The sequence below is a fragment of the Thalassospira lucentensis MCCC 1A00383 = DSM 14000 genome, assembly GCF_000421265.1.
Classification (GTDB): domain Bacteria; phylum Pseudomonadota; class Alphaproteobacteria; order Rhodospirillales; family Thalassospiraceae; genus Thalassospira; species Thalassospira lucentensis.
Genome location: NZ_ATWN01000005.1, coordinates 173015 through 288357 on the forward strand (window position 1 = coordinate 173015; position 115343 = coordinate 288357).

At 53.4% G+C, this 115343-nt stretch carries 103 protein-coding genes and 4 tRNA genes (1 of these 107 cut by a window edge); 35 read left to right on the forward strand and 72 right to left on the reverse strand.

The window, feature by feature from the left end; all coding sequences use genetic code 11:
- Nucleotides 1-109: 109 nt before the first annotated feature.
- From proS to K355_RS0112055, 22 genes are all read right to left on the reverse strand, one after another.
- Nucleotides 110-1435: a proline--tRNA ligase gene (gene proS / locus K355_RS0111945; protein ID WP_022732379.1), complete on the reverse strand. Its 1326-nt coding sequence runs from the start codon at nt 1433-1435 to the stop codon at nt 110-112.
- 206 nt (nt 1436-1641) lie between these two features.
- Entirely contained in the window at nt 1642-2202 is a 561-nt protein-coding gene (locus K355_RS0111950; protein ID WP_022732380.1) for a hypothetical protein, read from the reverse strand.
- Nucleotides 2203-2618: 416 nt separating this feature from the next.
- Nucleotides 2619-2858, reverse strand: coding sequence for a DUF1467 family protein (locus K355_RS0111960; protein WP_022732382.1), 240 nt, complete (start codon nt 2856-2858; stop codon nt 2619-2621).
- A gap of 84 nt (nt 2859-2942) precedes the next feature.
- Entirely contained in the window at nt 2943-3347 is a 405-nt protein-coding gene (gene mce, locus K355_RS0111965) for a methylmalonyl-CoA epimerase (RefSeq protein WP_022732383.1), read from the reverse strand.
- A 118-nt stretch (nt 3348-3465) separates the two neighbouring features.
- Entirely contained in the window at nt 3466-5136 is a 1671-nt protein-coding gene (locus K355_RS0111970; protein ID WP_022732384.1) for a ribonuclease J, read from the reverse strand.
- Between the two features lie 67 nt (nt 5137-5203).
- Complete coding sequence (locus K355_RS0111975) at nt 5204-5998, reverse strand: type III pantothenate kinase (protein ID WP_022732385.1); 795 nt, start codon at nt 5996-5998, stop codon at nt 5204-5206.
- Nucleotides 5999-6040: 42 nt separating this feature from the next.
- Entirely contained in the window at nt 6041-6799 is a 759-nt protein-coding gene (locus K355_RS0111980; protein ID WP_022732386.1) for a biotin--[acetyl-CoA-carboxylase] ligase, read from the reverse strand.
- Nucleotides 6800-6801: 2 nt separating this feature from the next.
- Complete coding sequence (nuoN, locus tag K355_RS0111985; RefSeq protein WP_033368836.1) at nt 6802-8241, reverse strand: NADH-quinone oxidoreductase subunit NuoN; 1440 nt, start codon at nt 8239-8241, stop codon at nt 6802-6804.
- 11 nt (nt 8242-8252) lie between these two features.
- The gene (locus tag K355_RS0111990) at nt 8253-9770 is read right to left on the reverse strand and encodes an NADH-quinone oxidoreductase subunit M (RefSeq protein ID WP_022732388.1); all 1518 of its coding nucleotides are present in this window, start codon (nt 9768-9770) and stop codon (nt 8253-8255) included.
- A gap of 6 nt (nt 9771-9776) precedes the next feature.
- Complete coding sequence (nuoL, locus tag K355_RS0111995; RefSeq protein ID WP_022732389.1) at nt 9777-11780, reverse strand: NADH-quinone oxidoreductase subunit L; 2004 nt, start codon at nt 11778-11780, stop codon at nt 9777-9779.
- 7 nt (nt 11781-11787) lie between these two features.
- The gene (nuoK, locus tag K355_RS0112000) at nt 11788-12096 is read right to left on the reverse strand and encodes an NADH-quinone oxidoreductase subunit NuoK (protein ID WP_022732390.1); all 309 of its coding nucleotides are present in this window, start codon (nt 12094-12096) and stop codon (nt 11788-11790) included.
- Nucleotides 12096-12704, reverse strand: coding sequence for an NADH-quinone oxidoreductase subunit J (locus K355_RS0112005; protein WP_022732391.1), 609 nt, complete (start codon nt 12702-12704; stop codon nt 12096-12098). The genes nuoK and K355_RS0112005 overlap by 1 nt, the downstream gene beginning before the upstream one ends.
- 83 nt (nt 12705-12787) lie before the next feature.
- Entirely contained in the window at nt 12788-13276 is a 489-nt protein-coding gene (gene nuoI, locus K355_RS0112010) for an NADH-quinone oxidoreductase subunit NuoI (protein ID WP_022732392.1), read from the reverse strand.
- A 31-nt stretch (nt 13277-13307) separates the two neighbouring features.
- Entirely contained in the window at nt 13308-14321 is a 1014-nt protein-coding gene (gene nuoH, locus K355_RS0112015; RefSeq protein ID WP_022732393.1) for an NADH-quinone oxidoreductase subunit NuoH, read from the reverse strand.
- An 87-nt stretch (nt 14322-14408) separates the two neighbouring features.
- Nucleotides 14409-16469, reverse strand: coding sequence for an NADH-quinone oxidoreductase subunit NuoG (nuoG, locus tag K355_RS0112020; protein ID WP_022732394.1), 2061 nt, complete (start codon nt 16467-16469; stop codon nt 14409-14411).
- A 27-nt stretch (nt 16470-16496) separates the two neighbouring features.
- Nucleotides 16497-17777 carry an NADH-quinone oxidoreductase subunit NuoF gene (gene nuoF, locus K355_RS0112025; protein ID WP_022732395.1) on the reverse strand — a complete coding sequence of 427 codons (1281 nt, stop codon included), beginning with the start codon at nt 17775-17777 and terminating at the stop codon, nt 16497-16499.
- Between the two features lies 1 nt (nt 17778).
- Nucleotides 17779-18441, reverse strand: coding sequence for an NADH-quinone oxidoreductase subunit NuoE (gene nuoE, locus K355_RS0112030; protein WP_022732396.1), 663 nt, complete (start codon nt 18439-18441; stop codon nt 17779-17781).
- Nucleotides 18438-19616 carry an NADH-quinone oxidoreductase subunit D gene (locus K355_RS0112035; protein ID WP_022732397.1) on the reverse strand — a complete coding sequence of 393 codons (1179 nt, stop codon included), beginning with the start codon at nt 19614-19616 and terminating at the stop codon, nt 18438-18440. Before K355_RS0112035 ends, nuoE begins: the two co-directional genes overlap by 4 nt.
- Complete coding sequence (locus K355_RS0112040; RefSeq protein ID WP_022732398.1) at nt 19616-20245, reverse strand: NADH-quinone oxidoreductase subunit C; 630 nt, start codon at nt 20243-20245, stop codon at nt 19616-19618. Before K355_RS0112040 ends, K355_RS0112035 begins: the two co-directional genes overlap by 1 nt.
- Before the next feature lie 19 nt (nt 20246-20264).
- Nucleotides 20265-20807: a NuoB/complex I 20 kDa subunit family protein gene (locus K355_RS0112045; RefSeq protein WP_022732399.1), complete on the reverse strand. Its 543-nt coding sequence runs from the start codon at nt 20805-20807 to the stop codon at nt 20265-20267.
- Nucleotides 20798-21163 (reverse strand): NADH-quinone oxidoreductase subunit A, encoded by a 366-nt coding sequence (locus tag K355_RS0112050; protein WP_022732400.1) that lies wholly within the window; start codon nt 21161-21163, stop codon nt 20798-20800. The genes K355_RS0112045 and K355_RS0112050 overlap by 10 nt, the downstream gene beginning before the upstream one ends.
- Nucleotides 21164-21449: 286 nt before the next feature.
- A tRNA-Asp gene (locus K355_RS0112055) sits at nt 21450-21526 on the reverse strand.
- Nucleotides 21527-21838: 312 nt separating this feature from the next.
- Between K355_RS0112055 and fliG the strand changes: the two genes are divergently transcribed.
- Complete coding sequence (gene fliG / locus K355_RS0112060) at nt 21839-22858, forward strand: flagellar motor switch protein FliG (protein WP_022732401.1); 1020 nt, start codon at nt 21839-21841, stop codon at nt 22856-22858.
- A 136-nt stretch (nt 22859-22994) separates the two neighbouring features.
- On the opposite strand, the gene K355_RS23885 is transcribed toward fliG, so the two are convergent.
- Nucleotides 22995-23675 (reverse strand): hypothetical protein, encoded by a 681-nt coding sequence (locus tag K355_RS23885; protein ID WP_022732402.1) that lies wholly within the window; start codon nt 23673-23675, stop codon nt 22995-22997.
- A 219-nt stretch (nt 23676-23894) separates the two neighbouring features.
- Here K355_RS23885 and K355_RS25560 point away from each other — a divergent pair, with 219 nt between their 5' ends.
- A complete protein-coding gene (locus K355_RS25560) occupies nt 23895-24059 on the forward strand; it encodes a hypothetical protein (RefSeq protein ID WP_022732403.1) in 165 nt (54 codons plus the stop codon).
- A 14-nt stretch (nt 24060-24073) separates the two neighbouring features.
- On the opposite strand, the gene K355_RS0112075 is transcribed toward K355_RS25560, so the two are convergent.
- The 10 genes from K355_RS0112075 to K355_RS0112120 form a co-directional block, all read right to left on the reverse strand.
- Nucleotides 24074-24150 (reverse strand) — tRNA-Val (locus K355_RS0112075).
- 263 nt (nt 24151-24413) lie between these two features.
- Nucleotides 24414-24490, reverse strand: a tRNA-Val gene (locus K355_RS0112080).
- 109 nt (nt 24491-24599) lie between these two features.
- Nucleotides 24600-24872, reverse strand: a complete 273-nt coding sequence (locus K355_RS0112085; protein WP_008891813.1) for an HU family DNA-binding protein — start codon at nt 24870-24872, stop codon at nt 24600-24602.
- Between the two features lie 264 nt (nt 24873-25136).
- Nucleotides 25137-27548 carry an endopeptidase La gene (gene lon, locus K355_RS0112090; RefSeq protein ID WP_022732404.1) on the reverse strand — a complete coding sequence of 804 codons (2412 nt, stop codon included), beginning with the start codon at nt 27546-27548 and terminating at the stop codon, nt 25137-25139.
- A gap of 131 nt (nt 27549-27679) precedes the next feature.
- Nucleotides 27680-28945 (reverse strand): ATP-dependent Clp protease ATP-binding subunit ClpX, encoded by a 1266-nt coding sequence (clpX, locus tag K355_RS0112095; protein WP_022732405.1) that lies wholly within the window; start codon nt 28943-28945, stop codon nt 27680-27682.
- A 300-nt stretch (nt 28946-29245) separates the two neighbouring features.
- Complete coding sequence (gene clpP, locus K355_RS0112100) at nt 29246-29875, reverse strand: ATP-dependent Clp endopeptidase proteolytic subunit ClpP (RefSeq protein ID WP_022732406.1); 630 nt, start codon at nt 29873-29875, stop codon at nt 29246-29248.
- A gap of 60 nt (nt 29876-29935) precedes the next feature.
- Nucleotides 29936-31378, reverse strand: a complete 1443-nt coding sequence (tig, locus tag K355_RS0112105; RefSeq protein ID WP_022732407.1) for a trigger factor — start codon at nt 31376-31378, stop codon at nt 29936-29938.
- Nucleotides 31379-31493: 115 nt separating this feature from the next.
- Nucleotides 31494-31578, reverse strand: a tRNA-Leu gene (locus tag K355_RS0112110).
- 167 nt (nt 31579-31745) lie between these two features.
- On the reverse strand, nt 31746-33152 hold the full coding sequence (locus tag K355_RS0112115; protein WP_022732408.1) for a malonyl-CoA decarboxylase: 1407 nt from the start codon (nt 33150-33152) through the stop codon (nt 31746-31748).
- Between the two features lie 188 nt (nt 33153-33340).
- On the reverse strand, nt 33341-34798 hold the full coding sequence (locus K355_RS0112120; protein ID WP_022732409.1) for a bifunctional ADP-dependent NAD(P)H-hydrate dehydratase/NAD(P)H-hydrate epimerase: 1458 nt from the start codon (nt 34796-34798) through the stop codon (nt 33341-33343).
- A gap of 230 nt (nt 34799-35028) precedes the next feature.
- Here K355_RS0112120 and K355_RS0112125 point away from each other — a divergent pair, with 230 nt between their 5' ends.
- Nucleotides 35029-36279, forward strand: coding sequence for a D-amino acid dehydrogenase (locus K355_RS0112125; RefSeq protein WP_022732410.1), 1251 nt, complete (start codon nt 35029-35031; stop codon nt 36277-36279).
- 38 nt (nt 36280-36317) lie between these two features.
- Entirely contained in the window at nt 36318-37430 is a 1113-nt protein-coding gene (locus K355_RS0112130) for a PAS domain-containing sensor histidine kinase (protein WP_022732411.1), read from the forward strand.
- A 99-nt stretch (nt 37431-37529) separates the two neighbouring features.
- On the opposite strand, the gene K355_RS0112135 is transcribed toward K355_RS0112130, so the two are convergent.
- The 7 genes from K355_RS0112135 to K355_RS0112165 all read right to left on the reverse strand — a co-directional run bounded on the left by K355_RS0112135 (nt 37530) and on the right by K355_RS0112165 (nt 43407).
- On the reverse strand, nt 37530-38009 hold the full coding sequence (locus K355_RS0112135; protein WP_022732412.1) for a c-type cytochrome: 480 nt from the start codon (nt 38007-38009) through the stop codon (nt 37530-37532).
- 34 nt (nt 38010-38043) lie between these two features.
- Complete coding sequence (cueR, locus tag K355_RS0112140; protein ID WP_022732413.1) at nt 38044-38427, reverse strand: Cu(I)-responsive transcriptional regulator; 384 nt, start codon at nt 38425-38427, stop codon at nt 38044-38046.
- Nucleotides 38424-40922, reverse strand: a complete 2499-nt coding sequence (locus K355_RS0112145) for a heavy metal translocating P-type ATPase (protein WP_022732414.1) — start codon at nt 40920-40922, stop codon at nt 38424-38426. The genes cueR and K355_RS0112145 overlap by 4 nt, the downstream gene beginning before the upstream one ends.
- A gap of 184 nt (nt 40923-41106) precedes the next feature.
- A complete protein-coding gene (gene bfr, locus K355_RS0112150) occupies nt 41107-41598 on the reverse strand; it encodes a bacterioferritin (protein ID WP_022732415.1) in 492 nt (163 codons plus the stop codon).
- A 20-nt stretch (nt 41599-41618) separates the two neighbouring features.
- Entirely contained in the window at nt 41619-42095 is a 477-nt protein-coding gene (gene bfr, locus K355_RS0112155; protein ID WP_022732416.1) for a bacterioferritin, read from the reverse strand.
- Between the two features lie 344 nt (nt 42096-42439).
- On the reverse strand, nt 42440-42604 hold the full coding sequence (locus K355_RS25375; RefSeq protein ID WP_022732417.1) for a DUF1127 domain-containing protein: 165 nt from the start codon (nt 42602-42604) through the stop codon (nt 42440-42442).
- Nucleotides 42605-43080: 476 nt separating this feature from the next.
- Nucleotides 43081-43407 carry an adenylate/guanylate cyclase domain-containing protein gene (locus K355_RS0112165; protein ID WP_022732418.1) on the reverse strand — a complete coding sequence of 109 codons (327 nt, stop codon included), beginning with the start codon at nt 43405-43407 and terminating at the stop codon, nt 43081-43083.
- A 384-nt stretch (nt 43408-43791) separates the two neighbouring features.
- Here K355_RS0112165 and K355_RS0112170 point away from each other — a divergent pair, with 384 nt between their 5' ends.
- From K355_RS0112170 to K355_RS0112185, 4 genes are all read left to right on the forward strand, one after another.
- Nucleotides 43792-45054 (forward strand): ABC transporter substrate-binding protein, encoded by a 1263-nt coding sequence (locus K355_RS0112170; RefSeq protein ID WP_022732419.1) that lies wholly within the window; start codon nt 43792-43794, stop codon nt 45052-45054.
- Nucleotides 45055-45151: 97 nt separating this feature from the next.
- Nucleotides 45152-46060, forward strand: coding sequence for a carbohydrate ABC transporter permease (locus K355_RS0112175; protein WP_022732420.1), 909 nt, complete (start codon nt 45152-45154; stop codon nt 46058-46060).
- The gene (locus K355_RS0112180; RefSeq protein ID WP_022732421.1) at nt 46053-46940 is read left to right on the forward strand and encodes a carbohydrate ABC transporter permease; all 888 of its coding nucleotides are present in this window, start codon (nt 46053-46055) and stop codon (nt 46938-46940) included. Before K355_RS0112175 ends, K355_RS0112180 begins: the two co-directional genes overlap by 8 nt.
- A 4-nt stretch (nt 46941-46944) precedes the next feature.
- A complete protein-coding gene (locus K355_RS0112185) occupies nt 46945-48057 on the forward strand; it encodes an ABC transporter ATP-binding protein (RefSeq protein ID WP_022732422.1) in 1113 nt (370 codons plus the stop codon).
- A 157-nt stretch (nt 48058-48214) separates the two neighbouring features.
- Here K355_RS0112185 and K355_RS0112190 read toward each other — a convergent pair whose 3' ends face one another.
- The 3 genes from K355_RS0112190 to K355_RS0112200 all read right to left on the reverse strand — a co-directional run bounded on the left by K355_RS0112190 (nt 48215) and on the right by K355_RS0112200 (nt 52238).
- Nucleotides 48215-49726 carry a sensor histidine kinase gene (locus tag K355_RS0112190; RefSeq protein ID WP_022732423.1) on the reverse strand — a complete coding sequence of 504 codons (1512 nt, stop codon included), beginning with the start codon at nt 49724-49726 and terminating at the stop codon, nt 48215-48217.
- Between the two features lie 9 nt (nt 49727-49735).
- Nucleotides 49736-50479 (reverse strand): response regulator, encoded by a 744-nt coding sequence (locus tag K355_RS0112195; RefSeq protein ID WP_028791561.1) that lies wholly within the window; start codon nt 50477-50479, stop codon nt 49736-49738.
- A 163-nt stretch (nt 50480-50642) separates the two neighbouring features.
- Nucleotides 50643-52238 carry a choice-of-anchor I family protein gene (locus K355_RS0112200; RefSeq protein WP_022732425.1) on the reverse strand — a complete coding sequence of 532 codons (1596 nt, stop codon included), beginning with the start codon at nt 52236-52238 and terminating at the stop codon, nt 50643-50645.
- A gap of 185 nt (nt 52239-52423) precedes the next feature.
- On the opposite strand from K355_RS0112200, the gene K355_RS0112205 reads away from it, so the two are divergent.
- Together K355_RS0112205 and K355_RS25380 are read left to right on the forward strand one after the other, a co-directional pair.
- Nucleotides 52424-53503, forward strand: coding sequence for an NAD(P)/FAD-dependent oxidoreductase (locus K355_RS0112205; protein ID WP_022732426.1), 1080 nt, complete (start codon nt 52424-52426; stop codon nt 53501-53503).
- A gap of 23 nt (nt 53504-53526) precedes the next feature.
- On the forward strand, nt 53527-53700 hold the full coding sequence (locus tag K355_RS25380) for a DUF2256 domain-containing protein (protein WP_081649510.1): 174 nt from the start codon (nt 53527-53529) through the stop codon (nt 53698-53700).
- Nucleotides 53701-53758: 58 nt separating this feature from the next.
- Here the strand turns inward: K355_RS25380 and pgi are convergent, their stop codons facing one another.
- The 7 genes from pgi to K355_RS0112240 form a co-directional block, all read right to left on the reverse strand.
- On the reverse strand, nt 53759-55405 hold the full coding sequence (gene pgi, locus K355_RS0112210) for a glucose-6-phosphate isomerase (RefSeq protein ID WP_022732427.1): 1647 nt from the start codon (nt 55403-55405) through the stop codon (nt 53759-53761).
- Nucleotides 55406-55552: 147 nt separating this feature from the next.
- Entirely contained in the window at nt 55553-56512 is a 960-nt protein-coding gene (locus K355_RS0112215) for a PfkB family carbohydrate kinase (protein WP_022732428.1), read from the reverse strand.
- A gap of 161 nt (nt 56513-56673) precedes the next feature.
- Nucleotides 56674-57258: a tyrosine phosphatase family protein gene (locus tag K355_RS0112220; protein WP_022732429.1), complete on the reverse strand. Its 585-nt coding sequence runs from the start codon at nt 57256-57258 to the stop codon at nt 56674-56676.
- A gap of 114 nt (nt 57259-57372) precedes the next feature.
- On the reverse strand, nt 57373-58344 hold the full coding sequence (speB, locus tag K355_RS0112225) for an agmatinase (RefSeq protein WP_022732430.1): 972 nt from the start codon (nt 58342-58344) through the stop codon (nt 57373-57375).
- A 39-nt stretch (nt 58345-58383) separates the two neighbouring features.
- On the reverse strand, nt 58384-59889 hold the full coding sequence (locus tag K355_RS0112230) for an aldehyde dehydrogenase (RefSeq protein ID WP_022732431.1): 1506 nt from the start codon (nt 59887-59889) through the stop codon (nt 58384-58386).
- Between the two features lie 84 nt (nt 59890-59973).
- Complete coding sequence (locus tag K355_RS0112235) at nt 59974-60522, reverse strand: cupin domain-containing protein (protein WP_022732432.1); 549 nt, start codon at nt 60520-60522, stop codon at nt 59974-59976.
- Between the two features lie 46 nt (nt 60523-60568).
- Nucleotides 60569-61951, reverse strand: a complete 1383-nt coding sequence (locus K355_RS0112240) for a glutamine synthetase family protein (protein ID WP_022732433.1) — start codon at nt 61949-61951, stop codon at nt 60569-60571.
- 315 nt (nt 61952-62266) lie between these two features.
- Between K355_RS0112240 and K355_RS0112245 the strand changes: the two genes are divergently transcribed.
- From K355_RS0112245 to K355_RS23890, 4 genes are all read left to right on the forward strand, one after another.
- Nucleotides 62267-63637 (forward strand): aspartate aminotransferase family protein, encoded by a 1371-nt coding sequence (locus K355_RS0112245; RefSeq protein WP_022732434.1) that lies wholly within the window; start codon nt 62267-62269, stop codon nt 63635-63637.
- Nucleotides 63638-63751: 114 nt separating this feature from the next.
- On the forward strand, nt 63752-65101 hold the full coding sequence (locus K355_RS0112250; protein ID WP_022732435.1) for an NAD(P)/FAD-dependent oxidoreductase: 1350 nt from the start codon (nt 63752-63754) through the stop codon (nt 65099-65101).
- A gap of 86 nt (nt 65102-65187) precedes the next feature.
- Nucleotides 65188-65673 carry a group III truncated hemoglobin gene (locus tag K355_RS0112255; protein WP_022732436.1) on the forward strand — a complete coding sequence of 162 codons (486 nt, stop codon included), beginning with the start codon at nt 65188-65190 and terminating at the stop codon, nt 65671-65673.
- A 136-nt stretch (nt 65674-65809) separates the two neighbouring features.
- Nucleotides 65810-66508, forward strand: a complete 699-nt coding sequence (locus tag K355_RS23890; RefSeq protein WP_022732437.1) for a cysteine hydrolase family protein — start codon at nt 65810-65812, stop codon at nt 66506-66508.
- Here K355_RS23890 and K355_RS0112265 read toward each other — a convergent pair.
- The 5 genes from K355_RS0112265 to betI form a co-directional block, all read right to left on the reverse strand.
- A complete protein-coding gene (locus tag K355_RS0112265; protein WP_022732438.1) occupies nt 66505-67821 on the reverse strand; it encodes an NAD(P)/FAD-dependent oxidoreductase in 1317 nt (438 codons plus the stop codon). The genes K355_RS23890 and K355_RS0112265 overlap by 4 nt on opposite strands.
- A gap of 224 nt (nt 67822-68045) precedes the next feature.
- The gene (locus K355_RS0112275; RefSeq protein ID WP_028791564.1) at nt 68046-69635 is read right to left on the reverse strand and encodes an L-serine ammonia-lyase, iron-sulfur-dependent, subunit alpha; all 1590 of its coding nucleotides are present in this window, start codon (nt 69633-69635) and stop codon (nt 68046-68048) included.
- Between the two features lie 157 nt (nt 69636-69792).
- Entirely contained in the window at nt 69793-71478 is a 1686-nt protein-coding gene (gene betA, locus K355_RS0112280) for a choline dehydrogenase (protein WP_022732441.1), read from the reverse strand.
- 60 nt (nt 71479-71538) lie between these two features.
- The gene (gene betB / locus K355_RS0112285) at nt 71539-72996 is read right to left on the reverse strand and encodes a betaine-aldehyde dehydrogenase (protein ID WP_022732442.1); all 1458 of its coding nucleotides are present in this window, start codon (nt 72994-72996) and stop codon (nt 71539-71541) included.
- A 62-nt stretch (nt 72997-73058) separates the two neighbouring features.
- Nucleotides 73059-73649 (reverse strand): choline-binding transcriptional repressor BetI, encoded by a 591-nt coding sequence (gene betI / locus K355_RS0112290; RefSeq protein ID WP_022732443.1) that lies wholly within the window; start codon nt 73647-73649, stop codon nt 73059-73061.
- Nucleotides 73650-74025: 376 nt separating this feature from the next.
- On the opposite strand from betI, the gene K355_RS0112295 reads away from it, so the two are divergent.
- From K355_RS0112295 to choV, 3 genes are all read left to right on the forward strand, one after another.
- Nucleotides 74026-74985, forward strand: coding sequence for a choline ABC transporter substrate-binding protein (locus tag K355_RS0112295; protein WP_022732444.1), 960 nt, complete (start codon nt 74026-74028; stop codon nt 74983-74985).
- 127 nt (nt 74986-75112) lie between these two features.
- A complete protein-coding gene (choW, locus tag K355_RS0112300) occupies nt 75113-75961 on the forward strand; it encodes a choline ABC transporter permease subunit (RefSeq protein WP_022732445.1) in 849 nt (282 codons plus the stop codon).
- A 2-nt stretch (nt 75962-75963) separates the two neighbouring features.
- Complete coding sequence (choV, locus tag K355_RS0112305; protein WP_022732446.1) at nt 75964-77160, forward strand: choline ABC transporter ATP-binding protein; 1197 nt, start codon at nt 75964-75966, stop codon at nt 77158-77160.
- A 73-nt stretch (nt 77161-77233) separates the two neighbouring features.
- On the opposite strand, the gene moaD is transcribed toward choV, so the two are convergent.
- Both moaD and K355_RS0112315 read right to left on the reverse strand, forming a co-directional pair.
- Nucleotides 77234-77485 (reverse strand): molybdopterin converting factor subunit 1, encoded by a 252-nt coding sequence (gene moaD / locus K355_RS0112310; protein WP_022732447.1) that lies wholly within the window; start codon nt 77483-77485, stop codon nt 77234-77236.
- Nucleotides 77486-77563: 78 nt separating this feature from the next.
- Complete coding sequence (locus K355_RS0112315) at nt 77564-78508, reverse strand: LysR family transcriptional regulator (protein WP_022732448.1); 945 nt, start codon at nt 78506-78508, stop codon at nt 77564-77566.
- 164 nt (nt 78509-78672) lie between these two features.
- Between K355_RS0112315 and K355_RS0112320 the strand changes: the two genes are divergently transcribed.
- The 10 genes from K355_RS0112320 to K355_RS0112365 all read left to right on the forward strand — a co-directional run bounded on the left by K355_RS0112320 (nt 78673) and on the right by K355_RS0112365 (nt 89238).
- A complete protein-coding gene (locus K355_RS0112320) occupies nt 78673-79545 on the forward strand; it encodes an ABC transporter permease (protein ID WP_022732449.1) in 873 nt (290 codons plus the stop codon).
- A 20-nt stretch (nt 79546-79565) separates the two neighbouring features.
- On the forward strand, nt 79566-80393 hold the full coding sequence (locus K355_RS23895) for an ABC transporter permease (RefSeq protein ID WP_033368854.1): 828 nt from the start codon (nt 79566-79568) through the stop codon (nt 80391-80393).
- 112 nt (nt 80394-80505) lie between these two features.
- Entirely contained in the window at nt 80506-81660 is a 1155-nt protein-coding gene (locus K355_RS0112330) for an extracellular solute-binding protein (protein ID WP_022732451.1), read from the forward strand.
- A 106-nt stretch (nt 81661-81766) separates the two neighbouring features.
- Nucleotides 81767-82864, forward strand: coding sequence for an ABC transporter ATP-binding protein (locus tag K355_RS0112335; RefSeq protein ID WP_022732452.1), 1098 nt, complete (start codon nt 81767-81769; stop codon nt 82862-82864).
- A 51-nt stretch (nt 82865-82915) separates the two neighbouring features.
- Nucleotides 82916-84292, forward strand: a complete 1377-nt coding sequence (locus tag K355_RS0112340; RefSeq protein WP_022732453.1) for an aminotransferase family protein — start codon at nt 82916-82918, stop codon at nt 84290-84292.
- Complete coding sequence (gene kce / locus K355_RS0112345) at nt 84289-85218, forward strand: 3,5-dioxohexanoate:acetyl-CoA acetone transferase (protein ID WP_022732454.1); 930 nt, start codon at nt 84289-84291, stop codon at nt 85216-85218. The genes K355_RS0112340 and kce overlap by 4 nt, the downstream gene beginning before the upstream one ends.
- A gap of 91 nt (nt 85219-85309) precedes the next feature.
- Nucleotides 85310-86362, forward strand: a complete 1053-nt coding sequence (locus K355_RS0112350; protein WP_022732455.1) for a histone deacetylase family protein — start codon at nt 85310-85312, stop codon at nt 86360-86362.
- Between the two features lie 17 nt (nt 86363-86379).
- Nucleotides 86380-87525 carry an NAD(P)/FAD-dependent oxidoreductase gene (locus K355_RS0112355; protein ID WP_022732456.1) on the forward strand — a complete coding sequence of 382 codons (1146 nt, stop codon included), beginning with the start codon at nt 86380-86382 and terminating at the stop codon, nt 87523-87525.
- Between the two features lie 31 nt (nt 87526-87556).
- Nucleotides 87557-88843, forward strand: a complete 1287-nt coding sequence (locus K355_RS0112360) for a M20 family metallopeptidase (RefSeq protein WP_022732457.1) — start codon at nt 87557-87559, stop codon at nt 88841-88843.
- Nucleotides 88844-88890: 47 nt separating this feature from the next.
- Entirely contained in the window at nt 88891-89238 is a 348-nt protein-coding gene (locus K355_RS0112365) for a RidA family protein (protein WP_022732458.1), read from the forward strand.
- A 78-nt stretch (nt 89239-89316) separates the two neighbouring features.
- Here K355_RS0112365 and K355_RS0112370 read toward each other — a convergent pair whose 3' ends face one another.
- Nucleotides 89317-90549 carry a bifunctional alpha/beta hydrolase/OsmC family protein gene (locus K355_RS0112370; RefSeq protein ID WP_022732459.1) on the reverse strand — a complete coding sequence of 411 codons (1233 nt, stop codon included), beginning with the start codon at nt 90547-90549 and terminating at the stop codon, nt 89317-89319.
- A gap of 99 nt (nt 90550-90648) precedes the next feature.
- On the opposite strand from K355_RS0112370, the gene K355_RS0112375 reads away from it, so the two are divergent.
- Complete coding sequence (locus K355_RS0112375; protein ID WP_022732460.1) at nt 90649-91161, forward strand: GNAT family N-acetyltransferase; 513 nt, start codon at nt 90649-90651, stop codon at nt 91159-91161.
- Nucleotides 91162-91219: 58 nt separating this feature from the next.
- On the opposite strand, the gene K355_RS0112380 is transcribed toward K355_RS0112375, so the two are convergent.
- The 3 genes from K355_RS0112380 to K355_RS0112390 all read right to left on the reverse strand — a co-directional run bounded on the left by K355_RS0112380 (nt 91220) and on the right by K355_RS0112390 (nt 93633).
- On the reverse strand, nt 91220-91717 hold the full coding sequence (locus K355_RS0112380) for a thioesterase family protein (RefSeq protein WP_022732461.1): 498 nt from the start codon (nt 91715-91717) through the stop codon (nt 91220-91222).
- Nucleotides 91714-92655: a bifunctional Delta(1)-pyrroline-2-carboxylate/Delta(1)-piperideine-2-carboxylate reductase gene (gene lhpI, locus K355_RS0112385; protein ID WP_022732462.1), complete on the reverse strand. Its 942-nt coding sequence runs from the start codon at nt 92653-92655 to the stop codon at nt 91714-91716. Before lhpI ends, K355_RS0112380 begins: the two co-directional genes overlap by 4 nt.
- A gap of 126 nt (nt 92656-92781) precedes the next feature.
- On the reverse strand, nt 92782-93633 hold the full coding sequence (locus K355_RS0112390; protein ID WP_022732463.1) for an alpha/beta hydrolase: 852 nt from the start codon (nt 93631-93633) through the stop codon (nt 92782-92784).
- A 196-nt stretch (nt 93634-93829) separates the two neighbouring features.
- Between K355_RS0112390 and K355_RS0112395 the strand changes: the two genes are divergently transcribed.
- Nucleotides 93830-94324 (forward strand): hypothetical protein, encoded by a 495-nt coding sequence (locus K355_RS0112395; RefSeq protein ID WP_022732464.1) that lies wholly within the window; start codon nt 93830-93832, stop codon nt 94322-94324.
- A 5-nt stretch (nt 94325-94329) separates the two neighbouring features.
- Here the strand turns inward: K355_RS0112395 and K355_RS0112400 are convergent, their stop codons facing one another.
- The 5 genes from K355_RS0112400 to K355_RS0112420 form a co-directional block, all read right to left on the reverse strand.
- Nucleotides 94330-95400 (reverse strand): D-TA family PLP-dependent enzyme, encoded by a 1071-nt coding sequence (locus K355_RS0112400; RefSeq protein ID WP_022732465.1) that lies wholly within the window; start codon nt 95398-95400, stop codon nt 94330-94332.
- Between the two features lie 47 nt (nt 95401-95447).
- Nucleotides 95448-96917, reverse strand: a complete 1470-nt coding sequence (locus K355_RS0112405) for a M81 family metallopeptidase (RefSeq protein ID WP_022732466.1) — start codon at nt 96915-96917, stop codon at nt 95448-95450.
- A gap of 85 nt (nt 96918-97002) precedes the next feature.
- Entirely contained in the window at nt 97003-98061 is a 1059-nt protein-coding gene (locus K355_RS0112410) for a TRAP transporter substrate-binding protein (protein WP_022732467.1), read from the reverse strand.
- A 101-nt stretch (nt 98062-98162) separates the two neighbouring features.
- Nucleotides 98163-99443 carry a TRAP transporter large permease gene (locus tag K355_RS0112415; protein ID WP_022732468.1) on the reverse strand — a complete coding sequence of 427 codons (1281 nt, stop codon included), beginning with the start codon at nt 99441-99443 and terminating at the stop codon, nt 98163-98165.
- Entirely contained in the window at nt 99440-99961 is a 522-nt protein-coding gene (locus tag K355_RS0112420) for a TRAP transporter small permease (protein WP_022732469.1), read from the reverse strand. Before K355_RS0112420 ends, K355_RS0112415 begins: the two co-directional genes overlap by 4 nt.
- Before the next feature lie 208 nt (nt 99962-100169).
- Here K355_RS0112420 and K355_RS0112425 point away from each other — a divergent pair, with 208 nt between their 5' ends.
- The 3 genes from K355_RS0112425 (at nt 100170) to K355_RS0112435 (ending at nt 102526) form a co-directional block, all read left to right on the forward strand.
- Nucleotides 100170-100556, forward strand: coding sequence for a RidA family protein (locus tag K355_RS0112425; RefSeq protein WP_022732470.1), 387 nt, complete (start codon nt 100170-100172; stop codon nt 100554-100556).
- Between the two features lie 69 nt (nt 100557-100625).
- Nucleotides 100626-101510 carry a MurR/RpiR family transcriptional regulator gene (locus tag K355_RS0112430; protein ID WP_022732471.1) on the forward strand — a complete coding sequence of 295 codons (885 nt, stop codon included), beginning with the start codon at nt 100626-100628 and terminating at the stop codon, nt 101508-101510.
- Nucleotides 101511-101551: 41 nt separating this feature from the next.
- Nucleotides 101552-102526: a sugar kinase gene (locus K355_RS0112435; RefSeq protein WP_022732472.1), complete on the forward strand. Its 975-nt coding sequence runs from the start codon at nt 101552-101554 to the stop codon at nt 102524-102526.
- Nucleotides 102527-102534: 8 nt separating this feature from the next.
- On the opposite strand, the gene K355_RS0112440 is transcribed toward K355_RS0112435, so the two are convergent.
- Together K355_RS0112440 and K355_RS0112445 are read right to left on the reverse strand one after the other, a co-directional pair.
- The gene (locus tag K355_RS0112440; protein WP_022732473.1) at nt 102535-106980 is read right to left on the reverse strand and encodes a translocation/assembly module TamB domain-containing protein; all 4446 of its coding nucleotides are present in this window, start codon (nt 106978-106980) and stop codon (nt 102535-102537) included.
- Nucleotides 106977-109001: an autotransporter assembly complex protein TamA gene (locus K355_RS0112445; RefSeq protein ID WP_245562946.1), complete on the reverse strand. Its 2025-nt coding sequence runs from the start codon at nt 108999-109001 to the stop codon at nt 106977-106979. The genes K355_RS0112440 and K355_RS0112445 overlap by 4 nt, the downstream gene beginning before the upstream one ends.
- Nucleotides 109002-109308: 307 nt before the next feature.
- Here K355_RS0112445 and K355_RS0112450 point away from each other — a divergent pair, with 307 nt between their 5' ends.
- A complete protein-coding gene (locus tag K355_RS0112450; protein WP_022732475.1) occupies nt 109309-111270 on the forward strand; it encodes a GNAT family N-acetyltransferase in 1962 nt (653 codons plus the stop codon).
- A 43-nt stretch (nt 111271-111313) separates the two neighbouring features.
- Here K355_RS0112450 and K355_RS0112455 read toward each other — a convergent pair whose 3' ends face one another.
- The 3 genes from K355_RS0112455 to K355_RS0112465 form a co-directional block, all read right to left on the reverse strand.
- Nucleotides 111314-112471, reverse strand: a complete 1158-nt coding sequence (locus tag K355_RS0112455; protein ID WP_022732476.1) for a peptidase C39 family protein — start codon at nt 112469-112471, stop codon at nt 111314-111316.
- A 114-nt stretch (nt 112472-112585) separates the two neighbouring features.
- On the reverse strand, nt 112586-112999 hold the full coding sequence (locus tag K355_RS0112460) for a protein tyrosine phosphatase family protein (protein WP_022732477.1): 414 nt from the start codon (nt 112997-112999) through the stop codon (nt 112586-112588).
- Nucleotides 113000-113151: 152 nt separating this feature from the next.
- Nucleotides 113152-113376: a YgaP family membrane protein gene (locus K355_RS0112465; protein ID WP_022732478.1), complete on the reverse strand. Its 225-nt coding sequence runs from the start codon at nt 113374-113376 to the stop codon at nt 113152-113154.
- Between the two features lie 188 nt (nt 113377-113564).
- On the opposite strand from K355_RS0112465, the gene K355_RS0112470 reads away from it, so the two are divergent.
- Both K355_RS0112470 and K355_RS0112475 read left to right on the forward strand, forming a co-directional pair.
- On the forward strand, nt 113565-114311 hold the full coding sequence (locus K355_RS0112470) for a TenA family protein (protein ID WP_028791568.1): 747 nt from the start codon (nt 113565-113567) through the stop codon (nt 114309-114311).
- Complete coding sequence (locus K355_RS0112475) at nt 114308-114799, forward strand: GNAT family N-acetyltransferase (RefSeq protein ID WP_022732480.1); 492 nt, start codon at nt 114308-114310, stop codon at nt 114797-114799. The genes K355_RS0112470 and K355_RS0112475 overlap by 4 nt, the downstream gene beginning before the upstream one ends.
- A gap of 11 nt (nt 114800-114810) precedes the next feature.
- On the opposite strand, the gene K355_RS0112480 is transcribed toward K355_RS0112475, so the two are convergent.
- A protein-coding gene (locus K355_RS0112480; protein ID WP_022732481.1) for a type 1 glutamine amidotransferase crosses the window boundary here: on the reverse strand, nt 114811-115343 show its 3' portion. 295 nt of this gene lie beyond the right edge of the window; only the last 533 of its 828 coding nucleotides appear in the window; its start codon lies beyond the right edge, outside the window — the gene reads right to left on this strand; it ends in the stop codon at nt 114811-114813.

The window sequence follows — 115343 nt, forward strand, 5'->3', positions numbered from 1 at the left end:
CTCTATCCTTGTGGAAGCTGGTCAGGAAATGGCCCCGCATGCCTAAACATCAAACGAAGCCGGAAATCACAACGGGGCAGCAATCGCTGCCCCGTTTTTTAATATTTGATCAGGCGCTAAGCTGGTTCAGAGCAGCATCGAAGGTAACTTCGGTTTTCTCGCCGTTTCTGCGGTTTTTAAGCTCAACCACACCGTTTTTAAGCCCGTTCGGACCAATGACGATCTGCCATGGCAAACCAATCAGGTCCATATCAGCAAATTTGCCACCGGCACGCATGTCACGGTCATCATAAAGAACCTCGATACCAGCATTGGTGAGCTTGGCATAGGCGTCTTCGCAGGCCGCGTCACAAGCATCATCACCAGTACGCAGATTGATCAGGCCAACCTTGTACGGGGCAACCGCGTCGGGCCAGATGATACCGTTTTCGTCATGGGATGCTTCAATGAGCGCACCGACAAGACGTGAAACGCCAATTCCGTAAGACCCCATCTGAACCGGCGTATCCTTGCCATCCGGGCCAAGAACGGTTGCGCCCATCGGTTCGGAATATTTCGCACCGAAATGGAAGATGTGACCAACTTCGATCCCGCGCGTTGTCACCAGATCATCGCCCAATGACTTTACGGCATCCTGTTCTGGATCGTGCATGTCCTCGGTCGCGGCGTAATCTTTAAGTGTCGTCTGCACCCAGCTTTCAAGGCCGGTACGGTCATTGAGGTCAACACCCTGCCCGCTCAGATCTTTTTCCAGCCATTTCTGATCGCAGAAAACTTCACTTTCACCGGTTTCGGCAAGAATGATGAATTCGTGGCTCAAATCACCACCAATCGGGCCGGTATCAGCCACCATCGGGATCGCCTTCACACCCAAACGGGTAAAGGTCCGGCAATAGGCCAGGAAAATCTTGTTATAGGTGTGACGCGCGCTTTCATAGTCGATGTCGAACGAGTAGGCATCCTTCATCAGGAATTCGCGGCCCCGCATCACGCCAAAGCGCGGGCGGATCTCGTCACGGAATTTCCACTGAATGTGATAGAGCATCTGCGGCAGCTGCTTATAAGAACGCACATCATTGCGGAATATATCGGTGATGGCTTCTTCGTTGGTCGGCCCAAACAGCATTTTACGATCATGACGGTCGGTAATGCGCAGCATCTCCAGACCGTAATCATCGTAACGACCACTTTCCTGCCAGAGCTCGGCGGGCTGAATGGTTGGCATCAGCAGTTCGTTAAAGCCGATCTTGTCCTGTTCTTCACGAACGATCTGTTCGATTTTCTTAAGAACACGGTGGCCAAGCGGCAGCCAGGAATAGATACCCGCCGTGAGCTGGCGGACCATACCAGCGCGCAGCATCAAACGGTGAGAAGCAATCTGGGCTTCTGACGGGGTTTCCTTCAGGGTCGGCAGAAAGAACTGGGAAAGACGCATCAATGCCTCGTGATGAACAAATCTGAATTGTTGGGTTTATTAATTACCTTGCCCGGAAAATGCGACAGCATCGCGCGAAACGCAAGCTGGAACTTATGTTATCTGATCGCAGTCTGGTTAGTTTCCAATGATGGCAAAACTACGATTGTCCGCGAAGGCCTGCAACTGTGTGTACAGATTGCCCCCATAACGCCCACCGGGCGGTGTTATCTGAACCCCGCCTGACGACAAGCTTCGATCAGTTCGGCACTTGCACCATCGTCGCCCAGCGGTTGATCGTTAAAATAAACCCGGCCGTTACGATAGGAAATCTTGCCGATGCTTTGCTCGCCACTGGCGCCATCAGGGACGGAAATCCCGGAAAACTCGAAGAAATCAACAGTCACCGGAAACTCAATTTCCTTTGGTAAGGAGTTCAGAATGTTGTTGCCACCGTTAAGATCAGCCGGTGCAACCTTGTTCCCCCGCACATCCACACCCGACTGATAGGCAACATCGTCGTCGGGCACATGTTTGACCAATTGTTTACAGGCCGAACGCGTTACCGTGATGGTTGGCTTGGCGTCTTCGCCCTGCGGCAGTGCTGCAGCATCATTGCCCGCGCCAACGCCATCTTGCTGTGATGACGGGAAAGGAGAATCGGCTTGCGCCCACCCCGTAGAGGGCAAAACAGAAATGAGTGCAACCGATGCCAATGCCTTTAATAGTCTGATGTTAAGATCAGAAACATGGCGCTTAATAGGCTTAGCCAATGAATTACTATTCATCTTTGAGTTTCACCCTATCTGTGTGCAATGCAGCATCGAATCATTTGTGAATATTCGTCAAAACATCTTGCATAAAACGGAAACATGTGGCTTTTTAGTCCTCCGCTAACGGCGCAAGATCGTTGCGGTAGGCGTATCGCAGCCGCTCATAAAATTGCGGGAGGCTTTGTTGCCAATAAGCATACAAGAAGCAGGCGCGACGTCGAATTAAAACCTGTGCTAGATGCCCAGGTCTTAGGAGGAAGCATAAGAAGATTACGGGAAAAACAGCTATAAAAATAGCATCTTAGCAAGATCCTTTGGATCTTGCTTTTTTTTTGGTTTATCGCCTTCTCGATCATTTTTGTGCAGCCCCAAACGACAAAACCCCGCAACATATGTGCGGGGTTTTCTGTTTTGGCAAAGGACCGTAACGCTTATTGTGGCGGACGGACTTCAATCATACCGCTGGTGATCACGAACCATGCCACCACCCATAAAATGCCTGAAATGGCACTGGTGGCCAGAACCTTTTTCCACATATGAGCTTGCTGCGGTGCGCCACTGTCATGACCGGCTTCGACATTTTCGGTGCGTTTGACGCCAAAGGGCAACACCATAAACAGAACCAGCCACCAGATGACGATATAGACCAGAGTTCCGGAAAACCAGTTCATGAAATGCTCTTTTTGTTGATGATGAAGCGTGTGTCGATCACTTGATCAGATTGCGGGGCGGTTAATCGGGAGCCCCACAATCAGCTAAACCTGTTCGAGTTCAACCAGTGTGCCGTTGAAGTCCTTGGGATGCAGGAAAAGAACCGGTTTGCCATGCGCCCCGATTTTCGGATCCCCGTCGCCAAGTACCCGCGCGCCAGTCGCTTTAAGCTTATCACGCGCGGCCAGAATATCATCGACCTCGTAACAGACATGATGAATACCGCCAGAGGTGTTCTTTTCAAGGAACCCCTTGATCGGGGAATTTTCCCCCAGCGGATACAACAATTCAATCTTGGTGTTGGGCAGTTCAACAAAAACGACCGTCACCCCGTGATCCGGTTCATCTTGCGGTTCGGAGACCTTAGCCCCCAGCACATCGCGATATTGCGCAATGCTTGCCTCAAGGTCGGGGACTGCGATGGCGACATGGTTCAGCCGTCCGATCATATTCTTACTCCTGCAAAGTGATCTGCCCGATCACTTCTAATCTAGGTTAGCGTTAGCACCCGTGACAATTGCCCATTTGGTCGAATATGGCCACCAAACGGGATTTCAAAGCCCCTTGCTATTCCTTAACGCGGACCAGATGGACTTCGATCAGCGGACGCTTCCCAAGACGCTGACGCACAGGACGGCGCAAGGCTTGGCGGATCGCCAGGATCACAGCAGAATCATCAAGGACTTCCTCATCCCCCAACCGATCTACCCGATTGCCGATCTCAGCAGCAAAATGATCAAGACGGACATCGTCATCGGGCTCATCAAACAGGCTTGGTGCGGTGATCATGGGATCCTTGACCATTTCGCCAAACTGATTGAGCACCACGGTGACAAACATCACGCCATTCCAAACGATACGATTGCGGTTACGGATGGTGTTTGCATCACGTTTGAGCAAACGACCGCCATCAAGCGCAAGAATGCCAGCTTCGGCCACACCAATGACCTGCGAATTGCCCGGCGACAGGCGAATGACCGTCCCGTCATGCGGGATCACCTGTTCTGGGATCTGGCATTCCGCCCCAAGGGCGGCCTGTTCGCATAAATGGCGGGTTTCGCCGTGCACAGGGATCAGGATTTTCGGACGAGTCAATTGATACATCCGCGCCAAGTCCTGACGGCCCGGATGCCCCGATACGTGGATCGGTTCATCGCGTGCGGTGATGACCTTAATGCCACGACGGATCAAAAGGTTCTGGATATAGCCGATAGATTTTTCATTGCCGGGAATCTCACGCGCAGAGAACACCACTGTATCGCCCGGATCGAGTTCGACCATCGGGTGATCGCCCTTGGCAATGCGCGAAAGTGCAGCACGCGGTTCGCCCTGTGACCCGGTGCAGAGAAACAGCACCTGATCCTTAGGCACTTCCATCGCGTCCTGATCGGTCAGAAGGTTCGGATAGGATGTCAGATAGCCAACTTCGCGGGCTGCCTCGGTCACACGGTACAGCGAGCGCCCGACCAAACCAACACACCGGTTGTTTTCGTGGGCGGCTTCGATCACAGACTGCAGACGCGCAACATTCGTGGCAAAACACGCAATCGCGATGCGTCCTTGCGGATGTTCGGCGAATAATTTCGACAGATTCTTGGCAACATCACCTTCGGAGCCGGCTTGGCCTTCGGAAAAGACATTGGTTGAGTCACAGACCAGCGCCATAACACCCTCGTCGCCAAGCTCTTCGAGCTTTTTGACATCGGATGCTTCGCCAATCTGCGGATCAGGGTCAAATTTCCAGTCGCCGGTATGAACGATCAACCCCTTGGGCGTGCGAATGGCCAAGGCATTAGGCTCAAGGATCGAATGGGTCATGGTGACAAACTCGATGTCAAAGCACCCCAAGGTAAACCGGCCGCCCAGTTCGATCACATGGATCGGAACTTCGTCGGCAAAATCGGTTTCCGAGAGCTTGGCTTTGAGGAATGCTGCGGCAAAGGGCGTCGCATAGATCGGGCACTTAAGGCGTTTCCACAAATACGGAATGGCCCCAAGGTGATCTTCGTGTGCGTGGGTCAGAACCAGCCCCAGAAGCTTGTCCTTACGCTCCTCGATAAAGGTTGGGTCGGGCATGACGACATCGACACCCGGCAGGCCTTCCTCGCCAAAGGAAACCCCCATATCGACCATCAACCACTGATCATCATACCCGTAAAGGTTCATGTTCATGCCGATCTCGCCAGAACCGCCTAGCGGCACAAACAGCACTTCGTCTTTTGGCAAATACAAATCCACGGACGGTCTTCCTTTACATTCGGCATTCTGATCAGGCGGGGCTTATGCCCCTGCCCGGTGCAAACCCTTATTGGGCCTGAGTATCTTGTTCCTGGCTGTTGCGACGGTAAATCATCAACAGGCCAAGCATGGTCAAATCGCCATGCAAATGCTCAATTTCGTCTACTGCCTTGGTAAACAGTGGCGCAAGCCCACCGGTTGCAACCACCTTGATGGTTTCAAGGCCCTGCTGTTGGCGAATACGCGCGAGCAACCCTTCGATCATCGAAACATAGCCCCAATACACGCCAGACTGCATGGCTTCAACGGTGTTTTTACCGACAACATTGCGCGGGGCTTCAATTGCGACCATCGGCAACTGGGCGGCTGCCATATGCAATGCCTTGATCGACAGATTGACACCGGGCGCAATCACGCCACCAAGGTAGTCGCCGTTGTGATCAACAACGTCAAAGGTGGTCGCAGTTCCGAAATCGAGAACCACAAGCGGACCACCAAACAGCTTATGGGCGGCAACCGCATTGACAAGACGGTCAGCCCCAACTTCGCTTGGTCGGTCCATGATGATGTTCATGTCCAGTTTAACATCCGGATCGCCAACCACCATCGGATCAACATTGAAATACCGACGACACAGGGTCTTTAAGCTAAATTCCGCGGCCGGTACCACCGTTGCGATAATCGCCCCGGAAATGGCATCAACCGGCACGTCTGAGAGCGTGAACAGATGATGCAGCCAAACACCCAATTCATCGGCAGTACGTTCGGTTGTGGTCGAGCAACGCCATTGCCCCTTGATGGTATCTCCATCAAAGACAGCAAAAACGATATTTGTGTTCCCGGCATCAATCGCAAGCAACATGAAGCTTACACGCCTCCACTTCGCAGCAAGATATTATTCAATTTAGGCCCTGAAGAAAACTTCGCCAGCACCAATTCGATGCTCGAACCCGCTGCCTTCTCTTAGGATAAGGGAACCATCATCATCAAGTCCGACGAAAGTCCCCTGCAACTCGCGTTCTGTCAATCGGGCAACAACCGGCTCGCCGATCCCATATCCCCGTGTCAGCCACGCTTCGCGGATTGGCGTAAAGCCCTGCTGTTCCCAGATCGGCAACCAGTATGCAATACGTTCAACATAGACCGAAACAAGTTCATGAACCGAAACCGGTGCCCCAAGGGATGCAAGCGAGGTTGCCGGACGTTCGGAATCGTCTGGATAAAACGCCACATTCACCCCTGTCCCAATGACCAGATAATCGGTCGACGACAGGTGGTTGGATGCACTTTCAAGAAGAATACCGCAAATCTTATGCCCATTGACCATCAGATCGTTGGGCCATTTGCAGTCAGGTCGGACCTGCATCCCCGTGATCGTTTCAATCGCCTCGGCCATGGCAACGGCAATCAGGAACGTCAGGCGTGCGGCCTCGGCAAGTGAACAGGTCGGACGCAGCAACAACGACGAATACAGGTTGCCCACCGGGGACGACCATGCCCGCCCGCGGCGACCGCGACCGGACGTTTGAGTTCTGGCTAAAACAAGGGCGCCACTCTGGGCGCCCTTGTCTGCGAGGCGTTTGGCCTCTTCATTTGTGTTGTCGACCGAGTCCAGTTGGTGAAGGTAGAAACCTTCTGGAAGACGGATCGTGTTCGACTTCATACTTACTGGCCGAACAGTGAGGCGGCAGCAATGGCTGCGCTATCCATCAACGGGTTCGGGAAGAAGACAAAGGCCAGAATGGCAATCGTGGCAACCGCCATGATAACGTTCATTTCCGTGCCATTGCGATCAAACCCTTCGACCGGCTCGTCGAAATACATGACCTTGATGATGCGCAGATAGTAGTACGCACTGACAACCGAGGTCACCAGACCAATGACAGCCAACGTCACAAGACCAGCATCAACGGCGGCCTTAAAGACATAGAACTTGCCAAAGAACCCGGCGAGCGGCGGAATACCAGCCATCGAGAACATCAAGATTGCGGTAATCGCTGCCATCAGCGGTTTGGTTTTGGCCAGACCGGCAAGATCGGTGATTTCCTCATTCATGCGATCATTACGACGCATGCAGAGGATCACGGCAAACGTGCCCAGGTTCATCACAAGGTAAATCCCCAGATAAACCAGAACGCCGGTCACACCTTCCTCGGTGCCTGCGGCCAGACCGACAAGCGCAAACCCAACGTGACCGATGGACGAATAGGCCATCAGACGTTTGATGTTTTCCTGACGCAAGGCGGCAAACGAACCAACAAGCATCGACAGGATCGAGATCAGAACGATGATCTGCTGCCAGTCTGCAACAACGCTGCCAAACGGCCCAATCGCAACACGGACAAACAGTGCAAGACCCGCGATCTTTGGCGCGACCGCAAAGAATGCCGTTACCGGGGTTGGTGCACCTTCATAAACGTCGGGCGTCCACATGTGGAACGGCACGGCGGAAATCTTGAAACACAGACCGGCAAACATGAATGCCAGACCAACCATTGCCCCAACCGGCAGATCACCGCCCGTAAGGGTATCGGCAAGAACTGCGAAATTGGTGGTCCCGGTAAAGCCATAGACCATCGACATGCCATACAGCAGCATGCCCGAGGCAATCGAGCCAAGGATAAAGTATTTCAAGCCCGATTCTGTCGACCGGATCGTGTCACGGCGGATCGCAGCAACCACGTAAAGTGCCAGCGACTGCAGTTCCAGACCAAGATACAGCGACATCATGTCGGATGCCGAAACCATCGCCATCATGCCAACTGTGGCAAGAGTGATCAGGATCGGAAACTCGAAACGAGCCATGTTTTCACGTTCGGCAAACTTCATCGACATGATGATGCCGACACTTGAGCCGATCAGGATCATGACTTTGCAGAACTGTGCAAAGGCGTCTGCCGTGAACTGGCCAAAGAAGGCAGGACCGCCCTCGCCCGTCACCACAAGGATGACGGTGATGATCTGGGCGGCAACAGCCAGCCAGGACACGGTACGGAACGCTTTGTCCTTGCCGGCGAAAACCCCAAGCATCAACAGAGCCAAGGCAGAGACTGCCATAAAGATTTCGGGCAGTGCGGCCCCGAGGTTGAGCATAGAAACTCCCATGATCATTCCCCTCAATTCACAGCCAGCTGGGCGGCACTAGCCGCGGCAGCTTGGGCCGTTTCGACCTGGTTGACGAGGTTCTCAACCGAGACATGCATGATGTCGAGGAAGGAGACCGGATAGACCCCCATCCAAACAACAACGATCACAAGCGGTGCAAAAAGCAGCCATTCACGCGGGCTCAGATCGAGGATCGATTTGAGGTTATCCTTTGTCAGGGCCCCAAAGATAATCCGGCGATAGAGATAAAGCGCATAGGCCGCACCAAGGATCAGACCGGTTGCAGCAAAGAACGCGACCCAGGTGTTGGCTTCAAATGCACCGAGCAACGTCAGGATTTCACCAACGAAACCACCGGTACCCGGAAGACCAACAGATGCCATGGTAAAGAACATGAAGATCAGCGCGTAGCTTGGCATGCGATGAACCAGACCGCCATAAGCGTCGATTTCGCGGGTGTGGATGCGGTCATAGACGACACCAACACACAGGAACAACGCGCCCGAGACCACACCGTGGCTGAGCATCTGGAAGATCGAACCTTCGATACCGTGCTGATTAAAGGTGAAGGCACCGATCGTCACAATCCCCATATGGGCAACCGACGAATAGGCAATCAGCTTTTTCATGTCCTGCTGGGCAAGGGCCACAAGAGACGTATAGATGATTGCAACAATCGACAGGGTGAAGATCAGCGGTGCAAAGGTTTCAGACGCCAGTGGCATCATCGGCAACGAGAACCGAAGGAAGCCATAGCCACCCATTTTCAAAAGCACACCAGCCAGAATAACAGAACCAGCTGTTGGTGCTTCGACGTGGGCGTCCGGCAGCCAGGTATGAACCGGCCACATCGGAACTTTCACCGCGAAGGATGCAAAGAACGCCAGCCACAGCCACAACTGCATATTATAGTCGAACCCGTATGCCATCAGGGTCGGGATGTCGGTGGTGCCTGCTTCGAAATACATCGCGAGCAGAGCAACCAGCATCAGGACCGAGCCCAGAAGCGTATAAAGGAACAGCTTGAATGCAGCGTAAACGCGGCGCTGACCGCCCCAGACACCGATGATGATAAACATCGGGATCAGGACGCCTTCGAAGAACAGATAGAACAGCAAACCGTCAAGCGAACTGAACATGCCGATCATCATCGTTTCAAGAACGAGGAAGGCGATCATGTATTCCTTCACGCGCTTTTGGATCGCTTCCCATGCCGACAGAATACAAATCGGTGTCAGGAAGGTCGCAAGCAGGACGAACAGAACGGAAATACCGTCCACGCCCATGTGATAGGAAATGTTCAGGCCCGGCATCCAGTCCGCCTGTTCGACGAACTGGAAGTCAGCAGTTGTTTTATCGAAGTTCACCCACAGCATCAAAGATACAAGGAAGGTGAACACCGACGTCCAAAGCGCAACTCCGCGGGAATTGCGGGCGACATTCGCCTCTTCACCATTGATGAACAGCAGCAGAACTGCGCCCAGCAACGGCAAGAAGGTGACGATCGAAAGAATTGGCCAATCACTCATCGCCCGTTAACCCATCTTCCAAATTGTGTAGGAGACCAGCGCAGCAATGCCAATCAGCATTGCAAATGCATAGTGATAGACAAAACCACTCTGAATGGCGCTGACGCGACGTGCGATGTTACGGCAGGCAGCAGCAACCCCATCAGGGCCACAACCATCAATGATCGCACCATCACCCGATTTCCATAAGCCATAGCCAAGTGCAAAGGCCGGTTTTACGAAAATCTTGTCGTAGAGTTCGTCGAAATACCATTTGTTCAGCACGAAGCGATACAGACCGTTGAAGGTGTTCGCAAGCGTGCGTGGCAGCGACGGAACAAGCTTGTACATCACAACCGCAATGGCAAAGCCGGTAATCATCGCAACAAACGGTGCCAGTTTAACCCAGCCCGGAACATGGTGTGCACTTTCAAGGGCTGTGTGGCCCTCGGCCATGAAGATCGCACCGTTCCAGAAGTTCAGCATTTCTTCGTAGTTGCCACCACCGAACCAGTCCTTGGCAAACCAACCGGCAAAGATCGCGCCGACAGCCAGGAACAGAAGCGGTGCTGTCATGACAGCCGGGCTTTCATGCACATGGGCCATGGTCCGTTCATCAGCGCGCGGGGCACCAAAGAAGGTCATGAAGATCAGACGCCAGCTATAGAACGAGGTCATAAGGGCCGCAAGGATCCCGGCCCAGAAGGCATAAAGACCAACATTGGTATGGGCAGCATAGGCACTTTCGATGACCAGATCCTTGGAATAGAAGCCCGCAAGACCCGGAACACCGGTGATGGCCAGCGTACCGATCATCATCACACCAAAGGTCAGCGGAACCATTTTCCAGATGCCACCCATTTTGCGCATGTCCTGTTCATCAGACATCGCATGAATGACCGAACCGGCCCCAAGGAACAGAAGCGCCTTAAAGAAACCATGTGTCATCAGGTGGAACACACCCGCAGAATAAGCCGACACACCGCAGGCAAAGAACATATAGCCGAGCTGCGAACAGGTCGAATAGGCAATGACGCGTTTGATGTCGTTCTGAACACAGCCGATGGTCGCCGCAAAGAACGCGGTCGACGCACCAACGATGGTAACGATCATCAAGGTGGTTTCCGCATATTCAAAGATCGGCGACAGACGCGCGACCATGAACACACCGGCCGTCACCATGGTTGCCGCGTGAATAAGTGCGGAAACCGGGGTTGGGCCTTCCATTGCGTCAGGCAACCAAGTGTGCAGACCAAGCTGTGCCGATTTACCCATCGCACCGATAAACAGCAGGAAGCAGGTAATTTCCAAAGCCGAGAATTCATGACCAAGGAACATCAGCGTCGTGCCGGCGACTTCTTCGGCATTGCCAAAGATCACGTCGAACTGAACGCTATCAAACAGCACATAGACCGCAAAGATACCAAGGGCAAAGCCAAAGTCACCAACGCGGTTAACAAGGAATGCCTTGATCGCAGCGGCGGACGCCGACGGTTTGGAATACCAGAAACCGATCAGAAGGTAGGACGCAAGCCCCACACCTTCCCAACCAAAGAACAGCTGGATCAGGTTGTCGGCGGTAATCAGCATCAACATCGCAAAGGTGAACAAGCTGAGATACGCCATAAAGCGCGGCTTGTCCGGGTCATGCGACATATAGCCGATGGAATAGATGTGAACCATCGAGGAAACACCGGTCACAACAATCAGCATCACACAGGTCAGCGTATCAATACGCAGGGCCCATGAGACATCAAAGTTGCCCGAGGTAATCCAGGTAAACAGTTCAATCGTCACCGGGTTGCCGCCAAGTGCAACATCGACAAAGGCAAAGATCGAAATGATAAAGGAAATCACCACGCCGCAAACGGTGACAAGCTGTGCCACGCGGTCGGCTGAGGAAACACCATGATGGTGATGACCGTGCGCGTCATGCAGGGCATCTTTCGCGGTCGACATGGCGCCGACCAGCGTGATGGTCCCGGCAATGGCTGCCGCGATCAGGGGCAGGAATACAATCAACGGATACATATCTGCCTTACCCCTTCATCATGTTGATATCTTCAACCGCGATGGTGCCGCGGTTACGGAAGTAGACGACCAGGATCGCCAGACCAATTGCAGCTTCGGCCGCCGCAACCGTCAGAACGAAGATGGTGAAAACCTGACCGACGAGGTCGCCAAGGAACGACGAGAACGCCACAAAGTTGATATTGACCGCCAACAGCATCAGTTCGATCGACATCATGATGATGATGACGTTCTTACGGTTCATAAAGATGCCGAAGATCCCGAGTGTGAAAAGGATCGCCGCGACGGTCAGATAATGTGCAAGACCGATTTCCATCAGATCCCCCTTCCGACCGGAACTTTTTTGATTTCAAGCGTATCAGCGCGGGTACGCTTGACCTGCTCGGAGATTTTCTGACGGCGGACACCTTCACGGTGACGCAGCGTCAAAACAATTGCGCCAATCATCGCAACAAGCAGAACCAGTCCAGCCGACTGGAAGATGTATGCGTAATCGGTATAGATCAAACGACCAAGTGCCTCGACATTTCCGACCCCTGCGGGCGTTGGCTGGGCAAGAACCGCAACCGCCTCGTCGGTCAGCGTCCATCCGGCACCGACAAACGCCAGTTCGACGAACAGAACAACCGCGATCAGAACCCCGATCGGCAGGTAGTTCAGGAAACCCTGGCGCATTTCAACAAAGTTGATGTCCAGCATCATCACAACGAACAGGAACAGAACCGCGACCGCGCCGACATAGACGACGACGAGCAGCATGGCGAGAAACTCAGCACCCAGCAGGACGAAAAGCCCGGCTGCGTTAAAGAATGTCAAGATCAGCAACAGTACCGAATGCACCGGGTTGCGAACGGTCACAACCGCTGTCGCGGACAGAACCGCGATGGTAGCAAACAGGTAAAAAGCCAAAGCCTGTACGACCATAAGGTACCCCCTTGGCGAATCGTTGCCGCCCCATTGGCAAACAACGATCCATGAACTCTCTTTATAACGATCAGACGCGACACTTACCGATAAGGTGCGTCTGCCTCCAATCGTGCAGCAAGCTCGGCTTCCCAGCGCTCGCCGTTTTCGAGAAGCTTGTCTTTGTCATAAAGAAGCTCCTCGCGGTTTTCGGTTGCGAACTCAAAGTTCGGACCTTCAACGATGGCATCCACCGGGCAGGCTTCTTCGCAGAAACCGCAATAGATGCATTTCGTCATATCAATGTCGTAGCGGGTTGTACGACGTGAACCATCGTCACGCGGCTCTACCTCAATGGTAATGGCCTGTGCCGGGCAAATTGCTTCACACAGTTTACATGCAATGCAGCGCTCTTCGCCGTTCGGGTAGCGGCGCAGGGCATGTTCACCACGGAAACGCGGGCTCAGCGGGCCTTTCTCATACGGGTAGTTCAGCGTCACTTTTGGCTTGAACATATATTTCAAGGTGAGCGCCATACCCGATACGAGTTCCGCGAGCAGGAAGCTCCGGGCCGTCCGATCAATAAATGACATCGTTTACCTCTCTCTTTCCGATGCGCGGCGATCAGGCCGGGACCTTGTCAAAAACTACCAGGAACGTAGCAACGAGCATGACCCAGGCAAACGACAGCGGCAGGAAGATTTTCCAACCCAGACGCATCAGCTGGTCATAACGGTAACGCGGGAATGTTGCACGGACCCAAAGGAAGATGAACAGAACGAAACAGATCTTCAGAATGAACCAGATCGCGCCCGGGATGAAGTCAAGGAACGGCAACGGTGCGGTCCAGCCCCCCAGGAACAGAACAGCACACAGGCCGCTCATCAGGATCATGTTGGCGTATTCACCCAGGAAGAACAGCGCAAAGGTCATTGCCGAATAATCGACGTTATAGCCTGAAACCAGTTCTGCTTCCGCTTCGGGAAGGTCAAACGGTGCGCGGTTGGTTTCTGCCAGGATGGACACGATGAAGACGATGAACATCGGGAAGTGATAGACAAAGTTCCACTCCCATACGCCGCCAATCTGGCCGCGTACGATGTCGCTCAGGTTCAGCGAGCCGGTTGTAAGCAGAACCGAGATGATGATCAGGCCAATCGAAATCTCGTACGAGACCATTTGGGCGCCAGAACGCAGCGCGCCGAGGAATGCGTATTTGGAGTTCGAAGCCCAACCGGCCATCACGATGCCATAGACACCCAGCGAAGAAATCGCGAACAGGTACAGAATACCAACGTTCAAATCTGCCAGAACCATGCCCTCGTCGAACGGAATAACCGCCCAGGCAATGATGGCCAGAATGAAGGTCAGCATCGGGGCGATGATGAACACGCCCTTGTTTGCACTTGTCGGAATGATTGTTTCTTTCAGAAACAGCTTCAGACCATCGGCAAGCGGTTGCAAAAGGCCAAACGGCCCCACAACGTTCGGGCCCTTACGGAGCTGAATAGCACCGATAACCTTACGCTCAGCGTAGGTCAGATAGGCGACAGCAACCAGCAGCGGGACCACAATCGCCAAAATCTTGGCGACGATCCAGACAAGTGGTTCAATATATCCGTCCCAAAGAAGTTCCATCGGTCAAACCGTATCTTTTGCGTTTCGTCCCTGAATTGGGACACCCCCTTGCGGAATAGGCGACGATCAGATCGCCGCCCCCCTTACTCAGGCAACCTTCTCGGCAGCCGCATCTTTGACAAAGGCCTCAGTACATTTGGCCATCGTCACCGATGCACGGCTGATCGGGTCGGTCATATAGAAATTGCGAACCGGGGACATAAAGCCATCTGACTTCATCTCACCTGCATTACCGAAATCGGTCCATTCGGCCTTGGTCGGAACGTTCAGTGACGCGAAGGTCGGGCTGAGTTCCACCATGCGCGCACGAACGGCATCGATATTGTTGTACGGCAGGGTTTTGTCCAACGCACCGGAAAGTGCCCGAACAATCGCCCAATCCTCACGTGCATCACCACGCGGGAAGACTGCACGCCAGCCCTGCTGGGCGCGGCCTTCGGTGTTGACGTAAGTTCCGTTCTTTTCGGTATAGGCAGCACCGGGCAAAATCACGTCCGCTGCCTGCGCACCGGCATCCCCCATTGCACCCTGGTAAATGACAAATGCCTTTTCCAGTTTGCTCATGTCGACTTCGTCGGCACCCAATAGGTAGACAACTTCAACAGCGCCTTTTGCAGCACCATCAAGGATGTCGTTGGTTGCCAGACAGCCCTCACCCGGGACAAAGCCCAGATCAAGACCACCGACGCGCGATGCTGCGGTATGAAGAACGTTAAAGCCGTTCCACTCACCGGCAACCATGCCGAATTTCTCGGCAATTGCGCGGGTTGCGGCCAGAACAGCATCGCCATCTTCGCGGTTCAGAGCGCCCATGCCGACGATGATCATCGGTTTATCGGCGGCTTTAAGAATCTTGGCGAAGTCGTTTTTACCATCAAGAATTTCGGCAAGGGTTTCCGGACCGGCACCAAGATAATCGTTCTTGTAGGTCGGATCCCACTTCTCGCCGATGATACCAACGCGGAAATCACCGTTGGTCGCACGCCAGCGCTTACGCAGGCGGGAATTGATGATTGGTGCTTCGGCGCGCACATTTGCGCCAACGATCAGGCAAGCGTCTGCCTCTTCGATGCCAGCAATGGTGGTGTTAAAGATATAAGAGCTGCGCGGACCGCCAACTTTTGATCCGTCCTGACGACAATCAATGTTCGCAGAACCAAGGCTGCCCATCAGATCTTTAAGCGCCGTCATCGATTCACAATCGACCGTATCCCCGGCAATGGCGGCAATCTTTTTGCCATCCAGACCGGAAACCCTGGCTTTGATCGCGGCAAAGGCTTCGTCCCAGCTTGCCGGAACAAGCTTGCCATCAACACGGACATAAGGACGGTCGAGACGCTGACGTTTCAGGCCATCAATGGCGTAACGGGTTTTGTCCGAAATCCATTCTTCGTTCACGTCTTCGTTGATGCGCGGCAGAACACGCAGAACTTCGGAGCTGCGCGCATCAATGCGAATGTTCGAGCCAACCGCATCCATAACGTCGATGCTGTCGGTTTTCTTCAATTCCCAAGGACGGGCGGTGAACGCATATGGTTTTGAGGTCAAGGCACCAACCGGGCAAAGATCAATCAGGTTGCCCGAAAGTTCGGAATTGATCGATGCTTCGATGTAAGGCCCGACTTCGGTATCTTCGCCGCGGTAAACAGCACCCATGGTGCCAACACCGGCGACTTCCTCGGAGAAGCGCACACAACGGGTACAGTGAATGCAACGGGTCATGATCGTTTTAACGATCGGGCCCAGTTCCTTGTCCTTCACGGCACGCTTTTTCTCGGCATAACGTGAAGAGTCAAAACCATAGGCCATGGCCTGATCCTGAAGGTCACATTCGCCACCCTGGTCACAAATCGGGCAATCAAGCGGATGGTTAATCAGCAGGAATTCCATCACGCCATTACGCGCTTTTTTAACCAGATCAGAATCGGTTTTAATCACCATTCCATCTGCTGCAGGCATGGCACAGGATGCGACCGGTTTCGGCGCGCGTTCCATTTCAACCAAACACATACGGCAGTTGCCGGCGATTGACAGGCGTTCGTGATAGCAGAAACGCGGGATTTCCTTACCGGCCTCTTCACAGGCCTGTAGGACTGTCGCCCCGGCTTCTACTTCAACTTCTATACCGTCAACTGTTAGTTTCGGCATGTCTCAATCCCTCTCAACAGGTCCTTCTCAGGCCGCGATCCGCGCGCGATATTCCTTAATCCGACGTTCCATTTCGGGACGGAAATGACGGATAAGGCCCTGAATTGGCCATGCAGCAGCATCGCCAAGCGCACAAATGGTATGGCCCTCGACCTGTTTGGTCACATCCCACAACAGATCAATTTCATCAAGCGTAGCCTCGCCGCGGACCATACGCGTCATCATGCGCATCATCCAACCGGTACCTTCACGGCACGGCGTGCACTGGCCACAGCTTTCATGTTTGTAGAATTCCGACAGACGCGCGATGGCATAGACAATGTCAGTTGACTTATCCATGACAATCACAGCCGCCGTCCCCAGACCCGAGCCCACTTCACGCAGGCCATCAAAGTCCATCAGCACGTCGTCACAAACGTCTTTAGGCATCAGCGGAACAGACGAGCCACCCGGAATAACCGCCAGAAGGTTATCCCAGCCGCCGCGAACACCGCCGCAATGCTTTTCGATCAATTCACGCAGCGGAATGCTCATGGCCTCTTCGACGGTGCACGGCTTTTCGACGTGACCGGAAATGGCAAAAAGCTTGGTGCCGTGATTGTTCTCGCGGCCGAAGCTTGAGAACCACGAACCGCCCCGACGCAAAATGGTCGGAACCGCAGCAATGGATTCAACGTTGTTCACCGTGGTCGGGCAACCATAAAGGCCCGAGTTCGCCGGGAACGGTGGTTTTAGGCGCGGCTGACCTTTTTTACCTTCGAGGCTTTCGATCAATGCGGTTTCTTCGCCGCAGATGTAAGCACCGGCTCCTAGATGCAGGTAAATGTCAAAGTCCCAACCCGACCCACAGGCATTTTTACCAACGAGCCCTGCTTCATATGCCTGATCAATGGCCAGCTGCAGGTTGGATGCCTCGTGATAAAACTCACCACGAATGTAGATGTAAGCCGCATGCGCATTCATCGCAAAGCTGGCCAGAAGGCACCCTTCGATCAGAGTATGCGGATCATTGCGCATGATCTCACGGTCTTTACAGGTGCCCGGCTCGCCCTCATCGGCATTAACGACGAGGTAGCTTGGACGACCATCAGATTCTTTGGGCATGAACGACCATTTAAGGCCGGTCGGGAAACCGGCACCGCCACGACCACGCATCCCCGATGATTTCATTTCATCGATGATCCAGTCGCGACCTTTTTCGATCAAACCCTTGGTACCATCCCAGTTCCCACGTGACTGCGCGCCCTTAAGGCCAAAGTCCTGAAAACCATAAAGGTTGGTAAAGATACGATCCTTATCCTGCAGCATATCAGGCGTCCCCTTTGCTTGCATCGGCGTCCTGCGGTGCAGCACCGCAACCACAGAATGCTTTCAGAACCTTCGGACCATCAAGCGGCTCGCAGCCTTTACGGCCACTTTGCGGGCCGACTTTTGGCTTTTCACCCTTTTTGAGGGCATCAAGGATGGCCTTGGTCGTATCTGCGGTCAGGTCTTCGTAATAATCGTCGTTGATCTGCATCATCGGTGCGTTAACACACGCGCCAAGGCACTCAACTTCGATCATGGTGAACTGACCGTCTTGCGTCGTTTCGCCAACACCAATGCCGAGTTCCTTTTTACAGGTATCGACAACGTCGGCAGAACCGCGAAGCCAGCACGGCGTTGTGGTGCAGACCTGGATGAAGTTCTTACCTACGGGGGCAAGGTTATACATCGTATAGAAGGTCGCAACCTCATAGACACGAATGGCAGGCATTTCGAGCATGTCGGCAAGGTAATCCATTGCGACTGTCGGAACCCAATTGCCTTCGGTCTGACGCTGTGCCAGATCAAGCAACGGCATGACAGCGCTTTGCTGGCGGCCTTCCGGGTACTTGGCGATGATCTTTTTCGCTTTATCCAGATTTTCTGGCGTAAAGGCGAAGCTGACAGGCTGAAGCTCTTTCGGAGCTGGTCTTCTCAAATGGCTCATCGGTCAATCTCACCGAACACGATATCTAGCGACCCGATATTTGCAACGACGTCGGCCAGCATGTGGCCTTTTGACATGAAGTCGATGCCTTGAAGGTGCGGGAACCCCGGGGCGCGGATTTTGCAACGATACGGACGGTTCGAGCCATCCGAAACAAGATAAACACCAAACTCGCCTTTAGGTGCCTCGACCGCGGCATAGCATTCGCCAGCCGGAACGTGGAACCCTTCGGTGAAGAGTTTGAAGTGATGAATAAGGGCTTCCATCGAACGCTTCATCTGCGCGCGCGACGGCGGTGCCACTTTGTTGTTCTGAACAATTACAGGACCATCAGGCATATTCTTGACGGCCTGCTTGATGATTTTCAGAGACTGCCACATTTCTTCGAAACGCACGAGGAAACGGTCATAGCAGTCACCGTTCTTGCCGACCGGAATGTCAAAATCGAAATCTTCGTAAGAGTCGTAAGGCTGCGACTTGCGAAGATCCCATGCCAGACCGGATGCGCGAATATTCGGGCCGGTAAAGCCCCAATCAAGCGCCTCTTCGGCGGTCACGGTTCCGATATCAACCGTACGCTGTTTAAAGATACGGTTGCCGGTAAGAACGCGATCAAAATCGTTCAGGAAGATGTCAAACTGATCAGCCCAGGCATCGATGTCTTCAAGCAAGCCAGCCGGGAGATCGACAGCAACACCGCCCGGACGGAAATAGTTGGCGTGAAGACGGGCACCACAGGCGCGCTCATAGAATTCCATGAGCTTTTCACGTTCTTCAAAGCCCCAGAGAAGCGGCGTCATCGCACCAACGTCGAGCGCAAACGCCGTCATGTTCAGGATATGGTTCAGGATACGACCAATTTCGGCGTACAGAACACGGATATACTGAGCACGTTTGGGAACTTCGACGCCCATCAGCTTTTCGATGGCCAGGCAATAAGCATGTTCCTGGTTCATCGGCGCGACATAGTCGAGACGGTCAAAATACGGCGTTGCCTGAATATAGGTTTTATATTCGATCAGCTTTTCCGTACCACGGTGCAAAAGGCCAATATGGGCATCCGCACGTTCAATGACCTCGCCGTCCATTTCCAGGACCAGACGCAGAACCCCATGAGCCGCAGGGTGCTGCGGACCGAAGTTCATGGTCATATTTTTGATTTTTTGTTCGGACATCAGGCCTTGCCCTCCGCCTTTTCATCGCCCGGAAGAACATTCTGGATGCCTTCCCATGGGCTTTCGAAATCGAAATTGCGGAAATCCTGAACCAGTTTGACCGGCTCATAGACGACGCGCTTCTGCTCATCGTCATAACGAACTTCGACATAACCGGTCAGCGGGAAATCCTTACGCAGCGGATGACCTTCAAAACCGTAATCGGTCAGGAGACGACGGGGATCGGGATGACCGGCAAAGAAGATACCGTACATGTCCCACGTTTCGCGCTCAAACCAGTCGGCGGCGCTGAAAAGCGAGACACAGCTTGGTACCGGGCTTTCTTCGTCAGTCCGTACCTTAACGCGGATGCGCAGGTTATGCTTAAGCGACAGCATGTGGTACACGACGTCGAAACGCTCGGCGCGTTCCGGGTAATCTGCACCACAAACGTCGATAAGCTGCTTGAACAAGCAGCCGGTATCATCCCGAAGGAAGGTCAGAACTTTTAGAATGTCATCGCGCTTGGCAATGACGGTCAACTCGCCGTAACGAATCTCGGTTTCGAGAATTTCGTTTGCAAGCTGGGACACCACAAGATCTTTAAGATCTTTCAATGCGGCGCTGTTATCGCTGAGCAGTTCGCTCATGCAAGCCCCCTATTACGGATCAGCGTGTCAAAACACCAGTTCGGCGGATTTTCTTTTGCAACTGCATCACGCCGTAAATCAGCGCTTCGGCTGTCGGCGGGCACCCCGGAACATATACGTCAACCGGAACAACACGATCACAACCGCGCACCACCGAATAGGAATAGTGATAGTAACCGCCGCCATTGGCGCACGACCCCATCGAAATAACCCAGCGCGGCTCTGCCATCTGGTCATAGACCTTACGCAGTGCCGGGGCCATTTTGTTGGTCAGTGTACCAGCAACGATCATGACATCTGATTGACGCGGGCTTGGGCGGAAGACAAGACCATACCGGTCAAGGTCATAACGCGACGCAGCCGAATGCATCATCTCAACAGCACAGCATGCCAGACCAAAGGTCATTGGCCACATCGAACCAGTGCTTGCCCAGCTAGCGAGCTTGTCGAGATTGGCAAGGACAAAGCCCTTGTCGTTCATCTCATCAAACACGCCCTTAAGCAGGGTATCCTGATCCGTGCCGGGTGCCAGGGATGCGCCTGTATTGGTGCTCACTCCCATTCCAAAGCTCCCTTCTTCCATTCGTAGATAAATCCGACCGTCAGAACGGCCAGGAAGATCACCATCGAAACGAAGCCGAATGTGCCGATATCGCCGAGGGTAACAGCCCACGGGAACAGGAACGCGACTTCAAGGTCGAAAATAATGAACAAGATTGCAACCAGATAGAACCGGACGTCAAACTTGATGCGCGCGTCTTCAAACGGCGCAAAACCGCACTCATATGCGGACAGTTTTTCGACATCCGGTGCCTGTTTGGCAAGAACCAGCGACGCGATGATGATTACCGCCGAAAGACCGACGGCGATCCCGATAAACACCAGGATCGGAAGATATTCCGAAAGAAGCTCTTGCATCTCTCTGACCTCTCAAGAACAGGCCTTCTGACCCGACCAGGTCCCCACCTGGCCAATATCGGCGCACCATAGCGTATGCGCCGCACAAGTTCCAGACATTCGAACAGTTTGACCCGTCTTAAGTCCAGAAACTTTCTAATCTTTTCTTACCGTTTACTATCGTCCGATATCGGGCCGCACATCGATATGATCAAGACCCAATCGTGCGAAGCAACGTTAGCAACACATGAAAAGGCGACCGCGGAAAAGACGAAACGCCCGATAAAAGGCAACAGATGAAGGGTCATGGCGCGAGCGACGAGACTTGAACTCGCGACCTCCGGCGTGACAGGCCGGCGCTCTAACCAACTGAGCTACGCCCGCAAAATGACCATCATTCGGCGCGCCTTTGTTAGACCACACCCAAAACCAAGTCAAGCAGCTAGCAGTGTTTTCAACCCTTTCGACATTTAGGCGCGCCAACATCACCCTGTGAATGACAAATTCGGCTCCTTTTGTACTGAATTAACCCTTTCTGCACATTTTACGCCCTCAATTCGTTTGGGGTTTTGCATTGGGGCGTCAGCTTTTATAGAATTGTTGACAAATTTCTCCTATCTTACGGTGCGATAGGGGCAAGTTCGAACATCCCACAACTGATTTCGAACAGAGTCATTAGGACGGAGAAGACCACTCGTGGGGCGCGTTAAAGAAGAATACAGATCACTGGCCGGTCCTGAGAAAGCTGCGATTCTCATGCTCGCACTTGGCGAAGAACACGCGACCAAAATGTTCAGCATGATGGATGATGAGGAAATCAAAGAGATTTCCCAAACCATGTCGAGCCTTGGCACCATCGGATCTAACATCGTTGAACGCCTGTTTGTCGAATTTGCAGATCAGCTTTCTTCAACCGGCTCGCTTGTCGGCTCGTTTGATACAACCGAACGCCTGCTCTCGAAAGTTCTGTCCGAAGACCGTGTTAACGGCATCATGGAAGAGATCCGCGGCCCTGCGGGTCGCACCATGTGGGACAAGCTCAACAACGTTAACGAAGCCGTTCTGGCAAATTACCTTAAGAACGAATACCCACAGACAGTCGGCGTTGTGCTCTCAAAGCTTAAACCCGGCCACTCTGCGGCCGTGCTGTCGCTTTTGCCGGAAAACTTCTCAATGGAAGTTATCATGCGTATGTTGCGCATGGAGGCCGTGCAGAAAGAAGTCCTCGACAATATCGAGAAAACGCTTCGCACCGAGTTCATGTCCAACCTTGCGCGCGGTTCGCGCGGGGATAACCACGAACTTATGGCCGATATCTTCAACAGCCTTGATCGCCAGAGTCAGGACCGGTTCCTTACCGCACTTGAGGAACGTAACCGTGACTCTGCGGAAAAGATCAAAGCCCTCATGTTCACCTTCGAAGACCTTGCACGCCTGGACAACAACGGTGTTCAGACCCTGCTGCGTCAGGTAGAAAAAGACAAACTGGCCTTGGCCCTCAAAGGATCGACCGATCAGATGCGCGACCTGTTCTTCAAGAACATGTCCGAACGTGCAGGCAAGATGATGCGCGAAGACATGGACGCACAGGGGCCTGTCCGCCTGTCGGATGTCGAAGAGTCGCAAATGATGATTGTGCAACTGGCCAAGGAACTGGCGGCACAGGGCCAGATCGTTATTTCCGAAGGCGGCGGCGAAGACGAAATGGTCTATTAAGCCCCGCGGCCACGTCAAAACGATTTCACAAAGGACAGCCTCGCGCTGTCCTTTGTCTTTTATGCACCCTCAACAACGGCTAAGACTGTTTTACGCGCAGCCTACCCCTGCCCGCCATTTTAATTATGTACTTTGATTATCCAATGATGACGTTCGGGACCGGGTCGGTAATCGACTTGATTTCCCAACGCAGGCGGTTCTGCCCACCAACCTTGGTGAACTCATCTGCGTTATGGCTGCGGATGCCAGCAGACGTCCGAACTTCAATCTTGCCGGTCATTTGATAGCCCAATGCGGTCAGGCGCTCCTCATAGCGATCAGGAACGAACCCGCCACGAATTTCGACGGTATTGGAGTCTGTGTAAAAGAACATCTCGAGAATGCGGGAATTGCGGCGCACAAAGACAAAGCTTTTATCGCGCATGATATTGCTGCGGCGTTCATAAACGATGTTGAACACCCCGCGCCCATTGTACGTTAGCTGCCGCACACCGGAATCGCGTTTCAGGTCGGCCAAAACAACTGCGACCTTTTCCTTTTCCGCATCGGCATCAAGGGTACCATCCAAAAGGCCCTCTGTGATGGTTGGCTGCACAAGCAAGCCCCGGTAGCTCAGCCGATAATCACCGTTGCGCTCCATACTGAGATCAATGGTGAAGGCTTCGGGGAGATAACAGCCAACAAGGACCACAGGCATCAACAGCGCCAGCAGGAAGCTCCTGAGGCTTCGTAGAGCGACTTTGTCGCCCAGTGACGACATATCCCGGCAAAACGGCGTGAGCCACGTTGAAATCAGTTTGGATTGACGGTCGTTCATTATGGTTATTTTCCAATTTCTCGTGGCCACAAGATCAAGAGTGCCTGTCAGGCTAGCAAGCGTCAACTTTTACAGTCATTTACACCGGCCAGCGCCATGAATGGCCCCGATAGACCACCGATCCGATTCGCTAGGCCTCGTGCGATTTGTGCGTGTGCACCGCAAATATTATCGCACTGCGACACTGTGGGCCCAATATCCATATGGATCATACATTTTATGGATGACGCACTGCAGGATGTCCTGACGCCGTTTGATCCACAAAATGGATTTGGCGCACCAAAAGCGTGGCTGTTTTGGACGCAGTGTGAAAACTGGCGTTATGTGGGGAAATGCAGGAATTATCGGGAATGTGAATCAGGCAAAGAAAAAGGCACCCTTTAGGGGTGCCTTAATCGTGGTGGGTGATGAGAGATTCGAACTCCCGACCCTCTCGGTGTAAACGAGATGCTCTAACCAGCTGAGCTAATCACCCGATGTTCCCGCGCTGTATTCTGCGGAAGCGGGGCGGAACTTAGCATGCTTTTTGCAAAAAGCAATCGATACATTGCAGAAAATTGAAACTTCTATTTCAAGGGTATTTAACATTGCCACATGGTCAACCGTGACACCCTGTTTTACGCGTTTTACAGCAGAAAACGGCGCGATATCAAGACAGCTCGAAACGAATTTGACGACGATGTGATTCGATCAAAAACAGACAAAGAAAAAAGGCACCCTTTAGGGGTGCCTTAATCATGGTGGGTGATGAGAGATTCGAACTCCCGACCCTCTCGGTGTAAACGAGATGCTCTAACCAGCTGAGCTAATCACCCGATGTTTCCGCGCTATCTTGCGAAAGCGGGCGGAACATAGCATGGATTTTAGAAAAAGCAATGCCGGTGACTGATGTCACCGGCATTTTTATTCAAAACATCGCCAAACTTAGTTGACGGCGTCTTTAAGGCCTTTACCAGCCTTGAATTTCGGCTGTTTCGATGCCGGGATGTCGATTTCTTCACCGGTGCGCGGGTTGCGACCTTTTGAAGCAGCGCGAGCAGCGACAGCGAAGGTACCGAAACCAACCAGACGAACTTCGTCGCCGGATTTCAAAGAATCGGTGATGGAATCGAAAACAGCATCAACTGCCTTAGCGGCGTCAGCTTTTGAAAGATCGGCTTTAGCAGCTACACTTCCAACGAGATCGTTTTTATTCACTTCCTGGCCCCCTTGTTTGGACGTTCGGAGTTATGAGGAAATTTGGTTTGCCCCAAACCTGTTGCATGGGCAGTGTAAGCAGGTCACAAACATCTCGTCAATGCGAGAGACGCAGTTTTCTGCGGTTTCTGACGTTTTTTTCGATTTTTTGCACTTTACACTCCCCCAGACATAGACCTTTGTCGATTCTTGGCCAAAGTTATCCACAGAAAAAGGGGAGCAATCATGCTGCTCCCCTTTGATTTCTGCCAGTTCGGGCGTTTGTTAATGCGTGGTCACACCACCAACATCCGATTCTTCGTCGTCTTTGGATTTGACGACAACGTCATCGACACCCTCTTCCCATTCAATCGGCACCAGCGGATTGACCAGTGCGTGGCTGAGAACCTCGTCGACATGCGACACCGGAATGATTTCCATACCGCGTTTAACGTTATCGGGAATCTCTTCGAGATCCTTTTCGTTTTCCTGCGGGATCAGGACAACTTTCACCCCGCCGCGCAATGCGGCCAGAAGTTTTTCTTTCAAACCACCAATCGGAAGAACACGACCACGCAAGGTAACCTCGCCTGTCATGGCGACATCTTTGCGCACCGGATTTCCTGTTAGAACCGAAACAACCGACGTCACCATGCCAACACCAGCGGACGGACCGTCTTTTGGTGTTGCGCCCTCAGGAACGTGAACGTGAATGTCACGTTTCTGGAACAGAGTCGGCTTGATGCCAAAGTCTACGGCACGCGACCGCACGAACGATGTCGCTGCCTGAATCGATTCAGTCATGACCTCACCGAGCTTACCGGTGGTTTTCATGTTGCCTTTGCCCGGTACAGTGACCGATTCAATCTGCAACAGATCGCCGCCAAATTCGGTGTAGGCAAGACCGGTAACAACACCGACCTGATCTTCACCCTCGGTTGCGCCATAGCGGAACTTACGGATCCCGGCATATTTACCAAGGGTCCGCGGCGTTACACGCACAGATTTGATGCTTTCGAGCAAAATCCGCTTGGTCGCCTTACGGGCAAGACGGGCCAGTTCACGTTCAAGACTACGCACCCCGGCTTCGCGGGTGTAGTAACGGATCAGATCACGCAACGCGTCGTCCGAAATGCTCCACTCATCCTTTTTCAGGCCGTTATCCTTGACCTGTTTGGGGATCAGGTGACGCTTGGCGATTTCGACCTTCTCGTCCTCGGTATACCCCGAAAGACGAATGATCTCCATACGGTCCAACAGCGGCTGCTGCATCCGAAGCGAGTTCGCCGTGGTGACGAACATGACATCAGAAAGATCGTAATCGACTTCAAGATAGTGATCGTTAAAGGTCGAGTTCTGTTCGGGATCGAGCACCTCAAGCAATGCCGACGCAGGGTCGCCACGGAAATCCGATCCCATTTTTTCAATCTCATCGAGAAGGAAAAGCGGGTTCGAATATTTGGCTTTTTTCATGCCCTGCACGATCTTGCCCGGCATGGACCCGATATAGGTCCGGCGGTGACCGCGGATTTCAGACTCATCACGTACGCCACCAAGCGACATCCGCACAAAGCTGCGACCGGTCGCATTGGCCATTGATTTACCAAGCGAGGTTTTACCAACGCCGGGAGGACCAACAAGACACAGGATCGGGCCTTTGACTTTTTTGGTCCGCGCCTGAACGGCTAAATACTCAAGGATGCGCTCCTTGACCTTTTCCAGACCAAAATGATCCTTATCAAGAACCTTTTTAGCCTTTTTCAGGTCGTGCGACACACGCGAACGCTTGTTCCACGGAATAGACACCATCCAGTCAAGATAGTTGCGCACCACGGTGGCTTCTGCCGACATCGGGCTCATATTGCGCAGTTTCTTGAGTTCGGCTTCGGCCTTTTCCTTTGCCTCTTTGGGCATTTTGGCTTTGTTCAGCTTCTCTTCGAGTTCAGAAGCTTCATCCTTGCCGTCTTCGCCCTCGCCCAGTTCTTTCTGAATGGCTTTAAGTTGCTCATTCAAATAGTACTCGCGCTGGGTTTTTTCCATCTGGCGTTTGACGCGGTTGCGGATCTTCTTTTCGACCTGCAGCACACCAATTTCGGATTCCATGAACCCGAAAATACGTTCCAGACGGTCACCAACAAGGGCGGTTTCCAGAAGTTCCTGTTTTTCGGAAATCTTAAGCGACAGGTGCGATGCAACCGTGTCCGCAAGCTTCGCCGGTTCTTCGATCTGATTGACCGAAACCAGGACCTCTGGCGGAATTTTCTTGTTGAGTTTGATGTACTGTTCGAACTGTGTGACCACAGAACGGGCGAGGGCCTCGAGTTCGCTGTCGTCTTCGTCAGCATCCTCGCGCACGCCGGCATGGGCCTGGAAGAACTCCGGATTATCAACGTATCCCGAAATTTCGGCGCGTTTACCGCCTTCGACCAATACCTTTACCGTGCCATCCGGCAGCTTAAGAAGCTGCAAAACAGTTGCAACAGTACCAACTTCATAGAGATCTTCGACTGCCGGATCATCAAGACCGGCGTCTTTCTGTGTGACAAGCAGGATCTGCTTGTCTTCGCGCATGACATCTTCGAGCGCACGCACAGACTTTTCACGTCCCACAAACAGGGGGACAATCATGTGCGGGAACACGACAATGTCGCGCAACGGCAGCACCGGATATATTTCGCCACGCGCTAATTCGACCATTATGTTCTATTCCCTAATCTGAGCCAAAACGTTGCTGCGGTCCTGCTTTAGGCCCCGCCAGCAACGCGAACATTCAGAAGATAATCTGAAATTCCCGCACCGCAATAGGTTGCCGGTGCGGGAAATTGATATCAGGCAGAGTGCTCGACACCTTCTTGACGTTCCGCATGGATCAGCAATGGTTTTGCTTTTCCTTCGACAACATCAGCGCTGATGACGATTTCCTCGACACTTTCGAGGGTTGGCAGGTCGAACATGGTATCAAGCAAGATGCCTTCCATGATCGACCGCAAGCCACGTGCACCGGTTTTACGTTGAATCGCCTTCTCGGCAATTGCTTTGAGCGCATCGGTCTGGAAGGTCAGTTTAACGTCTTCCATATCGAACAGACGCTCATACTGCTTGATCAGCGCGTTTTTCGGCTCGGTCAGGATCTGGACCAAAGCATCATCGTCGAGATCTTCAAGCGTTGCCAAAACCGGCAGACGACCAATGAACTCCGGGATAAGACCGAATTTCAAAAGATCTTCCGGCTCGACACCACGCAAAACATCACCCGTGCGCCGCTCTTCTGGGCTACGAACATCGGCACCAAAGCCAATTGCACTGCCCTTGCCACGCTGCGAGATCACCTTATCAAGGCCCGCAAATGCGCCACCTACGATGAACAGGATGTTGGTCGTGTCGACTTGGAGGAATTCCTGTTGCGGATGTTTCCGGCCACCCTGCGGCGGCACAGAGGCAACAGTGCCTTCCATGATCTTCAGCAATGCTTGCTGGACGCCCTCGCCCGAAACATCACGCGTAATCGACGGATTGTCCGACTTGCGCGAGATTTTGTCGACTTCGTCAATATAGACGATGCCGCGCTGGGCGCGTTCGACGTTGTAGTCTGCAGCCTGCAACAGCTTAAGAATGATGTTCTCGACGTCTTCACCGACATAACCGGCTTCGGTCAGTGTCGTGGCATCCGCCATGGTGAAGGGAACATCAAGAATCCGTGCCAAGGTCTGGGCCAGAAGCGTTTTACCGCAACCGGTTGGACCCACCAGCATGATATTGGATTTTGCCAGTTCGATATCTTCGTTCTTGCTGGCGTGATGCAGACGCTTGTAATGGTTGTGAACCGCGACCGAGAGAACTTTTTTCGCATGGCCCTGACCAATGACATAGTCATCAAGGACCTTGCAAATCTCTTGCGGAGAAGGCACCCCGTCAGCCGATTTGACGAGATGGGTTTTGTGCTCTTCGCGGATGATGTCCATGCAAAGCTCTACGCATTCATCACAGATGAATACGGTTGGACCGGCGATGAGCTTGCGAACCTCGTGCTGGCTCTTTCCACAGAAAGAACAGTACAGAGTGTTCTTGGAGTCCCCGCTATTCGATTTGCTCATACAAACCCCAATTACGTTTGACGTTATCTTTTATCGCCATGTTAGCCGGTAAACGATACCGATCTCAACGTTTAATCTGCGCTTTTCGGCCATTTGGCTACTTGATTGATATGGGATCGCCATTGTGGTTGCGAAACCCCTTACTCTAATCACCCAAACGTTTGAGTAACCGGCAAGTTCCAATCAACGGCCAAAAAGCCACGCACCCTCTTGTCTATGACTTAAAACTGCCATGAGGCAAGTTATAAAAAAACGCCCCGGCCAACGACCGGGGCGTTTTCACCGACCGTTATCAGACGATCAGTCTTTCTTTTCGGCGCTTTCCGTCTTCGGACGCGACGTGACCACCTCGTCAATCAGACCAAATTCCTTGGCCTGATCGGGGGTCAGGAAGTTATCACGCTCCATCGCATCTTCGATCGTCTTGAGATCGCGGCCGGTATGTTCGACATAGATCTCGTTAAGACGCTGACGCAGTGCCAGAATTTCGCGGGCATGGATTTCGATATCCGATGCCTGCCCCTGGAAGCCGCCAGACGGCTGGTGGATCATGACACGTGCATTTGGCAGGCAATAACGCTTACCTTTTGCACCGGCCATCAACAGTAGTGAGCCCATGGAAGCCGCCTGCCCCATGCACACCGTAGAGACATCACAACGGATGTACTGCATGGTGTCATAGATGGCGAGACCAGAAGTCACAACACCGCCCGGAGAGTTGATATAGAGCGAAATATCCTTATCAGGATTTTCCGATTCGAGATGCAGGAGCTGCGCGCAGATCAACGACGACATGCCGTCATGAACCTGACCGTTGATGAAGACGATCCGCTCCTTGAGCAAACGCGAAAAGATGTCATAGGCCCGTTCACCACGGCTGGTCTGTTCAACCACCATCGGTACGAGCGAGTTCATCCGTTCTTCAATCATCAACTGCAATCCTCCTGCATGATCCCAAACCGATTCCGGTAAGGATGTATTCACTTCCGATTAGTCAGCTTTCTTTTTAGCAGCCGGTTTCTTGGCAGCAGCTTTCTTGGCCGGAGCCTTTTTCTCTGCGTCCTTTTTCGCCGGTGCCTTTTTGGCAGCCGATTTTTTCTTCGGAGCTTCTTCTTCCTCTTCAGGCTTCAGAAGCTCTTCAACGGTAACGGTCTTTTCTTCAACCTTGGCAAGCTCAACGATGAAATCAACGACCTTGTCTTCATATACAGGGCCCTGAAGCGCCTGCAAGGCCTGCGGGTTATTTTTGTAGAATTCAATAACCTGCTGTTCCTGACCCGGATATTTCTGGGCTTCGGCAACGAGAACCTTGTTGACGTCTTCCTGAGTAACCTGAATGTCGTTATTACGACCAACTTCAGCCAGAAGCAGGCCAAGAAGAACGCGGCGTTCTGCGATTTCGCGGAACTCGGCGGTCAGCTCTTCTTCGGACTTGCCTTTGGTTTCGTCGTCTTCCTGTCCAGCTTCACGGGCCTGTTTGATCTGACCAATGATACCTTCGAGTTCGTTGTCGACCAAGGAGGTCGGCAGTTCGAACTTGTGGTTCTCAGCCAGCGCGTCAAGCAGCTCGCGCTTCATTTTCTGACGCGCGACCGATTCGTACTCACGGCCGTAATCCTTGCGGATTGCGTCTTTGAGCGCCTCAAAGCTGTCCTGACCGAGTTTTTTGGCCAGTTCATCATCCAGCTCAGCCGGTTTCTTTTCTTTGATTTCTTTGACGGTTACGTCGAACTCGGCATCTTTGCCTGCAAGTTCAGCAGCACCGTATTCTTCCGGGAATTTAACTTTAACGACGAGTTCGTCATCAGCGTTAACACCGGTAAGCTGTTCTTCGAAACCTTCGATGAACGAGCCGGAACCCAGTTCAAGTTCGTAAGCTTCGGCTTTGCCGCCTTCGAATGCTTCGCCATCGATTTTGCCGAGGAAGTCGATAACGACAACATCACCGGTTTTCGATTTGCGTTTGCGCGCCAACGGAGCAGTGGTGCCCTGTGCCGCTGCAATACGCTCAAGCGTTTCATTGACTTTGGCATCGTCGAGTTCAACGACTTCGCGGGTCAGCTTCAGCTTTTTGAAGTCCATGGCTTCGATCGCCGGGATGACTTCAACAGCAATGTCGAACTCAAGATCCCCGCCTTCATCGAATTTGGTTACTTCGATTTTCGGCTGAACGGCCGGGCGCAGGTCATTGTCGTTAAGAACTTTGCCTGTGTTTTCGTTCACAGTGGCTTCAAGAACTTCGCCCATGACCGATTGACCGTAGCGCTGACGCAGGAGTTTCGCCGGGATTTTTCCCGGACGGAAGCCTGGAAGGCGAACCTGGTCTTTGATCTCGTCAAGCTTGGCGACGACTTTTTCTTCGATGAGTGCGGCTGGCACCACGACTTTGAACTCGCGCGCCAGGCCTTCGTTTTTGGTTTCAGTAACCTGCATAGATAACTCTTTTGCTTGGTTCGAATAATGTCCGTTACGCGACGCAGTCCGGACGTCAGAAAGTCAAAATGACTAAACGAATATGTAATCTGGTCCAAATGTATGGTCTGCAGAGTGGTACGGGCGAAGGGACTCGAACCCCCACGAATTGCTTCACCAGGACCTAAACCTGGCGCGTCTACCAATTCCGCCACGCCCGCACACAAGCATACCAAACACGCCGGACGAACCGGCATGAGTGCGCCTTAATACAAACTTCGCTGACCTCATGCAAGCATCGCCTTTCGACATTTGCGTTCTGGCTCCAATTAAACGGCCTCAACAACCCAAAACCTTGCGGTTCTGCTGGCTTCGTTATGTCATGAAACTAACGCAAAAGGCGCTTCACACTGCTTGAAACAGCGATTTCCCCCTGCCCGACATAGTTTTCATGATTTTTTTCGATCATCGGCAGGTGATAAAGATAATTGACCATCATGCCAAATGACTGCGCCCAGCCGTCCAGCTTACCGTTACCGTTCCAGTTTAAACGCTCGATGCGTGCGCCATTGCTGAGATGGAAATGTGCGACTGGATCAAATGCCGACCCGGTTTCTGGTCGTTTGGCATTCAGAAGATACCATGCAGTCAAAAACTCGATATTGGTTTTGGTGCGTTCCCCCACCGCATCGGGGCTTTGTGCGGGTGGTTTTGGCCCCATCAATTCATCACAATCGTTTAATGCCGCTTCGATGACCTTGGGCAAGCCGGTTTCCGCCCCCTTTGCCATGGCATCAAGCTGACGATCCATCCAGGTCCGCAGCCCCGGTATGGGGGATAAGGTACAAAACTGTTTTAGATGCGGCAAATCGCGTTGTAGTTGGCTCACCACCCGCTTGATCAGGAAATCACCAAAGCTGATCCCGGCCAAACCGGCCTGCGCATTCGAAATGGAATAGAAAATTGCTGTATCAGCCCTCTCGACTGATCCCGCATTATCGCCATCATGACCTTCATCATCATCGTCGGCTTGAATAAGCTTGTCGATGTTTCCGGCAATTCCGTTGACCAAGGCAACCTCGACAAAGATCAAAGGCTCATCTGGCATTCCCGGATGGAAAAAGGCAAAGCAACGCCGGTCGGGTGCAAGCCGACGTTTCAAATCATCCCAGCTTTGAATGGCATGAACGGCTTCGTAGGCAATCAGTTTTTCCAATAGCGACGCGGGTGAATTCCACGTAATCCGTTCGAGTTCAAGAAACCCGATATCAAACCACGCCGCCAGCAAGGTCTTGAGATCACGTTCCAACATTGCCAGTCCGGGGGCTTCTTTGCGCCAGCGCAAAAGATCACCGCGAAGATCAACCAGAAACTTCACACCTTGCGGTAATGAATTGAATTCCTTAAGAATTGATCGAAACGGTGGCACAAGCGCATCGCGCAGTTCAGATTCGAGCAACGCCCTTTCCGCCAGATCATCGGCCATATCCCAATCTGTCATGATGGCCGCAACCCGGTCGCGATCGATCCCAAATTCATTGACCAGCAAGTGCAAGAACGCCCGCTTGCCATCGTCATCAAGACGCAAGAAATCATGACCAAGGGCGGCCGCCCGCCCCCGTGCCGACACCGCCCCGCCGCGCCCGGCAAGACAATCAGCAATCTGCCGTCGCCAGTGTTCCTGACGGCTCTGGTTTTCGTCACGTCCCAAACTGCGTACGACCGAACTGTCGCGCAGTTCACGCCACGCACCACGCAAATTATCAAGTGTTCTGTCTAGAAATGTTTGCGACATGATGGCCTCCAACGCTCTGTTGGGAGAAATATTGTACTGCGCCGACAATTTCAAAATCAGGCATGACGGCACAAGATACGCATCGCTTAGTCATACTTGATGTCTTGATATATCGGGGTTGTTTTGTTCTGCGTCCAGCATCGCAACAAAGATGTCATCGAAATGACCACGCAAAGGCTAAGTAAAAGCTATTTGCGCGATGCCAGCCACAATTCGCGCAAGATCACCGGCAAATGATCGGAGATGTCCTCGGCAATCAAACCCGGCCCAATATCTGTGCCACTGCGCCCATGCAACCAAACACCCATGCAGGCCGCATCAAACATCTCCATGCCTTGCGCCATAAGCCCGGTAATCACCCCGGCCAAAACATCCCCCGACCCGGCTGTTGCCAACCATGGGGCGTCAACCGCACTGATGGCGGCACGTCCATCCGGGGCCGCAATAACGGTGTCCGCCCCTTTTATCAGGACCGTGGCACCACTGCGCTTGGCCGCTGCACGCGCACGGGCCAGCTTATCGCCGTCAATATCGGGAAACAGGCGTGTAAATTCGCCTTCATGCGGCGTCAGAACCGTTGGCCCCTGCACGGCAAAACATAATGTGGATGGATCGTCGGAAAAACTGGTCAGCGCGTCCGCATCCAAAACGGTTGACCGGCAAAGATGCAAAAGCTGCAACACCAGACTGCGCGTACTGTCACCAACCCCATAGCCCGGCCCAACAACAAAAGCATTATGCCGACAGTCGTTCAAGAGGGCTTCAAGCCCGGAAATGGATGCCGTCATAGTGCCCGGGGCATCGGCGGCATAGACCGGCAATACAGACGCATCGGAAACAATGGTCAACAACCCAACACCCGAACGCCGTGCCGCGCGCGCGACAAGCCGTGTCGCACCCGTCATCATGGTCCCGCCAAAAGCCAGCAAATGGCCACGATGATATTTATGACCATCAAGCCCCGGCCAGCGAATACCAGCCCGCCACAACACCGGATCATTGCGCCAGCATGTCGGACGGATTTCCGACACTATCTGATCGGAAATGCCAATATCACGGATGACCAGTTCACCGCACAGCTGCCGTCCCGGCAACAAATAGTGCCCCGGCTTGGCCCGACAGAATGTCACCGTCAGATCCGCCTTGATCGCACACCCCATAATGCACCCGGTGTTTCCGTCAACACCGCTTGGCACATCGACCGAAACCACCACCGACATGCTGTCATTGACCGATGCAACAAGGTCGGCAACGTCGCCAGTAATGTCACGCGCCAGCCCCGCGCCAAAAATACAATCAACAATCAGATCCGCACCAACCACCAATGCCGGTGACAAGCGTTCGGTTGCCCCGTCCCACTTTTGGGCATGAAAGGCTGCATCACCGCCAAGGTGTTCGATCTCACCCAGCAACCCAAGACGCACAGACCAGCCTTCGTCACGCAGCAATCTGGCAATGACAAACCCATCACCACCGTTATTGCCCGGACCACAGAGAACCGAAACTGATCTGGGCGACCAATGGCGTATGATTTCCTCAAACACCGTCCGCCCGGCATTTTCCATCAGGACGTCACCGGGAATGCCACCGTCAATCGTCTTTCGGTCGGCGTCATACATCTGGTCGGTTGTTAGAATTTCAAACATTTTTCACCCTCAAAATTCCCTACCAACATTCCCTATCAACATCCTTGGCGCAGTCAACCTAAGCTCCGACTGTAAATCAGCAACAGACATCGGTAGCCATTTGTTTTTCGGCTCAGTATATTGCAAACGATTTCGCGAGTCAGACAGTTAAGACAGTTACGATCATTTGCATTGGTGTTTTGGTCTGATCGGCCCGCATACGCGAGAATTCACAACGAGGCTTTTCCGGCATGCATGTTGTCGTTTTGGGCGCTGGCGTCATTGGGACGACGGCGGCCTGGTATCTTTTGGAAAATGGCCATCAGGTTACTGTCATTGACCGCCAACATGCCAGCGCACAGGAAACCAGCTTTGCCAATGGCGGGCAAATTTCGGCCTGTCATGCAACACCTTGGGCCAATTCAAGCACTCCCAAACAAATCCTGAAATGGCTGGGCCGCGAAGAAGCACCCCTTTTGTTTCGAATGCGCTTTGACCCAAAGCTGTTTGCCTGGGGGCTTCGTTTCCTGCGCAATTGCACCGATGCACGGGCAAAAGAGAACCTTGAAAAGGCGTTGCGGGTTGCCGTCTACAGCCGTGACTGCCTAAGGCAACTGCGCAAGGATACCGGCCTTGACTATGATCACCGCCAACAGGGCATCCTTCACATATGTCGTGATGACCATGAATTAACCGCGGTTGAGACAGCCACCGCGCAAATGCGCGACTTTGGCCTGAACCGGCGTGTGGTCAGTGCAGATGAATGTTACGAAATTGAACCAACCTTGCATCACAGCAAGGCCCGCATCATCGGCGGCAGCTTTACCCCCGACGATGAAAGCGGGGACGCGCAGAAATTCACCAGCCTTCTGGCAGAAAAATGTATCGAACGTGGCGCAATTTTCAAATTTGGCACCACGATCACGGGCCTTGACCATGATCAGCGGCGCATTACGTCTGTGCGCACCGATCAAGGGAAGATTTCCGGCGATGCCTTTGCCGTCTGCTTGGGCAGTTACAGCCCGTTTTTGACCAACCCCCTTGGTATCCATCTTCCGATATATCCCTGTAAGGGCTACTCAATCAGCATCGACACCACCGGGCATGATGGTGCTCCGCAAACCGCACTGATTGATGACAGTGTGAAAATGGTTTATGCGCGCCTTGGCAACCGGCTTCGCGTGGCGGGAACAGCCGAACTGGATGGATATTCCCTGCGAATGTCCGAACGTCGCAAACAGTTGATTGTTGATAAAGCATTCGAATTATTCCCGAATTCCGGCGATCGGTCCAAAATTGAGTTTTGGTCAGGCCTGCGCCCGGTTACGCCGGATTCTGCCCCTATTCTTGGGGGCACAAAATATGGTAATCTATTTCTAAATACGGGGCATGGAACGTTGGGTTGGACAATGAGTTGTGGATCAGGCAAGGCAATCGCCGACCTGATAAGCCGCAAACGCCCAGACATTCCACTAACGGGGTTAGGTATCGAACGTTTTTGAACGGGCGTTACTGACGAATGATGGGATCAGGGGACGACATGACCAGCAATACACCGATTGGCACGCATACCGTACCATTGGCAGATCAGGTCGTTCTTAACGCCCTTCCGTATGCCGCGATCATTTGTGACCGCAACGGCAAGGTCCTGCAATGTAACGAAGCCATTGCACGGATGATTGGTGTTTCCAAGGAACGCATGCTGGGCACCACCGCCGGCTTCCTGTCCAAGGGCCTTCTGAACGACATTGAAGATGTTTTCGCATCCGGGCGGTCCTGGCGCGGTGACATTGTGCTGGTCAGCGCAAATAACGACAGCCATGTCTGTGACCTGTCGATTGCGCCGCTGGAATACTTCCAGAACAATGAGACCCGCACGGCTGTCTTGATGACACTTCTTGAAAATGATCGTCAAAAACAGGCCGAACGCAGCCTGATGGAACAAAATCGCAATCAGTCCGATGCCAATGCGTCAAAATCCGACTTTATCGCCAATATGGGCCATGAGTTGCGCACACCGCTGAATGCAATTATCGGCAATTCCGAGCTGATTGCCGAAGGCGTTCTTGGCGATATTACCGACGGATATCGTGATTGTGGTCGCGATGTTTTTGAGGCCGGCAAGCACCTGCTGGAACTGGTCAATAACGTTCTTGATGTTTCCAAGCTGTCGGCAGGGTCCATGACGTTGCAGTTAAACGACGAAGACCTTGTCTGCGTCATCAAAGAAGCCACAAAGCTTGCACGTGAAGATATTTCCCGCCACCAGCACAGCCTGCACTTCAATATTGCCGAAACACCAGTCCCGATGCGCTGTGACAAGCTCAAGATCAAGCAAATATTGATCAACATCCTGAGCAACGCGGCAAAATTTACCCCCGATGGCGGTGTCATCACCGTTGAACTTGCCCAGACCGACAAGGACATCACGATTTCCATCGCAGATACTGGTGTCGGCATGAGCCCGAATGACATCCCGCGCGCCTTTGCGCGGTTTGCACAGCTTCATCCTTCCGGAGTTAAGGAAAGCACAGGAACCGGCCTTGGCCTGCCCCTGGCAAAGCTTCTGGTCGAACTGCACGGTGGCCGCATGAGCATCGAAAGTGCGCTTGGCAAGGGAACGACTGTGGGCATTACCCTGCCCCGTCTCTGATCACCGCCCGACATAGACAAATCCAAAATACGTAAAGCCCGCAACGGAGCACTTTGGCTTCTGATGCGGGCTTTGCTGTCTGTTGGCCTCTGGTCTGGCTTATTGCTGCTTGGCCGAAAGGTTTATTTGATCGTGGCGCTTTCTGATTTCGGCGGGCCAACGGCTTTTGACGTAAGAAAGGCTGGCGAGAATTTCCTCATCCGTCAGGACATCCTCAAAACCGGGCATCGCCGACTGATAATCTTCCCCGGCCATGACCGATGGCCCATATTTGGTTAGAGCAAACAGCACCGCATCAGGATGATGCCACGTGTGGCCGGTTTCATCATGAGGTGGTGCAGGTAGCAATCCATTCGCATCACGTTCGCGCCAGTTGTCCTGTCCTTCGAATTGCCGACCGTGGCAGGACGCACAATTGGCGTCATAGACTTTCTTGCCAAGTGCGACCAACTTCAAATCATCCGGGCGAAGTTCAATGGATTGATCCCCACCAGCCCCCGGTCCGAAGAAAGTGATGATGCCATAAACAATGGCGGCACCAACCACCCCACCGACGACGAAAACGCCTTTATCTTTCACTGTGAACTCTCTCTTTGTTTTTTATCGCGCGTTTTTAACTGGCGAGATCATTGATGATGGGGCAATGCGGGCGATCATCCCCATGACAGGCATGCACCAGATGAGACAATGTCTTTTGCAGGCTTTGCAACTCAGCAATCTTGCGTTCGATTTCCGCCAGATGGGTTTTTGCGATGTTTTTGACATCCGACGACGCGCGGTTGCGGTCTTCATACAGCGACAACAACACGCGGCAATCCTCAACCGAGAACCCAAGCCCGCGTGCACGCTGTAAAAAGCGCAACTTGTGCAAATCATCCTCACCATAATCGCGATAACCATTGGCAAGACGTCCCGGCGTCACCAGACCGATATCTTCGTAATACCGGATGGTTTTGGCGGGCAATCCACAAGCACTTGCTGCGTCGGAAATATTCATTTCTCTGCCCCCCGCGCTTTCCAGCGTCGCAGCATCACAGAGTTACTGACAACCGATACGGAACTAAGTGCCATCGCCGCCCCGGCAATCGCCGGGCTCAGCACACCAAAGGCCGCCAGAGGCACACCGATGACGTTATAGGCAAAGGCCCAAAACAGGTTCTGGGCAATTTTGCGACGGGTTGCGATTGAAATATCAATGGCGTCGGCCACCAATGCTGGATCGGAACGCATCAGGGTAATGCCTGCCGTTTCCATGGCAACATCGGTTCCCCCACCCATAGCAATACCGACATCCGCTGCGGCCAATGCTGGTGCATCATTGATCCCGTCGCCAACCATGGCGACATGGCGGCCTTCTTTACGCAGTTTTTCAACCGCCAGCGCCTTGTCCTGCGGACGAATGCGCCCTTCACCGCGTTCAAGACCAAGTTGTTCGGCGACATAGCTTGCAACTTCCTGACTGTCACCTGACAGCATGATGCTGTTAATCCCTCTCGCCTTAAGGTCGGCAATCGTCTGTTTGGCACTTTCGCGAATGCGGTCTTCAAGGGTTATAAAACCGGCATATTTGCCATCAATCGCGATCAGGATGACAGTTCGCCCACGCGCCTCATGTTGCGCAATATCAGCCGAAATGACATCGGCATCCGGCATGGAAACTGATTGATCGCGCAACATGGTGTCCGTTCCGATGACAACTGATTTGCCTTCGACCGTTGCCATCACGCCAGCACCGGTTTTGCCCCGGAACTCGATCACATCTGGGATATCCATCCCCTGATCACGAGCAATCGACACCACAGCACGGGCCAATGGATGTTCGCTGGCCGCCTGAACCGCGGCGGCAAAACGCAAAAGGTCATTTTGATCAACACCGTCAACAGGTTTGACATCGCGTACGCCCGGGCTGCCTTCGGTCAGGGTGCCGGTTTTATCAAAGATGACGGTATCAATGTTATGTGCCTGTTCAAGCGCATCAAAATTGCGGATCAGAATACCCGCACGCGCCGCACTGCCTGTACCGGCAACCAGCGCCGTTGGTGTTGCCAGACCAAGTGCACAGGGGCACGCAATCACCAGCACTGACACAGCGGCAACGATAGATGCTTCCACCCCGAAACCGGCGAACAACCAACCAGCCAGCGTCACAAGCGCAATAACGATGACGACGGGCACAAAGACAGCAGAAACCCTATCCACCAGTTTTTGAACGGGTGCTTTGCCGGTTTGTGCCTTTTCTACCAAGCGAATGATGCGCGACAACGTGGTGTCGTCGCCAACAGCACTGACCATGATATCAATCCGCCCGGTACCATTGACGGCCCCACCGACAACCTCATCCCCGGCCACGCGCGCAACCGGGCGTGTTTCACCGGTGATAAGGCTTTCATCAAGTTCGCTTTCGCCCGCGTCAACAATGCCATCAACAGGCAAACGTTCACCGGGCAACACCCGCACGATATCGCCAACCTTCAGTTCGTCGATGGCAACATCAATATCCTTGCCATCGACGATTTTACGGGCACGGCGCGGACGCAATGCCATCAATTCGCGAATGGCGGCAGATGCCCCGCGTTTGGCACGGTCTTCCATGATCTTACCGCCAAGGATCAGGGTGATGATGGCGGCAGACGCCTCAAAATACAGATGTGATTGGCCACTCTGGGCGACAATCATGTTGTACAGGCTCAGGAAATAAGCCGACGACGTGCCCAATGCGACGAGGACGTCCATATTCGCACTGCGATGGCGTAATGCGGCAAACGCCCCGCGATAAAACCGCCACCCGATCAGGAACTGAACCGGTGTTGCCAAGGCAAGCTCAACCCACGCAGGCAAATGATATTCAACGCCGAGATACATCCAGACCATCTGAAGCACCAGCGGTGCAGTCAGAACAACCGACGCGCCCAGCAACAGCAACGACCGGTCAACCGGTTTGGCTGACCGCGCCGCGGTTTCGCTATCATTGTTGTCGTTTGCAGATGATTTATTCCGTGATGTCGCATGATACCCGGCATCTTCGACCGAACGGATAGCGATTTCATCATTCATCTGACCGGGAAGTGCGGTGATGCTGGCCTGCTCAAGAGCAAAGTTCACAGTGGCCTCTGTCACACCGGGCAATGCGGCCAATGCCTTTTCCACACGACCGGCACAGTTGGCACAGGTCATGCCATCAATGTCATAGGACCAGGTTTCTTCGGCGACGGAATAACCGGCATCCGCGACCGCCTGCGCAATGCGCCGCACATCCACTTTGTCGCCATCAAATGCGACATGTGCGGTATTGAGGGCAAGATTGACATCAACGCTTGTGACCCCCTCAAGTCCACCAACCGACTTTTCCACCCGTCCGGCACATCCGGCACAACTCATACCGGTGATTTCAAGGTTCACGTCGCGGCTGTTGGCGCTTGGGCTTTGTGGTGTTTTCGCGTCTGACGCAGGATCGTTGATCGCGGCGTCTTTTGCTTTTGTCCGGCTACTCATTTTCCTGAATCCTTAACGTGGTTTCATGTCTGATATAGGCGACGATAGACCTTCCAGCAACTGGAAGGTCAAGCAGGAAAATCAAACAACCGCAAACCAAATGCCAAAGCAAAGTCGGCACAAACAAAAAGGCCCCGAAATGCAACACTGCACCGGGGCCCTTTAGATATTAATGTATCAAGCCTTATCCTTGCGGGGTTGGCTCACCCGCGGCTTTGAACTGGATGTAGTTTGGCAGACCCATCATGTCGATCAGGCGAATTTGCTGTTCGATCCAATATGCATGGTCTTCCTCGCTATCATCAAGCAGCACGGTCAGCATGTTCCGGGTCTGGAAATCGTCTTCTGCTTCGGCAACCTTGATCGCCTTTTTGAGAAGATTGATCACATGATACTCGTGTTCGAGATCATTTTTCATCATCTCGGGCACGGTTTTGCCGATCTTGATCGGCTCACGTGATGCGGTGTCTGGCACACCTTCAAGGAACAAAATTCGCTCGATCAAACGCTTTGCGTGTTCAAGCTCTTCGTCCTTTTCATGATGCATGCGTTCATACAGCGCGTGCAGACCCCAATCAGCGTACATTTCTGCGTGAGTATTATATTGATCGGCTGCCGACAATTCAGCGGTAAGCTGTTTGTTTAGCGCGGCGATAACCTTTTTACTGCCCTTCATGGCGTAAGCTCCTGATCTGATTAATCGCCGTCGCCCGAACGGCTCTGGATGTAATTCTGCATTCCAATGTTTTCAAGCTGCCACTGCTCGGTCTCAAGCCAATCGAGATGTTCTTCCTGTGCTTCAAGGAATTTAACCAGCAGGTCGCGGGTGATAAAATCCTCGGCGGTTTCACAGGCCGTGATTGCTTCGCGTAGCAGCGGCAAGGAAGCCAATTCAAACTTCATGTCGCAGGTGACAATTTCCTCAACATTCTCACCAATCATGAGTTTATTGAGGTTCTGAAGATTGGGCAGCCCTTCGAGGAACAGAATGCGCTCGATGGTGTCATCGGCGCGTTTCATTTCCTGGATCGAGAGCTTGTATTCATACTCGCCCATTTCTTCGACACCCCAGTCACGGAGCATACGGGCATGCAGGAAATACTGGTTAATCGCAGTCAACTGGCTGGTCAAAATGCGATTAAGATACGTGATGATCTTGGGATCACCTTTCATCGTGGCTCTCCTGATGGTTCGGCTGACCAGATATTGGTAACCATACACCCTTGTTTCAAGGGAAAACCACGCCTTTGATTACCATTATCAATAATTTAGGCGTTTTTCCCAAAATCCGGTTTCAATTGCGGTTTAGTAAAAATCATTCGCACACTGCTACATGAGAATGCAAATCGGTTCGCCGCATTTATGGATACCTATCGACCATTTGGTGTAATTCCCCTGCCCGACTCGTACGTCCCCGTGTAGTCTGCAAAACACAGGCTAAAACACAAAAAGCCGGACAGATGTCCGGCTTTCGCATGGCATTCCCTTATTGAAAGGGCGCCTATATATCGCTGGCGTTATGCAATCGCGTCGCGAGCTGCCTTACGTGCAACGTCTCGGATCTGCCAAGGGGAAATCCCGACATCATCAAGGTCGCGCTTATCAAGACCGTAAAGTTCATTCGCAACAGAGCGAGCATAGGCCCAACGGCGAACAGCAACAAAAATACTAGATAAGATCATGTTGAACCTCCTTGGGTTACTAAAAAAGAACGCTGCCTAAAGCCTGATCGTTTTGAGCTTCTATGTTTGTTGGCGCGTTCTGCTCATCAACTTCTGCGATGCAATATGCCCAAAACTCTTTCGATCCTCAATCACCTAAGTATGCACATCATCTATTCCAAAAATTCACAGGTAGAACATAGTAAACTGAGGATCCCCGCCGTCAGGTCGTGGATGGAACGATTACTTCCCTGATTTTTCAAGCATTCCACACGTCAGGGAACTTTTGCGTCGCAGCATTTCAAAGCCGTTCCAGCAAGAATGAGGCGCAGATATTGGCAAACATCAAACTCGGGCGGTATCAACGGCAAAGCGTTTTACAGCGCATGCACCTTAAGTGGTTCGCCAATACCTTTGACCGCATAGTCCCCGCAATAGGTTGTTTTCTCTGGTATCAGGCCTACCAGAACGTCTGACACCAGCAGCGGCATTCCAATTTACTTGGTCAGCGATTCGAACCGTGCGGTGCGATTAACCGCAACGCCCATCACCGTGAAATCAAGACGATACGCCCAGCCGACGTTGCCATAGACAACTTCACCGTAATGAAGCCCGACACCAAAGGAAAGCGATGGCAAACCAAGTTCGGGCAGATCCGCAACAATCGGGTGGTGATCTTTCAAATCAATTTTTGCCAATTTGATGCGCACCGAGATGCCATGGGAAACTTCGTGAAGTTCCGCCCCCTTTTCGATATCCCAAAGATAGGGCCAAACCGCGACCTTGCTAGTGCAAAGATTCGAGCGGACAAAGTGCGCACGCAATGTGAAGTCCGTTAGATTTCACCTGAAACATTTATTGTTCCAAAAACACAAGAGGATCGCTGATCAACCGTCCTTTACACGCTATCCAATCAATAACCGGGCCGCTATTCCACACCTCACTCACCCCGCCAACTGCCATGAAACGTATTAATCTTGTTCAAAATGTCCGCATTTGTGCGCACAAGTCACAGCTTTAATGCCCATAAACGTTCTAATTGTTTTTGCTGCTTTGCAATATATTTAGAGTCTATTATACTATTTTTGTAACACTTTGTTTCAGTTCGCATTCTGGAAACGCCCTGTTACAGTTTTGTGGATGCAATAGATCGCCTCTCGCAGCATGTTGTCGCTGTAATTGGTTTAAAGCCAGGGAGGAAACATATAATGTATCTGCGCAAAACCATCCTCGCCACAGGTGTGGCGTTATCAGCTCTCGCAACTGCCAGCTTTGCTCATGCCGAACCAACCGCTGAAGTCCTGCATTGGTGGACTTCGGGCGGCGAAGCAAAAGCTGTCGCAGCTCTTAAAGAAGATTTTGAAGCCAAAGGCGGCAAATGGGTCGATAGCCCGGTCGCTGGTGGTGCTGGCGATGCAGCCATGACTGTTCTGCGTTCGCGCGTTCTGTCGGGTGATGCACCGGCTGCTGTACAGCTCAAAGGTCCGGCGATCCAGGAATGGGCCGAAGAAGGCGCACTTGCTGATCTCAACGACGTTGCCGCTGCCGAAAATTGGGATGATGTCATTCCGCCGGCAATTCAGGACGTTATGAAATACGAAGGCGACTATGTTGCTGTTCCGGTGAACATTCACCGCGTTGACTGGATCTGGGCAAACCCGACCCTTCTGGCAAAAGTTGGTGCAGACTCGGTTCCGACCACTTGGGACGAGTTCAATGCCCTTGCTGACAAACTGCAGGCTGCTGGTATTACGCCGGTTGCCCATGGTGGTCAGCCTTGGCAGGACGCAACCATCTTTGAAACCGTCGTTCTTGGCCTTGGCGGTCCGGAATTCTATCAGGAAGCACTGGTTGACTTGGACGACGACGCGCTGAATTCTGACACCATGAAAGCGGTGTTTGACCAGATGCGTAAAATCCGTGGGTATGTCGATGCCGACTTCCCGGGTCGTGACTGGAACCTTGCAACTGCAATGGTCATGAATGGCGATGCCGCCATGCAGATTATGGGCGACTGGGCCAAAGGCGAATTCCTTGCTGCTGGTAAAGTACCGGGCAAAGACTTCCTTTGCGCACCGACCCCGTCAGAAAATGGTTACCTGTTCAACACCGACAGCTTTGCAATGTTCAACGTTTCTGGCGACGACAAAATCGCTGGTCAGAAACTGCTTGCTGAGCTGATTGTTGGTGAAAAATTCCAGGAAACCTTCAACCTTCTCAAAGGTTCGATCCCGGCACGTCTTGGCGTTCCGATGGACAAGTTTGATGATTGTGCAAAAAAATCCGAAGCTGACCTCAAGTCTGCTCAGGATGCTGGCGGCTTCCTGCCGTCGATGGCACATGGCATGGCGCTTCGCGGTCACCTTTCGGGTGCCATCGTTGACGTCGTGACAGCACATTTCAACTCCGACATGACGTCTGACGAAGCTGTCTCACGTCTGGTCGAAGCTGTTGAATTGGCCAAAGACTAATCTCATCTGATCAGAACAGTATTTCTGTCTGAATAGCGCGCAGGCCCCGGTTTTCCGGGGCCTGCTTCCCACTACTTTAACTTTTGAGGCAAAGGGTATGGGGGCTTCTCAAAGCACCGAAAGCAACCTGGCGGCCAGCATCCAACGTCATCTTTCCAAGATCGTGGTTGCACCGTCCTTTGCTGCGTCCCTGTTTTTCGTTTACGGGTTTATCCTGTGGACCGGCTATATGGCGTTTTCCAAGTCGCGCATGCTTCCCGTTTGGGATTGGGCAGGCTTGCGACAATACGAACGTCTGTGGCAGATGGAACGCTGGCATGTTGCCATTGAAAACCTGTTTATATTTGGCGGTCTGTTTATTGTGACCTGCCTGTTTATCGGGTGCCTTTTGGCAGTTCTTCTCGATCAGCGTATTCGCGCCGAAGGCGCTCTTCGCACGATCTTTCTCTATCCGATGGCCCTGTCGTTCATTGTGACGGGTACTGTCTGGAAATGGCTACTTAATCCGGGCCTTGGCCTTGAAAGCATGATGCATAACCTTGGCTGGGAGAGCTTCAAGTTCGACTGGCTGGTGAATTCAGACATGGCGATTTACACCGTTGTCATCGCAGCCGTCTGGCAGGCATCGGGCTTTGTTATGGCAATGTTCCTTGCGGCATTGCGCGGCGTTGATCAAGACATCATTCGCGCAGCCTATATGGACGGTGCCAGCCTGCCCCGCATCTATTTTGGCATTATCATTCCGTCAATTCGCCCGGTCTTCCTGAGCGCGATTGTCGTTCTGGCCCATCTGGCTGTCAAAAGCTTTGATTTGGTCATCGCCCTTACCGGTGGCGGCCCGGGCTATTCATCCGATCTTCCGGCAACCTTCATGTACACCATGGCATTCCAGCGCAACCAGCTTGGTATTGGCGCGGCCAGTGCGATGATGATGTTGGCAACCGTTATGGCGATCATTGTGCCGTACCTGTATTCCGAACTGCGCGGAGGCAAGAAAAATGGCTGATATTCAGACCTATAGCCAAGACGCAGGCTGGAAAAACGTCGTACTGCGCGGGTTGCTGTATCTCGTTTTGATCCTGTTTGCGATCTACTACCTCTTCCCGCTGATTGTCATGATTTCAACGTCATTGAAGTCGCTTGACGAAATTCGCGAAGGGTCCCTGATTTCACTTCCGCGTGTCATCACATTTGATGCTTGGAACTATGCCTGGAACGAGGCATGTGTCGGCGTCGAATGTACAGGTATCAAAATCTATTTCTGGAACTCGGTCAAAATGGCGGTTCCCGCTGTTCTGATTTCGACCTTCCTTGGTGCGATCAATGGCTATGCGTTGACCAAATTCCGGTTCAAGGGTGCGAACATCGTCTTTGCCCTTCTGCTGTTTGGCTGCTTCATTCCGTTTCAGGTCGTTCTGCTGCCAATGTCGCAGGTTCTTGGCAAGCTTGGTCTTGCCAGTTCGACCCCGGGCCTTGTGTTGGTTCACGTCGTTTATGGCCTGTGCTTTACCACCCTGTTCTTCCGGAACTACTATGTTTCGATCCCCGACGAACTGGTCAAAGCAGCCACCATTGATGGTGCGGGTTTCTTCACCATTTTCTGGCGTATCATTCTGCCGATCTCGACCCCGATCATCGTGGTTTCGGTCATCTGGCAGTTCACCCAGATCTGGAACGACTTCCTGTTTGGTGCCTCATTCGCCTCTGGCGCAAACGCACCAATGACCGTCGCACTCAACAATATCGTCAACACCACTACCGGCGTAAAGCAATACAACGTTGATATGGCCGCAGCCCTGCTGACGGGTCTTCCGACGTTGCTGGTTTATGTTCTGGCAGGCAAATACTTCGTCCGCGGCCTGACCGCTGGTTCGGTGAAGGGATAAGCAAATGGCATCACTCACCCTCGATAAAGTTCGCAAGGCATTTGGCCCTGTTGAAGTTCTCAAGGAAATCAACCTGTCGATTGACGATGGCGAGTTTCTCGTCCTTGTCGGTCCATCAGGTTGCGGTAAATCGACCCTTCTGAACCTGATTGCAGGTCTGGAAACGTCCACGGACGGGGAAATCCGCATTGGTGATCGCGTCATTAACGACGTGCATCCCAAAGACCGTAACATCGCCATGGTGTTCCAGTCTTATGCACTCTATCCAAATATGACGGTGCGTAAGAACATCACCTTTGGTCTTGAAATCCGGGGCGTCTCAAACGCGGAACGTGACAAGGCAGTTGCCGATGTTGCAAAACTTCTGCAGATCGAACCGCTCCTGGATCGCAAACCAGCCCAGCTTTCAGGTGGTCAGCGTCAACGCGTTGCCATGGGTCGTGCACTTGTGCGCGATCCGGACATCTTCTTGTTCGATGAGCCGCTTTCGAACCTTGATGCCAAGCTGCGCGTCGACATGCGTACCGAGATCAAGAAGCTGCATCAGCGCCTTGGATCGACCATTGTCTATGTGACGCACGATCAGATCGAAGCCATGACCCTGGCATCGCGGATCGCAGTCATGAAGGGCGGCATCCTGCAGCAGTTTGATACCCCGCAGAACATCTATGAGCGCCCGAACAACATGTTTGTTGCCGGCTTCATCGGCTCACCGTCGATGAACTTCATGGATGCGACCCTGCGCGATGAAAACGGCACGCTTTCGGTTCATATTGACCGCGAAGGCAGCCCGATCAGCCTTCCGTTGTTTGAAGCACCGGAAAGCTACCGCGCATATGCTGGAAAAAAGGTTGTCTTTGGCATCCGTCCTGAGGCTCTTACGCACAAACGTAGCAGCTCAGACTCTGCCGACAGCCAGTACGTCAATTTCGATAGCAAAGTCGAAGTGATCGAACCGACAGGTGCCGACACCATGACTGTGATTGAAATTGCAGGCAAAGAAATCGTCGCACGTGTCCGGCCAGACCGGGCACCGACACCGGGCGAGAGCATGACGTTCTCGGCCGACATGTCTCAGATCAGTCTGTTTGACCCGGATTCCGAGTTGCGGATCTGATCTGACTGGCGGGTGGTTCTGGGGGCCACCCGCCATTCTTCTTTTTGGCGTATGCCCAGATCGAAGGCGGCGTCAGAACATGCATCAAATGCCAGGTTCACGTAGATTGTAAACGGTCCCGATGTGGGCCGTTTTTTTTATTACCGCGTTCAACGGATCATGGATTGACCGTAACGCGCCGGGGCAGCGATATAATCACCTCAAGCCCCCTGCCCGGCATGTTGCGCAACGCAATATGACCGTCATGGGCATCAACCACGGTTTTGACAATCGACAGTCCAAGGCCACTGCCGCCTGTCTTTCGCGCGCGTGATCCTTCAACCCGATAGAACGGTAAAAACACCTTATCCTGATGCTCATCGGGAATACCCGGGCCTTCATCGCGGATGGTGACCAAAACGGTGTCGGCTGTTGCCTCAAGACTGACTTTTGCCCGATGACCGTATTTCAGGGCGTTTTCAATCAGGTTGGTAAAGGCACGTTTTAGAGTGCCGGGCCGACAGGACAAACGAATGCTGCGTTTGCCGTCAAAGGAATGTGGTTCATCCCCACCTCCAAACACCGTATGGACGGAACTGAATTGCAACGGCTGGGGGCCATCAAAGGACACAGGGCGACCAAGATCGGCGTAATCGTCACAGATTGCCTCAAGAACAGACACGAAATCAACGGTGCGTTCTTCTTCCTTCTGAATCCAGTCGCCCAGAAAGTCGAGCGCATCGTTTAAAAGGCTGTCCATTTCATCAAGGTCGCGCAGGACCGTTTCGCGCAACTCATCATTTTCAATGAATTCAGCGCGAAGGCGCAACCGCGTACTGGGTGTGCGCAAGTCATGCGAAATCGCCGCCAGCATCCGGGTTCGGTCGCCTAGCATGCGCGATATCCGCTCGCGCAAATCGTTATAGGCCGCTGCCATCGACCGGGCTTCGGTCGGGCCACGTTCTTCGACTGGCGGATTATCGACTTCATCTCCGTGATTGATGATGGCACGTGTCAGGTTCTTGAACGGTCCAGCCAGCAAATCAGCAAGGGCTGCAAACACCGCCAAAACGGCGGCGACCCCCATCAAAAACATCAAGAAAACAAGCGACGGCGACGAATAGTTTGCCCAAAGTTCATCATGGCTCACCAGAAACCGTTTGCCTGATGGCATCATAATTTCAACTTGGGCTTCCAGACCAAGCCGCGCAATTTCGCGCGACAGCTCGGCAAGAAACAGGCTGGGATTTTCGGTGGCCTCGATGACGGCGCGCTGTTCAGCACTTAGCCGTCCACGCAGAAAATGAACCTTTACCGAAATCGGCCACCCGGTGTTGGCCAACCTGACCGGAAGGGCAATGTGCTGTGCCGGGCGGGAGAACAAAAGCAACGTCCCCAGATCATCGGGAGATAATATCCGCAGTACCATGCCATCGCGCGCGGCGATATCGACGATGTTGGACTCAAATTCGGGATTTTCGGCAATACGCAGCAATTCGCGGATGGTAAAGCCCAGTGTATAAGCCCGCCCGATCCGCTCGTTGCGTTCAATGACATATAGGGATGCCATGGTGCTGAGAATGGCGATGATCACGCCCCCCAGCATCATGAGCATAAAGATGCGCCCGCCAAGGGTACGCGGTTTATAGCGGCGAAGATGGTTGCTAAATTCCGCGAACATACCGCCCATCAGCCGCCCCTAAAGCGTTTGCGTATCAGCGCAGAACTGATAACCGATACCGCGCACGGTCTTGATCAGTTTGGGGTTTTTGGCATCTTTTTCGATTTTACGGCGCAGGCGGCTGATCTGGATATCGATACTGCGATCAAACGGCAGCGAGCTTTGCCCGCGCACGATATCAACCAGTTGTTCACGTGAAAGCGCACGCTTGTTGTTTTTCACCAATGCCAGCAACAGCGAAAATTCACCTGTTGAAAGGTGAACCGCCACACGGTCGGCATCAAGCAATTCACGTGACCCGATATCAAGGGTCCATTCGCCAAAAATGATCCGTTTGGTTGGCGCGACTTCATTATCAACCGGCCCGGCAGTACCGGTTTCAAACCGGCGGAACACGGCACGAATACGAGCCAGCAATTCGCGCGGATTGAACGGCTTGGTCAGATAGTCATCCGCACCAAGTTCAAGTCCAAGAATACGGTCCGTATCCTCACCCACCGCCGTCAGCATAACAATCGGCACCTTGGATGTACGACGCACGTCACGGCACAATGCAAAGCCGTCTTCACCTGGCAACATGATATCAAGAATCACCAGATCGATTTTCCAGTCACGTAAAGCCCTGTGCATCTCATTGCCATCAGACACCGTGGTGATCCGAAAGCCATGTTGCAGCAGGAATTTTTTCAAAAGCTTCTGGATTTCCTGATCGTCATCGACAACCAGAATATGAGGTTCACGTCGCGTAGTCAGAGTCCCCACCTCCCTATGGTAGACAGGCCCGTTTGAGCCTTGGGCGGAGTTTAGTCGATAATGCCAACGGTTTGAACCATTTTACCAATTGTCGCTGATAAAAGAAAAAGCCGAGTGTTTCCCGGCTTTCTCCAATGCGTTTCAACGCCTTCACATCCTAGAATGTGATAGATTATTTCAGGTCATAAACCTTGGTGCTGCCCGATACTTCGGACGCCACAACAAGCATCGCATTGCCGGTCGGGCTGTCTGTGGCCGCGACGAACTGGAAGCCCTCTGGTGCGAGTTCACCAGCAGTGTCATGTTCCGGGCTGCCCGAAAAACGACGATCACTGTGATAAGTAACAAATTGCGGATTGCTCGGGTTTGTCAGGTCATAAACCATAAAGCCACCCTGACGTTCCAGACCGATAAAGGCATAAGGCGTGCCGTTGACATAGCCCGATGCGATGCCTTCGGGTTCTGGACCCTTGTCATCAGAACGGTTGTCGCGACTGTAATTTTCGGTGTCGGATGCGTTAAATACATTGGCGTAATTTGCTGCCAAATACTGCTCAAACGCATCACCACTGTCAAAGACCATTTGGCCATCGGCATCAAGGACCGAGAACGACCGCGCCCCATAGCTGTAAATTACATCGACGTCACCATCACCGTCGGTGTCGCCCTGTGCGGTTGTGGTTTTCAACCGGCCCAGATTTTCATCTTTCTGAAGGCTGCTTGCATTCGGGAAGGCAACCGGATCAAGGGTCAGCTTACCGACACGCGTTTCTTCGCTGTAACCGTCGTAATCACGTGAATCGCCCTCGTTGGCGATCAGAACCCAGGTCTTGCCACCAATCTCAATCGCATCAATGGTGTCTGGCATATACATGCCCAAGACCGGCCATGTGCGGATGTTGATTTTGCCATCCTTGTCGCTGGCATCAAACGCATGCACCGAATGATCCTTGAAACCAAGCCCGGCAACGCGTTTTACGCTGGCTGTTTCAATATCAATGATCGCAACCGCGTTGTTTTCTTGAAGCGAGACATAGGCGGTTTTGCTGTCTTTACTGACAGCTATGTATTCCGGCTCAACATCCTGCGCGACGCTGGAGGTGTCGGGGTTTGATGTCCGCATGCCATATGGCAGGTCGGCATTATTGAGGAACGTAAAATCAACTGTGCGCACATCAGAATCGCTCAGCCCGTCAACACCGCCTGACAGTGAAATGATCGAAACACTGCCTTCCGGATCGTTGGTAAAGGCGTCGTTCGGCTCCCCTTCATTGGCAACCAAAACATGTTTACCATCCGGGCTGAATTTGATCATGTCGGGTAATGCCCCGACCGTAACAGCCGAGATGAAGTCGCCATCAGTATTGAAAAACACAGCCTGTCCGGAGGCCTGTTTGTCGGCATTTTCAACCGCAACCGCGACAACCCCATTCATGATCGCAACGCTGTTGGCACCCTTGCCCCACGCCGAAAGTGTGATGGCACCGACCTTGGTCAGTTCATCCGGGTTCGACATGTCAAGAATATCAATCGCCTTGTCGGCACCATTGACCACGAAAATACGCTTTGTTTCCGGGTCGAAGGCCGGAATTTCAGCCGCACTTTCGTCAAGCATTCCTGTCCGATATTCGCCCATCGGGACAATCGTAAATGGATGTGCACCAACGTTGGTGCTCCCATCGGCCATCATGACACTGTTACTGGCGGTCCCGGCACAGGCGCTCAGCAGTACGGAAACGGCGGCAGTTGCCAGAAGTGAAGAACGCATAATTCCCCCTTGGTAAATGGTTCATCAAAACAGACAACCTGCGGATTTGATGTAACCGTTTGATGACCAAATGGTGACCGTTTCATAAATATCTTTTGGCAATGACTGCTCCAATCGGCGTGCGAAGCCGTAACAATAGTCAAACCGTCGCGTTGACAGGACCCAAGCCAGACAGGATTGCCTTCATGCCACAGATTAACATCGCCGTTATCGGCGCGGGAATGGCCGGTCTAAAAGCCGCAAGCACGCTGCATAACATCGGAATGAACGTCACCGTTTTTGAAAAAAGCCGTGGTCTTGGCGGCCGTCTGGCATCCCGGCGCACCGATTTTGGTCATTTCAATCATGGTGCCCAATATGTGACTGCCCGAAATCCAGGATTTGATGCCTTCCTGCGTCAGGCAACCGACCATAAATCCGCGCAAAACTGGCGCCCGAACCTCCATCGCGGCGACATAGAAAGTGGATCGATATACCCTACCAAAGAGATATCACAAAACCCCGACACCATCTCGCAACTTGATCAAACAGCTCAGACCAGCACGGTCGGTAACCTTGCGGTTGATTGCTGGTTTCAAGGCGCACCGCAGATGAATAAGCTGATCCATCCGCTGGTGGATGACTTTGACATCAAGAAACAGCATCGCATCATCGCGATTGAGCCATCCGGCCCGCGCCAGTTCATATTGCATGATGATCTTGATGGCACATTTGGGCCATTTGACGGTGTGATTGTCTCCGCACCCGCACCACAAACTGCGGATATTTTACGCCCGCTCAGCCCCCGTTTTGATCCGATTGGTGAGGTGGTGATGGCGCCCTGCTGGGCGGTAATGGTGGCATTTGAAAAGCCACTGCCGACGGCCTTTGATGCCATGCTCTATCCGTCTCCGGAAATTAGCTGGGCGGCGCGCAGCACACAAAACGAAGGCGTCTTTCACACCCGCACCCCCGACCCATGGGTTTTGCACGCAACACCACAATGGTCGCGCGACCATCTCGAAGAAGACAAAGACCGGGTGATTGAAAAGCTTCTATCGGCCCTTCGCGCCGCAAGTGGTGTCAAACTGCCCGAACTGCATAGTATCGCCGCCCATCGCTGGCGCTATGCCCGTACGGAAGTGCCGCTTGGCAAAAGCTATTTAAACGGTATGAATGGTCGGGTGATTGCCGCAGGTGACTGGTGCCTTGGCGCACGGGTCGAAGCCGCATGGCGCAGCGGCCAAACCGCCGCGCACGCCATGATGGAAACCCTGATAGGGTAGCGCTAACAACAGAACGTACCAACATGCCGCGTAACGCAAACGGACAACGCCCTTCAAAGGCCGACTTGCCACAAAAGACCTGCCCGGCCTGCAATCGACCATTTTCATGGCGGCGTAAATGGAAGGACTGCTGGGACACGGTGCGATATTGTTCCGAACGATGCCGCAACCAGCCCTCGCTAAAAGGGCGACGTTAGACAAAACCAACATCGCCCTTTCCATGCGTTGAACGCACGCGACGTCCCTCTCCGGCAATCAGCTGCGCAAGGATTGCATCTGCTTGATCAGACCAGCGGTCGAAGCATCGCGTGACCCGGCATTTTCCGTACCCTGCACCATCGGAAGCAGTTCCTTGGCCAATTGTTTGCCAAGCTCAACGCCCCACTGGTCATAGGAATTCACATTCCAGATGATGCCCTGAACAAAGATTTTATGCTCATACATTGCCACCAAACGGCCCAGCGTAAACGGGTCAAGCTGCTTATAGAGGATCATCGTGCTGGGCTTGTTGCCGGCAAAAACCTTTTGCGGGGCGAGCACATCAATCTCCGCCGGGGACAGATCACCACCAGCAAGCTCATCACGAACTTCTGCCTCGGTCTTACCACGCATTAAGGCTTCGGCCTGTGCAAAGCAGTTAGCGACCAGCTTGTCATGATGGTTTGACAGCGGATGAAGCGCCTTGGCCGCGACAATGAAGTCCACCGGGATCAGTTCGGTTCCCTGATGGATCAACTGATAAAACGCATGCTGCCCATTGGTGCCGGGCTCCCCCCAGATGATCGGGCCGGTTTCATAGGCAATTGGCTGACCATCACGGGTCACTGATTTACCGTTACTTTCCATATCGGCCTGCTGCAAATAGGCCGGCAACCGCGAAAGATGCTGATCATATGGCAGGATGGCCTGGCTCGATGCGCCCAACACATTGCGATACCACACCCCAATTAGGGCAAGGGTCACAGGAATGTTGGCGTCAAGCGGTGCTGTTTTGAAATGAGTATCCATCGCCTGCGCACCGCGCAGCAATTCTTCAAACTTGTCATAGCCAACGGCGAGGATGATCGGCAGGCCAATCGCCGACCACAGGCTATAGCGCCCACCAACCCAGTCCCAGAAACCAAACGCATTTTCGGTATCAATCCCGAATGCCGCAACCTTTTCAAGCGCAGTTGAAACGGCGACAAAATGCTTGGCAACGGCATTTTCGTCACCCAATGCCTTAATCAGCCAATCACGCGCCGAATAGGCATTGGTCAAGGTTTCATCGGTGGTGAAGGTTTTGGATGCGATGATGAAAAGCGTTGTTTGCGCATCAAGGTGTTTCAGCGTATCGACAATATGCGCGCCATCCACGTTCGACACAAAATGGCACCGGATGCCGTCAACATGATACGGGCGCAGCGCCTCATTAACCATCACCGGACCAAGGTCAGATCCACCAATGCCGATATTGACGACATCGGTAATTTTCTTGCCCGTATGGCCCTTCCACGCACCCGAATGAACCCGCGCGGCAAAGGCTTTGAGCCGGCTAAGAACGTCCTTGATCGCGGGCATGACATCTTCGCCGTCAACCTCGATCGAACCGCCATCAAGATTGCGAAGGGCCGTATGAAGAACAGCACGGTTTTCGGTGACATTTATCCGGTCCCCGGCAAACATCCGGTCGCGCCAACCTTCGACATTGGCCGCAGTCGCCAGTTCGCGCAGAGCGACCATGACGTCATCGCTGATCAGGTTTTTCGAATAATCAACAAACAGGTCATCCAGTGACACGTTAAAGCGATCAAACCGTTTGGGATCGTCGGCGAACGCCTGACGCAGGTTCAATTTTTCGGAAACATCCGCACCAAGGCGATCAAGTTTTTCCCAGCTATCGGTCATTTTATCTGCGGACATACCACCCTCGGCCAATTCAAATCATTTCACACACAATCACCATGCCAAGCAACCTAGCACGGTGATCACACTGTTTGTGGGACAGTTTGCGTAAAGAGTGTGGCGGTGATGGGGCTGCCGCCACGCTTACACGGTATTCCTAAATCCTCAACGCGCGGACAGAAAGGCTTCGACTTCTTTCTCGGTCGGAAGCGCGTTGATCGCACCGCGTTTGGTAGCGGTAATCGCGCCCACCGCATTGGCAAAGGCACATGCGGCGCGCAGTTTTTCTTCTGATCCAAGTAAATCCGGATCTTTTAAAAGTCGCGACAGGAAACCCGCCGTGCAGCCATCCCCTGCCCCAGTCGCATCCACGGCCGTGATTTTATAAGACGGGACAAAACCATCAAATTCCGGGGTGATAAAGCGCGATCCTTTGGGGCCATAGGTCACAACCAAGGCCCGCCATCCGTCACACCACAAATCCTTGATGCCATCTTCAAGGTCATCCTTACCCGATACAAACAGGATTTCCTCATCCGACATTTTGACAATATCGGCCTGACTGATCGCCAGACGCAGGACTTCCTGTGCTTTTTCCGCGCTTGGCCATAGGGGCAAACGAAGGTTGGGATCACAGGAAATAATCGCACCGTTTTCGCGCGCGATCTTGATTGCTTCAAGCGTCGCGGCACGCGGATCATCATCAATCATACACAGCGTTCCGTAATGGAACAGATCGGTCGATTTTAGCATATCCGGATCAAGATCAGCCGGTGACAGCAGCATATCGGCCGACGGGCTACGATAGAACGAAAATTCACGTTCCCCATCAGCGCGCAACGACACAAAGGCAAGCCCGGTCAGGGCTTCCTTGGTCAGGACGATACCGGATGTGTCAACATCGGCACTTTTAAGCGTATCAACCAGAAAATGACCAAAGGCGTCATCGCCCAATTTGCCAATAAAGCCGGTTTCGATGCCCAGACGTTGCAATCCCACAGCCGCATTCCCCGGCGCGCCACCCGCAGCCTTGGCAAAAGCAGGCGCATCGGCAAGGCCGGTTCCCGTCACAGTCGGCACAAAATCGATCAGAAGTTCCCCAAGGCAAACAGCTTTTGCCGTCATTACGTTTCTCCGTTTTTATCACCCGGATCATGGATCGGGATCATATCATTTGCTGTGGGACGCACCGCTTTTAAATCGATTCAATTCATCACGCAAAGGAATTAGGCCGTTTCTTTCGAAACGACCTGTCTTCCGATCTTCGAACTATGACCGCGCGGCACTCAGACCGCCCACCCCTGATCCACTTCACGTCCACGATCAAGGGACCGCATCCACTCATCAAAACTGGCATCGCGATCAAGCTGTGCGCGGTAATGGCGATGCAACGCCGCAACCAACCGGCCATCACGCCCCAGTAAATCATCGGCATAGCCAATCATGCGTGAATTTGGCCATGCAATCGGACGAATGGTCCGAAGCTCGTTAAACAGACTATCTTCGTCAAGGTCAGGCTGCGCTTGTGCCATCAATGTCAGCATTGCCGCAGTCGAACGTGACACCCCCATATGGCAATGAACAAGCAAATGCCCGTTTGACCGCTGATCAACCGTATTTTTCAGTGCTTCACCAAAACGCAGCACCTCTTCGACAATGCCGGGGCTCGGCGCAATCATGTCGGCTTTATCATCAATAATGTCATGAAACCGCAGCAAGGTCCGTTCATGCGGGCTGTAATGCGTAAAAACATCGGGATCATCCCGATCAGGATCAATCATGGACAACACATGTGAAACAGCACTGCTGCGATGGGTTGGCAGCTCATCAATGCCGCAAATTGTCAGCATGGAAATGGAAATCTGTTTCATGTCGTTCTCCTAAGTGATGTTTTCACGACATAAGAGCACAGCAATCTAAAAAAACAAGGGCCGGACTCATGAAATAAGCCCGGCCCAATGCGTTAAACACTTATGTCGCAATGCTTATTTCGAACGGTTAACCGCATGAATGTTCAGCATTTCCCATGCCATTGTCGCCCCGGCAAGCGATGTGATGTCAGAAACATCATACGGCGGGGAAACTTCAACAACGTCGCTGCCGATCAGATCGATATGTCCGGCAAGGCCACGCAGGATTGAAACGGCCTGATGGGTGGTCATCCCGCCCAGAACAGGTGTTCCCGTCCCCGGTGCATAGCACGGGTCCAGACCATCAATATCAAAGGTGATATAGGCCGGACGATTGCCGACCGTTTCCTTGATCTTCGCAACAATCGCGTCAATCGACATGTTCTGAACATCCGGTCCATAGAGGATGTTAAACCCATGCGCCGACTCATTGTGGGTCCGAATGCCGACCTGAATGGATTTTGATGGATCGATAATGCCCTTCTGGGCGGCATGCCAGAACATGGTGCCATGATCAATCCGGTCGCCGTCATCTTCCCAAGTATCGGAATGGGCATCAAACTGGATCAAAGAAATACCATCGCCATATTTTTCGGCATGGGCCTTTAACACCGGATAGGTGATGAAATGGTCGCCACCAATCGTCAGCATCTTGGATCCGGACTGCACGATATCGCGTGCGTGGTCTTCGATCATGTCGGGCAGCTTTTCCGGGTGGCCCGGATCAATGACCATATCGCCATAATCAATCACCGACAGTTCGGCAAAAATATCGCGCCCTGACGGAAAGTGCGGTGCCCATGCCAGATTGGCCGAGGCACGGCGCACGCCCTGCGGGCCAAGTCGCGTGCCCGGTCGGCTTGATGTCGCCAGATCATAGGGAATACCGGTTACCGCCACATCAATGCCGGTAAGATCGCGGGAATATTTGCGGCGCATGAACGACAGTGCGCCGGAGTACATCGGCTCGCTGGTGTTCTGATGCACGGATTTCGCCGTAAAGGCATTATCGCCGCCTTTGGAATCAATGACCCCGGTGCTGCTCATTTTTCATCCCTTATCTCTGAATGAAGACTAAAAGTCTGCTCAGGCGTCGCCCAGTGCAATCCAGGTCGACTTCATTTCACAATATTTGTCCAACGCATGCAGGGAACGGTCGCGACCTGTCCCTGACTGCTTGTAGCCACCAAACGGCATGGTGATGGAGCCGCCATCCCAACAGTTGACCCAGACAAGACCAGACCGCAGTTTCTTTGCGGTCAGATGCGCCTTGTTGATGTCACGCGTCCAGACGGCGGCGGCCAGACCATATGGCGTATCATTTGCGGTCTGAACAGCTTCTTTCCAGTCCTTGACCGAAATAACCGACAGAACCGGACCAAAGATTTCTTCCTTGGCGATGGTCATGTCGTTTTTAATGCCGTCAAACACGGTCGGCTCAACGTAATAGCCACCCGTTTCAGTACGGGCACGCTTACCACCGGTGCGCAAAACGCCCCCTTCGGCAGACCCTTTTTCGATGTAGCCCAGAACACGGTTCATCTGACCTTCATCGACAATCGCACCCATCTCGGTTTTGGGATCGAGCGGGTCACCCGGCTGCATTTTTGCACCCGCAGCAATGACTTTTTCGATCAGTTCGTCCTTGATGCTTTCTTCGACAATCAGACGCGAACCCGCGGTGCAAACTTCACCCTGATTATAGAAAATGCCACCTGCCGCAGCCGCGGCCGCCGCATCCATATCCGGGCAATCGGCCAGAACGATGTTCGGGCTTTTCCCGCCACATTCCAGCCAAACACGCTTCATGTTCGACAGACCCGAATACTGCAAGAACAGCTTGCCGACTTCGCCAGACCCGGTAAAGGTCACGCAATCGACATCTTCATGCATGCCAAGCGCCTTGCCCGCTGTTGGGCCAAAGCCCGGAACAACGTTCAGGACACCTTCGGGAATACCCGCTTCAACCGCGATCTCCGCCACACGCAGGGCGGTAAGCGGCGATTGTTCTGCCGGTTTAAGGATAATGGAATTGCCCATCGCCAAGGCCGGACCAAGTTTCCACACCGCCATCATCAACGGGAAGTTCCAAGGCACAACAGCCGCAATCACGCCAAGCGGTTCACGGGTGATCATGCCAATTGCATTGATTTCCGATGGCGATACTTCGTCATAAACCTTGTCAATCGCTTCGGCATACCAGCGAATGCATTTGTATGAAAGCGGGATATCATCGCGCGACGCCAGTGTGATCGGCTTGCCCATATCAAGGCTTTCAAGCAAGGCGAGTTCAGCAGCATTCTTTTCGAGAAGATCGGCAAAATGAAGCAGGATGGCCTTGCGCTTTGCCGGTGCTGCTTCCGACCAGCTGCCTTTTTCAAACACAGCACGAGCTGACGCCACCGCGCGGTTGACGTCTTCGACATCACATTCGGCAACCTTGGTCAGGACCGAACCATCACGTGGACTGATACAGTCAAAGGTCTTGCCGGATGCCGCATCAACATAGGCGCCATTGATGAACGCCTTATTGCGAATATCAAGGGCTGCGGCCTGTGCGGTCAGCTGTTCAAAATTCAACGGATTGGTCATCGGAAGTCTCCTGACGGATGGCGCTTTGGGCCTTGTTCGATTTCGATAAACATACACGGGCATTTTGCCCGTTTTATGACGTGCTCAATAAGATGGCGGTGTCGCGGCACTGACAACTTCGCATTCACCATCCCCGACATTTCGGAAACGGTGCGGGATTTCCGCATTGAAATAATATGCGTCTCCCGGGCCAAGAATCTTGACCCGCTCCCCAACCGTCACTTCAAGTTTGCCACGCACGATAACACCGGCCTCTTCACCCTTCTGGACAATCAGTTTGTCACCCGTGTCACCGCCAGCCGGATAGGTTTCATGCAGAACACGCAAATTACGATCCTTGCGCGTTGCCCCGACAAGACGCATCGACATCGTTCCGTCGGCCAGCTCAACAAGATCTTCTTTGTTAAAGAAAATCTCTTCACCGGTATCAAGATCGATGGTGAAGAAATCGATCAGGGTCATGGGGATTCCTGCCAAAACCTTGGCCAGACTATCAATCGATGGGCTGACGCGGTTTTGTTCGATCGTCGAAATCGTGCTGTTGGTGACACCGGCACGCCGCGCCAGTTCCCGTTGTGACAGCCCATACATGCTGCGCACAGCCTTCAGGCGATCCCCTACCTTCTGTGACATTCCTGTTCTTTTCCCTATCGCACGCTTTTTATATTTTTATGCGCGGTCAGACCGCATCAAGGTACCAGCGATATTCAAGCTGGGTCACCTCAGAGAAAAACTCGTCATATTCGGCACGACGGCAAATGTCGAAAACTTCAACAAACTTCTCGCCCAAATATTCTTTGACGATATCGCCTTCGACAAACCGGTCGAGGGCGGAAATCATGCTGCGTGGGACGATCTTGCCTCCGTGCTGTTCATAGCCGTTGCCAACTGTTGGCTCACCCGGATCAAGCTTGTTTTTCATGCCGTAATGCACGCCAGCCAAAACACAGGCCAAAACCAGATAGGGGTTTGCATCGGCACCAGATACACGGTGTTCAACACGTGCCGCCTTCGGGCTACCTGCGGGAATGCGCAATGCCACAGTCCGGTTGTTCAAACCCCAGTTCGGCGACATCGGCGCATAGGCCTTGTTCTGGAACCGGCGGAATGAATTCGGGTTCGGCGCAAAGATCGCCATGCTTTCAAACATCGCTTCCTGCAGGCCACCAATGGCAAAGCGCAGATTGTCTGACACTTCTTCATCGCCTTTGGGCGACATGACGTTATTGCCGTCTTCATCGCGCAAGCTGACATGGACGTGCAAGCCGTTACCAGCCTGATCAGAATACGGCTTGGCCATGAAGGTCGCGGTCACACCGTGATCCCATGAAATGCCCTTAACCACGCGTTTAAGCTGCATGGCATGGTCTGCGGCCATCATCGGGTCACTGACATGGCCCAGATTGATTTCGAACTGTCCGGGGCCAGCTTCGGCAACGATGGTATCGGCCGGGATACCCTGACGGTTCAGTTCGGCAACCGCATCATGAAGAACCCGTTCGAAATCTTCGATCTGCTGAAGACCATAAACCTGCACACCATCCGATGCGATCCCGCCACCAAGCGGCTGCGGGGGCAATGGCACGGCTGTTTCCCGATCCTGATCGGCAAGATAGAATTCAAGCTCAAGTGCCACAGTCGGATAAAAACCGTCCGCGGCCATGCGATCAACAACCGACTGCAAAACATTGCGCGGATCGGCAAAAAAGCGCGAACCGTCAAGGTTATACAAGCTCATCATCACTTGGGCCAAAGGCAGTTCGCCATATGGAACACGGCACAGCGTACCGGCGATCGGCTTTGCTATATTGTCCTGATCACCACTGGACCACAGAAGTCCCGTGCCTTCCGGATTGTCACCGGTGATATCGACAAGACAGACGGAACCCGGCAGATTAACGCCTTCCTGAAAGCTTTTAAGGAATTTCTGTTTGCTGATTCGCTTGCCACGAAACACCCCGTTAACGTCGGGGATCAGCAATTCAATAAGTTCGATATCAGGATTTTCTTCAAAGAATCGTTGGGCTTCTGCCCTACTGTCTTCGACGAACGACTTGTTCATCGTCTTATACTCCCAGAAAAGGCCTCGTATTCGCAGGGTTTATCCCTGCCGCATCGTGCCGTGCCAAACAGCCCCGGTCAAGCCCATTCGTGCGATATATCGTGCAATTCGTGCAGCGCACAATTTCTGAATACGTGAAATTAATCAGCTGACACCAGCATCCCACAACAACCAGCAGATAACAAAAAACAACGCATTTTACCGCAAAATATTATCCAAAATTTCCTCTTGCAAAGGTGTTCAAAAAAACGAACACTAAAAGCAGATGTTCAACATATCGCACAAAACAGGCAAGTACCGCTGTCAGGAGACGCTATGAATAATTTCGACAAAACCGCCTATTGGCAGGACATAGATCAGGCACACCATATTCATCCGTTCACCGATACGGCGGACCTGAACAATCGTGGCACGCGCGTTATTACCAGCGCCAAGGGTGTGTTTATCGAGGATTCCAACGGCAAGCGCTATCTTGACGGCATGGCGGGTCTCTGGTGTGTCAATATCGGTTATGGCCGTAAGGAACTTGCCGAAGCGGCCTATAAGCAGATGCTTGAACTGCCCTACTACAACAACTTCTTCCAGTGTGCGAATACGCCTGCGATTGAACTTTCCAAAGTTCTCGCTGAAATCACGCCCGAAGGCCTCAACCACGTATTTTACGCCAATTCCGGGTCTGAAGCGAACGACACGGTTGTTCGTATGGTGCATCAATACTGGAATCTTAAGGGCAAACCTGAGCGCACCCACATCATCAGTCGCAAGAACGCCTATCACGGCTCGACCGTGGCCGGTGCATCGCTTGGCGGTATGTCGGGCATGCATGCACAGGGAGGTTCACTTCTGCGCGATGTCGTTCATATTGATCAGCCTTACTGGTACGGCGAAGGCGGCGATCATACCCCCGAAGAATTCGGTCTGCTGACCGCGCGCAAGCTTGAAGAAAAAATCGAGGAACTTGGCGCAGACCGCGTTGGCGCCTTTATCGGTGAGCCGATCCAGGGGGCTGGCGGCGTGATCATTCCGCCGTCAACCTACTGGCCGGAAATTCAGCGTATCTGCAAAAAATACGACATTCTTCTGATTGCCGATGAAGTCATTTGCGGCTTTGGCCGGACCGGCAATTGGTTCGGGTCTGAGACCTTTGACATCAAACCCGATCTGATGCCGATGGCAAAGGGTATGTCGTCTGGCTACCTTCCGATTTCGGCGGTTATGGTTGGCGAACGCGTTGCCGATGTTTTGATCAATCAGTGCGGTGAGTTTACCCACGGCTTTACTTATTCCGGCCACCCGGCGGCCGCAGCTGTGGCCCTTGAAAACATCCGCATCATGCGCGATGAAAAAATGGTCGAACGGGTCCGTGATGACATCGGCCCGTATTTCCGCAAACAGCTTGACACCCTTAAAGACCATCCGCTGGCCGGGGCGGTTGAAACGGTTGGCCTGATTGCCGGCATGCCGCTGGTTGATGACAAGAAAACCCGCAAAGCATTTGATAAGCCGGGCACGGTTGGCACCATCTGCCGCGATGCATGCGTTGCCAACGGCGTTATCTCACGAGCCTGTGGCGACCGTATGGTTCTGTCGCCACCGCTTTGCATTACTCACGACGAAGTCGACGAGCTGGTCAAACGGCTCCGTGCGGCACTGGATGATACTGCCAAGAAAATCGGCAAAACGTAATCATCATACAATTTCTGTGACTTAACGAAATACCCGGCATGACCTATCATCGCCGGGTATTTTTAATCCCGCGCATCCGATCCCATCGTTTTACCCCATCGCAACGAGTGCCCCATGCTCAAACGCATTTACCAGCCCGCCGCCTATCAAACTGACACCCTGCCCGACAGCTATTGGGTCGAAAGTGCCGCACCACTGCCAGATTGCGAAAGACTTCCGATTGATGGCGCGCTTAAAACCGACGTCGCGATTATTGGCGGCGGGTATTGCGGTTTGTCAGCGGCACTGGAACTTGCGACGAGCGGCACAAATGTTACCGTCTTTGATGCCGGACGCAGTGGTTGGGGTGCATCGGGGCGTAATGGCGGTTTTTGTTGCATGGGCGGCAGTGGCAAGGGATACGGCTATCTTGCCAAACGATTTGGCGAGGATGAAACTCGTAAATTTGCCAGTATTCAACGCGATGCAATTGATCTGGTCGATCAACGCCTGAGCGATTGGGACATTGATGCCGACCGCCATTCGGATGGCGAGGTCGTTCTGGCTCATAAACCCAACCGGGTGCGTGAACTGCACGAAGAAATCGACGAACTCAACCATTTCACTGACATTAAATCAGAACTTCTTGATCGTGATGCCCTTGAGGAACGTGGCCTGAATGCCGGGGAAACGTATGGCGGGCTGCATGTGAAAACCGGATTTGGCCTCAATCCGATGAAGTATCTGATCGGATTACACGCACAGTGCATCAAGGCCGGTGTTCGAATATTTGAACAGGCAAAAATCGACCGGTTTGACGAAGCTGGCGGCAAATACACCCTGTATGCAGGCGCAACCCAAATCACAGCCAACAAGATCATCATCACCACCAACGGATACAGTGCGGAAAACCTGCCCGACTGGATTGGGGGCAAGCTGATGCCTGTCTTTTCGGGCATTTTTGTCACCCGCCCCATGAGCAACGATGAACTTGCCGCACAGGGCTGGACCAGCGACCTGATGGCATTTGATAGCCGGATTTTACTGCATTATTTCCGCAAACTGCCCGACAACAGGTTTCTGTTTGGTGGACGTGGCGGCATTACCGCCACCCCGGCGGCCTTTGACGCGGGCAAACGCGACTTGCTGAGCAACTTTAACCGCATGTTCCCGGCATGGCGCGATGTTGAGCTCACCCATCACTGGAATGGGCTTGCCTGTCTGTCGCAAAGCTGGCGGCCCTATATCGGGCGGGTTCCCGGTCATCGGGATGTGTGGACAGCCCTTGCCTGGCACGGCAATGGTGTCGCGCTGGCAAGTCAGGGCGGCAAACTTCTGGCCCAACGGATGCAAGGTGCAATTGGCGCCGAAGATCTGGGCGCGATTCTTGGCACGCCGATGGATGATTTCCCGTTGCCAAAATTGCGCCGTGTCGCCCGGTCAGCGGCCTATCGATATTACGGATTACGGGATCGGTTTGCGTAATTGGTCAAACTGACATATGTCATGATGAACCGTCGCAGGTTGCGCTAATCCTGTGACATTCTGACCGCATCACAGGCCGATCGACCATGTCTGACAAACAGCCAACCCTTGCCGAGATCAAGGAACGCCGCGAAATCGCCACCAGGCGGATCAAAGAAGACACCGGGATTGATCAGGACATGATCAAAAACATCGTTCACGGCTTTTACGCCAAGGTCCGCGAAGACGGCATGCTCGGTCCGGTGTTCGAGGAAAAAGTTGAAAACTGGGACACGCACCTTGATCGCATGGTGATGTTCTGGTCATCGGTCGCACTGGCAACCGGTAATTATGACGGTCGCCCGATGCAAAAGCACATGCCCCTTAAAATCACCCGCCATCATTTTGATCGCTGGCTGCAACTGTTTGCCCAGACCCTGTCAGAACACTGCGACGAACCCGCCGCAAAACATTTCATGGAACGCGCCCTTCGCATCGCATCAAGCTTTGAAATCGGCATCGCGGCCCATAACGGTGTGATCCTGTCCAAGGGCGAACGCTATGACCCGGTTGCAAACTGGGAACCAAAGTAAACCGATTTGGATGTATGACAACAACAAGGCATTGAACCCAAAAGAAAATTATATCAATCTGTGTATTATCAGTTTTTGATAAAACTGACCGCCGCGAAGCCCACTCCAGAATGGAACAAAAACGGAGAAAATAACGATGTGGTCTGGGATCCTTGTTGCCGTCCTTTTGCTGGTTACACTGGTTGCCTATACTTTGCACGGACATCGCCGCCATCTGGCCATTAGTACCGGCCCGAAAATTGATCGTGCATCACGTTCAAATACTGCCCTGCTGCTGATTGATTTGCAGGATGATTTCACATCAAGCACCGCAAAATACACCTATCCCGCCGAGGCGTTGAACAATGGCATCGAGGCTATCAACAAACTGGTGGAAACAGCCAATGCCAATGGATCACCTGTTATCTCCATACGGCAAACATTTGTAGGCTGGTACATCAATTTTCTCGTCAAATTGCTAAATGAGGGGCGCGGCAGTCTGACATCAAAGGGGCTCGATATTGATGCCCGGATTGATGGCGATATTGACCACGACATCGTTAAATCCCGCGCCGATGCATTCCATGAAGCTGAACTGGATCGTGTCCTGGATCGGCATCATATCGGCAAACTTATCATTGTCGGACTTGATGGGGATTTTTGCGTTAAGGCGACCATGCAGGCCGCACTTAACCGCGGCTATGATGTTTCTTTTAGTGATGCGACCACGCTTGCGCACAATCAACAAAACTGGCGCGAAACGAAATCCCGCCTTGTGGCCCTTGGCGCGAAAGACAGGATTGATCAAACCCGTCACACACCATCAACGACAACGCAGCAAAGCGAACCGGCTTAAAGCCTGTCGCGCAGCGAATACCAAACCATAGCCGCCACCAGCATCGGATAGCGCAGCGTCTTACCGCCGGGGAATGCCGGTATTTTCAAGTTCGACATTACGTCAAACCGCTCCATTGTTCCGGCAACCGCATCGGCCATGATCTGCCCGGCCAAGGTTGCCATCGCAACCCCATGCCCGGAATAACCCGTTGCGGTAAAGACATTATCCTCGATCTTACGGAAAAATGGCATCCGGTTCATCGTAATCGCCAACGTCCCGCCCCAGCCATAATCAATTTTAACGTCTTTGAGCTGCGGATAGACTTCAAGCATATGCGGAGAGACGAACGATTTGATGTCGCGGGGGAAGCGATAGCCATATGTTTCCCCGCCGCCAAACAGCATGCGGTTATCCGCACTGAGGCGGTAATAGTTGATCACGAATTTTGAATCGGCAACCGCCACATCATCGCGGATCAGGTCGCGCGCCAAATCCTCAGAAAGCGGCTCGGTCGCAATGATGAAATTATTGATCGGCATCACGCGCTTTGCCACGCGGTCTTCAAGCGCATCAAGATATCCGTTGCAGCCAAGGATCACTTTGTTAGCGCTAACAACCGCACCATTGCTGGTTTTAACCATGACCTTGCCCGACTGGTTTTCATAGGATGTCACAACCGCATTTTCAAAAATGCGTGCCCCTGCGACGCGGGCTGCATCCGCAATGCCAAGCGCGAAGTTCAGCGGGTGAATATGCCCCGCCCCCATATCAAGCGATCCGCCATGGTAAAACTCAGTCCCCAGCATCTCGCGCATTTCAGCACGGTCAACGTTACGGATCTGGTTATAGCCATATTCGCTTTGCAGCTTTTCGGTGTAGGCATGGGTATCTGACACAAACCGCGCGCGATGGTCGGCATGTAAAATGCCCGGTTTCCAATCACATTTGATGTCGTGTTTGGTGATCAGGGATTTGACGATGTCCTTGGACTGCTCGGCGATACCCCAAAGTTTTTTGGCATCATCGCGCCCGACCATTTTTTCAAGGTCATCTTGTTCACGCCGCTGGCCCGATCCGACCTGCCCGCCATTCCGGCCCGAAGCGCCCCAGCCAACCCGGTGCGCTTCAAGCAGGATGACGTCAAAGCCACGTTCGGCCAGATGCAAGGCTGATGACAACCCGGTAAAGCCGCCACCAATGACCACAATATCGCACGACAGATCCCCTTCGATTGTCTCGAACGGTGCGGTCTTATTGGCGGTCGCGGCATAATAGGATGCCGGATAGGTTCCTGCCTTGTCATTGGCGGTCAGCAAATTCGGGGTAAACACGAGGGAGCCTCAATTTGGTTGTTCTTTATCGCGACATCCTGCCCGATCAGGGGCATCTATCAAGGGAAAACAGCCGTTTCCAGCTGTATTTGGATGGATTTCACCGATTATACCAAAATAGGCATCGCCAAGGAAAAAGGATTGCGCAAAGACGCCGATAGAACGCGATACCTGCGGCCCTTTTTAATCTCACCGACCAAGACCTACGCAACTAAAACAGAGTCTTAGGCCCCTTGGGTCACAGCTTCGACCATGCGAAGGGCGGTTTTGGTTGCCGCACAGCCCCCACGCGCCGTACAGCGTAAATCAGGATGCATCATCGCACCAATTTTCACTGTCTGATCAACCAGTTCGTCATAGGCCAGAACCGCATCGAACCCGGCCAGAACGGCCATCGCCGATGAAAAGGCGTGTGATACCCCCGCGACATTGCGGGCATGACACGGAATTTCAACATCCCCACCCACCGGATCACAGACCAGACCAAGCGTATTCATCAAACACATCGCGGCTGCGTCAAAGCATTGTTTGGCATCCCCGCCGTGTGCTTGCGCAACACCTGCGGCCGCCATCGCGGCCGATGCGCCGGTTTCGACCGAACATCCGCCACATTCGGCGGCAAATGTCCCACGTGCAGCAAACACAGCCCCAATCACGGCCATGACTTGCAGCGCGTCAGTCGCACCTTCGATATCAATCCCATGGCGGATCAAGCCATACAGCGTTCCAGGCACAACCCCGGCACTGCCCGCCGTTGGTGCTGCACAGACCAGCCCCCGGTTTGAATCCCGTTCCATTGCCGACAGTGCGCCCGCCATGGCGTCCTGCAAAACCGCACCGCCAAGACCAGCTGGCAGATTGGCATCGCGGACTTTCCGTGCGCGCAGGGTTAAGAACCGCATCACGTTATCTTCGGGTTTGGCATCAAACCCCTCGGCAATCACACGCAACATCAACTCACACCGTTCGCGGAAAAGGACGCGCGTCGCGTCGCGTGACAGGCCAAGGCGTTTGGCCTCCAGCACAAGGGCGGCATCGGCCAATGATCCGCCCTGCTCCTCGGCAACCGAGATCACAGCATCACTGGTTGAAAACAAATCCTCGGTCGCACAAACCGGATATTGCGATGCATCAGCATACCGAAGGTCGGTAACACCCTCACGCCCACGCACAGCGGCAATCAAGTCCGCCCCCGGCAAAGATTGCAGGGAAACTTCAATGCGATTGCGTTCCGGATCAACCGATGTTCCAAGCAGCTTGTTGCCGCCCGCCGCCAGTTGCCCGGCAATATCATCGCCCGCCAAAACCGCCGCCTCGCCCCAGATAAAGACAGTGGCACTTTTACCCGTCTGAAAAACCGGCGCGCCATTCATCGCGTCGATGTAATACATCCCCCCACCAACTGATGCACCGGCATACAAATCGGTTCGCGCTTCCCCCTCGACGGTTTCGACCGTTAGTTCAAGGTCAACGCGGTTAGGATGGTTGTTGTTTTCAAGCTCACATATCTCAATGGTGAACTGAAACCCCTCACCCTGCATCACGCGCGGCAAGATATCGCGGTAATCCGTATCGGTAAGCTGTGCCCCGGCAAGACCGGCAGCAAAATTTTCATCCGAACTTTGCGCCTTATACACCGGCGCAAAAGAGCCGCGTGGATCAAACCTTACAACCGCATTTTTCAACACTTCCCCGTTTGAGCAAGACAGTTCACGCGCCAGTTTCGCCATCATATAGGGCGCAGCACAGTGCGAACTTGACGGCCCACGCATGACGGGACCAATAACGGAATTCAGCAGACTGATTTCTTGCATGACAGGATACTTTAAAGGGTCGCGGGAAAGTGCGATGTGGTCGATACAATATGTTCGAATGATCACCTGCTTATGATGCGAATGCAATCACCCAAACAAAAAATCCCCGGCCAATCGACCGGGGATTTTAAGAACAAATAGCGTCCCTCGCAGCATTTTAACGCTGTTTGGTTTCCCATTCAGGATGCACAAAATACGGCGCATTCGATGGTGCCAGCGGATCTCGCCCGCGAATGATATCAGCCGCCTTTTCGCCAATCATAATGGTCGGCGCATTCAGATTGCCCGTGGCAATCGTTGGCATGATTGAACTATCGACCACGCGCAGGCCTTCGACGCCATACACGCGGGTTTGCGCATCAACCACGGACATGTCATCACTGCCCATCTTGCATGAACATGACGGGTGATAGGCACTTTCGGCGTGATCGGCGACCCATGCGTCAATTTCCGCATCCGTCTGGATATCCTTGCCCGGAGCAATTTCACGTCCGCGCAAATAGGCAAAGGCTTCCTGACCAAATATTTCACGGGTCAAACGCACAGAGGCGCGCATTTCTTCCCAGTCTTCGGGATGGCTCATATAATTTGGATCAATGATCGGACGGTCTTTGGGGTCTGCTGACGCCAAGCGAACCGTGCCGCGTGATTTCGATCGCATCGGACCAATGTGGGCCTGAAAACCATCACCTTCGGCGGCCTTCGACCCATTGTAATTAATCGCCGCTGGCATGAAATGATATTGCAGGTCCGGATGTTTAACGCCTGCTTTGGATCGAATGAAACCACCCGCCTCGAAATGGTTGGTCGCACCAAGGCCGGTTTTAAACAGATACCATTCCAGACCGATCTTAAGTTTGCTCCACCAATCAAGCTTGCTGTTCAGGCTGACCGGTTTGGTACATTCCATTTGAACATAGAGCTCAAGGTGATCCTGAAGGTTTTCACCAACACCGGGAAGATCGGCGACAACATCAATGCCATGTTCGCGCAAATGGGCCGCTGGACCAATGCCCGACAACATCAACAGTTTAGGCGAATTGATTGATCCCGCCGATAGGATGACTTCACGGTCAACCACCGCACGCTTTGTTTCGCCTTCATGGATGAAATCAACACCAATCGCACGTTTACCTTCAAAAACAACGCGCTGTGCGAATGCCTTATTGTAAACTGTGACGTTATCACGCTTGGCGGCCGGGTGAAGATACGCCTGTGCGGTGGACCAGCGACGGCCTTTATAGACCGTCATATCCATGGTCCCAAGCCCCTCCTGGCGATACCCGTTCTGATCGTCAGTATGGGTATATCCGGCCTCAACACCGGCCTTCATCCATGCCTTGTGAAGATCGTTTTGGCACGCCCCCGTGGTCACATGTAGCGGACCATCCCCGCCGTGATATTCATCGCCACCGGTATTTTCATTCCGGGTATCGGCCTTGCGGAAATAGGGCAAGCACCGCGCATAATCCCATTCCTTAAGTGCGGCGTCTTCTTCGGCCCAGCGATTGTAATCAAGCGCGTGACCACGGACATAGGCCATCCCATTGATCGAACTTGAACCGCCCGAAACCCGCCCACGCGGCGTTTCCATGCGGCGGTTGTTCAGATTGGTTTGCGGTGTGGTCCAATAGGCCCAGTTATAGGTTTCCGACTGCATCGGATAAGACAAAGCAGTTGGCATATGAATGCGCCAATCCCACCAATGATCGACGGGGCCGGCTTCAAGGACCAGAACCTTAACATCACGGTCTTCTGACAACCGGTTGGCCAAAACAGCCCCGGCGGAGCCGGAACCGACAATCACGTAATCATATTTTTCAGTCTTGGTCGGGGTCGACATGTTTGATCCCTTTATCTTTCAAGCGTTGCGGGCAGCCATTCTCTGATTGGTAAAAGCCAATCAGTACGGCGCCTCTACATCGCCGGTTTCGACATAGACCGATTTAATACGGGTGTAATGCTCAATCGCCGCGCGGCCATTTTCGCGGCCCACACCTGATTTCTTCACCCCACCAAACGGCATTTCAATCGGGGTGATGTTATAGGTGTTGATCCAGCAGGTCCCTGCTTCAAGGCGCGATACAACACGATGTCCGCGCGACAAATCCTTGGTAAAGACGCCTGCAGCCAAACCATATGGCGTATCGTTGGCGCGCTTGATGGCTTCGTCTTCATCGGTGAATGTCAGAACCGACATCACCGGGCCAAAGATTTCTTCTCGTACGATGGTCATGTCATCAGTACATCCGGCAAACACCGTCGGGGCAATAAACAGACCGCCTTCTGGCATGCCCTCTGAAACCGCATGGCCACCCAGAACGCATTTCGCGCCCTCTTTCTTGCCAGTTTCGATGAACGACATGATCTGGTCATACTGGGTTTTGGTCACAATCGGGCCGACCTGTGTATCGGGCTTTTCCGGATCGCCCAACACAAGATCCTTGCTGCGCGCGATCAGTTTTTCGATGAAGGCATCGGCAACACTTTCATGGACAAAAACCCGCGTCCCGTTTGAACAAATCTGCCCCGATGAATAGAAGTTCGCCATCTGCGCACCCGACACCGCATTATCAAGATCGGCATCTTCAAACACGATCATCGGTGATTTGCCGCCAAGCTCCATGGTCACGGCCTTCATACCACCCGCAGCAACAGACGCCACCTTGGCCCCGGTTGCCGCCGACCCGGTCAGCGATACTTTATCCACGCCGGGATGCTCAACCAGCGATGCACCACATTCGCGCGCGCCTTGAACAACATTGTAAACACCATCGGGAAGACCAGCTTCCTGCAAGGCTTCGGCCACCGCAATCGCTGACAGCGGGGTGACTTCGGACGGTTTGTAAACAACCGCATTCCCGCACGCCAAGGCCGGGGCAGCTTTCCAGCAGGCGATCTGGATCGGATAGTTCCATGCGCCAATCGCGGCACAAACGCCAACCGCCTCGCGGCGGGTATAGGCAAAGTTCGCCCCAAGGTCGATATGCTCACCGGCAAGGCTCCCGGCGACACCGGCGAAATATTCCAGGCACTCGACACCGGAAACCACATCGACAATTTCGGTTTCCTGAATGGCGCGGCCCGTATCGCGGGTTTCAACCAGTGCCAGTTCATCGTTACGATCGCGCAAAATCTGGGCGGCCTTGAACAACACACGCGCACGCTGTGCGGCAGGTGTCGCTTTCCAGATTTCAAATCCGGCCCGCGCGGCCTTTACCGCCGCATCAACATCGGCGGCTGTACTTTCATTGCCCTTGGCAAGAACAGTATTGGTCGCGGGGTTCAGCGTGGTCATTTCCGCGCCAGAACCGTTGGTTTTCTTGCCGTTGATGAAATTCTGTATCTGGTAAAGGCTCATGTCAAAACTCCTGCGGGCCGCATCCAAACCGGGCGACCGTGATCTTGGTGTGTCTGTTCGGCTCAGCGCGCGGGCGAATTCGCCAAATAGAGATGCATGGTACCCAGCACCATCACACGCGCAGCCCCGACATCTGCGCGCCCGGACGAAAGCCCCGAACGCACCCAGATGCCATCAATCATGGCCGCCATTGCGGCCGAAATTTCGTCTGCCCGCTGATCTGTTGTCAGTTGGCGCAGCTCGTGGCGTAAGTTGGACGCCAGTCGCTGAAAATAGATGCTGTTGATCCGGTGCAATGCCTTTGAAAACGGCACCTGCGCCCAGAAGGACAACCACGCCACAGTCACCTGCGGGGTGAATTGCTCTTCATTAAAGTTGGTGTTTACAATCGCCTCGAGCCGATCGACCGGCGTTTTGGCACGATCCAGACGCATGAGGTAATCGTTGCGCAATTCCTGCATCAGAAACCGCATGGTTGCTTCGAGCAACGCGTTCTTGCCACCGAAATAATGCGAAATAATGCCCGATGACATCCCCGCCGCACTTGCGATACGCGAAATCGTCGTATCGGCAAACCCATGGCGGTGAATGGTTTCAATCGTTGCGTCGATCAACTGCCTGCGGCGTACAGGCTGCATACCAACTTTGGGCATTCAAGCAATCCAATTCAAAGCGATCTGAAGGGCTTGAAACCGCTGCAACGTCATGCAGCGTACTTTTTAACCCTACTCAATTGACGTATCGGGAATATGCTGTATTTTAATTGAACAATCAATCAATAAAACACGCCGATATTTGCGGCGCAATGATCAAGGGTGCTTCCTTTGCTGCGCGGCTTTGCGGCTGTTTTTGTGATTATTCCGGTCCATACGGACAGGTTCGGGGGAACCTTTTCGTACGGCTCTGGGCGAGTGTTAGCGACAACGATATTACGTTGATGTTCGTCTGGCCTCCGGAACCGAGAGCTTCTGCAGACCGCCGTTTGCGGTCCGCAGTAACATTAGGTTTACACAAGGGAGAACCAGAAACATGACCAATCTTTCCACTTTCGGCCGTCTTCTTGGCAGCACCATTATTGCCGGTGCACTTTTTGGTGCGGCAAGTGCCAAGGCAGCTGATAGCGAAGCCTGCAAAACCGTGACGTTCTCTGATGTTGGCTGGACCGACATCACCGCAACCACGGCAACCGCATCGGTTATTCTCGACGCATTGGGCTATAACACCGAAACCGAACTTCTGTCGGTTCCTGTCACCTACACCAGCCTTGCCAATGGCGACGTTGACGTATTCCTTGGCAACTGGATGCCAACCATGGCCGCTGACATCAAGCCGTACCTTGACAAAGGAACGGTTGTTAGCGCCGGTGCAAACCTTGAAGGGGCGAAATACACCCTTGCGGTTTCCAAGAACGCCTATGACGCAGGCCTGAAAGATTTCGCTGATATCGCCAAGTTCAAAGACAAACTTGATGGCGAGATTTATGGCATTGAACCGGGCAACGACGGCAACCGCCTGATTCAGGATATGATCGATGGCGATCAGTTCGGTCTCAGCGGATTTGAGCTGGTTGAATCTTCTGAACAGGGCATGCTGTCGGAAGTTAAGCGTAAATCATCACGCGATCAGTTCATCGTCTTCCTCGGTTGGGAACCGCACCCGATGAACGCGAAATACGACATGGCTTATCTTGATGGTGGTGATGACGTGTTTGGTCCGAACTTTGGCGGAGCCACGGTTCACACCAACCTGCGTGCCGGTTACACCGATGAATGTCAGAATGCCGGTAAATTCGTTACCAACCTGAAATTCAGCCTCGCCATGGAAAACGAAATCATGGATGCGATCCTCAACGATGGCACCGACCCGGCCGAAGCAGCCTCGACCTGGCTTAAAGCCAACCCGGATGCTGCTTATGCATGGCTTGATGGTGTCACCACCTTTGATGGTGGCGATGCAAAGGCTGCGCTGAAAAGTGATCTTGGCCTTTAAGCTTCGCATCTAACCGGCAAAGTCCGGTGTTATGATCCTGCCGATACGCCCCGCACCCGATAATTCGGACCTTTGCGTGGGCGTATCGTGCATTTAACTGATTTTAAAAACAAACGGAAATATTCCCATGGAATGGCTCACGGAAACAAAGATTCCGCTGGGACAGTGGATTTCGTCTTTGATGGATGCGCTTAACGAACATGCCGATTTCGTTTTCTATACCATCTCGGATGTTCTTGAATTCATTATTGAAAACACCATCGATTTTCTGCTGTGGCTCCCACCGCTTTTGATTATTGCCGGATTTGGCGCACTTGCTGCTGTTTTGCATAGATCCTGGAAACTGACCGCCTTTACCATTCTTTCCCTGCTTCTGATCGTCAATCTTGGTTATTGGGAAGAAACCATGGAAACGCTGGCGCTTGTGATCTATGCGTCGCTGTTTTGCATGGTTATCGGGGTGCCGCTTGGCGTAGCATCCGCCCACCGCCCATGGCTATATCAAGCCATGCGTCCGATTCTTGATTTGATGCAGACGATCCCGACCTTTGTCTATCTGATCCCGACCCTGATCCTGTTTGGTCTGGGTGTTGTTCCGGGACTGATTTCAACCGTTATCTTTGCCATTGCCGCCCCGATCCGCCTGACACATCTTGGCATTTCCAGCACGCCAAAGGCACTGCTCGAAGCGGGCGAAAGCTTTGGCTGCACACCGCGCCAGTTGCTGTTTAAGGTCGAACTGCCATCCGCCATGCCATCGATCATGGCCGGTCTGACCCAGTGCATCATGTTGTCACTTTCGATGGTGGTGATTGCCGCCCTTGTCGGGGCAGATGGCCTTGGCAAACCGGTTGTGCGCGCCCTTAATACCGTGAACATTGCCCAAGGGTTTGAAGCCGGTCTTGCGATTGTGATCCTTGCCATTGTGCTGGACCGCATCTGCCGTCGTGATAACAACGAAACATCGGGGCAGTGATCATGAGCAATGCTGTTGAATTTGATAATATCGACGTGATCTTTGGCAACCGTCAGGCAGAATCGCTAAAACTGCTCGACGAAGGCAAAACACGCGCAGAAATAGCCAAGGTGACAAACAACGTCCTTGGCGTTGCCGATGTCAGCTTCAATGTCCCACAAGGCGAGATTTGCGTTCTGATGGGCCTGTCAGGGTCTGGTAAATCATCGCTTTTGCGCTGTGTGAACGGGTTGAACAAAGTTTCACGCGGGTCGCTACGGGTATATGATGGCGACTGGTCGGTCGACGTCACAAAGTGCGATGGCCCGACATTGCGCAAATTGCGCCGTGAGTGTGTCGCCATGGTGTTTCAGCAATTTGGCCTTCTGCCATGGCGGACCGTTGCTGAGAATGTCGGCTTCGGGCTTGAGCTCCGTGGCCTTGCCCCAAAGGAACGCCGCGACATCGTCGATGAAAAGCTGGCCCTTGTCGGCCTAGATCAGTGGGCGGATAAATATGCCCATGAACTGTCGGGCGGTATGCAACAGCGTGTTGGGCTTGCCCGCGCGTTTGCCACCGATGCCCCGATCCTTTTGATGGATGAGCCGTTTTCGGCACTTGATCCGCTGATCCGTAACCGGCTTCAGGACGAGCTTCTTGATCTTCAGGAAAAGCTGAACAAAACCATCCTGTTTGTCAGCCATGACCTTGATGAAGCCATGAAACTTGGCAATTCCATTGCGATCATGGAAGGCGGCTATGTCGTTCAGCATGGCACGCCCGAAGACATCGCGCTTCGTCCGGCCAATGGTTATGTTGCCGACTTTGTTGCACATATGAACCCGGTCAATATCCTGCGCGGTCGCGCAATCATGCATCGCGTGACCAAGGATCAACGCGACGCAACCGGTGACATCACAATTGACGATGAAGATCTTCGCATCACGCTTGATGATGGGGTGGTTCAGGCCGCCAGAACGACTGAAAGCGGGCAGCTTAAGCTGATCACATATGATGGCACCCTGCCCGTCGATCTTGATGCCACCGATAACTCGGTGATCTTTGTCGCACCTGATGATGTGCTTCTTAAAGTCCTGATTGAAATGCGGTCGATCACCCAGAACCCGGTCATCCTGACCCGCGAGGGCAAGATATCAGGCACCTTGGGCCGCCGGGAATTCTTTGACAGCCTGACGCAGACGGCATCTGCACCGGACTGATTTCAAATCATCACATTAAAAATGGCGGCTCAATCATGGGCCGCCATTTTTGTATGAGGAATTCAAATGCGGCCTATCCGCCCGTTACCGGCGGGAATAAGGCAATTTCCGATGCCTTGGTCACATCGGTTTGCGGTGTGGCATATTCCTGATCAACCGCAACTCGAATGATGGCAGGTTCGGCCAGTGCATCGGCGAAATTCGCCCCGCGTCCGGGCAACCATTCCAAAAGATCGGCAACGGTTTTCACATCTTCGGGCAGCTCAACGGCTTCTTCGGCCATGCCGATACGGTCTTTGACCCACGAGAAATAGACCAGCTTCATATTCAATCCTGATGGTTGGCATTCAATGATAGACATGCTTACGCAATCAGTGTCATCGCGCAAGTCCCGATACCGTGATTACGGATACACAAAATATCCGTCAGGCGCGTTTTCCAACCGTGCCGTTAGATTGTCGATGAAGAACCGTTCAGCACGGCTTTGCGACATGCGCGGGTTGGTGACAAGGTAAATGTCAATTGCGGGCGGCGCGTCATAGGGCGGCAACCGCCAAAGCTGCCCCCGTTCCGTGGCATTCTGCACAACGTGGATCGGAAGCGGCCCAATGCCAAGCCCGGCATTGATCAAGCGCCGGACTTCTTCGAGATGCGGACTGACCGCGACAACCTTGCCTTTCATCCCTTCCTGCGCGCGCAATACGGCGACGGGTGCCAGCGCATCGGAAAGCTGATCGGTGGAAAAAGATACGAACGCCTCGCTTTTTAAATCGGCGAGTTTGAGGTCCTTTCGGCCAAACAAGTGATGCGTTGGCCCACAGAAAAACCCAAAATGTTCACGGTAAAGTCGGCGATATTCCAATCGAGGATGCTGTTCGCGAACCAGACAGATGCCAAAGCTGGCCTGCTGGGACAGGACCTGATCAATCACATGGCCCGATGTTGCGACATTGATCTCATAGGTCACCTCCGGATGGGACCGGTTAAACTCGAACAACGCATCATCAAGTGGCGGAAACACCACATGACTGGCCAACCAAAGATGCAAATGCCCGGTCAATTGATTGCCGCTGTCTGACATCACATCAGACAGTCGCCCGATAGCGCCGCATATTTCCCGGCACTCATGATAGAGTGCCAATCCTTGTTCGGTGACCTCAAACCGGCCGCGTTCCCGGTCAATCAGTCGCGCACCAATCTGGTCTTCAAGCCGCTTTAACGCGTTGCTGACACTGGGTTGGCGCAACAACAGCCGATTGGCCGCCCCGGTGATCGAACGTTCTTCGACAATCACGGTGAAGGTATGCAAAAGGTTCCAGTCAAACTGGCGGCGCAGCAGTTCATTCATACCCGTTTCCCCCCATTCCCTTGCGTCCCATAGCCATTAGCTATGGGATCTATTCTACTTATCTATTTGCGCTATATGCAAGTCTGGGGTGGAATAGCTTCACCATTTAATCACGGCCAAATAAATTCGCACGGCACAGCCGGAGCATATAACGGGAGGCATAAATGGCCGCAGATATCGCCGGGGAGCGCAGAGCCCCGTGGGTGCTGTTATCACCATCGCTGGCAACTGTCGGGTTGTTACTCATCATCCCGATGCTGTTTATCGTCGTGTATTCGTTCTGGTTGCGCACCGCGACCGGGGCGGATCAGGTTGGCTTTTATCTTGATAACTGGATCGAAGTGCTGGGCGACCGGTTTTACCGCGATATCCTGTTTCAGACCTTTGCCATCGCCTTTTACACCACGGTAATTTGTGCGTTTATTGGCTATATCCCGGCCTATTTCGTTGCCAATACTCCGATGAAATCCAAGGCATTTTTGCTTTTGATGCTGATGCTGCCATTCTGGATCAGCTACATCATCCGCACCATGTCGTGGATCAATATTCTGGGCACATCGGGCGCGCTCAACACGCTGTTTCTGTCGATTGGCATCATCGATGAGCCGATCCAGATGCTTTATAATCAGACGACCGTTGTATTGGGTCTGGTGCATTATCTGCTGCCGTTCATGATCCTCAATGTCTATGTCAGCCTTGATGGCATTGATAAAAACCTGACCGAAGCTGCCCAAAGTCTTGGCTGCACGGGATGGCAGGCATTTCGCGAAGTCACTCTGCCGCTATCCATGCCAGGCTTGGCCGCCGGATCGCTTTTGTGCTTTGTGCTGGCGGCGGGCACCTATATCACCCCGATTGTTCTGGGCGGACCGCGCGATGCGATGTTTGCCAATCTGGTGTTTGAGGCCATCGTTACCCAGCTCAACTGGCCGCTTGGATCGGCACTTTCACTCGTCCTGCTGGCCCTTCTGGGTGTGCTGGTCGTCATCTACACCCGTTATCTTGGCGTCGATCAAATCGCCAAGAGTTTCAAGTAAGGGGCAAGAAGATGAAAATCATGTCTGGTTGGTCCCTGATCCGCATTGCCACGATCCTTGTCTATCTGTTCTTGTTTGCGCCGGTCGCGGTTGTGATCCTGCTGGCGTTTAACGCCAATCAGTTTGGCGGCTTTCCGATTGAAGGATTCTCCTTGCGCTGGTTTGATGCGCTTTGGAACAATGACGCCATTGTGCGGGCGTTTAAAACATCTCTCTTGCTGGGGCTTTTGACCAGTGCGGTTTCGACCACATTGGGCACCCTCGCCGCCCTTGCCATGGTCAGATACGATTTTCCGGGAAAACGGACCATTTCGACCCTGTTGGTTGCCCCGATCCTGATCCCGGAAGTCGTTCTGGCCGTGGCATTGCTGTTGTTCTTGCAGTTCTTGTCCATGCCCAAAAGCTTTGGGTTGCTTTTGATGGGGCATGTGGTCTTTACCCTGCCCTTCGTCGTTCTGGTGGTTCAGGCCCGGCTTGTCTCCATCCGCCGCGACGTAGAAGAAGCCGCCATGAGCCTTGGCGCCACACCGATCCAGACATTCTTTGAGATCACCCTGCCCTTGATGTTGCCTGCGGTGATGGCCGGAATGCTGTTTTCATTCACGATTTCCTTTGATGACATCACCGGCACGCTGTTCTGGAAACCGGGCGGCGTTGAAACCGTTCCGACCCAGATTTTCGCCATGCTGCGCAATTCCATCAGCCCGGAAATCAATGCGCTGGGCGCTGTGATGGTGATCTTTACCATTGCGCTGCCACTGGTGGCGGCATCGGTATCACGCGTTCTTTCAATGCGCAAAATACGCGCTAGCAATCGTGCAAGTAACCGCTCTGAACAAACTGCCTAATACGGACCTTGAATATCGCGGGAAACCGCCAAAACCAACAACAAGACCAATACAATAACAACGACCAAGAACATAACCGATTAACGGATAAATCCTTATCAGGAGGCCTTAAATGGACGATACCAAACGTTACGAACGCCTGCTTAATCGCTATCGCGATGGTGATATCAGCCGCCGTACTTTTCTAACCGCTCTTGGTGCAGCCGGTGTTGTTGCCGGTGTGACCGGTGGCCCGATGGGCCTGCTGGCCAGAAACGCCCACGCAGCCACCCCTGAACAGGTCCGCTTTGACGGCTGGGGCGGTGTTGTGTCCGAGGCGTTTGAGAAATATGCCTTCGCGCCCTATACCGAAAAAACCGGCATCGACGTTGTCTCGGGCACCTTTGGCGGTGCGGATGAATATATCGCACGTGTCAAAGCCGGTCAGCCGGGTGAGTTTAACCTCGCCCATCTTTCCGGTGTGTTTGACTATGCCCGTTATCATGGTCTGGAACTGACGTCGGAACTGAACGAAGACAACATTCCGAACCTGAAAAACGTCATCCCCAGCCTGATTGAGCCGTTGCGCAAAATCACAGGCGGCACCCTGTCGGCTGTACCATATGACTATGGCACCACCGGCATTGCCTATAACCGCAAATACATCAGCGATGAAGAAGCCAAGGCCAAAGGTGCGAAACTGATGGTCGATGAAGCCTACAAAGGTAAAATCGGCGGCTGGGGCGAATGGAAAACTCGTATCTGGTACGGCGCACTTCAGTCCGATCAGGATCCGAACAACATCAAGGACATTGATGCCGTTTGGGACATGATCCGTTCGCATCGTGATCTGGCCCTGAAATATTGGAGTTCAGGGGCGGAATTGATGAGCCTTCTGGCCGAAGAAGAAATCTATGTCACCGAAGGCTGGTCTGGCCGCATCAAGGCACTTCAGGATCAGGGCCATGACATCGGCTATCATGATCCGGCCGGTGGTCTGGGGTGGCAGGAATGTATCTTCGTTCTGCGCGGAAGCCCAATGGCTGCCTGTGAAGAGCTTTTGAACTTCATGCTTGAACCCGAAGTCGCGATTGCGGTTGCCGAAGGTCAAAGCTATCCGCCTGCCCTTGATCCGAACAAAGTCGAACTTGGCAAGATCATCCCGACCTTGCCAGCATTTGATCCGTCCGGAACGCTTTCGTCACTCAGTTTCTTTGATCCGGCGTATTGGAACGAAAACGAAGCTGACTGGTCGAAAACCTTCTCCCGTGTGCAGCGCGGCTACTAAGCCGTTCCTGCTTACGTGAACCGGTGTCCTGGTCATTGCACAACCGGCCAGGACACCTTCGCCGCCTTTTTCAAGGTGCGGCTTATTTCTGACAGGGTATTTAACAATGGCAGACACCGAAAACGCCGTTGAACTGCAAAATGTCGTCAAACGCTACGGCGAATTTACTGCCGTCAAACGCATTGACTTGACCGTACCAGACAACAGTTTCGTCACGTTTCTGGGGCCGTCGGGCTGTGGCAAAACCACGACATTGCGCATGATTGCCGGTTTGACCGACATCACAGAGGGCGATTTGCTGATCCGGGGTAAGCGGGTCAACAGCCTGCCGATCCACAAGCGCAATCTGGGCCTTGTGTTTCAGAACTATGCCCTGTTTCCGCATAAATCGATTTTCGACAATATTGCCTTTGGCCTGAAATACCGCAAAACCAGCAAGTCTGACATCCGCGATAAGGTCAATCGTGCACTTGATTTGGTGCAATTGCCCAATGTTGCCGAACGCTATCCCAATCAGCTTTCTGGCGGCCAGCAACAGCGTATCGCGCTTGCACGTGCCATCGTGATTGAACCCGATGTTTTGCTGCTAGATGAGCCGCTATCGGCCCTTGATGCCAACCTCCGCGAAGAAATGCGCGTTGAGCTCAAACGCATTCAGCGCGAACTGGGTATTGCCACGGTATTCGTCACCCATGACCAGTCCGAGGCATTGGCGATGTCTGACAAACTGGTTGTGATGAACAATGGCTTTGTCGAACAAGAAGGCGCACCGCAAGACGTCTATAACAATCCAGCGTCGGCCTTTGTTGCCGACTTCCTTGGCCATTCAAACATCATTGCCGGCGCCCTTGGCGGTCCCGATGCGGCCTTTACCAATGTAAACTTGCAATCGGGCGAAACGCTTTTGACCACCGATGAGCAAACGGCCAAGGCCAATGGCTCCAAAGACGTCCGTGCGGTCATTCGGGCGGAAAAAATTGGCCTGTCCGAACAGGACGGATCGGGTGATGGCGTTATTTCCATTCCCGGCAAGATCAAGACTGTCGATTATCTCGGTCAACAGGCCCGATATTTTGTCGAAGCCAATGGCCGCGACTGGCAGGTCATAAATCCGATAGATGCCCGCCCCCATCAGGAAGGTGCCGATATCTTTATGCATATCGCTGCCCGTAATTGTGTGTTGTTGCCCGGTCACCAGGATTGATTTCACCAAGATTGATTTGCCAATCTGACCGGATCAGGAGAGCCACCAAAAATGACGCATACCGACAAAGCCCCGGTCGGTCACAACCGGGAATCCCGCCTGTTTTACCAAAGCCGGTCACGCCGTCCGCTGATTGACCGTGCAAAAGGCGTCTATATGTGGGACGTCGATGACAAACGCTATATCGATGCATCCAGCGGTGCCATGGTCAGCAATATCGGCCATAGCGACCCGCGCGTGATCGCCGCGATGAATGCACAGCTTGAAAAAGCCAGCTTTGCCTATCGCCTGCATTTTGAAAATGATGCGGCAGAAAACCTTGCGTGGCGTTTGGCTGAACGTGCACCGGGTGATCTGGAACGGGTTTTCTTTGTGTCTGGCGGGTCCGAGGCAGTCGAAAGCTGCATCAAGCTTGCCCGCCAATATGCACTGGCAAAGGGTGATGCCCAACGCACCAAGGTTATTTCACGGTTTCCAAGCTATCACGGCGCAACACTGGGCGCGCTGGCCCTGACCGGCTATACGCCAATGCATGCGCCCTTTGCACCGATGATGGTCGATCAACCGAAAATCCCCGCCCCAACCTGTTATCTGGATCGCGATGATCTGACCGACCATGAACGTGGCATCAAATATGCCAACATGCTTGAGGCTGAAATCCTCAAACAGGGTCCCGAAACCGTCCTTGGCTTCATCATGGAACCGGTTGGTGGGGCCGCGACTGGGGCGTTGGTTGCACCCGACAGCTATTATCACCGCATTCGTAAGATTTGCGATCACTACGGCATCCTTCTGATCTATGACGAGGTCATGACCGGGGCCGGTCGTACCGGCAAATATTTCGCCGCCGAACATTGGGGCATCACGCCCGATATCCTTGCCGTGTCCAAAGGATTGGCGGCGGGTTATGCCCCGCTCGGTGCGATGATTGCGCCCGACCGCATTGTCGGACCAGTGCTGGATCACGGCGGGTTCATTCATGGTTATACCTATGCCGGAAATCCGCTGGCCTGTGCAGCGGGCAATGCGGTTCTTGATGTCATTGATGAGGACGGGCTTCTTGAAAATGCCGCGACCAGTGGGGCCGCGTTAAAGGCCGAACTTGGTAAACTTGCCGATGACTTCACCATGATCGGTGATGTGCGCGGCCTTGGTTTGTTGCTCGCGATTGAGCTGGTTAAAAACCGCAACACCATGGAAACGCTTGATCCCAAACATATGGCAGCCGCCCGTTTGGTCGATATCGCCTATGACATGGGCCTGATCATTTACTGGCGCCGCACACGCGGCGGGTATCGCGGCGATCACGTCATGATCTGCCCGCCGATGTCGATCACCCCGGATCAGTTTGCCGACATTCTGGGTCCGCTGCGCGCCGCCCTTAGCGACCTTCAGGACGAACTTGCCCTTGCCGGAGCTCTCTCATGAGCCGCAAAGTCATCATTACCTGTGCGATTACGGGATCGGTTCATACCCCATCCATGAGCCCGCATTTGCCCATCACCCCCGATGACATTGCCAAACAGGCCATTGATGCAGCCAATGCCGGGGCATCGATCCTGCATCTGCATGCGCGTGATCCCAAAACCGGATTTCCTAGCCCCGACCCCGATCTGTTTTTAGAATTCCTGCCCAAGATCAAGGCTGAAACCGATGCGGTGATCAACATATCAACCGGTGGCGGCATGACCATGACGGTCAAGGACCGCATTCGCGCCGCCAGCATTGCCGCCCCCGAAATGGCATCGCTGAATATGGGAACGATGAATTTTGGATTGTTCCCCGCCCTTGCGGTGGATCGCGACTGGCAACATGCCTGGGAACCAGAATTCCTTGAAAACAGCCGCGACTTTGTTTTCAAAAACACCTTTGCCGACATCGAAACCATTCTCGCCGATCTTGGTGAAGCCAATGGCACGCGGTTTGAATTTGAATGTTACGACGTCGGGCACCTTTATACGCTGGCCCATTTTGTTGAACGCGGCCTGATCAAAGGCCCGATTTTCATCCAGTTTGTGCTCGGTGTTTTGGGCGGTATCGGTGCCGACCCGGATAACCTCGCCCATCTTAAACGCACCGCCGACAAGCTGTTTGGCGACCAATACCAGTTTTCTGTTTTAGGCGCGGGCCGCCATCAAATGCCACTTGCCAGCATGGCCGCCGCCATGGGTGGAAACGTGCGGGTCGGGCTGGAAGACAACCTTTATCTGCGCAAGGGTGAACTGGCCCCCGATAACGCATCCCAAGTCCGTAAAATCCGCGAGGTTCTTGACGGTTTATCGCTTGAAATCGCAACACCCAATGATGCCCGTGCTCAACTTGGGTTGAAAGGCGGCGATAAGGTCGCCTTTTAGCCAAAACACCATCGCGCGACCAGCGCCAAGGACACAAAGACAAAGACGCCATCACCCGTTACGACCACGCTTAACGTGAAAGGCGGCAGCCATGATGCATGCCTATTTCTCAGACGATCAGTTACGCCATCACGGCAAAACATTCATTGTTGCCGGTGAACGTAAACCGATCCCCGAAGTCCCCGAACGCGCCGAAATCCTGAGCGGGGCGGTATCGCGCCTTGGGCTTTCGCTGCGTGCGCCGCGTGATTTCGGGATGGACCCGATTGCCGCCATTCACGATGCCAATTACCTGACATTCCTTCAAACCATCTACCAGCAATGGCAAGCTGCCGGTGGGTCGGAACTGGTGATCCCCAATATTCACCCCTTTGATCGCAATGGTCCCTATCCGCGTCATCATGTCGGTAAGGCAGGCTTCCATCTGGGCGACACATCCTGTCCGGTATCGGAAACCACATGGTATTCGGCCTATGCCAGTGCGCAAACCGCCATTGCCGCCACACGCCATGTCCTTGATGACGGGGCCAACACGGCCTATGCGCTGTGTCGTCCGCCCGGCCATCACGCCAGTTCCAACATCGCCGGTGGGTTCTGTTATCTCAACAACAGTGCGATTGCCGCACAGGAATTGCGCGCCAAATATGACCGGGTGGCGATCCTTGATGTCGATCTGCATCATGGCAATGGCACGCAGCATATTTTCTATGACCGTGATGATGTCATGACGCTTTCGATCCATGCCGACCCCAGTGATTTTTATCCATTTTTCTGGGGCCATGCGCAGGAACGTGGCGAAGGTGCCGGGGTTGGCTTTAACCATAACGATCCCCTGCCCCTTGGCAGCGGTGATGCGGCCTTTCTCAGCGCACTTGACCGGGCATTGGCGGTGATGGATGATTTCAATCCGGGCGCGGTTGTCATCGCCCTTGGACTTGATGCATCGCGCGATGATCCGTTTGGCGGCCTGACCGTCAGCCCGGACGGATTTGCCAAAATCGGTGAAAAAATTGGCACCCTTAAGTGCCCAACCGTGCTAGTGCAGGAAGGGGGTTATGTCAGTAACACGCTGGCAGAAAACCTGTATCAATTCATCAGCGCGTTTCGCACCACCAACGACAAAAACGCCCCAAAAAACGCTTAGACATCAGAAGGCCCCAAATGACCCATTCCGACATCCTGATTATTGGCGGCGGTATCGCCGGTATGTCTGCGGCATTCTTTCTGGCAAAGGCCGGAAAGTCCGTCACGGTTTTGGAACGCGAAGACCAGCCCGGGTATCACAGCACCGGCCGGTCTGCGGCCCTGTATAGCGAAACCTATGGCCCCAAAATCATTCGCAAGATGTCGACTGCAAGTCGGGATTTCTTCATCACTCCGCCCGACGGGTTTACCGACCACCCGATCCTGACCTCGCGCGGCATCATCATGACCGCCGCCCCCGGCGAAGAAGCCAAACTTGACGAAATCCTGACCGAAGGCCGCGCAAACGGGGCAAATTTTGTTTCCCTGACCCCGGCCGAGCTCAAAGAAATCATCCCGGTGATCAATACCGATCTGATTGCCAGTGCGGCCCATGAAACTGATGCCATGGACATTGATGTTCACGCACTTCATTGGGGCTTTATCCGCCAGTTCAAATCACTGGGCGGAACGTTGATCACCAAGGCCGATGTCAGTGCGATCACTAAAACCGATGGCACATGGCAGGTAACCCTTGGCAATGGGCAAACCCACAGCGGTGATATCATCGTTAATGCCGCAGGCGCATGGGTCGATGACATCGCCACCAAGGCCGGTGTCAACCCGCTTGGCATTACGCCCAAACGCCGCACAGCCGTAATGGTGGATTTGCCATCGGATGTGAATGCCCATGGCTGGCCACTGGTCGCCAGCCTTGATGAAAGCCTGTATTTCAAGGAAGACGCCGGACGGTTGCTGGTCTCCCCCGCCGATACCACCCCGACCGAACCCCATGATGTCCAGCCCGAAGAACTCGATATCGCGATCACGATTGACCGGCTGATGACCGCAACCAGCATCGAAGTCCGCCGTCCCGGCGAAAGCTGGGCCGGGTTGCGCAGCTTCTTTGCCGATGGCGATCCGGTTTCGGCATTTGATCCCGCCGATGGCAGTTTCTATTGGCTGGCCGGTCAGGGCGGATATGGCATTCAAACCGCACCGGCCATGGGGGAATATGCCGCCAGCCTGATCTGTGGCGGCGGCATCCCGGCCCACATGCAAAAGCTTGGCATTACCGAGGATGCGCTCTCGGCAACCCGCCCGTCGCTGGTGACCGGGAAATAACCGGCTACACCGCCTAAACGGAGAAACACCAATGACCCGCTTTGATCGCAACAGCTTGCGCAAGGCCGTAACAAACCGCACGACGCAGGCGGTCGATGACCTGTGCACGCTGGTACGTCACGACAGCATGCTCGGCAACGAAGCCTCCGCACAAGGCTGGATTGCCGATCAGTTTGCCGATATGGGCCTTGATGTCGAACGGGTTGCGATTGATATCGACGCCCTGCGCGATCAACCGGGATTTTCCCCGCCGGTGATTGATGATTATGACGGACGCGAAAACGTCATTGGCCTGCACCGCCCCAAAACCCCAACCGGGCGCAGCCTGATCCTTAATGGCCATATGGATGTTGTGCCAACCGGCCCGACGGAAAAATGGCGACGCGGCCCGTTTGATCCATATGTCGAGGGTGACTGGCTTTATGGGCGCGGTGCCGGGGATATGAAGGCCGGGATCATTGCCTATTGCCACGCGCTTCGAGCCCTTCACGATATCGGGTTGGAACCCGCCGCACCGGTGATTTTACAATCGGTTATTGAGGAAGAATGCACCGGAAATGGCGCGCTGGCCTGTCTTCATGCCGGGTACAAGGCCGATTGTGCGATCATTCCCGAACCGTTCAACCAAACCCTTATGACCGCCCAGCTTGGCGTGATGTGGTTTCAGCTTCATGTGTCGGGTAGCCCGGCGCATGTTCTCGATACCTCAGCCGGCAGCAACGCGATTGAAGCTGCCTTTGGCTTCTTTGAGGTTCTTAAAGAAGTCGAAGAAATCTGGAACCATCCGACCCATCGTCATGCCACCTATGGCGCGCATGTTCACCCGGTGAACTTTAACCTTGGCAAAATTGACGGCGGCGAATGGGCATCAACCGTGCCGCCGGTATGCACTGCTGATATTCGTGTCGGGTTTTACCCCGGCATGGAACTTGAAAAAGTCCGCGAAACGATTGAGGCCGTCAAACAAAGTGCGATTGACAACCACCCGGCGTGCAAGGGTGCTTCGTTTGACATCACCTATCGCGGGTTTCAGGCCGAAGGATGCGAAATGGATGTCAATCATCCGATGATGACGATGATGGGCGATATCCATCAGGAAGTCACCGGCAACACGATCAAAAACTATGCCTCAACCGCAACAACCGATGCCCGGTTTTTCCAGATTTACGGCAACATCCCGGCCACCTGTTATGGCCCCAAAGCCGAACGCATTCATGGCATTGATGAACGGGTTTCGATTGCCAGCATGATGGAAGTCACCGAGGTCCTTGCCCTGTTTATTGCCGACTGGTGCGGCGTGCAAAAGCGTGCTAGCTAATTCGTATTATTGAATAAATTATCCGAACTCACATCAAGGAGACTTTTATGACCATTCAACGTTTTCACACCGGCCCACGCATGAGCCAGGCCGTTGTCCATGGCGACACCATCTATCTTGCCGGTCAAGTTGGCGATGCCAAAAGTGACATCACCAACCAGACCAAAGAATGTCTGGCAAAGGTTGATGCCCTTCTGGCCGAATGCGGTTCGAGCAAAGAAAACATCCTGTCGACCACCATCTGGCTGGCCGACATGAAAGATTTCGCCGCCATGAACGCAGTTTGGGATGCATGGGTTCCGCAGGGTCACACCCCGGGCCGTGCCTGTGGCGAAGCCAAACTTGCCACCCCTGACTTTCTGGTCGAATTCATGATTATTGCGGCCAAGCCGTAATTTTAACGACCCCACAAAAAACGCCCGGCAGAGCAATCTGGCCGGGCGTTTTGTTTTAAGCGATCCATGCTGCTATGTTCAGGCGCGTTCTTCGCGGGTCACGATCAAGGATTTGGCTTCAAGTGTGCGATGCACCGGGCATTTATCGGCAATTTCCAAAAGCTTTGCCCGGGTTGCATCATCAAGGTCGCCGACAAAGGTGATCTTGCGTTCGAACCGGTCAATCTTGCCGCCTTTTTGCGCATGTTCCTCGGCACACTCCGCACAATCATCGGCATGAATTTTATCATGCAGGATTTCCACCCGCACCGCTTCAAGCGGGATGTTTTTATGGTCCGCATACATCCGAACCGTCATCACCGTGCAACTGCCAAGGGCGGCTGACAAAAACTCATAGGGCGACGGGCCGCTGTCAAACCCGCCAACATTTTCCGGCTCATCGGCCAGCATGCGATGACGCCCGGCCATGACCATCGCCTGAAACTTGCCCTGCCCGGTTTCGCGCACGACAACACCGTTACCGATGTCATTTTCCACCACTTTATCGGCGGGAATGTACCGCCCCGCCCAAGCCGCAATCACCGATGCGGCATACTCCGCATTCGCCGGATCACGCAGCAAATGATCGGCATCATCAAGGGATACAAAGCTTTTGGGATGCTTGGCCGCGTCAAAGATTTTCGCCGCATTTTCAATCCCGACGGTCTGATCCATCGGCGCATGTAAAACCAGAAGCGCCTTGCGCATCTGACCAACCGCACGGGCAAGATCATGATTGGCCAGATCATCGACAAACTGGCGCTTGATCACAAACGGCCGCCCGCCGAGCGAGACTTCCGCCTCACCGTTGTTTTTAATGTCGTCAAGATGGGCGGCAAAGTTATGCGTGACGTGATCAACATCGGCCGGCGCGCCAATCGTGGCGATCGCGGTTGCTTCGGGCACGCGGTCGGCAACGGCCAGAACCGCCGCCCCGCCCAACGAATGCCCGATCAAAAGCTTCGGCGCCTGAAATTCATCACGCAAAAAGTCTGCCGCCCGTTCAAGATCATCAAGGTTCGATGTAAAATTGGTCGAGGCAAAATCACCACTTGATCCGCCAAGCCCGGTAAAATCAAACCGCAGTACCCCGATGCCTTGCAAGGTCAGGGCCTCGGCAATTTTGCGCGCCGCACTTAGATCCTTGGTACAGGTAAAGCAATGGGCAAACAAAGCATAGGCCTTCACCGGCCCGGTCGGCATATCAAGCCTTGCTGCCAGCTTGGCACCATGGGCGCCGTCAAAAGTTAGTTTAACGGGTTTTCCGGGCATCGACAGTCTCCGACCAAAGCAATGAACAAAACGAACTTTTATCTTACGCCACACACGATAAGATTGCAGTAGCGCCACCACCGTAACACGGAAATTTTAATGACCATTCTGCAAACACCGCGCACCATCGTGCGTCAGGCAACCCTCGATGATGCTGCATTTGTCATCGAATTGCTTAATGATCCGGGCTGGATACGCTTTATCGGGGACCGCGACATCCATGATCTTGATGCGGCGCGTGCCTATATCCACGAACGGCTGCTTTCAAGTTACGCAAAACATGGTTTTGGAAGCTATGTCACATGTGAAAAATCAACTGGCAAACAGATCGGCCTTATCGGCTTTGTCAAACGCGATACCCTTGACGCACCCGACATCGGCTATGCCGTTTGCCAAGCCCATCAGGGGAAGGGATATGCCTTTGAAGTCTGTCAGGCATTGGTGCAGCACGGATGGGAAAATCTTGGTTTTGACAAGCTGTATGGCTATTGCCTGCCCGACAATGTTGCATCGGTCAACTTGCTGGAAAAACTTGGCATGACATATCTGCGCGACGAAGACGTCAATCATTCCGATGAAATGTGCCGACTTTACAGGGCAACCCGCCCATAAATCTGGCACCGCCAGCCCCAAGAAAAACCCCGCATCTGGCAAAAATGCGGGGTTTATATTATTTGCGCCGAATGCCGATCTTGCGCCCGACACCTGACGGGATTTCAAGGCCCGCGTGCGCATCCTTGATCTTGTTCAGTGTCACCATGATATCATCGGGAAAGGGTGCGGAACGCCGCTGTTCCATATTGATATGCATGGTGATGATTTCGTTGGTCGATGCCAGCCAACCCTCGGTCCCATGGCGCATTTCATGATACATGTGAATGCGTTTCGGATCGCAATCCAGCACGCGCGTATGGATCACAAACGGCGCATCAAGGTGAATTTCCCGGTCATAGGTCACATGCATTTCAAGACCAAACGTCGATCCACCGCGCTCCTTGGGATAGGTTACCCCCATCCCGACCGCATTTAAAAACGCCATCGACCCCAGATCAAATGCCACCACGTAATAGCCGACATTCATATGGCCATTAAAATCAATCCATTCCGGTTTGATCGTGCCGCGATATGCCTCAAGCGGTTGTGGCGCAAAAAGGTCCGTACTGATCATTTTGGGGCGGCCTTGACCACAGCAACAGCCGCCACGAAATCTTCCAGCGAATGACCAACCGATTTAAACACCGTACATTCGCCGTCACTTTCGCGGCCCTTGACCTCACCGCGCGTCAGGCCAAACAGATCGCCAATAATATCGGATTTTGCAATCGCACCACTGTCGATTGCCTGCACCACATCACCGCCCTCGGCACTCGCACCCTCAAAACTATCGACATAGATGCGGCATTTTTTCATCACCGCATCATCGGTTTCGCGCATGCTCGGTTTAAACGCCCCCACCAGATCAACATGAGTGCCATCGCGCAACCAATCGCCACGCACCAGCGGCTCGGTCGAAAGCGTCGCACATGAAATCAGATCGGCTGCTTTACACGCACCTTCAAGATCATCCGTGCCGGTGGCATTAAAGCCAAGTTTGGCTATCTCGCCCGCAAGCTTGTTTGCCTTATCGCCATTGCGGTTCCAGATTGTGACATTCTTGATCGGACGAACCGATGCGTGTGCGCGGATCAATTGCGGCGCCATCGCCCCCGACCCGACCATCATCATGTCGGTGGTATCTTTACGCGCAAGGTAATCCGCGGCCAGTGCCGATGCCGCCGCCGTGCGACGTGTGGTCAATTTGGTGCCATCAATCACCGCCGATGGCTGCCCGGTCACCGCATCAAGCAGGATATAGGTCCCCGACACCGCCGGAAGGTTCCGCGCCGAATTCCCCGGCACCACGGCGGCAACCTTGACCCCCGCCGCACCATCTTTTTGCCAAGCCGGCATAATCAGGAAGGTCGCATCATCCTCGTTGCTGCGTTCCATGTTGAAATGACTGCGCAGCGGCGCCTCACAACCATGGGCAAACCCGTCACGAAGGGCTTCGACCAGATCACGGGGCGAAACAAACTTGTCGATATCTTCTGCCGAAACGAAACGCATGAGCCTTCCTGTATAACTATTTTTGATTTCAGTGTGGTAGCAGCCTCTTTTATATCACGTCACACCGTCTCAGTCACAGGAAGAGGACTGGTTTTTTATGCTGTTTTTTGGGGAATTGTCGTCGTTTTACGGCTGCAAAAACCGTTTGAGATGCCCAAACAGTGATCCTGTGCCCAGAAAGACTTCTTCAAGCACGGTAAAGTGGTTGGCCCCCCACGCCTTATAGACCGGAACGGTCAGGCCAGAACGCCTGCAATATGCGGCATAGGCATCACTTTGCCGGACAAATTCCGGGCTTTCATTGCCGCCAACAATTGCCATCATTTTCACATCCAGCGGCACCGCATCAAGCATCGGTGAATTGTCCGCCGCTGATGCTTCATCAAGGCGGATGTCATCATTCATCGTTGTATGGCGCACCGGTTCAAGGTCAAACACACCTGAAATCGGCACCACAGCACAAAACGGGTTGGGATCGCCAAGGATATCTTCCCAGTCACAGGACGCCAATCGTGCAACGATCTGCCCGCCCGCCGAATGACCTGAAATTGAAATCCGGTCCTGATCGCCGTTAAACTCACCCACATGCTGATAGACATATTTCACGCAGCGCACCGCTTGCTGGGTGATATCGGCAACCGTGACATCGGGACATAAATCGTAATTTGCACAAATCACCGTAAAGCCCGCCGCCACAAGATCACGGGCGACAAAGGCATAATCCTTTTTGTCCTGACTGCGCCAATATCCGCCGTGGAAAAAGATATGTACTGGTGCGCCTGTATCGGGCGATAGAAACACATCCATGGTTTCTTTTGGCCCGTCGCCAAAACGAACATCGATTTTAGGTTTGAGTTGTGCCCGCGTTTCATCGGACAATTTCACGAAGCGGTCGAAATGGGTCATGAACTCCGGCACGGTTTCGCGCGGATTATATTGCCATTCCAGTTCTGCTGCTGTGAAACCGCCCCAACTCATCCGCCACCTCGAATTTACGCGTCTGTCTTGTATACGATTGACTATTCTACAACGATCTTTGTTTAATTTTTGACCATTTGCAAACACTTCACATGCACTCTACGTATTTTATGCACTCAATGGTCAACAATGATTGAACCTACCCGACCGGAATGCGAAAATGCGCGAAAGCAATTTCAGATCAACTGGATAGATCATGACGACTGCCCCAAATCAAAGCCCCTTCCCCGCATCCGACCTTGATCGTAATCAGATTTGGCACATGCTGGTCCCGCGCGACATTGCCGCCTTTGTCGCGGCCGACTGGTCGATGGTCGAAGATGATTTCAAGGCCGATGGTTTTTACGCGATTGATGCCTGCAGGTCCGATGATCCCGACGTATGGAAAATGATGTTCCCCGACCTTACCGCTTACCGGGATGAATGGCTGCGCCAAGCAGTTGCGACTAAGGATGTGCCCTATGCCGAAGACCTCTATACGGCAGTCTTTCGCGCCACCACGCTTGATAAAATCGACATCACCGGCAACCGTGCGCTGGTCCGCAAACATTTTAACGGGCGCATAAAAAAAGCAGACGGATCCGAAGACCGTCTGCTTTGGAAAACCCATTATTACTGCGAAAAACAGGACAGTGGTAAGTGGCTGATTACCGGATTTACCGGTTATCTGCCCAATCACGATCCGGCTTAACCGCCTTAAAGAACCTTGCCGCGCGCCGCGACATCAACGGTTTTAATGCTTTCCCCGCGCACCAGATGCACCTGATCAAGCATATTGCTGACCACACAGACATGGTTGGGGATGATTTCGATCCGTTCGCCAATTTCAAATGGCGTCAAATCCGGCTCGAAATGCAAAACACCGTGTTCTTCGGAAAGGCCAACCACATCGACCTCGGGATGGCCAACCACATAGCCAAATCCTTCAAGCCCCAGAAGATCGGATGTCAGGACTTTTGACCCGGCATCAATCACGGCCCGCCCCGGCGCCGGAAGCGACACCACCTCGGCCACAACCCGCAACGCGCAATCGTCTTCACCGCACACATCGCGCGCCATCAACGACCGGTCGTTATAGATATACGTCCCAATGCGATGCTCGGTGACATGGGCAACTTCGTGTGCCTTCCACATATCGGGCGTCCCACCGGAACTTCTGATCGGGCAGGCAATGCCAAGCCCGTCAAGCAACGCCATCGCATCGCCAAAGAACCCGCCGACCTTTGGGCCACCGCCAGCCGACGGATAGGTCATCAAACCGGCAAAGGATACACCGGGCAGGCTTTCGATTTTCTGCGCCAGTTCCACCGCCGCCTTTGGCGTTTGAACCCCGCAACGCCCACCACCAGTGTCACATTCAACCAGGATTTCAAGCGGCTTGTCACTATCGGCAAAGGCACGCGAAAGCCCCTCAACCACGGCCACATTATCGGCCACCACGCGCAATGATTTCACCCGGTCAAACAAGGCGCGCAGACGTGCCAGCTTGCGGGTCCCCAGCACGTTATAGGTCAAAAGGATGTCATCAAGTCCGGCATCGGCCATAACCTCGGCCTCACCAATTTTCTGACAGGTAATGCCCTTGGCCCCGGCGGCCAGTTGCTGTTTGGCAAATGCCGGAATTTTGTGGGTTTTAATGTGCGGGCACAATGCAATGCCATGTTGATCGCAATAAGCCTGATAGGCATTTACGTTGCGATCCACGGTATCAAGATTGATCACCGCACACGGGGTATCAAGTTCAGGATATTGCGGCGAGCGGGTCATAAAAACCGTCCTTCATTTTCGGTGGTGACGCGAAGGGCATTTGATCATTAACTTGCCTTGGCAGCAAACGGATCATCAACAATTGGCCAAAGCGGACGGTTCAAATGACGGTATCCGTTGGTTTTGGGATCCGACGGATAGGGACCATGCACATCCACATAAATGATTTCGCCGGCAATCTTGGCAAAGGAATCATAGAAGTGATTGGTCGATTTGATAAACAGATATTTTTTTGATTTTGGATCAATGCCCATGTTCGAAAACAGGCTGGGGTCGAAACTTTGCGACCGGTTGGAATTCAGGATCACTTCCCCACCGCCCGGCAGCTCAATCACCGCACAATCGCCAAGCGGAACAATACTTTCACCAAAATACTGCCACGCATTGCGTTCAAGTTTTTTGACTTTGACCGCGGCATCAATTGGCGCGCCGGCATGGGGCCCGGTCTTCCCACCAAAACGAAGCGGCAAAGTCGCCCCCTCGCCGGCGGAAAAACAGGTCCGCACCGCCATCGGGTCCCAAAGGGTACCCACTGCAAAATCACGTAGCCCCCGTTTCATCACCGCACGCAGCAACATGGTGCTGTCGCCCGGCACCCCGCCGCCCGGATTGTCCCAGACATCGGTCAGGACAATCGGCTTGGCATCTGATGCCAATGCCTGATCAAGGGCGACGTCCGGTGTAACAAAACTGGGTCGGGTGGCCCCACGGAAACCAAACAGCTCGACCCCCAGATCGTTTGCAACCTGTCTGGCTTCCGCAGGGTTATTGTTGGTGGTGACAATCACCTTGGCCCCAAGGTCAGGCACGTCACCGGCCATAAATCCATGGATGAACGATACCGACAGGATATCGCCAGTACCTTCCATATCCTTGGCACGGTCGATAAAGGATCGCATCGGCTCACGCGATGTCGGCAACACCTCGATCATATGGCAATCAAATACTGCCTTGGTCGGAATGATTTCGCCCCGCAGCGTTTTCAAGACAAGGTCAACAACCGCGCGCCCTGTTTCGACAAAATCGGTATGGGGGAATTCCTTGAACGCGACAATGACATCAGCGTTTTTCACGCGCAAATCGGTCAAATGGCTATGCGGATCAAAACTGGTACCAATCACCACATCCGGCCCGACCATAGCGCGAATGCGCGCAATCAGATCGCCTTCACAATCAAGGTAATCCTGTGCGACCATTGCGCCATGCAGGCCAAGGATAACACCGTCAACCGGCATGGCGGCCCGCAATTGGCCAAGGACCTCATCGCGAAGCTTCTCATATGTTTCGCGGTTGACCAGCCCGCCGGGCTCAGCCCAGGTGGCAGTTCCTTCGATCAAGTCCCAGCCTTCTTTGGCGGCACGAAGGCGCCCTTCGGTAAAGACGGCACTGCACAGGGTCGGGGTAACCGGATGCTGACCCGGCGGTGCATAAAAGCTTTCCTGAAAATCGGAAAAATCAGTCCGTAAAGGTGAAAATGTATTGGTCTCGGTTGCAATCGAGGCGCAAAAAATCCGCATGGCCCGTGCCTTTTGTTTTTGGTCTTTTAATAACGGTTTAGGGTTTGAAGGGGCGAGGTTCTCGCCCCTTCAACAATGCAAAGGCTTATTCAGCCATGTAGCGATTATCGTTGGCTTTCTCGACTTCTGCTTTGAACAGGTCGAGCAACTCAACACCTTCGTCACCAAGGCTTTCCTGAACGTGTTTGATCACGACCGGCTGGGTTGCCTCTTTGAACTTTTCACGGTCTTCAGCCGACAATGCGGTGATTTCCATTTTGTCCTTAAGACCGGCCAAACCACGATCAGATGCCTCGATCACACGCGAAACACCACGGCTTGCAACAACGCAGGACTGGGCGGCATAGCGGACGATTTTCTGCTGGTCTTCGGTCAGGTCATCCCAGAATGCTTTTGAAAGCATCATGGTGTAGGGCGAAAACAGATGGTTGGTCAGGGTCAGATAGCCCTGTACTTCGTTGAACTTGGCAAAGGTCACGGTCGGAACCGGGTTCATCTGACCATCGATCACACCAGTCTGAAGACCGGCATAAACTTCACCCCATGCCATCGGATAGGCTTCGGCACCCAGTGCCTGCATGATTTTCTGATGCGATGGCAGCGACATGGTGCGCACACGAATGCCTTCGAAATCTTCAAGTTTGGCAATCGGGTGTTTGGAGTTGGTTACGGCAAAGAACCCGCCAGTATCGGGGAAGCCAAGAACCTTAACATCGGCAAGGGTTGCTTCGATGTCTGCGGCCAGTTTTTCACCAAACGGACCATCAAACACATCATAGGTCGATGCGTTGCTGTCAAAGGCGAATGCAAGGTTCAAAACGTCGATACGCGGGTAGTAGGATGCCAACGCCCCGGTCGAGGTCAGGGTTGCCTGAATGATGCCATCACGCACCATCTGCACATGTTCAGCAGCCGAACCAAGCTGGTTGGACGGATAGACTTCAACTTCGATTTCGCCATTGGTGTCGGCTTCGACGATATTGGCAAAGACAGCCGTACAGGCATGGGCCGGATTTTCAAACGGATCGGCCTTGTTATCATGGGCGAATTTCAGGACTTTCGTCTCGGCAAATGCCATTGACGTGCTGCCCATCAGCATTGCGGTTGCCAGGGCGGCTGCGCCCAAACGTTTTGCGGTTTTCATTATATTGCCTCTCCTTGATTAACGACTTTATGGTGTCCGATTGTTGGTTCATGTCGCCCCCCGGCCCGGACCTGACCGGGGGCTATTTCGATGCCCCGTGCTTAGCGGAAACCCAGCAATCGCGGTATCGCGAGGGCCAAGTCCGACCAAAAGGCAAACAGGAACAGCACACCCAGTTCGGCCAGTAAAAACGGCCAAAGCTGCGCAGCAATTTTTTCAAGTTTTTCACCCGTCACCGATGACAGCACAAACAGACAGGCTCCGACGGGCGGCGTCATCAGTGAAATATTGAGCGCCAGAACAAAGATGATCCCGGCATGGATCGGATCCATCCCGATCTGCATGGTCAGTGGCACCAGAACCGGGGCGAGAATGATCAGGATCGCGTTGATATCCATCACCATGCCGATCATCAGCAGCATGCCGACGATCATGAAAATGACGATGTACCGGTTGTCCGAAACGCCCAGAACCATGTTTGCGACTTCTTGCGGGATGCGGTTAAAGCTCAGCCACCAGCCAAGGATCGATGCAAAGGCAATGATGACAAAGATCACCCCGGTCACACGCGCGGTACGGATCAGCATCCTGAAGAAGGCATTGAATGTCAGGGCCCGGTAGATGAACACACCGATAAATAAGGCGTATGCAACCGCGACGGACGCCGCCTCGGTCGGGGTGACGATCCCACCCAAAATACCGCCAAGGATAATCAGTGGCATGATGAGCGCCGTGATCGATGATTTGAAAATCTTCCAGACTTCCAAAAGCGATGCCCGACGTTCATTTTTTGGCAGGTTCTTGGACCGTGCGGTTACGGCAATCACGGTCATGCAAATCAGGCAAATCATAAGACCGGGCAAAATACCGGCCGCAAACAGCCCGCCAATCGAAACCCCCATCAACGATCCATACACAACCATCAAACCCGATGGTGGAATGGTCGGACCAATGATCGATCCCGCCGCCGTCACCGCACAAGCATAATCACGGCGATAACCGCGTTCGACCATGGCCGGCACAAGGGTTTTGCCAAAGGCCGCCGCATCGGCGGTCGCCGCCCCGGTCAGTCCGGCAAAGAACACAGACGCCAGCATATTGGTATGCGCAAGGCCACCGCGCAGATGCCCGACAAGCGCTTGCGCAAACAACACCAACCGGCTGGTGATGCCGATATGGTTCATGATCTCACCCGCCAGAATAAAGAACGGCATGGCAAGAAACGGAAACACGTTCAAACCGTTGAAAACCTTGCTTGGACCCTGGGATAAGAAAATCCCCCCGCCCATATCAAACAGGCCCGCAACACCGGCGACACCAAGGGCAAAGCCAATCGGCATGCCCAAAACCATCAGAACGACAAAGATAATGGCGACGATCATTCTGCGCCCTCCGCAATATCAATCGGAACGAAGCGGCCCTGATCGCGCAAGGCAACAAGCAAAAGCTGAATGGCCGCCAACAATGACGCCACCGGCACAGCCGCATAAGGCAGCGCCAGGGACATGCCAAAAATCATGGCCTGTCGGCTCATGCCGCCCATGGCAAAATCAAATCCGTAAATCGCCAGATACAAAAACGCCGACAATGCGATCAGATCGACCAGAAACAGGATGGATCGCTGTAGCGGCATGGGCAGACTTAAAACAACCATGCCAATGCCAATGTGTTCGCGCCGTGCGATCCCGGCCGATATCGCCAGTAAGGCCGACCAGATCATCAAATAACGCGCCAGCTCTTCGGGCCACGGCAACTGCCAATGAAAGATGTATCGATCAATAACGCCAAGCCAGACATCGAGAACAAGGGTCAACATCAAAACCGCGATGACGCGTTCGACGACCCAGTTCAAAGACCGGCTCATGGTTGCTGCTGCTGTTTCAACACGGCGTAATGCCATCTTCGCCAAACTCTCCGCTGATGAATCTTTTATGTAATTTTTCTACATACTGAGTATCATTTTGTAGCTTGTCTACATATTTTTGACATGGATCGAGCGATTTCTCCACTATTGACCTTCTCCAAAAGCTGATTTAGGTAGTTAAACTACATTTTCAGACGGGCGTCGTTTTCAATCGACCCCACCAGCCACAACAGGGAGATTATCCATGGCGATCAAACATTACGGCAATGAACGCAGCGGTGCCGGTGGACAGAAGCTGCCATTTTCACCCGCTGTTCGTGCAGGCGACTACGTCTATATTTCGGGTCAGGTTGCCATGAAAGAAAATGGTGAAATCGAATATGGCGGCATCGAAGATCAGACCCGTCGCACCATGGAAAACGTCAAGGCGACCTTGGCACTTGCCGGCTGCACGCTTGATGATGTGTTCAAAATGAATGTCTGGCTGGCCGATACACGCGATTTTTGGACGTTCAACCGCGTCTATGCCGAATTCTTCCCGGGCGAGCGACCTGCACGCTCCACGGTACAATCGCAGATGATGGTGGACGCCAAGATTGAAATTGAAGCTATCGCTTATAAGCCTGAATAGTGATACTTCCCAAGGGGGTGCCGTTGATGGCACCCCTGCCCGTCCTTTGAACAGCACCGGACAAGACCCATGCAACCAACAGCCGACATCATCAGTCTGTTGCGCAGTCAATCGGGGAAATTCCCCAACCGCGAACAACAGGTTGCCGATTATGTCAGCGAGCATCTCGAAGCGGTGACCACCATTGCCCTGTCGGAGCTTGCCGAAAATGTTGGTGTGAGCGAACCGACCGTGATCCGGTTTTGTCGTACATTGGGCTGTGACGGGTTTCGCGATTTCAAAATGCAGCTGGCGCAAAACCTGGCCGTCAGCATGCAATATCTAACGTCCGAGGATATCTCGGACGACACTACCGCTGCCGATGTTTTATCAAACCACGTTCTTGGCGTGATCATTGATAACCTCCGCCTGCTACGTGATCAGCTTTCATCCGATCAGGTTGATCAGGCCGCCGACATTCTGGTCAAGGCCCGACAGATTGCCTTTTTGGGCGTCGGGGGCGGTTCAACAACCGTGGCCTTTGATGCCGCCAACCGTTTTTTCCGGCTCGGCATTCCGGCACAATCGCAAAGTGATGGCTATTTACAGCGCATGCTGGCGTCCACCCTTGGCCCGGAGGATGTGATTTTTGCCATTTCCACCAGCGGCCGACCGACCGAGCTGATCCATTCTGCGGCCATTGCACGGCAATATGGTGCCAAGGTCATATCACTGACCCATCCCGACAGCCCCCTTGCGGCCGAAAGCGATCTGGTGGTGGCCATTGATATGCCCGAAAATCCCGATATCTATAAACCGACCGCCACTCGCCATGCGTTTCTGGCAACGATTGATGTAATTGCCACCGCCGTTGCGCGGCGCATGCCCAATCAAGCCAAGGAAAAGCTGCGCCGCATCCGCTCGTCCCTACTAACCATCAATCCACCAACGGGCCGTCAGCCGATTGGCGACTAAGCCACCACGCACATCCGTATCCAGCATCAAAGGTTCCCCCAATGTCCCATATTGCCTTTATCGGTGAATGCATGATCGAACTTTCGGGCTCAAAACCCGATGCGATTTTTGGCGCCGCACAGCTTGGCTTTGCCGGGGACACCTTAAACGCTGCGACCTATATGGCGCGGACATCGCGTCTTCTTGCTGATGGCAAAGCGCAGAACACCAACGATGTTAGCGCTAACACCGCATCCTACATCACCGCATTGGGCACAGACCCCTACAGCAACGCGATGCTGCTCGCATGGCAGCAAGACGGTATTGGAACCGACCTCGTGCGCCAGATTGACGGCGCCTTGCCCGGCCTTTATGCCATTCAGACCGATGCCCATGGCGAACGCAGCTTTTCGTACTGGCGCGCACATGCTGCGGCCAAACAAATGCTGTCTGATGGTCATGACGATAAAATCAGAACCGCCTTTGCGCAACTGGACGGCATCTATCTTTCGGGAATTACGCTGGCGATCCTGTCGGAGTCAGATCGGACAAAAATGATCAAGCTGGTGGCTGATTTCGCCGATCAGGGTGGCAAGGTTTATTTCGATACCAATCACCGCCCGCGTCTTTGGTCTGATAGCAAAACCGCCATTGCCGCCTATAAGGCGATTGCCCCGCTATGCCACACGGTTCTACCAACATTTGATGATGATGCGGCCCTGTTTGGTGACGCATCCCCGACCGATACCGCCAAACGCTGGCTGGCTGCCGGGGCTTCGGAAGTCATCGTAAAGTCGGGCGGTGATCCGACATTCTATGCAACCCAAACCGGCGACACCGGGTCGATCACGCCCCCCGTTATCACCGACATTGTCGATACCACCTCAGCCGGGGATTCGTTTAACGGGGCCTTCCTCGGTGCAAAGTCACACGGAAAGACAACCCCACAGGCCATTGTAATTGCACAACAAGTGGCCGGTCGGGTCATTGGCCGCCACGGGGCATTGGTCGACATCAGCGACCTTACCCTCGCCTGAGCCCCACCTTAATAATCAAGCCTGTATTGAATACCAGCCGTACTATCAATCTCGGTGGTTTCGCTGGTCACACTGATGTTCGGGGTGATTTCAATTTCGACTTCGACCCCGCTTGATCCCGGCGTTGAACCGGCCTTGGTGCCGACATAGACCCCGTCGGTCAGATACTTGCCAACCTTGACCTCCGGCCCGTCTTCACCGCCACCGACCTGTAAAACATCGGCACCAATAAACCGACGCACACTGCCGACCACATCAAGGCCGCTGCCACCGCCCGACAATTCATTTAACGCACTGGCAAGCTGGACGGCCTCAACAGCACTCAGGCTGCCTTGCGACTTCCCAAACAGGACTTGAGACAGAATTTCATCTTCCGGCAAGGACGGATTGGACGTCAGCACGAGTTCAGGGTCACTTGCTGGCCCCTGAAAACCTGCCGTGACTTCAAGCTCGGACGTTGTATAAACCCCCTTGATGTCGAGCATCGGATCAGGCGGGGATGCACCGGCAAACGTGATGCTCGAATCCTTGATCACGAATGTTTTGCCAATGATATCAAGCTGCCCGCGCAACGCCGACAATTTGCCGACAATGCGCGGATCGTTGGTTGTGCCTGAGATATCAAGCGTGCCACCCCATTCGGAATCAAGCCCCTTACCGCGGACAAAAAGTCGTGCAGGGATATTCACCGTTACATCCAGATTGCCGACAAAGCCGCCTTTTGCTTCCTGTTCTTTTTTGGCTTTTGCTTCTTCCTGCGCACCCGGAAGGTTGGCAACATCAAGGCTTGGAACCGATTCAGGCAAGGCAAGGCTCAAGTCCACCTCACCGCGCTGAAGCGTCACGGTGCTTTTGATATCCGCCCCGTCTTCGGTGCCCGTGACAGATGTGTCAACATCGGCCCAGAATTGAAGCTCATCTTTGCGCGAAAGCGCCATATTGTTGAGCTTAAGCGCAACATCGTATTTGACCATTGATCCTTGGTTAAGGCCCAGATCAACCGATCCATCAAGTGTCCCCGAACCACCATCGGTCGCAGTTATAGACGGGATTGAAAGCCCGGTCTGGTCAAAGTCACCGGTGAATGTCAGCCCATCAATAATGGTGCCATATTCAAGGTTTTCATACGCGCCATTGGCAAGCTTGATGTCACCTTTCCACGCGATGTCATCAAGACGCCCACTGACATCAAGGGCCAGCTTGATGTTGCCCGAAAGATCATGATCGGGGGCCGGGACATACGGCCAGAATTCCGCAATCTCACCGTCAAGGCGCACCGATCCGACAACCGGTGCCGACATATCGGGACTAAATTCCTGTGCAAGGATTGAAATCGCCAGAAGCACCTTGCCATTGGCTTTCAGAATCTGTTCATCGGCATTGCCCAGAGATGCGGCACCGGAAAGCTCGGCATCTTTAAGGCTGACGTCCAAATCCATTTCAAGCGGCTTGAGCCCCTTGGCCGCCTTGGCAGTAATGCCGTCAATTTGACCTTTGACCGATGCGGTTGGCGTCTCACCCGGCTTTTCACGCAGCATGGCCGCAAGGTTCGCAGTCCCGTCAAGGCCATCAAACCCGGCAATCGCCCCCCACGGACCAAGATCAACGCCCTCAAGCGTGACATCCGCAGAAATCATCTGCTTTGCCTTATGGTCAAGAACCGCACGCAACTGACCACTGCCAACCGTGATATCGGCATCAAGCTGCTGGGTACCATCACTTTTCTGAACAAAGCTTAATGGTTCTCGTAAGGCAACTTTCTGATCTGCGATAAAGACATCAAATTTACTGGCATCCACACGCAGATCATCACCAAGGCCAAGCTTGGTAAGTGCATAAACTGAAAACGGCACGTTGGCTTGCCATGTGCCACGGGTCTTAAGCGAGACATCAAGCGCGTCCAGCCCACCATTAGCCCCAACTGTCACGTCATTAATCGCAACGTCACTGGCAAAGATGTCTTTTCCTTCAAGGGTCGCATTGATCGCGGGGGCCTCAAACGCATTGGTAACGTCTGCGGCAAGATTGATATGATCGACCCTGACCGGGTCTTCACCCGGTGCTGCCTCCAGACGCAGCCCCTTGGTCGTCGCCGTCACATTGACGGTTTGCTGTGTACCGTCAGGCACCAGCGCGATGTCAGCTGTCATTGCACCATTGGTAAAGGGCACACCAAAATCAGACAGCATCACCGCATCAAGCTTCGACAGCGCAAATTTGCCCTGCATCGGCACGGCGTATTCAGGCAGGGTGATATCCCCGCGAAGGTCAATATGCTCCCCGCTCAGGGAAATGCCCTCAACCCGCAAGGCGTTACTTGGCAGAACAACATTGGCCGCAAGATCATATTTGGCATTCGCGCGGTTGAATTTGACCGTATTCGTCAGTGACAACACCGATTGCGCCGACCATCCCATCTTGCTGACAAGCTTGACGTTTTCAAGAACCTGCCCCGCCGCATCGACCTTGGCGGTGCTAAGGTTAATCACCCCGGCGGGTGCACTGGTCGGGCCATCAAGTGCGATGGTCAATTTCGCCGGTGCAATCGCAACCCCGATCCCCGGCGGCACGGTTCCCGGTGCAATATCAAGATTGGCGTCGATGGCCATTTGACCAAATGTTTCAGTCAGATCGACCTTTGCCGCCCCCGTCACTGTGGCGGTTTGAACCTGATTAAGGTCAATGGCCATATCAAATGCCGGGCTGATCGCAACCGATCCGGCAAGGGTTGGTGACGGGCCAACAATCCGATCCAGATCAGAAACGCCAAATCCGGTTTGCGTGCCATTGACCGCAACGTCAAAACCGCCACCATTTTCCAGCGACCATTTTATGTCCGACAGGGAAACTTGCCCCTGCCCGGATAAATCAAGCCCGGAAACGGGCCCAAAGATCGAAAGGTCGGCCACATCAGCCGTCAGACCCGCATCAGACACAACCATGGCATCATCAAGCATTGCCTGCCCCCGCACCGTCATCGCGGGCGTTTCAAGCAACAACTGACGCAGATTGATATTGGCAAAGTCCGATGAAATCACACTTTCAACCGACAGAGACTGATTGTCCCCGACAATCGCACCAAGACTATCATCCTGCCAAACATGGCCTTTGGTGGTCACCGTAACCGATGCCGCAAGATCATCATTGCCAATAATCCCGCCAGATACAGGTGCAAGATCGGCACGGGCCGAAAGTCCAGCAATGGATGAAACTGGCGTTTCTATATCGCGTCCATTGATCGAAAGCTGCACGTCGGGCAGATCAAAACCACCCTTGGCGGCAAGATCAACATTAAGCATCCCCCAGCGGACCTGATCATCAATCAGGGACGATAATACAGGATCAACATTGGCCGATATTTTTGCCACAACCTGACTTTCGGCAAGATCGATATCCGCCGTACCCGACACATCCAACGCACCGGGCATCTCAACAGCCAGACGGTCAAACGAAAGATGGTCATTTTCAAGGTCAAACGCCCCGGAAATGCCAAGCTCGATCACCTTGCGCACTTGTTCGGGCAATTGATCAGAAATCAGCTCAAGCGGTTCCAACCCGCCATCAAAGCCAAAACCAACCGCATCAGACGACAGCTGCACACCAACATCACCACGAAGGGTCGCATAACCACTGGCCGAAAGGTCAATATTACCCTTCCAGTCGTCCGCAGGCCCCGCCCCCTTAAGCAATATCGTTATGTCAGCTGCACTTTCCGGGTCCAGCCCGGCAAGTGTCATGACAAGTCCTTCACGGTCAATCTTACCGTCAATGTCGGCACGAAGTTTCTGGTCTGGACCATCAAAATCCAGATCGACTGCCAACCGGTCCGCACCACCATCAAGCGGGGTTAAATCAAGTTTCGCCTTGGCCGAAAGATTACGTCCCGCCGCCGCACTGGCATGCAATTCATACAAAAAGCTTTTGCCAGATACCGGATCAACAATCGCGATCTGATCAAGGGCCAGTTCATCCAGCCCGATCTCAAGTGGTAGCGAAAATCCGGAACTTTCTTCGTCGGTTTCTTCTTCGGGTTCGGATGGTGCTGTTCCATCTGGCAGGATCACGCTGGTGCGCGCCATTGACACCCGGTCGATCTGTAACCGCCCCGTCAGAAGGGCCAGGGGCGACCAGTCAAACACGCCGTTATTAAGTTCAAGATGGAAACCATCGACGTCGCGCGCCATTAAAAGGCTGTCGATCTGCAATCCGGTCCAGATGCTGCCTTCGACCCGGCCAAGTTCAAACTGGCTGTCAGTGGCCGCAGCAACGGTTTCATTGAGCATCGGTGTGATCGCACGCAAAACGGGACCTGTACCGGCAACACCAATGATCACCAGCAAAAGCACGATGAGCGCACCCAAAGCCATCGCACTTCGGCGCACCCACTTTATCAACGGGTGTTTCGATGCGGCGGGCTGGGTTGGACGTGGGGACAAGGGATCAGACTTGGTCAAAATGCCTGCCCCAGACTGATATAGAACTGATAATCGTCATCAACATTTTCACGTTTATCAAGTGGCACGGCGACGTCAAAGCGCAACGGCCCGACTGCCGTGTAATAGCGGAAACCAAGCCCCGTCGCCCACAGCAACGAAATGTCGTCAGGATTGTTGCTTTCATACACATTGCCGCCTTCGATAAACGGCACGATGCCAAAACTTTCGGTAATGCGCGCACGGAATTCAAACCCGACTTCCAGCACAGAACGCCCACCAACCGGATCGCCATCATCGGCAAGCGGCCCGACCTTTTGATACTCATAGCCCCGGATCGAACCACCACCCCCGGAATAGAACCGTTTGTTCGACGGTAAGTTGCCGCGTTCTTCACCAATGATGGTACCCGTGCGCGCCCGGGCCGCCATGACGTAATCACCGTCATCATCAATCGACAAATATTGCGACCCGCCCAGTGAAACGGACGTAAAGCTGGTGTCGGTATCGGTCAACCCGACATAGGGCGATACATTAAGTTCAAGACGGTTACCCTCGGTCGGGTCAAGCGGGTTGTCGGTATTGTCATGTTTTAAAATGCCGCGCAAACCGCCCAGATAGAATTGCTCATTGGGGGAATCCGCACCGGTCAGGTCCGAATATTCCGCTGTGAAGCCAAATGTCCCCGACCAGTTTTCACCAAGCCTGCGTTCGACACCAACAAAGCTGTCGACCAATTCCCCCTGATACGCATCGGTATCATGGTTCTTGGCATTGCCCTCGGCAACAAGGGCCTGACGACGACGCAAGAACTGCGGTTTGCGAAATTCTGCTGTGAGCCCCTGCTCCTGACCAGATGCCTCAACCCCCAACCGCAATTTTTCGCCCGCACCAAACAGGTTGCGATGTTCCCAAAACGCATTGGCCCCCGGGCCGTCGGCGGTTGAAAAGTTAACACCACCACCAATCGAACGGTGTTTGCGTTCAACTACTGTGATGTCGACGGGAATTTCGCCGCTGTCACTGATGGGGCCAACCGGCTTGACGATGACGCTGTCAAACAGGTTGGACTGCGCAAGGTCGCGTCGCGTGGTTCTGACCTGTTCGGGGTCGTATTTCTCGCCCGCCCCCCAACTCCGGTAACCGGCGATGAAGTCGGCATCGACTTCCTCTGCACCATTGACATTGACAGTACCGAAATTGGCCTCGGCCCCGGCATCAAATGCATATGTTACGGAAATTGTCTTATTGGCGGTGTTGGCCATGACGGTGCGTTTCCCTGCCTTCGCCAACGGGTACCCGCGGCTACGCAGTAAATCAACGCCATACTGTTCGGCCAAAATGATCGGTTCCGCCGTGGCGCGCTGCCCGATTTGCAAATGGGTTGCTTCAAGTTCGGCATCAGTTGCGGCGCGCTCGATCACCTTGTCGGGATAAGTTGTTTTAAGATCAACCGCCTCGATCAGATAAGGTGTTCCGACGTCAATCTGATAACTCAGAACAAGCGGTGTTGGCGCATCGGCACCTTCGGCCTGTTCACTGCCCGCAGCACTGCCGTCAATATCGCCGTTTTTATTTTCTGTCGGTTTTTCCGATGCGTTTTCAGACCCATCTTCGGCGTCTGGCGATTGGGGATCGACCGGATCAGTTGATACTTTTTCGGCAATATCAAAGGTGACCTGCGCCTCATAGAAACCCTTTGAACGCAACACAGCCTGAAACCGTTCAATGTCATCTTCGGCACGGCGTTGAAGACCCGCACGTGACGCAGTCGGGCGCGACTGCAAACGCCGTGCGGTACTGGCCCCATTCAGGCTTGCGATCAATTGTTCTTCTTGCGGATCAATACCGGTAAGTTCCACTTCATAGGGAATGGTCGAACGGAGATCGTTCTGCTGAACAGCTTCATCCGCGCCAAAGCCAAATCCCACAGCGCCCTCATCCGACGAACAGCCTGCAAGCAACGTTCCCGCCATTAAAAGCGGTACGAATGCAACACGTCGGCCATAAGACCGGAAGTTGTGGAACATGCAGTCTGTCAAAAAACGTCGTATCCTTTTGCTTCGTTCCAACCGGGCCTTTGGGGGCCATTATTTTGACCGATAACAGTCTTTTGGTTTGCTATCATTTACGGCGATGGCGCGTATTGGGATCAGAACAACTTTTAAAGCAGTTATCTGAAAACACCATATTTTCAATTACTCTACAGGTCGAGGACCAGCTGTGCCAACTCGCATGTAAAAATGGCATGGCAATGACCCATAATCGCACTTGTCAGAAAAATACATTGAGCGTACCGGGGGTTGAATGCACGATGCAACGTGCCCCCAATTGCAGGAGATCCATCTCGTGACATCGACACAGTCCAATGCAGTCATTCTTCGTAATGCCATGCCTGCCGATATTGACGGGCTTTGCGCACTTGAGACAGCGAATTTCACAAGTGATGGTATCACACGCGCATCCTTTTTGCGTTTTCTGCGCCGTAGCTCGGCGCGTCTTCTTGTCGCGGACGCAGGGGACGGCGAACATCCCAACGTTGTCGGCTACGGCTTGTTGTTGTTGCGCGAAAATTCGATAACAGCACGGATATATTCACTGGCCATTTCCAAAGACTGGCGGGGCATCGGTCTGGGCACGCAACTTCTGGCCGGGATGGAAAACCTTGCCATTGAGGCTGGCTGTCTTCGCATTCGCCTTGAAGTGCGCATCGAAAACGATACCGCACGTGGCCTTTATGAACGTCACGGATATCAAAAAGTTTCCGACCTGTCCGGATATTATGAAGATGGTGCCGATGGCATCCGTTTGCAGCATGACCTTTATGATGTCATTGCCGAAAAATCGCCTGCGGTTTCAACCGGTGCACCGCTCATCCTTGTTGATCGGCTGTCTGACATCCCCTTTGCCGTTTCGGGTGCGCGCGTCATGCGGGTGCGCGATTATCTCGCCCTTGATCACGGGGTGCGCAACCGCCGTGTGATCAACCTGTGCCGGTCCTATGAATATCTGTCGCGTGGTTATTATTGCAGCCTGCTGGCCGCGGCCCGCGCCGAGCGCGTGATCCCCGAAGCCGACGTTTTGCTGGACCTGAACTGGAAACGCCTGCAAAAGGCCGCGCGCAATGATCTTGGCCCGCAAATCACCGAGGCCCTGACAAAACCGGGCGATCATCCGACCTATGTTGATGTCTATTTCGGACGCAGCACCGACAAACGATTTCGCCACATCGCCCAGCGGGCCTTTGATCAGTTCCGCTGCCCGATCCTGCGGCTGCATCTGAACAATAAGGATGGCAAAGCCTCTTTACGCGAAATCGAAGCCCCATCGCTAAGCCAGCTTAACAGCGGCCATATGACCGCATTTGAAGCCGCCTTGCGCGCCTATTTGCGTGGACGCGTCCGCAAACAGGGTAACGTCACCCAGCCAACCGCCCTGGTCGCTATTTTGCACGATCCCGACGAAGTCATGCCGCCATCAGACAAAGACGCCCTTGCCCTTTTCGTGCAGGCCGCAGCCGACCTTGGCGCGCGCGCCGAATTGATCACAGCAAAGGATTTCCATCATCTGTCGGAATTTGATGCGCTTCTGATCCGCGAAACCACTGCCCTTGACCACCACACCTATCGCTTTGCCAAACGTGCAGTCAAGGAAGGCATCCCGGTCATTGACGACCCGGACTCGATGCTGCGCTGTACCAACAAGGTCTATCTGGCCGAATTACTGCGCACACATCGCATTCCGGCCCCCAAGAGTGCGATTTTCGATAAGCGCCGCATTGGTGAAATCGGTCAGCAGTTTAGCTTCCCGTCGGTTCTGAAAGTGCCCGACGGATGTTTTTCGCGCGGCGTGCGCAAGGTGAAATCACCCGAACATCTGGCCGAAGTTGCCAGTGATATGTTCAAGAATTCAGAACTTCTGGTCATTCAGGAATATGTCGAAACCACCTTTGACTGGCGTATTGGTGTTTTGGGCGGCGAAGCAATTTTTGCCAGCCGCTATTTCATGGCGCCGGGTCACTGGCAGATCGTCAAACACGAAGACGACGGCAAAAGTTATGAAGAAGGCGGGTTCGAAACCGTCGCCATCGAAGACGCCCCCGAAGACATCGTCACAACCGCCCTTGCCGCCGCACGGTTGATGGGCGACGGGCTGTATGGTGTCGATATGAAAGAAACCCCAAACGGTCCGATGGTGATTGAGGTCAATGACAACCCCAACATCGACGGCGGGGTTGAGGATGCCGTGCTTGGGATGGAGCTTTACCGGCGCATCATCGCCCATCTTCTGGGCAAGATCGCCCGTCCGTAGTACTGATGCAAACAGCAAAAAGGCCGGGGATCGAAAGCGCGGATCACCCGGCCTTTTTGCTAACAAACACCGCCGCCTGAACTTTATCGCGGCCATAGCGCGCCATCAGATCAAACTCATGACGCAGGATCGGGAATGACAGGCAATCGCTGCCGTTAAACGGGTCATGATCATCGCCAATATCAGGATCGGTGACATAGACAAACCGGTCATCAAAGCCCGACACCACTACCCAATGGGGAATTTTATCGCCGTAAATGCGGTACTGGCTGATTAGAACCAGCGCCATCTGGCCGTTGCGCATGCGGTTTTCGATCTCGGTCACGCCAAACGCACCAACAGATACGGGAATGCCTGCCTGTTCGATCTGACGGGCAAAATCATAATGCACCAGTTCGACCACTTCGCGGCTTTTGGCTTTGCGCACGGAATCAACAAAAAGCGGCCCATCGCGACTGCGCAAGACCTCGACGTTAAACCCGCGTCGATCTGCCGCCAATGCCAAGCCCAACGGACCACAGCCACCATGACCTGATGTCATGAAAATGGTGGTGGCTTCGCGCCACAATGCGATTTCAAGGCTCCTGTCCATTTCAACCAATGGATCAAGCGCATTCATCGCCATCATCAAGGACGCCGGACCACAGGTGAATGGCAGGGTCTGGTGATAAAAATGGATCGGCGATGGCAGGCGCATCGATTGGGGGACGAGCACCCTTTCCATGCGCAGAGCATCGGAATGATCGGGATAATAATCAGGATACAGCGCAAATTCACGGTAACCCGCACCGTGAAACAGCGCGATGGCAACCGCGTTGCCCTGACTGACCTCAAGCCGCAAAATCGGCGCACCGTAATCAAGGCTAAGCTCTTCTGCCTGCCTCACAAGCGCGCGCCCAATGCCTTTTTGGCGAAAGTTCGGATCGACCGCCATCGAATAAAGCCGGGCCAACGCTACATTGCTACGAAAAACCACCAAGGCATAGCCAACAACAGCACCGTTACTTTCGGCAACGCGCAGACGTGCGGTTTCACTACCGATAAAGCGTTTGAACGCCCGGCGGCTTAGTCGGTCAATGTCAAAGGAACGGTTTTCAATGTCACACAGGGCATCAAGATCCCCGTCATGTGCCAATCGAAACCCGATCTGGCTGTCATCAAGTTGGCCCAAAATCACACCTGCATTGCGCACCCACGACATTCAAAGCATGTCACGGCGTCATATCGACACGAAACGTTTAAATGCAATAGTGCAATTTCGGTAAGCGTGCCGCGCGTTTATGCCATGCAGCACTTCATGCAAGCACCCAACACTCTAGCCGCGTGCGGAGATGCGTGGTACCAACGGCGACATATCATATCCGGCATCTGACGCTGATTTGATGATGTCTTGCACCGGCAGCTTACCCGCACTGGCCAAAGACCACAGGATCGTGCAACGCGTGCCGCTGCGGCAATAGGCAAATACCGGCTTTTCTGCCGCTGCAAGATTGGCGGCAAACGCATCGGCATCAGCATCAGCAACATTGCCGCTGGCGACAGGCTGAAAAATCGCTTTCATGCCAAGGCTCTCGGCCTTGGCGGCAATTTCCGCAAACGATGGCTGTCCCGGGTCCTCGTCATCCGGGCGATTGCAAATGACGGTTTTGAAACCGGCTTTGGCAATCTCGTCAATGGCCTCTATTGGCAATTGCGGCGATACGGTCAGCTCATCACTCAAGCGTTTCATTTTTGTCTGTCCCCTTACAGCAGTTGCTATAACCGATGCCATTATCTGGCGGCTATGGCAACTGCCTGCGGGAAAAATACAGACAAAAACCCATCTTCCTCGATGTCTGCCCGTTGGAGGTCTACCCGATGTCTGACCTCATTTTCCACCTATTACATCCGCGTCGAACAGGTCCTTATCCCCAAAACGCGATACATCGGACAAAACCGGAATACTGCCGTCACCAGCATCACAACCCCGGCGGCAACCATCAGCCAGCCATAAGCCCCGAACGCGACAATCGCATCATCGGGTTTAACCATCACGAACGGTACGGCCAAAAGTACGAGCCCAAGAACAATCCGAAAGACACGATCCAATCCACCAATATTTTTCATGGTTCTTCCTCGTCAACAGATACTGGTAAAACACCACATAACCATTACATCATAAAATAATGGAATACATTGACATGGCGCAATGTGGCGCGAAAACCTGTGACGACATCGGAATTACACTGCCAGTATCTTGTCGCGATGCCCCGCACGTGCCAAAAGACAAGAAACTTGAATGGGAAATCCGATACATGAGCACCCTCGCCGCGACGCAACCTGCACCCAAAATTGAACCCGCTGATGACTTTCCGGTTTGGCAAGAAAATCACCCATCTGGCACATTTTCCGACTGGCTGAAAGCATCGGTCTGTGATGACTGGAAACGGGTAACACACCATCCGTTTACCGATGCATGGGGTGACGGTGCCCTGCCCGGCGCCAACCTGAAAAATTACCTTATTCAGGATCATCGTTTTATTGACCGGTTTGTCGCCCTGCTGGCTGCGGCAGTTTCCCGTGCGCCAACGCTCAAGGACCGCATTCCGGGGTGTCAGTTCCTTGCCCTCGTGACCGGTGCTGAAAACACCTATTTCGAACGATCATTTGACGCGCTTGGCGTTTCAGACGCGGACCGCGAAAATCAACCCGACTGGCCCGCGACCAAAGCCTTCAAACAGCTGATGACCGATGCAACAAACAGCAACAGCTACACCAACATGCTTGCGGTTTTGGCAGTTGCCGAAGGCACCTATCTTGGTTGGGCAGACCGGGTCAACACGGCCATTGCCAAACGCCCGGATGACTTTTGGTATTCCGAATGGCTCGATCTTCACATCGGCGCGTATTTCGAAAGTGTGATTGCCTATCTAAACGATCAGCTTGATCAGTGTGGCCCGGGTCTATCGGCCAATGATCGCGCGCAATGCCTTGATCATTTCCGCCGCGCGACATCGCTTGAAGTTGCCTTTTTCGATACCGCGTGGGGACCACAGGAATGACGACCATTCGCCAGTTCAAAGACAGTGACGCGCCACAGATGACGGCGATTTATCTTCGTGCTGTGACCGAACTTGGCAAGCTTCGCTATCGCCCGGAACAAGTCGCCGTCTGGGCAAAGCTTACCCCTGATGCGGACCGATTGACCGAATTGATGAACGATGGACGTAACGGATTTGTGGCCGTCACATCAGACGACACAGTCGTCGCGTTTGGTGACCTCGAAGCGGATGGTCACATCCATTTTCTTTATGCCGATCCTGACGTCGCCGGGACCGGTGTCGTCTCCACCCTGTATGACGCGATCGAGGCCAAGGCCACCGCCGACAACCTTGGCAAGATGTATTGCGAAGCCAGCGAACTCGCCAAAAGCTTCCTGCTGAAAAAGGGGTTTAAGGTCGTCGAACGGCACGACTTTGAAGTCGCAGGCGTTGCCATTCATAATTACGCCGTTGAAAAGCGCCTGCGCGTACCGTCGCCACGGCAGTAGTTTAAGCCAACTCAGATTGACGCCAGCCAATTGCCCAGTTCGGTCATACGGCGTTCCGCAAGACGCGCATTGTCATCGATGCCATATTGCCACGCCAAATCTTTCCGTCCGGGATGCTTATGCAGGTTCTCCCAGTCGTTTGCCATACGATCAAGCGCGCCCTGATCGGCAAACAGACCCGCATCAATCAGGCGCTGCCCATAACGGCGGAAAATTGCCGCCAGTTCCGCAAGCGTATATTCCGGGTGATATTGCACGCCCCAGAATCTCAACCCGTCATTCTCCATGACAAAAGCCTGAATATCGCTGTAATCGTTGCCCGCCAGAATAACCGCCCCCTCGGGCGCAACGGACACTTCGTCCATATGAACCGTCAAAGCCGAAAAGCAGGCCGGTTTTTCCGAATACATCGGGTGGCGGACACCTTCCGGGGTCAATTGGATCATGCGCCCGATGCCAATTTCACGTCCCTTGGGGATGGCACGCACCTGCCCGCCAAACGCACGCGCCACGATTTGCATGCCCCAGCAACTGCCAAATACTG

Coding starts and splice junctions, on each gene's coding strand:
- kce (WP_022732454.1), top strand. CDS start 84,289: ATGAGCCGCAAAGTCATCATTACCTGTGCGATTACGGGATCGGTTCAT.
- K355_RS0112275 (WP_028791564.1), bottom strand. CDS start 69,635: ATGCAAGAAATCAGTCTGCTGAATTCCGTTATTGGTCCCGTCATGCGT.
- nuoG (WP_022732394.1), bottom strand. CDS start 16,469: ATGCCGAAACTAACAGTTGACGGTATAGAAGTTGAAGTAGAAGCCGGG.
- K355_RS23895 (WP_033368854.1), top strand. CDS start 79,566: ATGTCTGGTTGGTCCCTGATCCGCATTGCCACGATCCTTGTCTATCTG.
- K355_RS0112230 (WP_022732431.1), bottom strand. CDS start 59,889: ATGACCAATCCGTTGAATTTTGAACAGCTGACCGCACAGGCCGCAGCC.
- mce (WP_022732383.1), bottom strand. CDS start 3,347: ATGATCGGACGGCTGAACCATGTCGCCATCGCAGTCCCCGACCTTGAG.
- bfr (WP_022732415.1), bottom strand. CDS start 41,598: ATGAAGGGCAGTAAAAAGGTTATCGCCGCGCTAAACAAACAGCTTACC.
- nuoN (WP_033368836.1), bottom strand. CDS start 8,241: ATGGGAGTTTCTATGCTCAACCTCGGGGCCGCACTGCCCGAAATCTTT.
- K355_RS0112220 (WP_022732429.1), bottom strand. CDS start 57,258: ATGAAACAGATTTCCATTTCCATGCTGACAATTTGCGGCATTGATGAG.
- K355_RS0112400 (WP_022732465.1), bottom strand. CDS start 95,400: ATGACCCGCTCGCCGCAATATCCTGAACTTGATACCCCGTGTGCGGTG.
- K355_RS0111990 (WP_022732388.1), bottom strand. CDS start 9,770: ATGAGTGATTGGCCAATTCTTTCGATCGTCACCTTCTTGCCGTTGCTG.
- betB (WP_022732442.1), bottom strand. CDS start 72,996: ATGAGCCTTTACCAGATACAGAATTTCATCAACGGCAAGAAAACCAAC.
- K355_RS0112475 (WP_022732480.1), top strand. CDS start 114,308: ATGACGACCATTCGCCAGTTCAAAGACAGTGACGCGCCACAGATGACG.
- K355_RS0112120 (WP_022732409.1), bottom strand. CDS start 34,798: ATGTTTGAAATTCTAACAACCGACCAGATGTATGACGCCGACCGAAAG.
- K355_RS0112205 (WP_022732426.1), top strand. CDS start 52,424: ATGCCACAGATTAACATCGCCGTTATCGGCGCGGGAATGGCCGGTCTA.
- nuoE (WP_022732396.1), bottom strand. CDS start 18,441: ATGAGCCATTTGAGAAGACCAGCTCCGAAAGAGCTTCAGCCTGTCAGC.
- K355_RS0112430 (WP_022732471.1), top strand. CDS start 100,626: ATGCAACCAACAGCCGACATCATCAGTCTGTTGCGCAGTCAATCGGGG.
- K355_RS0112375 (WP_022732460.1), top strand. CDS start 90,649: ATGACCATTCTGCAAACACCGCGCACCATCGTGCGTCAGGCAACCCTC.
- K355_RS0112250 (WP_022732435.1), top strand. CDS start 63,752: ATGCTCAAACGCATTTACCAGCCCGCCGCCTATCAAACTGACACCCTG.
- tig (WP_022732407.1), bottom strand. CDS start 31,378: ATGCAGGTTACTGAAACCAAAAACGAAGGCCTGGCGCGCGAGTTCAAA.
- moaD (WP_022732447.1), bottom strand. CDS start 77,485: ATGAAGCTGGTCTATTTCTCGTGGGTCAAAGACCGTATCGGCATGGCC.
- K355_RS0112245 (WP_022732434.1), top strand. CDS start 62,267: ATGAATAATTTCGACAAAACCGCCTATTGGCAGGACATAGATCAGGCA.
- K355_RS0112365 (WP_022732458.1), top strand. CDS start 88,891: ATGACCATTCAACGTTTTCACACCGGCCCACGCATGAGCCAGGCCGTT.
- K355_RS0112380 (WP_022732461.1), bottom strand. CDS start 91,717: ATGATCAGTACGGACCTTTTTGCGCCACAACCGCTTGAGGCATATCGC.
- K355_RS23885 (WP_022732402.1), bottom strand. CDS start 23,675: ATGAACGACCGTCAATCCAAACTGATTTCAACGTGGCTCACGCCGTTT.
- K355_RS0112340 (WP_022732453.1), top strand. CDS start 82,916: ATGACGCATACCGACAAAGCCCCGGTCGGTCACAACCGGGAATCCCGC.
- K355_RS0112390 (WP_022732463.1), bottom strand. CDS start 93,633: ATGAGTTGGGGCGGTTTCACAGCAGCAGAACTGGAATGGCAATATAAT.
- K355_RS0112420 (WP_022732469.1), bottom strand. CDS start 99,961: ATGGCATTACGCCGTGTTGAAACAGCAGCAGCAACCATGAGCCGGTCT.
- betA (WP_022732441.1), bottom strand. CDS start 71,478: ATGTCGACCCCGACCAAGACTGAAAAATATGATTACGTGATTGTCGGT.
- K355_RS25375 (WP_022732417.1), bottom strand. CDS start 42,604: ATGATCTTATCTAGTATTTTTGTTGCTGTTCGCCGTTGGGCCTATGCT.
- K355_RS0111980 (WP_022732386.1), bottom strand. CDS start 6,799: ATGAAGTCGAACACGATCCGTCTTCCAGAAGGTTTCTACCTTCACCAA.
- choV (WP_022732446.1), top strand. CDS start 75,964: ATGAGCAATGCTGTTGAATTTGATAATATCGACGTGATCTTTGGCAAC.
- nuoF (WP_022732395.1), bottom strand. CDS start 17,777: ATGCTGCAGGATAAGGATCGTATCTTTACCAACCTTTATGGTTTTCAG.
- K355_RS0112435 (WP_022732472.1), top strand. CDS start 101,552: ATGTCCCATATTGCCTTTATCGGTGAATGCATGATCGAACTTTCGGGC.
- speB (WP_022732430.1), bottom strand. CDS start 58,344: ATGAGCAGCACCGGGGTCATTGATTCCAAAGGCGGCGATAATGCCTTT.
- nuoK (WP_022732390.1), bottom strand. CDS start 12,096: ATGGAAATCGGTCTTGCACATTATCTGACCGTCGCGGCGATCCTTTTC.
- K355_RS0112180 (WP_022732421.1), top strand. CDS start 46,053: ATGGCTGATATTCAGACCTATAGCCAAGACGCAGGCTGGAAAAACGTC.
- K355_RS0112295 (WP_022732444.1), top strand. CDS start 74,026: ATGACCAATCTTTCCACTTTCGGCCGTCTTCTTGGCAGCACCATTATT.
- K355_RS0112360 (WP_022732457.1), top strand. CDS start 87,557: ATGACCCGCTTTGATCGCAACAGCTTGCGCAAGGCCGTAACAAACCGC.
- K355_RS0112215 (WP_022732428.1), bottom strand. CDS start 56,512: ATGACGGCAAAAGCTGTTTGCCTTGGGGAACTTCTGATCGATTTTGTG.
- choW (WP_022732445.1), top strand. CDS start 75,113: ATGGAATGGCTCACGGAAACAAAGATTCCGCTGGGACAGTGGATTTCG.
- K355_RS0112145 (WP_022732414.1), bottom strand. CDS start 40,922: ATGAGTAGCCGGACAAAAGCAAAAGACGCCGCGATCAACGATCCTGCG.
- betI (WP_022732443.1), bottom strand. CDS start 73,649: ATGCCCAAAGTTGGTATGCAGCCTGTACGCCGCAGGCAGTTGATCGAC.
- K355_RS0112185 (WP_022732422.1), top strand. CDS start 46,945: ATGGCATCACTCACCCTCGATAAAGTTCGCAAGGCATTTGGCCCTGTT.
- cueR (WP_022732413.1), bottom strand. CDS start 38,427: ATGAATATTTCCGACGCAGCAAGTGCTTGTGGATTGCCCGCCAAAACC.
- K355_RS0111960 (WP_022732382.1), bottom strand. CDS start 2,858: ATGAACTGGTTTTCCGGAACTCTGGTCTATATCGTCATCTGGTGGCTG.
- K355_RS0112035 (WP_022732397.1), bottom strand. CDS start 19,616: ATGTCCGAACAAAAAATCAAAAATATGACCATGAACTTCGGTCCGCAG.
- proS (WP_022732379.1), bottom strand. CDS start 1,435: ATGCGTCTTTCCCAGTTCTTTCTGCCGACCCTGAAGGAAACCCCGTCA.
- nuoL (WP_022732389.1), bottom strand. CDS start 11,780: ATGTATCCGTTGATTGTATTCCTGCCCCTGATCGCGGCAGCCATTGCC.
- K355_RS0112125 (WP_022732410.1), top strand. CDS start 35,029: ATGCATGTTGTCGTTTTGGGCGCTGGCGTCATTGGGACGACGGCGGCC.
- K355_RS0112050 (WP_022732400.1), bottom strand. CDS start 21,163: ATGCAAGAGCTTCTTTCGGAATATCTTCCGATCCTGGTGTTTATCGGG.
- K355_RS0112460 (WP_022732477.1), bottom strand. CDS start 112,999: ATGAAACGCTTGAGTGATGAGCTGACCGTATCGCCGCAATTGCCAATA.
- K355_RS0111975 (WP_022732385.1), bottom strand. CDS start 5,998: ATGTTGCTTGCGATTGATGCCGGGAACACAAATATCGTTTTTGCTGTC.
- K355_RS0112370 (WP_022732459.1), bottom strand. CDS start 90,549: ATGCCCGGAAAACCCGTTAAACTAACTTTTGACGGCGCCCATGGTGCC.
- K355_RS0112320 (WP_022732449.1), top strand. CDS start 78,673: ATGGCCGCAGATATCGCCGGGGAGCGCAGAGCCCCGTGGGTGCTGTTA.
- K355_RS0111950 (WP_022732380.1), bottom strand. CDS start 2,202: ATGAATAGTAATTCATTGGCTAAGCCTATTAAGCGCCATGTTTCTGAT.
- K355_RS23890 (WP_022732437.1), top strand. CDS start 65,810: ATGTGGTCTGGGATCCTTGTTGCCGTCCTTTTGCTGGTTACACTGGTT.
- K355_RS0112255 (WP_022732436.1), top strand. CDS start 65,188: ATGTCTGACAAACAGCCAACCCTTGCCGAGATCAAGGAACGCCGCGAA.
- K355_RS0112130 (WP_022732411.1), top strand. CDS start 36,318: ATGACCAGCAATACACCGATTGGCACGCATACCGTACCATTGGCAGAT.
- K355_RS0112465 (WP_022732478.1), bottom strand. CDS start 113,376: ATGAAAAATATTGGTGGATTGGATCGTGTCTTTCGGATTGTTCTTGGG.
- K355_RS0112415 (WP_022732468.1), bottom strand. CDS start 99,443: ATGATCGTCGCCATTATCTTTGTCGTTCTGATGGTTTTGGGCATGCCG.
- K355_RS0112170 (WP_022732419.1), top strand. CDS start 43,792: ATGTATCTGCGCAAAACCATCCTCGCCACAGGTGTGGCGTTATCAGCT.
- K355_RS0112200 (WP_022732425.1), bottom strand. CDS start 52,238: ATGCGTTCTTCACTTCTGGCAACTGCCGCCGTTTCCGTACTGCTGAGC.
- K355_RS0112190 (WP_022732423.1), bottom strand. CDS start 49,726: ATGGGCGGTATGTTCGCGGAATTTAGCAACCATCTTCGCCGCTATAAA.
- K355_RS0112005 (WP_022732391.1), bottom strand. CDS start 12,704: ATGGTCGTACAGGCTTTGGCTTTTTACCTGTTTGCTACCATCGCGGTT.
- K355_RS0112455 (WP_022732476.1), bottom strand. CDS start 112,471: ATGTCGTGGGTGCGCAATGCAGGTGTGATTTTGGGCCAACTTGATGAC.
- K355_RS0112395 (WP_022732464.1), top strand. CDS start 93,830: ATGACGACTGCCCCAAATCAAAGCCCCTTCCCCGCATCCGACCTTGAT.
- nuoI (WP_022732392.1), bottom strand. CDS start 13,276: ATGTCATTTATTGATCGGACGGCCCGGAGCTTCCTGCTCGCGGAACTC.
- K355_RS0112405 (WP_022732466.1), bottom strand. CDS start 96,917: ATGCGGATTTTTTGCGCCTCGATTGCAACCGAGACCAATACATTTTCA.
- pgi (WP_022732427.1), bottom strand. CDS start 55,405: ATGTCCGCAGATAAAATGACCGATAGCTGGGAAAAACTTGATCGCCTT.
- K355_RS0112175 (WP_022732420.1), top strand. CDS start 45,152: ATGGGGGCTTCTCAAAGCACCGAAAGCAACCTGGCGGCCAGCATCCAA.
- clpP (WP_022732406.1), bottom strand. CDS start 29,875: ATGATTGAAGAACGGATGAACTCGCTCGTACCGATGGTGGTTGAACAG.
- lhpI (WP_022732462.1), bottom strand. CDS start 92,655: ATGCGTTTCGTTTCGGCAGAAGATATCGACAAGTTTGTTTCGCCCCGT.
- K355_RS25560 (WP_022732403.1), top strand. CDS start 23,895: ATGGATGACGCACTGCAGGATGTCCTGACGCCGTTTGATCCACAAAAT.
- K355_RS0112470 (WP_028791568.1), top strand. CDS start 113,565: ATGAGCACCCTCGCCGCGACGCAACCTGCACCCAAAATTGAACCCGCT.
- K355_RS0112240 (WP_022732433.1), bottom strand. CDS start 61,951: ATGAACAAGTCGTTCGTCGAAGACAGTAGGGCAGAAGCCCAACGATTC.
- K355_RS0112235 (WP_022732432.1), bottom strand. CDS start 60,522: ATGTCACAGAAGGTAGGGGATCGCCTGAAGGCTGTGCGCAGCATGTAT.
- K355_RS0112350 (WP_022732455.1), top strand. CDS start 85,310: ATGATGCATGCCTATTTCTCAGACGATCAGTTACGCCATCACGGCAAA.
- nuoH (WP_022732393.1), bottom strand. CDS start 14,321: ATGGAACTTCTTTGGGACGGATATATTGAACCACTTGTCTGGATCGTC.
- K355_RS0112115 (WP_022732408.1), bottom strand. CDS start 33,152: ATGTCGCAAACATTTCTAGACAGAACACTTGATAATTTGCGTGGTGCG.
- K355_RS0112330 (WP_022732451.1), top strand. CDS start 80,506: ATGGACGATACCAAACGTTACGAACGCCTGCTTAATCGCTATCGCGAT.
- K355_RS0112335 (WP_022732452.1), top strand. CDS start 81,767: ATGGCAGACACCGAAAACGCCGTTGAACTGCAAAATGTCGTCAAACGC.
- K355_RS25380 (WP_081649510.1), top strand. CDS start 53,527: ATGCCGCGTAACGCAAACGGACAACGCCCTTCAAAGGCCGACTTGCCA.
- K355_RS0112045 (WP_022732399.1), bottom strand. CDS start 20,807: ATGGGAGTGAGCACCAATACAGGCGCATCCCTGGCACCCGGCACGGAT.
- K355_RS0112410 (WP_022732467.1), bottom strand. CDS start 98,061: ATGAAAACCGCAAAACGTTTGGGCGCAGCCGCCCTGGCAACCGCAATG.
- clpX (WP_022732405.1), bottom strand. CDS start 28,945: ATGAGCAAATCGAATAGCGGGGACTCCAAGAACACTCTGTACTGTTCT.
- bfr (WP_022732416.1), bottom strand. CDS start 42,095: ATGAAAGGTGATCCCAAGATCATCACGTATCTTAATCGCATTTTGACC.
- K355_RS0112425 (WP_022732470.1), top strand. CDS start 100,170: ATGGCGATCAAACATTACGGCAATGAACGCAGCGGTGCCGGTGGACAG.
- K355_RS0112040 (WP_022732398.1), bottom strand. CDS start 20,245: ATGAGCGAACTGCTCAGCGATAACAGCGCCGCATTGAAAGATCTTAAA.
- K355_RS0112355 (WP_022732456.1), top strand. CDS start 86,380: ATGACCCATTCCGACATCCTGATTATTGGCGGCGGTATCGCCGGTATG.
- lon (WP_022732404.1), bottom strand. CDS start 27,548: ATGGTCGAATTAGCGCGTGGCGAAATATATCCGGTGCTGCCGTTGCGC.
- K355_RS0112315 (WP_022732448.1), bottom strand. CDS start 78,508: ATGAATGAACTGCTGCGCCGCCAGTTTGACTGGAACCTTTTGCATACC.